Annotated in this window: 108 protein-coding genes and 4 tRNA genes (2 of these 112 running past the window's edge); 78 read left to right on the top strand and 34 right to left on the bottom strand. The window is 67.7% G+C overall.

Annotated elements, in window-relative coordinates; translation table 11 throughout:
• The 10 genes from uvrA to ACZZZF_RS00955 all read left to right on the top strand — a co-directional run.
• Positions 1–10, top strand: partial view of an excinuclease ABC subunit UvrA gene (gene uvrA / locus ACZZZF_RS00910; RefSeq protein ID WP_053096663.1) — the end only. Its footprint begins 2,879 nt before the window's first position; the window shows 10 of its 2,889 coding nt (coding positions 2,880–2,889); the start codon falls outside the window, past its left edge; its stop codon occupies positions 8–10.
• Complete coding sequence (gene uvrC / locus ACZZZF_RS00915; protein WP_463496698.1) at positions 10–1,923, top strand: excinuclease ABC subunit UvrC; 1,914 nt, start codon at positions 10–12, stop codon at positions 1,921–1,923. Before uvrA ends, uvrC begins: the two co-directional genes overlap by 1 nt.
• 30 nt (positions 1,924–1,953) lie before the next feature.
• Positions 1,954–2,826: an RNase adapter RapZ gene (rapZ, locus tag ACZZZF_RS00920; RefSeq protein ID WP_053096659.1), complete on the top strand. Its 873-nt coding sequence runs from the start codon at positions 1,954–1,956 to the stop codon at positions 2,824–2,826.
• Between the two features lie 68 nt (positions 2,827–2,894).
• Positions 2,895–3,872, top strand: a complete 978-nt coding sequence (gene whiA, locus ACZZZF_RS00925; protein ID WP_042540784.1) for a DNA-binding protein WhiA — start codon at positions 2,895–2,897, stop codon at positions 3,870–3,872.
• A gap of 187 nt (positions 3,873–4,059) precedes the next feature.
• Positions 4,060–4,686 carry a superoxide dismutase gene (locus tag ACZZZF_RS00930; protein ID WP_042540783.1) on the top strand — a complete coding sequence of 209 codons (627 nt, stop codon included), beginning with the start codon at positions 4,060–4,062 and terminating at the stop codon, positions 4,684–4,686.
• Between the two features lie 115 nt (positions 4,687–4,801).
• Positions 4,802–5,812: a type I glyceraldehyde-3-phosphate dehydrogenase gene (gene gap / locus ACZZZF_RS00935; RefSeq protein ID WP_053096657.1), complete on the top strand. Its 1,011-nt coding sequence runs from the start codon at positions 4,802–4,804 to the stop codon at positions 5,810–5,812.
• 10 nt (positions 5,813–5,822) lie between these two features.
• On the top strand, positions 5,823–7,037 hold the full coding sequence (locus ACZZZF_RS00940; RefSeq protein WP_187249801.1) for a phosphoglycerate kinase: 1,215 nt from the start codon (positions 5,823–5,825) through the stop codon (positions 7,035–7,037).
• Positions 7,028–7,819 carry a triose-phosphate isomerase gene (gene tpiA / locus ACZZZF_RS00945; RefSeq protein WP_053096653.1) on the top strand — a complete coding sequence of 264 codons (792 nt, stop codon included), beginning with the start codon at positions 7,028–7,030 and terminating at the stop codon, positions 7,817–7,819. Before ACZZZF_RS00940 ends, tpiA begins: the two co-directional genes overlap by 10 nt.
• A gap of 81 nt (positions 7,820–7,900) precedes the next feature.
• Positions 7,901–8,149: a preprotein translocase subunit SecG gene (gene secG, locus ACZZZF_RS00950; RefSeq protein WP_053096652.1), complete on the top strand. Its 249-nt coding sequence runs from the start codon at positions 7,901–7,903 to the stop codon at positions 8,147–8,149.
• Entirely contained in the window at positions 8,149–8,502 is a 354-nt protein-coding gene (locus ACZZZF_RS00955; RefSeq protein ID WP_042540778.1) for an RNA polymerase-binding protein RbpA, read from the top strand. The genes secG and ACZZZF_RS00955 overlap by 1 nt, the downstream gene beginning before the upstream one ends.
• Before the next feature lie 73 nt (positions 8,503–8,575).
• Here the strand turns inward: ACZZZF_RS00955 and ACZZZF_RS00960 are convergent, their stop codons facing one another.
• Both ACZZZF_RS00960 and ACZZZF_RS00965 read right to left on the bottom strand, forming a co-directional pair.
• The gene (locus ACZZZF_RS00960) at positions 8,576–9,778 is read right to left on the bottom strand and encodes a hypothetical protein (protein WP_463496699.1); all 1,203 of its coding nucleotides are present in this window, start codon (positions 9,776–9,778) and stop codon (positions 8,576–8,578) included.
• Between the two features lie 112 nt (positions 9,779–9,890).
• Positions 9,891–9,964, bottom strand: a tRNA-Gly gene (locus tag ACZZZF_RS00965).
• A 109-nt stretch (positions 9,965–10,073) separates the two neighbouring features.
• Between ACZZZF_RS00965 and ACZZZF_RS00970 the strand changes: the two genes are divergently transcribed.
• From ACZZZF_RS00970 to ACZZZF_RS01025, 12 genes are all read left to right on the top strand, one after another.
• A tRNA-Pro gene (locus ACZZZF_RS00970) sits at positions 10,074–10,147 on the top strand.
• A 62-nt stretch (positions 10,148–10,209) separates the two neighbouring features.
• Positions 10,210–11,730 (top strand): trigger factor, encoded by a 1,521-nt coding sequence (gene tig, locus ACZZZF_RS00975; protein ID WP_463496701.1) that lies wholly within the window; start codon positions 10,210–10,212, stop codon positions 11,728–11,730.
• A gap of 67 nt (positions 11,731–11,797) precedes the next feature.
• On the top strand, positions 11,798–12,307 hold the full coding sequence (locus tag ACZZZF_RS00980; RefSeq protein WP_463496702.1) for a tetratricopeptide repeat protein: 510 nt from the start codon (positions 11,798–11,800) through the stop codon (positions 12,305–12,307).
• 81 nt (positions 12,308–12,388) lie between these two features.
• Entirely contained in the window at positions 12,389–12,985 is a 597-nt protein-coding gene (locus tag ACZZZF_RS00985) for an ATP-dependent Clp protease proteolytic subunit (RefSeq protein ID WP_053096644.1), read from the top strand.
• A 20-nt stretch (positions 12,986–13,005) separates the two neighbouring features.
• Entirely contained in the window at positions 13,006–13,647 is a 642-nt protein-coding gene (locus ACZZZF_RS00990; RefSeq protein ID WP_042540774.1) for an ATP-dependent Clp protease proteolytic subunit, read from the top strand.
• Positions 13,648–13,804: 157 nt separating this feature from the next.
• Positions 13,805–14,740 carry a sugar-binding transcriptional regulator gene (locus ACZZZF_RS00995; protein ID WP_056278928.1) on the top strand — a complete coding sequence of 312 codons (936 nt, stop codon included), beginning with the start codon at positions 13,805–13,807 and terminating at the stop codon, positions 14,738–14,740.
• The gene (gene deoC, locus ACZZZF_RS01000; protein ID WP_072591429.1) at positions 14,737–15,738 is read left to right on the top strand and encodes a deoxyribose-phosphate aldolase; all 1,002 of its coding nucleotides are present in this window, start codon (positions 14,737–14,739) and stop codon (positions 15,736–15,738) included. Before ACZZZF_RS00995 ends, deoC begins: the two co-directional genes overlap by 4 nt.
• Positions 15,739–15,748: 10 nt before the next feature.
• Positions 15,749–17,191 (top strand): aldehyde dehydrogenase family protein, encoded by a 1,443-nt coding sequence (locus ACZZZF_RS01005; RefSeq protein ID WP_053096638.1) that lies wholly within the window; start codon positions 15,749–15,751, stop codon positions 17,189–17,191.
• The gene (locus tag ACZZZF_RS01010) at positions 17,188–18,039 is read left to right on the top strand and encodes an aldehyde dehydrogenase family protein (protein WP_463496704.1); all 852 of its coding nucleotides are present in this window, start codon (positions 17,188–17,190) and stop codon (positions 18,037–18,039) included. Before ACZZZF_RS01005 ends, ACZZZF_RS01010 begins: the two co-directional genes overlap by 4 nt.
• 50 nt (positions 18,040–18,089) lie before the next feature.
• Positions 18,090–18,524: a DUF4304 domain-containing protein gene (locus tag ACZZZF_RS01015; RefSeq protein WP_447647607.1), complete on the top strand. Its 435-nt coding sequence runs from the start codon at positions 18,090–18,092 to the stop codon at positions 18,522–18,524.
• 564 nt (positions 18,525–19,088) lie between these two features.
• The gene (gene clpX / locus ACZZZF_RS01020; RefSeq protein WP_053096617.1) at positions 19,089–20,357 is read left to right on the top strand and encodes an ATP-dependent Clp protease ATP-binding subunit ClpX; all 1,269 of its coding nucleotides are present in this window, start codon (positions 19,089–19,091) and stop codon (positions 20,355–20,357) included.
• On the top strand, positions 20,354–20,890 hold the full coding sequence (locus ACZZZF_RS01025; protein ID WP_463496705.1) for an NUDIX hydrolase: 537 nt from the start codon (positions 20,354–20,356) through the stop codon (positions 20,888–20,890). The genes clpX and ACZZZF_RS01025 overlap by 4 nt, the downstream gene beginning before the upstream one ends.
• Positions 20,891–20,912: 22 nt before the next feature.
• Here the strand turns inward: ACZZZF_RS01025 and ACZZZF_RS01030 are convergent, their stop codons facing one another.
• Positions 20,913–22,964, bottom strand: coding sequence for a M3 family metallopeptidase (locus ACZZZF_RS01030; RefSeq protein ID WP_463496707.1), 2,052 nt, complete (start codon positions 22,962–22,964; stop codon positions 20,913–20,915).
• 155 nt (positions 22,965–23,119) lie between these two features.
• On the opposite strand from ACZZZF_RS01030, the gene ACZZZF_RS01035 reads away from it, so the two are divergent.
• Both ACZZZF_RS01035 and ACZZZF_RS01040 read left to right on the top strand, forming a co-directional pair.
• Positions 23,120–23,743, top strand: coding sequence for an ArsR/SmtB family transcription factor (locus ACZZZF_RS01035; protein ID WP_463496709.1), 624 nt, complete (start codon positions 23,120–23,122; stop codon positions 23,741–23,743).
• On the top strand, positions 23,740–23,958 hold the full coding sequence (locus ACZZZF_RS01040) for a hypothetical protein (RefSeq protein WP_072591421.1): 219 nt from the start codon (positions 23,740–23,742) through the stop codon (positions 23,956–23,958). Before ACZZZF_RS01035 ends, ACZZZF_RS01040 begins: the two co-directional genes overlap by 4 nt.
• 66 nt (positions 23,959–24,024) lie before the next feature.
• On the opposite strand, the gene ACZZZF_RS01045 is transcribed toward ACZZZF_RS01040, so the two are convergent.
• Both ACZZZF_RS01045 and valS read right to left on the bottom strand, forming a co-directional pair.
• Positions 24,025–24,240, bottom strand: coding sequence for a hypothetical protein (locus ACZZZF_RS01045; RefSeq protein ID WP_056279118.1), 216 nt, complete (start codon positions 24,238–24,240; stop codon positions 24,025–24,027).
• Positions 24,240–26,834, bottom strand: coding sequence for a valine--tRNA ligase (gene valS / locus ACZZZF_RS01050; RefSeq protein ID WP_187249789.1), 2,595 nt, complete (start codon positions 26,832–26,834; stop codon positions 24,240–24,242). The genes ACZZZF_RS01045 and valS overlap by 1 nt, the downstream gene beginning before the upstream one ends.
• A 201-nt stretch (positions 26,835–27,035) precedes the next feature.
• Here valS and ACZZZF_RS01055 point away from each other — a divergent pair, with 201 nt between their 5' ends.
• The 4 genes from ACZZZF_RS01055 to ACZZZF_RS01070 all read left to right on the top strand — a co-directional run bounded on the left by ACZZZF_RS01055 (position 27,036) and on the right by ACZZZF_RS01070 (position 32,005).
• Positions 27,036–28,646, top strand: a complete 1,611-nt coding sequence (locus ACZZZF_RS01055) for an ABC transporter substrate-binding protein (protein WP_463496711.1) — start codon at positions 27,036–27,038, stop codon at positions 28,644–28,646.
• Between the two features lie 103 nt (positions 28,647–28,749).
• On the top strand, positions 28,750–29,691 hold the full coding sequence (locus ACZZZF_RS01060) for an ABC transporter permease (RefSeq protein WP_463496713.1): 942 nt from the start codon (positions 28,750–28,752) through the stop codon (positions 29,689–29,691).
• On the top strand, positions 29,688–30,500 hold the full coding sequence (locus ACZZZF_RS01065) for an ABC transporter permease (RefSeq protein ID WP_053096602.1): 813 nt from the start codon (positions 29,688–29,690) through the stop codon (positions 30,498–30,500). The genes ACZZZF_RS01060 and ACZZZF_RS01065 overlap by 4 nt, the downstream gene beginning before the upstream one ends.
• Positions 30,497–32,005, top strand: a complete 1,509-nt coding sequence (locus tag ACZZZF_RS01070; protein ID WP_463496715.1) for an ATP-binding cassette domain-containing protein — start codon at positions 30,497–30,499, stop codon at positions 32,003–32,005. The genes ACZZZF_RS01065 and ACZZZF_RS01070 overlap by 4 nt, the downstream gene beginning before the upstream one ends.
• On the opposite strand, the gene ACZZZF_RS01075 is transcribed toward ACZZZF_RS01070, so the two are convergent.
• Positions 31,995–32,645, bottom strand: a complete 651-nt coding sequence (locus tag ACZZZF_RS01075; protein ID WP_072591417.1) for a pentapeptide repeat-containing protein — start codon at positions 32,643–32,645, stop codon at positions 31,995–31,997. The two genes, ACZZZF_RS01070 and ACZZZF_RS01075, sit on opposite strands and share 11 nt — an antisense overlap.
• Positions 32,646–32,960: 315 nt before the next feature.
• Here ACZZZF_RS01075 and ACZZZF_RS01080 point away from each other — a divergent pair, with 315 nt between their 5' ends.
• From ACZZZF_RS01080 to ndk, 5 genes are all read left to right on the top strand, one after another.
• Entirely contained in the window at positions 32,961–33,770 is an 810-nt protein-coding gene (locus tag ACZZZF_RS01080; protein ID WP_463496717.1) for an endonuclease domain-containing protein, read from the top strand.
• 420 nt (positions 33,771–34,190) lie between these two features.
• Complete coding sequence (ileS, locus tag ACZZZF_RS01085; protein WP_463496718.1) at positions 34,191–37,556, top strand: isoleucine--tRNA ligase; 3,366 nt, start codon at positions 34,191–34,193, stop codon at positions 37,554–37,556.
• On the top strand, positions 37,553–38,905 hold the full coding sequence (locus ACZZZF_RS01090) for a bifunctional folylpolyglutamate synthase/dihydrofolate synthase (RefSeq protein WP_463496720.1): 1,353 nt from the start codon (positions 37,553–37,555) through the stop codon (positions 38,903–38,905). Before ileS ends, ACZZZF_RS01090 begins: the two co-directional genes overlap by 4 nt.
• A complete protein-coding gene (locus ACZZZF_RS01095) occupies positions 38,893–39,315 on the top strand; it encodes a DUF4233 domain-containing protein (protein WP_053096593.1) in 423 nt (140 codons plus the stop codon). Before ACZZZF_RS01090 ends, ACZZZF_RS01095 begins: the two co-directional genes overlap by 13 nt.
• Before the next feature lies 1 nt (position 39,316).
• The gene (gene ndk, locus ACZZZF_RS01100) at positions 39,317–39,733 is read left to right on the top strand and encodes a nucleoside-diphosphate kinase (RefSeq protein ID WP_029261664.1); all 417 of its coding nucleotides are present in this window, start codon (positions 39,317–39,319) and stop codon (positions 39,731–39,733) included.
• Positions 39,734–39,800: 67 nt separating this feature from the next.
• Here ndk and ACZZZF_RS01105 read toward each other — a convergent pair whose 3' ends face one another.
• Positions 39,801–40,418 carry a vitamin K epoxide reductase family protein gene (locus ACZZZF_RS01105; RefSeq protein WP_463496722.1) on the bottom strand — a complete coding sequence of 206 codons (618 nt, stop codon included), beginning with the start codon at positions 40,416–40,418 and terminating at the stop codon, positions 39,801–39,803.
• Complete coding sequence (locus tag ACZZZF_RS01110; RefSeq protein WP_463499897.1) at positions 40,415–41,260, bottom strand: pentapeptide repeat-containing protein; 846 nt, start codon at positions 41,258–41,260, stop codon at positions 40,415–40,417. Before ACZZZF_RS01110 ends, ACZZZF_RS01105 begins: the two co-directional genes overlap by 4 nt.
• Between ACZZZF_RS01110 and ACZZZF_RS01115 the strand changes: the two genes are divergently transcribed.
• A complete protein-coding gene (locus ACZZZF_RS01115) occupies positions 41,255–43,327 on the top strand; it encodes an Rne/Rng family ribonuclease (protein ID WP_463499899.1) in 2,073 nt (690 codons plus the stop codon). The two genes, ACZZZF_RS01110 and ACZZZF_RS01115, sit on opposite strands and share 6 nt — an antisense overlap.
• On the opposite strand, the gene ACZZZF_RS01120 is transcribed toward ACZZZF_RS01115, so the two are convergent.
• Positions 43,292–43,558, bottom strand: a complete 267-nt coding sequence (locus tag ACZZZF_RS01120; RefSeq protein ID WP_053096584.1) for a DUF4031 domain-containing protein — start codon at positions 43,556–43,558, stop codon at positions 43,292–43,294. The two genes, ACZZZF_RS01115 and ACZZZF_RS01120, sit on opposite strands and share 36 nt — an antisense overlap.
• A 211-nt stretch (positions 43,559–43,769) precedes the next feature.
• Here ACZZZF_RS01120 and rplU point away from each other — a divergent pair, with 211 nt between their 5' ends.
• The 11 genes from rplU (at position 43,770) to ACZZZF_RS01175 (ending at position 51,544) form a co-directional block, all read left to right on the top strand.
• On the top strand, positions 43,770–44,078 hold the full coding sequence (gene rplU / locus ACZZZF_RS01125) for a 50S ribosomal protein L21 (RefSeq protein WP_072591411.1): 309 nt from the start codon (positions 43,770–43,772) through the stop codon (positions 44,076–44,078).
• A gap of 19 nt (positions 44,079–44,097) precedes the next feature.
• The gene (gene rpmA, locus ACZZZF_RS01130; RefSeq protein ID WP_028501603.1) at positions 44,098–44,355 is read left to right on the top strand and encodes a 50S ribosomal protein L27; all 258 of its coding nucleotides are present in this window, start codon (positions 44,098–44,100) and stop codon (positions 44,353–44,355) included.
• Between the two features lie 107 nt (positions 44,356–44,462).
• Complete coding sequence (gene obgE / locus ACZZZF_RS01135) at positions 44,463–45,965, top strand: GTPase ObgE (RefSeq protein ID WP_053096582.1); 1,503 nt, start codon at positions 44,463–44,465, stop codon at positions 45,963–45,965.
• On the top strand, positions 45,962–46,747 hold the full coding sequence (gene proB, locus ACZZZF_RS01140; protein WP_463496724.1) for a glutamate 5-kinase: 786 nt from the start codon (positions 45,962–45,964) through the stop codon (positions 46,745–46,747). The genes obgE and proB overlap by 4 nt, the downstream gene beginning before the upstream one ends.
• 9 nt (positions 46,748–46,756) lie before the next feature.
• Positions 46,757–48,010 carry a glutamate-5-semialdehyde dehydrogenase gene (locus ACZZZF_RS01145; RefSeq protein ID WP_463496725.1) on the top strand — a complete coding sequence of 418 codons (1,254 nt, stop codon included), beginning with the start codon at positions 46,757–46,759 and terminating at the stop codon, positions 48,008–48,010.
• Between the two features lie 66 nt (positions 48,011–48,076).
• Complete coding sequence (locus ACZZZF_RS01150) at positions 48,077–48,301, top strand: hypothetical protein (protein WP_053096577.1); 225 nt, start codon at positions 48,077–48,079, stop codon at positions 48,299–48,301.
• Positions 48,302–48,307: 6 nt separating this feature from the next.
• The gene (nadD, locus tag ACZZZF_RS01155) at positions 48,308–48,910 is read left to right on the top strand and encodes a nicotinate-nucleotide adenylyltransferase (RefSeq protein WP_053096575.1); all 603 of its coding nucleotides are present in this window, start codon (positions 48,308–48,310) and stop codon (positions 48,908–48,910) included.
• Positions 48,907–50,088: a hypothetical protein gene (locus ACZZZF_RS01160; protein ID WP_463496727.1), complete on the top strand. Its 1,182-nt coding sequence runs from the start codon at positions 48,907–48,909 to the stop codon at positions 50,086–50,088. The genes nadD and ACZZZF_RS01160 overlap by 4 nt, the downstream gene beginning before the upstream one ends.
• Positions 50,088–50,471: a ribosome silencing factor gene (gene rsfS / locus ACZZZF_RS01165; protein ID WP_042537705.1), complete on the top strand. Its 384-nt coding sequence runs from the start codon at positions 50,088–50,090 to the stop codon at positions 50,469–50,471. The genes ACZZZF_RS01160 and rsfS overlap by 1 nt, the downstream gene beginning before the upstream one ends.
• 1 nt (position 50,472) lies before the next feature.
• A complete protein-coding gene (locus ACZZZF_RS01170; RefSeq protein WP_431739026.1) occupies positions 50,473–51,162 on the top strand; it encodes an SDR family oxidoreductase in 690 nt (229 codons plus the stop codon).
• A gap of 97 nt (positions 51,163–51,259) precedes the next feature.
• Positions 51,260–51,544 (top strand): hypothetical protein, encoded by a 285-nt coding sequence (locus tag ACZZZF_RS01175; protein WP_053096570.1) that lies wholly within the window; start codon positions 51,260–51,262, stop codon positions 51,542–51,544.
• 61 nt (positions 51,545–51,605) lie between these two features.
• Here ACZZZF_RS01175 and ACZZZF_RS01180 read toward each other — a convergent pair whose 3' ends face one another.
• The 3 genes from ACZZZF_RS01180 to ACZZZF_RS01190 all read right to left on the bottom strand — a co-directional run bounded on the left by ACZZZF_RS01180 (position 51,606) and on the right by ACZZZF_RS01190 (position 53,338).
• Positions 51,606–51,788 (bottom strand): hypothetical protein, encoded by a 183-nt coding sequence (locus tag ACZZZF_RS01180; RefSeq protein ID WP_053099155.1) that lies wholly within the window; start codon positions 51,786–51,788, stop codon positions 51,606–51,608.
• 133 nt (positions 51,789–51,921) lie between these two features.
• Positions 51,922–53,004, bottom strand: a complete 1,083-nt coding sequence (locus tag ACZZZF_RS01185) for an AI-2E family transporter (RefSeq protein ID WP_230100734.1) — start codon at positions 53,002–53,004, stop codon at positions 51,922–51,924.
• A gap of 261 nt (positions 53,005–53,265) precedes the next feature.
• A tRNA-Ala gene (locus ACZZZF_RS01190) sits at positions 53,266–53,338 on the bottom strand.
• A gap of 107 nt (positions 53,339–53,445) precedes the next feature.
• Between ACZZZF_RS01190 and ACZZZF_RS01195 the strand changes: the two genes are divergently transcribed.
• From ACZZZF_RS01195 to ACZZZF_RS01210, 4 genes are read left to right on the top strand one after another with little or no spacing between them, the layout of a single operon-like run.
• Positions 53,446–53,886, top strand: a complete 441-nt coding sequence (locus ACZZZF_RS01195) for a GNAT family N-acetyltransferase (protein ID WP_431738271.1) — start codon at positions 53,446–53,448, stop codon at positions 53,884–53,886.
• A gap of 41 nt (positions 53,887–53,927) precedes the next feature.
• Positions 53,928–54,992: an NAD(P)-binding domain-containing protein gene (locus tag ACZZZF_RS01200; protein ID WP_463499900.1), complete on the top strand. Its 1,065-nt coding sequence runs from the start codon at positions 53,928–53,930 to the stop codon at positions 54,990–54,992.
• A gap of 57 nt (positions 54,993–55,049) precedes the next feature.
• Positions 55,050–55,706: an SDR family oxidoreductase gene (locus ACZZZF_RS01205; protein ID WP_463496729.1), complete on the top strand. Its 657-nt coding sequence runs from the start codon at positions 55,050–55,052 to the stop codon at positions 55,704–55,706.
• A gap of 4 nt (positions 55,707–55,710) precedes the next feature.
• Positions 55,711–56,898, top strand: a complete 1,188-nt coding sequence (locus ACZZZF_RS01210) for a glycoside hydrolase family 3 N-terminal domain-containing protein (RefSeq protein WP_463496731.1) — start codon at positions 55,711–55,713, stop codon at positions 56,896–56,898.
• A 22-nt stretch (positions 56,899–56,920) separates the two neighbouring features.
• Here ACZZZF_RS01210 and ACZZZF_RS01215 read toward each other — a convergent pair whose 3' ends face one another.
• From ACZZZF_RS01215 to ACZZZF_RS01225, 3 genes are read right to left on the bottom strand one after another with little or no spacing between them, the layout of a single operon-like run.
• Positions 56,921–57,787, bottom strand: a complete 867-nt coding sequence (locus ACZZZF_RS01215; protein ID WP_463496733.1) for a 3-methyladenine DNA glycosylase — start codon at positions 57,785–57,787, stop codon at positions 56,921–56,923.
• A 7-nt stretch (positions 57,788–57,794) separates the two neighbouring features.
• Positions 57,795–58,820: an App1 family protein gene (locus tag ACZZZF_RS01220; protein WP_056278907.1), complete on the bottom strand. Its 1,026-nt coding sequence runs from the start codon at positions 58,818–58,820 to the stop codon at positions 57,795–57,797.
• 4 nt (positions 58,821–58,824) lie between these two features.
• Positions 58,825–59,496 (bottom strand): DedA family protein, encoded by a 672-nt coding sequence (locus ACZZZF_RS01225; RefSeq protein ID WP_463496734.1) that lies wholly within the window; start codon positions 59,494–59,496, stop codon positions 58,825–58,827.
• Positions 59,497–59,537: 41 nt separating this feature from the next.
• Between ACZZZF_RS01225 and ACZZZF_RS01230 the strand changes: the two genes are divergently transcribed.
• The 3 genes from ACZZZF_RS01230 (at position 59,538) to ACZZZF_RS01240 (ending at position 64,186) form a co-directional block, all read left to right on the top strand.
• A complete protein-coding gene (locus ACZZZF_RS01230; protein WP_463496736.1) occupies positions 59,538–60,863 on the top strand; it encodes an anthranilate synthase component I family protein in 1,326 nt (441 codons plus the stop codon).
• Positions 60,864–60,896: 33 nt separating this feature from the next.
• Entirely contained in the window at positions 60,897–63,473 is a 2,577-nt protein-coding gene (gene leuS, locus ACZZZF_RS01235; RefSeq protein WP_463496737.1) for a leucine--tRNA ligase, read from the top strand.
• A gap of 107 nt (positions 63,474–63,580) precedes the next feature.
• Positions 63,581–64,186 (top strand): helix-hairpin-helix domain-containing protein, encoded by a 606-nt coding sequence (locus ACZZZF_RS01240; protein ID WP_463496739.1) that lies wholly within the window; start codon positions 63,581–63,583, stop codon positions 64,184–64,186.
• Between the two features lie 48 nt (positions 64,187–64,234).
• Here the strand turns inward: ACZZZF_RS01240 and ACZZZF_RS01245 are convergent, their stop codons facing one another.
• A complete protein-coding gene (locus tag ACZZZF_RS01245) occupies positions 64,235–65,509 on the bottom strand; it encodes an FAD-dependent oxidoreductase (protein WP_463496741.1) in 1,275 nt (424 codons plus the stop codon).
• A gap of 360 nt (positions 65,510–65,869) precedes the next feature.
• Between ACZZZF_RS01245 and ACZZZF_RS01250 the strand changes: the two genes are divergently transcribed.
• Together ACZZZF_RS01250 and holA are read left to right on the top strand one after the other, a co-directional pair.
• Positions 65,870–68,161 (top strand): ComEC/Rec2 family competence protein, encoded by a 2,292-nt coding sequence (locus tag ACZZZF_RS01250; RefSeq protein ID WP_463496743.1) that lies wholly within the window; start codon positions 65,870–65,872, stop codon positions 68,159–68,161.
• A gap of 40 nt (positions 68,162–68,201) precedes the next feature.
• Entirely contained in the window at positions 68,202–69,239 is a 1,038-nt protein-coding gene (gene holA / locus ACZZZF_RS01255) for a DNA polymerase III subunit delta (protein WP_053096547.1), read from the top strand.
• Positions 69,240–69,366: 127 nt separating this feature from the next.
• Here the strand turns inward: holA and rpsT are convergent, their stop codons facing one another.
• Positions 69,367–69,627, bottom strand: a complete 261-nt coding sequence (rpsT, locus tag ACZZZF_RS01260; RefSeq protein ID WP_053096545.1) for a 30S ribosomal protein S20 — start codon at positions 69,625–69,627, stop codon at positions 69,367–69,369.
• A 236-nt stretch (positions 69,628–69,863) separates the two neighbouring features.
• Here rpsT and ACZZZF_RS01265 point away from each other — a divergent pair, with 236 nt between their 5' ends.
• Positions 69,864–71,129 carry an MFS transporter gene (locus ACZZZF_RS01265; RefSeq protein WP_463496745.1) on the top strand — a complete coding sequence of 422 codons (1,266 nt, stop codon included), beginning with the start codon at positions 69,864–69,866 and terminating at the stop codon, positions 71,127–71,129.
• Here ACZZZF_RS01265 and ACZZZF_RS01270 read toward each other — a convergent pair.
• From ACZZZF_RS01270 to ACZZZF_RS01290, 5 genes are all read right to left on the bottom strand, one after another.
• Positions 71,080–71,847 (bottom strand): alpha/beta fold hydrolase, encoded by a 768-nt coding sequence (locus ACZZZF_RS01270; protein ID WP_072591399.1) that lies wholly within the window; start codon positions 71,845–71,847, stop codon positions 71,080–71,082. The genes ACZZZF_RS01265 and ACZZZF_RS01270 overlap by 50 nt on opposite strands.
• 83 nt (positions 71,848–71,930) lie before the next feature.
• Positions 71,931–73,643, bottom strand: a complete 1,713-nt coding sequence (locus ACZZZF_RS01275) for an ABC transporter family substrate-binding protein (protein ID WP_053096539.1) — start codon at positions 73,641–73,643, stop codon at positions 71,931–71,933.
• 117 nt (positions 73,644–73,760) lie between these two features.
• The gene (locus ACZZZF_RS01280; RefSeq protein ID WP_187249765.1) at positions 73,761–75,692 is read right to left on the bottom strand and encodes an ABC transporter ATP-binding protein; all 1,932 of its coding nucleotides are present in this window, start codon (positions 75,690–75,692) and stop codon (positions 73,761–73,763) included.
• Positions 75,689–76,612, bottom strand: coding sequence for an ABC transporter permease (locus ACZZZF_RS01285; RefSeq protein WP_053096534.1), 924 nt, complete (start codon positions 76,610–76,612; stop codon positions 75,689–75,691). Before ACZZZF_RS01285 ends, ACZZZF_RS01280 begins: the two co-directional genes overlap by 4 nt.
• Complete coding sequence (locus tag ACZZZF_RS01290; protein WP_053096532.1) at positions 76,612–77,595, bottom strand: ABC transporter permease; 984 nt, start codon at positions 77,593–77,595, stop codon at positions 76,612–76,614. Before ACZZZF_RS01290 ends, ACZZZF_RS01285 begins: the two co-directional genes overlap by 1 nt.
• Positions 77,596–77,835: 240 nt before the next feature.
• On the opposite strand from ACZZZF_RS01290, the gene lepA reads away from it, so the two are divergent.
• The 12 genes from lepA (at position 77,836) to ACZZZF_RS01350 (ending at position 89,848) form a co-directional block, all read left to right on the top strand.
• Entirely contained in the window at positions 77,836–79,689 is a 1,854-nt protein-coding gene (gene lepA, locus ACZZZF_RS01295) for a translation elongation factor 4 (RefSeq protein WP_053096530.1), read from the top strand.
• A 69-nt stretch (positions 79,690–79,758) separates the two neighbouring features.
• Positions 79,759–80,412, top strand: a complete 654-nt coding sequence (locus tag ACZZZF_RS01300; protein WP_053096528.1) for a DUF1990 family protein — start codon at positions 79,759–79,761, stop codon at positions 80,410–80,412.
• 16 nt (positions 80,413–80,428) lie between these two features.
• Positions 80,429–81,646, top strand: a complete 1,218-nt coding sequence (gene hemW, locus ACZZZF_RS01305; protein WP_463496746.1) for a radical SAM family heme chaperone HemW — start codon at positions 80,429–80,431, stop codon at positions 81,644–81,646.
• Positions 81,647–81,752: 106 nt separating this feature from the next.
• The gene (gene hrcA, locus ACZZZF_RS01310) at positions 81,753–82,784 is read left to right on the top strand and encodes a heat-inducible transcriptional repressor HrcA (protein WP_053096524.1); all 1,032 of its coding nucleotides are present in this window, start codon (positions 81,753–81,755) and stop codon (positions 82,782–82,784) included.
• A 39-nt stretch (positions 82,785–82,823) separates the two neighbouring features.
• Complete coding sequence (gene dnaJ, locus ACZZZF_RS01315) at positions 82,824–83,939, top strand: molecular chaperone DnaJ (RefSeq protein ID WP_053096522.1); 1,116 nt, start codon at positions 82,824–82,826, stop codon at positions 83,937–83,939.
• A gap of 14 nt (positions 83,940–83,953) precedes the next feature.
• Entirely contained in the window at positions 83,954–84,682 is a 729-nt protein-coding gene (locus ACZZZF_RS01320; RefSeq protein WP_463496748.1) for a 16S rRNA (uracil(1498)-N(3))-methyltransferase, read from the top strand.
• Between the two features lie 44 nt (positions 84,683–84,726).
• The gene (locus ACZZZF_RS01325) at positions 84,727–85,074 is read left to right on the top strand and encodes an HIT domain-containing protein (protein ID WP_463496750.1); all 348 of its coding nucleotides are present in this window, start codon (positions 84,727–84,729) and stop codon (positions 85,072–85,074) included.
• 61 nt (positions 85,075–85,135) lie between these two features.
• Entirely contained in the window at positions 85,136–86,161 is a 1,026-nt protein-coding gene (locus ACZZZF_RS01330) for a PhoH family protein (RefSeq protein ID WP_230100781.1), read from the top strand.
• 16 nt (positions 86,162–86,177) lie between these two features.
• The gene (gene ybeY, locus ACZZZF_RS01335; RefSeq protein WP_053096515.1) at positions 86,178–86,636 is read left to right on the top strand and encodes an rRNA maturation RNase YbeY; all 459 of its coding nucleotides are present in this window, start codon (positions 86,178–86,180) and stop codon (positions 86,634–86,636) included.
• Positions 86,633–87,928, top strand: coding sequence for a hemolysin family protein (locus tag ACZZZF_RS01340; protein ID WP_053096513.1), 1,296 nt, complete (start codon positions 86,633–86,635; stop codon positions 87,926–87,928). Before ybeY ends, ACZZZF_RS01340 begins: the two co-directional genes overlap by 4 nt.
• Positions 87,921–88,817 (top strand): GTPase Era, encoded by an 897-nt coding sequence (gene era / locus ACZZZF_RS01345; protein WP_463496752.1) that lies wholly within the window; start codon positions 87,921–87,923, stop codon positions 88,815–88,817. The genes ACZZZF_RS01340 and era overlap by 8 nt, the downstream gene beginning before the upstream one ends.
• A gap of 80 nt (positions 88,818–88,897) precedes the next feature.
• The gene (locus ACZZZF_RS01350) at positions 88,898–89,848 is read left to right on the top strand and encodes a quinone oxidoreductase family protein (RefSeq protein WP_053096509.1); all 951 of its coding nucleotides are present in this window, start codon (positions 88,898–88,900) and stop codon (positions 89,846–89,848) included.
• On the opposite strand, the gene ACZZZF_RS01355 is transcribed toward ACZZZF_RS01350, so the two are convergent.
• Positions 89,845–90,483, bottom strand: a complete 639-nt coding sequence (locus tag ACZZZF_RS01355; RefSeq protein WP_463496754.1) for a hypothetical protein — start codon at positions 90,481–90,483, stop codon at positions 89,845–89,847. The two genes, ACZZZF_RS01350 and ACZZZF_RS01355, sit on opposite strands and share 4 nt — an antisense overlap.
• Before the next feature lie 196 nt (positions 90,484–90,679).
• Here ACZZZF_RS01355 and leuA point away from each other — a divergent pair, with 196 nt between their 5' ends.
• Positions 90,680–92,434, top strand: a complete 1,755-nt coding sequence (leuA, locus tag ACZZZF_RS01360) for a 2-isopropylmalate synthase (protein WP_053096506.1) — start codon at positions 90,680–90,682, stop codon at positions 92,432–92,434.
• A 69-nt stretch (positions 92,435–92,503) separates the two neighbouring features.
• On the opposite strand, the gene ACZZZF_RS01365 is transcribed toward leuA, so the two are convergent.
• A complete protein-coding gene (locus ACZZZF_RS01365) occupies positions 92,504–93,199 on the bottom strand; it encodes a trimeric intracellular cation channel family protein (RefSeq protein WP_053096504.1) in 696 nt (231 codons plus the stop codon).
• Between the two features lie 34 nt (positions 93,200–93,233).
• Here ACZZZF_RS01365 and recO point away from each other — a divergent pair, with 34 nt between their 5' ends.
• Both recO and ACZZZF_RS01375 read left to right on the top strand, forming a co-directional pair.
• Positions 93,234–93,980, top strand: coding sequence for a DNA repair protein RecO (recO, locus tag ACZZZF_RS01370; protein WP_463496756.1), 747 nt, complete (start codon positions 93,234–93,236; stop codon positions 93,978–93,980).
• Positions 93,977–94,780 (top strand): isoprenyl transferase, encoded by an 804-nt coding sequence (locus ACZZZF_RS01375; RefSeq protein ID WP_053096500.1) that lies wholly within the window; start codon positions 93,977–93,979, stop codon positions 94,778–94,780. Before recO ends, ACZZZF_RS01375 begins: the two co-directional genes overlap by 4 nt.
• Here ACZZZF_RS01375 and ACZZZF_RS01380 read toward each other — a convergent pair.
• Complete coding sequence (locus ACZZZF_RS01380) at positions 94,720–95,331, bottom strand: P-loop NTPase family protein (RefSeq protein ID WP_053096498.1); 612 nt, start codon at positions 95,329–95,331, stop codon at positions 94,720–94,722. The two genes, ACZZZF_RS01375 and ACZZZF_RS01380, sit on opposite strands and share 61 nt — an antisense overlap.
• A gap of 53 nt (positions 95,332–95,384) precedes the next feature.
• Here ACZZZF_RS01380 and ACZZZF_RS01385 point away from each other — a divergent pair, with 53 nt between their 5' ends.
• Entirely contained in the window at positions 95,385–96,083 is a 699-nt protein-coding gene (locus ACZZZF_RS01385; protein WP_431738255.1) for a DsbA family oxidoreductase, read from the top strand.
• Here ACZZZF_RS01385 and ACZZZF_RS01390 read toward each other — a convergent pair.
• Positions 96,080–96,574 carry a glutathione peroxidase gene (locus tag ACZZZF_RS01390; RefSeq protein ID WP_053096494.1) on the bottom strand — a complete coding sequence of 165 codons (495 nt, stop codon included), beginning with the start codon at positions 96,572–96,574 and terminating at the stop codon, positions 96,080–96,082. The genes ACZZZF_RS01385 and ACZZZF_RS01390 overlap by 4 nt on opposite strands.
• Positions 96,575–96,633: 59 nt before the next feature.
• On the opposite strand from ACZZZF_RS01390, the gene dusB reads away from it, so the two are divergent.
• The 5 genes from dusB to ACZZZF_RS01415 all read left to right on the top strand — a co-directional run bounded on the left by dusB (position 96,634) and on the right by ACZZZF_RS01415 (position 102,019).
• Positions 96,634–97,788: a tRNA dihydrouridine synthase DusB gene (gene dusB / locus ACZZZF_RS01395; protein ID WP_463496758.1), complete on the top strand. Its 1,155-nt coding sequence runs from the start codon at positions 96,634–96,636 to the stop codon at positions 97,786–97,788.
• Positions 97,778–99,172 (top strand): deoxyguanosinetriphosphate triphosphohydrolase, encoded by a 1,395-nt coding sequence (locus ACZZZF_RS01400; protein ID WP_187249759.1) that lies wholly within the window; start codon positions 97,778–97,780, stop codon positions 99,170–99,172. The genes dusB and ACZZZF_RS01400 overlap by 11 nt, the downstream gene beginning before the upstream one ends.
• The gene (gene dnaG / locus ACZZZF_RS01405; RefSeq protein ID WP_463496760.1) at positions 99,172–101,037 is read left to right on the top strand and encodes a DNA primase; all 1,866 of its coding nucleotides are present in this window, start codon (positions 99,172–99,174) and stop codon (positions 101,035–101,037) included. The genes ACZZZF_RS01400 and dnaG overlap by 1 nt, the downstream gene beginning before the upstream one ends.
• A gap of 36 nt (positions 101,038–101,073) precedes the next feature.
• On the top strand, positions 101,074–101,847 hold the full coding sequence (locus ACZZZF_RS01410; protein WP_053096485.1) for an ATP-binding cassette domain-containing protein: 774 nt from the start codon (positions 101,074–101,076) through the stop codon (positions 101,845–101,847).
• Between the two features lie 96 nt (positions 101,848–101,943).
• Positions 101,944–102,019 (top strand) — tRNA-Asn (locus ACZZZF_RS01415).
• A gap of 148 nt (positions 102,020–102,167) precedes the next feature.
• Here the strand turns inward: ACZZZF_RS01415 and ACZZZF_RS01420 are convergent.
• Together ACZZZF_RS01420 and def are read right to left on the bottom strand one after the other, a co-directional pair.
• Complete coding sequence (locus tag ACZZZF_RS01420; protein ID WP_233277329.1) at positions 102,168–102,680, bottom strand: septum formation family protein; 513 nt, start codon at positions 102,678–102,680, stop codon at positions 102,168–102,170.
• Positions 102,681–102,802: 122 nt separating this feature from the next.
• Positions 102,803–103,369 carry a peptide deformylase gene (def, locus tag ACZZZF_RS01425; RefSeq protein WP_072591388.1) on the bottom strand — a complete coding sequence of 189 codons (567 nt, stop codon included), beginning with the start codon at positions 103,367–103,369 and terminating at the stop codon, positions 102,803–102,805.
• A 61-nt stretch (positions 103,370–103,430) separates the two neighbouring features.
• Here def and ACZZZF_RS01430 point away from each other — a divergent pair, with 61 nt between their 5' ends.
• The gene (locus ACZZZF_RS01430) at positions 103,431–104,414 is read left to right on the top strand and encodes a DMT family transporter (protein WP_053096472.1); all 984 of its coding nucleotides are present in this window, start codon (positions 103,431–103,433) and stop codon (positions 104,412–104,414) included.
• Between the two features lie 12 nt (positions 104,415–104,426).
• Here the strand turns inward: ACZZZF_RS01430 and pgl are convergent, their stop codons facing one another.
• From pgl to tkt, 6 genes are read right to left on the bottom strand one after another with little or no spacing between them, the layout of a single operon-like run.
• Positions 104,427–105,212, bottom strand: coding sequence for a 6-phosphogluconolactonase (gene pgl / locus ACZZZF_RS01435; protein ID WP_463496762.1), 786 nt, complete (start codon positions 105,210–105,212; stop codon positions 104,427–104,429).
• The gene (locus ACZZZF_RS01440) at positions 105,212–106,147 is read right to left on the bottom strand and encodes a glucose-6-phosphate dehydrogenase assembly protein OpcA (RefSeq protein WP_463496765.1); all 936 of its coding nucleotides are present in this window, start codon (positions 106,145–106,147) and stop codon (positions 105,212–105,214) included. The genes pgl and ACZZZF_RS01440 overlap by 1 nt, the downstream gene beginning before the upstream one ends.
• Positions 106,144–107,694, bottom strand: coding sequence for a glucose-6-phosphate dehydrogenase (gene zwf / locus ACZZZF_RS01445; RefSeq protein ID WP_053096466.1), 1,551 nt, complete (start codon positions 107,692–107,694; stop codon positions 106,144–106,146). Before zwf ends, ACZZZF_RS01440 begins: the two co-directional genes overlap by 4 nt.
• Before the next feature lie 22 nt (positions 107,695–107,716).
• The gene (locus ACZZZF_RS01450; protein ID WP_295101028.1) at positions 107,717–109,324 is read right to left on the bottom strand and encodes a glucose-6-phosphate isomerase; all 1,608 of its coding nucleotides are present in this window, start codon (positions 109,322–109,324) and stop codon (positions 107,717–107,719) included.
• The gene (gene tal / locus ACZZZF_RS01455) at positions 109,321–110,433 is read right to left on the bottom strand and encodes a transaldolase (RefSeq protein WP_053096462.1); all 1,113 of its coding nucleotides are present in this window, start codon (positions 110,431–110,433) and stop codon (positions 109,321–109,323) included. Before tal ends, ACZZZF_RS01450 begins: the two co-directional genes overlap by 4 nt.
• Entirely contained in the window at positions 110,430–112,526 is a 2,097-nt protein-coding gene (gene tkt, locus ACZZZF_RS01460) for a transketolase (RefSeq protein ID WP_463496768.1), read from the bottom strand. Before tkt ends, tal begins: the two co-directional genes overlap by 4 nt.
• A 366-nt stretch (positions 112,527–112,892) precedes the next feature.
• Here tkt and ACZZZF_RS01465 point away from each other — a divergent pair, with 366 nt between their 5' ends.
• Positions 112,893–113,041 carry the start of a heme o synthase gene (locus ACZZZF_RS01465; protein ID WP_053099149.1) on the top strand. 757 nt of this gene lie beyond the right edge of the window, so the window shows 149 of its 906 coding nt (coding positions 1–149); it begins with the start codon at positions 112,893–112,895; the stop codon falls past the right edge of the window.

A 113,041-nucleotide genomic window follows, 5' to 3' on the forward strand; every position in this document is an offset into this window, starting at 1 on the left:
GGCCAGCTGATGGCCGACGTCCTGCCGTACAAGCCGCGGGCTGGTGAGATCCCCACCAACCCCGGCGTGTACCGCTTCCGCGATGCTGATGGACGCGTGCTGTACGTCGGCAAGGCCAAGAACCTGCGCCAGCGACTGTCGAACTACTTCGCTCCGCTGCGCACGCTCCACGAACGCACGCGGCGCATGGTCACCACGGCGTCGTCCGTCGAGTGGACCGTCGTCTCGACGGACGTGGACTCGCTTCAGCTGGAGTACATGTGGATCAAGGAGTTCGATCCGCCCTTCAACGTCCGCTACAAGGACGACAAGTCCTACCCGTTCATGGCCGTGACCCTGGGTGATGAGGCGCCGCGCGTGATCGTGACCAGGAACCGCAAGATTCCCGGTGCCCGATACTTCGGTCCTTATCCCAAGGTCTGGGCGGTGCACGAGACGATCGACCTGATGGTCAAGGCATTCCCGATCCGCACCTGCAGCGACTCCAGCTACAAACGCGCGATGCAGACCGGCCGGCCGTGCTTTCCTGGGCAGATCGGCAAGTGCGGCGGGCCGTGCTCGATGACGGTGACGATCGAGGAGCACCGTGCCATGGTCGATGACTTCGTCGCCTTCATGGCGGGCGGCGATGAGCGCTTCACCCGAGAGCTGACCAAGCGGATGCTGGCGGCGTCGGCCGCGATGGATTACGAGGCCGCCGCCAGATACCGTGACAAGCTCACCGCGATCGAGGCCGTGCTCGGCAAGAGCGCGCTCGTGCTCGCGACCGACGAGGATGCCGACCTCTTCGGCATCGCGGAAGACGAGCTGGCTGCCGCCGTGCAGCACTTCGTGATCCGCGGCGGGCGCGTCCGCGGTGTTCGCGCGATGACGATCGAGAAGGAGATCGACATCTCGACAGCCGATCTCGTCGACCAGGTGCTGCAGCGCGCGTACGGCGATGCGCAGGATGTGCCCCGGCGGATCATCGTGCCGACCCTTCCCGACGACGCGGCCGAGCTCGAGGTCTGGCTGCGCGAGCGGCGAGGCAAGAAGGTCGAGATCGCCATCGCCCAACGGGGGCAACGCGCTGATCTCATGCGCACGGCGACCCTCAACGCGCAGCAGGCCCTGATCAGGTACAAGACCCGTCGTACGAGCGACTACGTCGCACGAACCCAGGCTCTGACCGATCTGCAGGAGGCGTTGGGGATGTCGGAGGCGCCGCTTCGCATCGAGTGCTTCGACATCTCGCACCTCGGTGGCACGAACGTCGTCGCCTCGATGGTGGTCTTCGAAGATGGACTTCCCCGCAAAGACCAGTACCGGTCGTTCAACATCGCCGAGACCACCGACGATACGGACTCGATGTACCAGGTGCTGCGTCGTCGACTCGCCTACCTCGATCGTCCGGAAGAGATCGATGAGCCCGCATCCGCAGCGGTCCCCGTGGAGGCGGGAGACGAGTCCGAGGACGTCGTCGTGGAGGTCAAGCGCAAACCGCGCTTCGCCTATCCGCCTCAGCTGCTGCTGGTCGACGGTGGACAGCCCCAGGTCGAAGCGGCGGCACGTGCACTGCGTGACGCCGGGCACACCGAGATCGCCGTGTGCGGCATCGCCAAACGGCTCGAGGAGATCTGGCTCCCGGCGGAGGACTTCCCGGTGATCCTGCCGCGCACCAGCGAGTCGCTCTACCTGCTGCAGCGGCTGAGAGACGAGGCCCACCGGTTCGCGATCACGCACCAACGCAAACGACGCAAGAACGACATCACGTCGATCCTGGCCGAGGTGCCAGGCCTCGGCTCCTCGAGGATCAAGGTCCTCCTGAAGCACTTCGGCTCCGTCACCGCGCTGCGCTCCGCGCCTCTGGAGGCGATCCAGGAGGTGCAGGGGATCGGTCCTGTCCTCGCACAGAACATCCATACGCATCTCTCCACTCGCTAGGCTGGAGCCAGCGGGGGAGAAGGAGTAACCATGACTGACGGGGACAAAGGCGAGTTCCTCATCGTCACGGGCATGTCGGGCGCAGGGCGCACGACGGTAGCCAACGCACTCGAGGACCTCGGCTGGTACGTGGTCGACAACCTGCCGCCGCAGATCCTCCGACCGCTGCTCGACCTCACGGACATGGGCGGTGACGCTCTACCGAAGGTCGCAGCGGTGGTCGACGTTCGCGGGCGCAACCTCTTCGACGACTTCCCGGGCGTCGCGAGGGCGCTGAGATCGCGTGGTTCCGTCCGCGTGCTGTTCCTGGACGCGTCGGACGATGTGCTCGTGCGTCGGTTCGAGGCGGTTCGCCGACCCCACCCGCTGCAGGGGGACGGCACTCTGCTCGACGGCATCCGCGTCGAGCGCCAGCGACTGGCGCCGATCCGCGAATCGGCCGATCTCGTGGTCGACACCTCCGCACTCAACATCCATCAGCTCGCCACCCAGGTCTCCGACCTCTTCTCGGAAGCGGGCGCAGCGAGGCATCGTGTGACGCTCATGAGCTTCGGTTTCAAGTACGGTCTCCCGACCGACGTCGACCTGGTCGCGGATATGCGCTTCCTCCCGAACCCGTTCTGGAACGAAGAGCTGCGGGGCCTGACCGGTCAGGACGAGTCCGTCAGGGACTACGTGCTGTCACGCGAGGGCGCCGCCGAGTTCCTCGATTCGTATTCGGCGGCACTCACTCCGGTGCTCGAGGGGTATCAGCGCGAGAACAAGAGCCATTCGACCGTCGCGATCGGCTGCACCGGCGGAAAGCACCGCTCCGTGGCCATGGCGGAGGAGCTGGCCCGTCGGCTCGCCTCCGTGCCGGGAGTGGCCGTCAACGTGCGTCACCGGGACCTCGGCAGGGAATAGCAAGAGCCTCCGTCAGAGTAGGCTGGAGGTTTGCGCCGCGATCCGGCGCGTGAGCGTAGAGGAGTGTCGTGGCACTAACGACCGACGTCAAGGCTGAGCTGGTCAGCATCCGTAATGCACCCCCGACGGTGCGTGTCGCGGAGGTCACCTCGATCCTCCGGTTCGCCGGCGGACTGCACTCCATCGCCGGGCGGGTCGCCGTCGAGGCGGAGGTGGATGCCGAGATCCTCGCGCAGCGTGTCGCGCGCGACCTTGCCGAGATCTACGGAGTCCGACCGGAGATCGCACAGGTGCAGTCGAGCACGGCGAATGACGGCGCGCGATGGGCTGTCCGGGTCATCGCCTCGGGGGAGACCCTCGCACGCCAGACCGGTCTGCTCGACCAGCGTCGGCGTCCGGTCCGCGGACTCCCCAACCGTCTCACCACTGGCTCTCGCGCTGAAGTGGCCGGTCTCTGGCGGGGTGCGTTCCTCGCCGCGGGAACGCTGAGCGAACCCGGCCGATCGGCCATGCTCGAGGTCGCCTGCCCGTCATCCGAGGCTGCCATGGCACTCGTGGGCGCGGCGCATCGCCTGGGTGTCGCCGCCAAGGCGCGCGAGGTGAGAGGCATGCCGCGCGTCGTCGTGCGTGAGGGCGAGGCGATCCGCACCATCCTCAGCGAGATGGGTGCTCAGAAGACCGCGGTCGCCTGGGAGGAGATGCGCCAGCGTCGCGAGGTGCGCGCGGGCGTCAACCGTCTCGTCAACTTCGACGATGCCAACCTCCGTCGCTCCGCGCAGGCCGCCGTCGCCGCCTGCGCGCGCGTCGAGCGGGCCCTGGAGATCCTCGCCGACGAGGTGCCCGACCACCTCAAGGTCGCGGGCGAGCTGCGTCTCGCGCACCGCGACGCGAGCCTCGACGAGCTGGGTCACCACGCTGATCCGCCCATGACCAAGGACGCCGTCGCCGGCCGCATCCGCCGTCTTCTGGCGATGGCGGACAAGCGTGCCCAGCAGGAGGGCATCCCGGGAACGGAAGCAGCCGTGCCCGCGGGTCTCGACGTCTGACCACAGCGAACGACATCAGCGAGGCGATCCCTGTCAAGGGGTCGCCTCGCTTCGTCATATGGGGGAAGGATCAGGGTCGGCGACGCGTTGTCGTCACTAGGATGAGTTACGTCCGCTCTACGTCGCACATCGGCGGCGCAGAGGATCGGCAAGCGCCGCGGCGCGGCGCGGATTGGATGAAAGCGACATGGCGACCTACACGCTCCCCGACCTTCCCTACGACTTCGCAGCCCTCGAGCCGCACATCAGCGGCAAGATCATGGAGCTGCACCATGACAAGCACCACGCGACCTACGTCGCCGGCGCCAACACCGCCCTCGAGCAGCTCGCCGAGGCGCGCGACAGCGGCAACCTGGCGAACGTGAACAAGCTCGAGAAGGACCTCGCCTTCAACCTCGGCGGTCACGTCAACCACTCCATCTTCTGGACCAACCTCTCGCCGACCGGCGGCGGACAACCCGAGGGCGAGCTCAAGGCAGCCATCGACGAGTTCTTCGGTTCCTTCGAGAAGTTCCAGGCGCACTTCACCGCGAACGCCCTCGGAATCCAGGGCTCCGGATGGTCCGTCCTCAGCTGGGACTCGATCGGCCAGCGCCTGATCATCCAGCAGCTGTTCGACCAGCAGTCGAACACGGCACAGGGCACAGTGCCGCTGTTCCAGCTCGACATGTGGGAGCACGCCTTCTACCTCGACTACCTCAACGTCAAGGCCGACTACGTGAAGGCCGCGTGGAACATCGCCAACTGGGAGAACGTCGCCCAGCGCTTCGAGGTCGCCCGCGAGAAGACGAACGGCCTGCTGGTACTGTCGTAATCGGGTCGCGTCCCGACGGGCCAAGTCTCGTCGGGACGCCATCTCAGCCAAAAACCCCCGCGCACCGCGCACGCACGATTGCTGCGCACAGCGCACGAGAAACAGGGAGACCTGAGTGTCTGTCAAGATCGGTATCAACGGCTTCGGCCGTATCGGACGCAACTACTTCCGCGCGGCTCTCGCGCAGGGAGCGGACATCGAGATCGTCGCTGTCAACGACCTCACCGACAACAAGACCCTTGCCCACCTTCTGAAGTACGACTCCGTGGGCGGCGTCCTCGATGCTGACATCAGCTACGACGACGAGAGCATCACGGTCAACGGCAAGGCCATCAAGGCGTTCGCCGAGCGCGACCCCGCCGGCCTCCCGTGGGGCGAGCTGGGCGTCGACATCGTCATCGAGTCGACCGGCTTCTTCACCAAGGCCGAGCTGGCCAAGAAGCACATCGAGGCAGGGGCCAAGAAGGTCCTCATCTCGGCTCCCGGCACCGGCGTCGACGGCACGTTCGTCATGGGCGTGAACGAGGACACGTACAACCCGGAGACGGATCACATCATCTCCAACGCCTCCTGCACGACCAACTGCCTCGCCCCGCTGGCCCAGGTCTTCAACGACGCCTTCGGCATCGACCGTGGCTTCATGATGACGGCTCACGCCTACACGGCAGACCAGAACCTGCAGGACGGTCCGCACAGCGACCTGCGTCGCGCACGCGCCGCAGCGATCAACATCACCCCGGCGTCGACCGGTGCCGCGAAGGCGATCGGCGAGGTTCTGCCCGAGCTCCAGGGCAAGCTGAGCGGCTCGTCGTACCGCGTTCCGGTTCCCACCGGCTCGATCGTCGACCTCACGCTGATCACCGACCGCGAGAACCTCACGGTCGAAGAGGTCAACGAGGCGTACAAGAAGGCTGCTGCCGACGGACGCCTCGCCGGTTTCCTGCAGTACAACGAAGACCAGATCGTGTCGAGCGACATCGTGCACAACCCGCACTCGTCGATCTTCGACGCCACGCTGACCAACGTCAGCGGCAACCTGGTCAAGGTCTCCAGCTGGTACGACAACGAGTGGGGTTACTCCAACCGTCTCGTCGACCTGACCGAGTACGTGGCAGAGCGTCTCTGAGACATCTCCCATGACTCTGCGCACCCTGGATTCACTGGGTTCGCTCGAGGGCAAGCGCGTCATCGTCCGTTGTGATCTCAACGTCCCCCTGCGGGATGGGATCATCACGGACGATGGCCGTGTCCGCGCCTCGTTGCCTACCCTCAACGCACTGATCAACGCGGGCGCCCGCGTCATCGTGTGCTCGCACCTCGGCCGCCCCGACGGTGCGCCCGACCCGCAGTACAGTCTCGCGCCGGTCGCCCAGCGGCTGTCCGAGCTGCTCGGCAAGCCGGTGGCGTTCGCTCGCGACACCGTCGGCGAGTCGGCGCAGGAGGCCGTGGCCTCGCTCGAGGACGGCGGCATCGTCGTCATCGAGAACCTGCGGTTCAACCCGGGGGAGACCTCGAAGGACGACGCCGAGCGCGGCGCCTTCGCGGCTCAGCTGGCAGAGCTCGGAGACGTCCTCGTCTCCGACGGCTTCGGTGTCGTGCACCGCAAGCAGGCGAGCGTCTACGACCTCGCCGAGCTGCTGCCGTCGGCCGCCGGTCTGCTCATCGCAGCCGAGCTGGACGTGCTCGACCGTCTCACCGAGAACCCCGAGCGCCCGTACGCGGTCGTCCTCGGCGGGTCGAAGGTCAGCGACAAGCTCGGAGTCATCTCGCACCTGCTGCCGCGCGTGGATCGCATCCTCGTGGGCGGCGGCATGCTGTTCACCTTCCTGAAGGCGCAGGGCCACGCGGTGGCGTCCAGCCTCCTCGAAGAGGACCAGCTCGAGACGGTCCGCGGCTACATCGCCGAGGCCGAGAAGCGCGGTGTGGAGCTGGTGCTCCCGACCGATGTCGTCGTCGCATCCTCGTTCTCCGCTGATGCGGAGCACGAGGTCACCGCCGCCGACGCCATCGAGAGCACCGCGTTCGGCTCCTCCGGCATCGGCCTGGACATCGGCCCGGAGACGGCTGCGCGGTTCGCGGAGGTCATCCGTGGGTCGAAGACGGTGTTCTGGAACGGCCCGATGGGCGTGTTCGAGTTCCCGGCCTTCGCCGGCGGCACCAAGGCCGTTGCGCAGGCGCTCACCGAGGTCGACGGCCTCAGCGTCGTAGGCGGCGGAGACTCGGCCGCGGCCGTGCGTCAGCTCGGCTTCACCGACGACCAGTTCGGTCACATCTCGACCGGCGGCGGCGCAAGCCTCGAGTTCCTCGAGGGCAAGAAACTACCCGGCCTGGAGGTGCTCGGATGGGTGTGAACACCCGTACCCCGCTGATCGCGGGAAACTGGAAGATGAATCTCGACCACCTGCAGGCGGTCGCCTTCGTGCAGAAGCTGCACTGGACGCTCAAGGATGCCAAGCACGAGGACGGCTCGGTCGAGGTTGCGGTCTTCCCGCCCTTCACCGACATCCGCAGCGTGCAGACGCTCATCGACGCCGACAAGATCCCGTTCGCCCTCGGCGCGCAGGACCTCTCGGCTCACGACTCCGGCGCCTACACCGGCGAGATCTCGGGAGCCTTCCTGGCGAAGCTCGATGCGAAGTACGTGATCATCGGTCACTCGGAGCGCCGTGAATACCACGCGGAGTCCGATGACGTCGTCGCGGCCAAGACGAAGGCCGCGCTGAAGCACGGTCTGTCGCCCGTCATCTGCGTCGGGGAGACGGCTGAGGACCTCGAGAAGTTCGGGGCCAGCGCAGTGCCCGCGGGGCAGCTCGAGGCCGCTCTCCAGGGTCTGTCGAAGGATGCGGACATCGTCGTGGCGTACGAGCCGGTCTGGGCCATCGGCTCCGGGCAGGCAGCGACGCCGCAGCAGGCGCAGGATGTCTGCGCTGCGCTGCGCACGGTGATCGCCAAGGTTCTCGGTGACGACGCTGCGGCGCGCACCCGGATCCTGTACGGCGGATCGGTCAAGGCGGCCAACATCGCCAGCTTCATGCGCGAGCCTGATGTCGATGGCGCACTCGTCGGAGGCGCGAGCCTCGTGGTCGACGAGTTCGCGGCGATCATCCGCTTCGAGAAGCACGTCGGCGTGTGAGTGTGGCGGGGCTCCGGCCCCGCCGCACCGTATACTTGACCGTTACCGGGGCAATCCTGCCCCAGCGAAAGGCTCTTCCTCGTGGAAATTCTCGAGTTCGTCCTGCAGGTGGTGCTGGGCATAACCAGCGTCCTGCTGACTCTCCTCATCCTCCTCCACAAGGGTCGCGGTGGCGGCCTCTCCGACATGTTCGGTGGAGGCATGACGTCAGCTGTCGGCTCGTCGGGTCTCGCTGAGCGCAATCTCAATCGCTTCACGGTCATCCTCGCTCTGGCGTGGTTCGTGTCGATCGTGGCGCTCGGTCTCATCACGAAGTTCGAGGTGATCTGATGGCTACCGGCGGCAACGCGATCCGAGGGACCCGAGTGGGTTCCGGCCCCATGGGCGAGCAGGACCACGGCTACCACGCCGACCGCATCGCGGTCTCGTACTGGGACGGTCTCGGCAACGAGACGGTCCGCTACTTCGCCGCGGGGCTCCCTGAAGAGGAGATCCCCGAGACGATCGACCACCCGCAGTCCGGTCTTCCGGCGGGTCGCGACAAGGCCAACCCGCCTGCCCTCGCGAAGCCGGAGCCCTACAAGACGCATCTCGCGTATGTGAAGGAGCGTCGCACCGACGCAGAAGCCGTCCAGCTTCTCGAAGATGCGCTCACCCAGCTGCGTGAGCGTCGGGGTCAGTGACCTCGATCTGATCTCCTGACAGAAGCCGCCGCGATCCGATCGCGGCGGCTTCTCTCGTACCAGGCGCACGTGCTCACCGGCACCCGTACGCGGCGTCGATGTAGGACTGAGGTGGGTAGCCGTACGCCCAGACGCCGTTGGCATCGTCGGTGAAGCCCATGCTGATCGCCCACGCCGTGGCCCACTTCTCGATGCTGTCCTGCGTCGACGAGTCGTACATGTCCTCGCACTTCACGCTGATCGCGTGGCCGACCTCGTGGGCGATGAGAGCCTTGCTCCGGTCCGCCGGCCACTGCTCGGCGACCGAGTTCGACAGCTCGATGGCGGCGCGGTCGGGATCGTCCCACCACCAGGTCGTGAGGCCTCCCATGCTGCCGTTGGAACCGGCGTTGTTGACGATCTGGTTCCAGTCGAACTCGAGCAGCACCCCGGGTGCGAGCGACCGGGCGAACGCCTCGATCTCGAGGCGATCGCCCTGCAGCGGTCCCGCCTTCTCGGCGAGTTCGGCCTGTTCGGTCGCCACGACCTGTCCTGCGGCGTCCTGCATGGACACCAGTGATTCGACCGCCGTCACATCGAGGAGCATGGTGTCGGGTACTCGAGACGCCGCATCGCGCAGGGCGATGACGGCGTCGTTCTTGGCCGAGAGGTGTGCCGACTCGAAAGCCGGGGCTGCGTCGGCCGCCGAGCGCAGGAGGGCCACGCCGGCCTCGGTCACTTCGGCACTGGCGGCGGTCATCGCAGGTGTCGCCGCGTCGAGGTCGGCAGCCAGCTCGTCCAGGTCGCCGGCGTCGACGGCGAGCTGATCGGATGCTGCGAAGAGCTCCCAGAACGCCGACGGCTTGGAATCCGCCGAAGGCAGCGGTTCGGTGAGCAGTTCCTCCGCCGGGCCGGCGGCTTCTTCGGCATCCGTCGACGCCGTCGTGAGCGCGTCCCTCGCGGAGGGCACGGTGAGAACGCCGGTATCGGCCGTCTTCAGCAGATCAGCGACATCGATGACGGACGTGAGCGTGTCGAGCTCCTGCTGGGCCGTCGTCGCGCTGTCGCGAGCCGAGGCCGCTGCTGCGTCGAACTCGGCGCGTGCTCCGTCGTATCCGAGGTTGGCGGTGACCTGGAGCACGCCGACGGCCGCCGCGACCAGGACTCCCGCAGCGCCCAGCATGAACCCGATGCGCCGTCCTCGGCGATTCGGTGCTGCGCCGTCGGCGCTGGCGAAGTGCGGGGGGAGTGCGTGGCCTCCGGCGGGGGAGGTGGCCACGTCGACGGATGCAGTCATGCGGGGGACCTCCGTGGGGAACCGGCTCATGATGACTCTAATCAGTGAGCCGTCCGGTGCGAGAACCCCCGGGGACGAGAAAGGCCCCCGCATCGCGGGGGCCTTTCTCGAGTGGAGGGGCTGACGAGAATCGAACTCGCATCATCTGTTTGGAAGACAGAGGCTTTACCACTAAGCTACAGCCCCGTTGTCAGCTGCATCCGGGAGGACTGTGCCGACTCATCGATCATAGCGGACTGACGGAGGTGCTCGTGTCCGTTAGACTCGGTGGGGCTGAATCTGCATGCGGATTCCCCGGGGCGTAGCTCAGTTTGGTAGAGCGCCCGCTTTGGGAGCGGGAGGTCGCAGGTTCAACTCCTGTCGCCCCGACATGGCTTCAACGGCCTGACAGCCGCGATTCAGCGCGGAAATCACAAGGAGAGCACACCAGAATGGCGAACAGCACCGTCGAGAAGCTGACCCCGACCCGGGTCAAGCTCAGCATCACGGTCACCCCTGACGACCTCAAGCCCAGCATCGCGCACGCCTACGAGCACATCGCTCAGGACGTCCAGATCCCCGGCTTCCGCAAGGGCAAGGTCCCCGCTCCGATCATCGATCAGCGCATCGGTCGTGGCGCGGTCATCGAGCACGCGGTCAACGAGGGCCTCGACAAGTTCTTCCGCGACGCGACCGTCGAGCACAAGCTCCGCGTCGTCGGACGTCCGGCCGCCGACATCACCCAGTGGCCGAACGAGAAGGACTTCTCGGGCGACCTCCTGGTCGACATCGAGGTGGACGTGCGTCCCGAGATCGAGGTCCCGGCATTCGACGGCATCACCCTGACGGTCGACGCCGTCGAGGCCGACGACGCCGCGCTCGACGCAGAGCTCGAGAACCTGCGCGCGCGCTTCGGAACGCTCGTTCCCGTCGACCGTCCCGCCGCGAAGGGCGACTTCGTCGAGCTCGACCTGGTCGCCACGATCGACGGTGCGGAGATCGACCGCGCCGAGGGCGTCTCCTACGAGGTCGGCTCGGGTGAGCTGCTCGAGGGCATCGACGACGCGATCGAATCCCTCACCGCCGGTGAGGACACCACGTTCCGCTCTGCGCTCGTGGGCGGCGACCACGCCGGCTCCGAGGCTGAGGTCTCCGTCACCGTCAAGGCGGTCAAGGAGCGCGAGCTCCCCGAGGCCGATGACGACTTCGCGCAGATCGCGAGCGAGTTCGACACGATCGCCGAGCTCCGCGCGAGCCTCGCCGAGCGCGTCTCGCAGCAGGGCGTCTTCACTCAGGGTTCCGCGGCTCGCGACAAGCTCGTCGAGACGCTGCTCGAGCAGATCGAGATCCCCGTGCCGCCGAAGCTCATCGAGGACGAGGTGCACAACCACCTCGAGGGTGAGAACCGCCTCGAGGACGACGTGCACCGCGCCGAGGTCACCGAGGCCAGCGAGAAGCAGTTCCGCACGCAGGTTCTGCTCGACACGATCGCCGAGCAGGCTGACGTGCAGGTCTCGCAGGAGGAGCTCTCGCAGTACCTCATCCAGTCCGCCTCGCAGTACGGCATGGCTCCCCAGGAGTTCGTCGAGGCTCTGCAGTCGTCGAACCAGCTTCCGGCGCTCGTCGGAGAGGTCGCCCGCAACAAGGCCCTCGCGATCGCCCTGGGCAAGGTCAAGGTCGTCGACACGAACGGCAAGCCCGTCGATCTGTCCGACTTCGTCGTGACCGACGACGAGGCCGAGTCCGAGACGGCTGCCGACGAGAAGCCGGCCAAGAAGGCTCCCGCGAAGAAGGCTGCCGCGAAAAAGGCCGACGACGCCGACGCCGCTGAGAAGCCGGCCGCGAAGAAGCCCGCTGCGAAGAAGGCGCCCGCGAAGAAGGCCGACGACGCGGAGGTCGCTGAGAAGCCCGCCGCGAAGAAGCCCGCAGCCAAGAAGGCTCCGGCCAAGAAGGCTGCCGACAAGGCGGAGTGATCGGACACGATCTCATGAGGGGCGGATGCTGCGGCATCCGCCCCTTTCGCGTCAGCGGGGAGAGCAGATGAACGAGGAGACCATGAAGACCTGGGACGAACGCATCGACGAGGTGTGGGACGACGCGTCCGGCGAAGAGGTCGGAGACCAGACGATCGCCCGGATCGACGCGCTGGCCGCCGAGCGCGGCGTCGATGACGCCCGCGCGGAGTTCGAGCGCGCCGGGGCACGTGATTCGGCCGGCCGCCCCGCCGAGGCAGTCGAACTCTACCGGCGTGCGCTCGCACTGGGTCTCGACGACGAGCACCGCCCGCAGTGCGTGATCCAGCTGGCGAGTTCACTGCGCAATCTGGGCGAGTACGACGATGCCCTCGCCGTCATCCGTGCGGAGGAGGAGCTCTCGGCGGACGGCCCCTACCGGGATGCGGTGGCGACGGTCCACGCGCTGATCCTGGCGAGTTCCGGACGCCCGGCGCAGGGCCTGTCGGTCGCTCTCCTCGCACTCGTGCCGCACCTGCCGCGGTACCACCGCTCGATGACCGCGTACGCACACGAGATCGCGGAACTCGACGCCTGATATGCCGACGGCGAACACGGCCTGAGCGCTGCGTTGTCGCCGGTAGATTCGAATCACTGAAACACGGAATCAGGAGCTGACATGGCTGCAGAACCCCTCCTCGCTACGAGCGTCTTCGACCGACTGTTGAAAGACCGCATCATCTGGCTGGGATCGGAGGTGCGCGACGACAATGCGAACGAGATCTGCGCGAAGATCCTCCTTCTCGCCGCAGAGGACTCCGAGAAGGACATCTACCTCTACATCAACTCGCCCGGTGGATCGATCACCGCGGGCATGGCGATCTACGACACGATGCAGTTCGTCCCGAACGACATCGTCACCGTCGGAATCGGCATGGCCGCATCGATGGGTCAGCTTCTGCTGACCGCGGGCACGAAGGGCAAGCGCTACATCACGCCCAACGCCCGCGTGCTGCTGCACCAGCCGCACGGTGGCTTCGGCGGAACGTCGAGCGACATCCAGACGCAGGCGCAGCTGATCACCTCGATGAAGAACCGCCTCGCCGAGATCACCGCGGCGCAGACCGGCAAGTCGGTCGAGCAGATCAACGAAGACGGTGACCGCGACCGCTGGTTCACCGCCGACGAGGCGCTCGAGTACGGCTTCGTCGACCACATCCGCGACTCGGCCACCGACGTCATCGGTGGCGGCGGAACCGACCAGGACATCAAGTAACGGAAAGCGAAAGGACTCTCATGTACGCACCCACCTTCCGCTCTGCCGGCGACCTGCCCTCCAGCCGCTACGTGCTTCCTCAGTTCGAGGAGCGCACGGCATACGGCTTCAAGCGCCAGGACCCCTACAACAAGCTGTTCGAAGATCGAGTGATCTTCCTCGGCGTCCAGGTCGACGATGCGTCGGCCGACGACGTGATGGCGCAGCTGCTCGTTCTCGAGAGCCAGGACTCCGAGCGTGACATCACCATGTACATCAACTCGCCCGGTGGTTCCTTCACCGCGATGACGGCGATCTACGACACGATGCAGTACGTCGCGCCGCAGATCCAGACCGTGGTGCTCGGCCAGGCGGCTTCGGCCGCATCGGTGCTGCTCGCAGGCGGTCACCCCGGCAAGCGCCTGGCTCTGCCCAACGCCCGTGTGCTCATGCACCAGCCGGCGATGGGCGAGGCGGGGCACGGCCAGGCATCCGACATCGAGATCCAGGCGGCCGAGATCCTGCGCATGCGCACCTGGCTCGAGGAGACCATGGCTCGTCACACGGGCAAGTCCGTCGAGCAGGTCAACCGCGACATCGACCGTGACAAGATCCTGTCCGCCGCTGAGGCGCTGGACTACGGCATCGTCGACCAGGTGCTCACCTCGCGCAAGCGCATGTGATCGCATCTCCATGGTGAGAGGACGTCGGCCCTTCGGGGTCGGCGTCCTTTCGTCGTGTCCGGCGAATGTGCGACCACTGGAAGCGTGATTGCTCATATGAGCATCAGGGTGCGCGAACGGTGCCGCGGACGTATGCTGGAGACGGAAGGAGGATGCCATGGAAGAAGAACTGATCATGGTCCGCGTCGCCGAGCTGTACTACGACGAGGACAAGACGCAGGACGAGATCGGCGCCCTTCTCAAGCTGTCCCGCTGGAAGGTGGGGCGCCTTCTCACACAGGCCAGAGAGCGTGGCATCGTCCGCATCGAGATCGTGCACCCGCGTGCGCGCCGACTCGGACTCGAGCGCCAGCTCGTCGAACGGCACGGCCTCACGGCTGCCGTCGTCGTTCCCTCCCCGGACGGCGATGACGGGACCCTTGAGCGGGTCGCCCAGGCCGCGGCCGACTACCTCACCGCGATGCGGCCGGTGCCCCGCACGCTCGGCGTCAGCTGGGGGCGTACGTTGCGCGCCGTCGCAGAGTCGCTGCCCGAAGGATGGGCGACCGGCGTCACCGTCGTGCAGCTCAACGGGGGAGTGAGCCTCAACCGCCGTTCCGGCGGAGCCGCGGGCCTCGCCGTCACCATCGCCCAGCGTGCATCCGGACACGTGTCCCTCCTGCCGAGCCCGGCGATCCTCGAACGCGTCGAGACCAAGCAGGCGATCGAAGCCGACCGCACCGTCGCGGCCGTCCTCGTCGAAGCGGCCGAAGCGCAGGCGTTCCTGTTCACCGCGGGGCCCTGCGATGCGACCTCCGCGCATGTCGAGAACGGCTACCTCTCGGCATCCGATGTCGAAGAGCTCGCGCGCCGTGGTGCCGTGGGCGACGTCCTCGGGCGGTACATCGACGCCGACGGCAACATCGTCGACCCGCAGCTCGACGCCCGGACGGTCGGAGTCGACCTCGGGCGCCTGCGCGCCGCGAAGCGCTCGATCTTCGTCACCGCCGGTGACGCCAAGCATGACATCGCGCGCACAGTCGTGACCAGCGGCCTGTGCAGCGTTCTGGTGACAGATGAGACCACAGCACGAGCATTGTTGGAGGAACGATGACGACCCAAGAACTCAGCCGCAGATCGGCGGTGGACGTTCTCGGCGGTGAGCCGGATGACGCCACGCTCCGCCGGTTCCTGCACGGACTCCCGGGGGTCGACGCCGTCGGCCTGGAGCAGCGCGCGGCCGCACTCGGCACGCGTTCGATCAAGACCACGTCGAAGGCCTGGGCACTCGACACGATCATCAAGCTGATCGACCTCACCACCCTCGAAGGCTCCGACACGCCGGGCAAGGTGCGCTCGTTGGTCGCCAAGGCGAAGAATCCGGATGCCGCCGACCCGACGACCCCCCGGGTCGCCGCCGTCTGCGTGTACGGCGACATGGTCGGCGATGCCGTCGAGGCGCTCGGAGCTCTGCACGGCGATCCGGACGACGGACTCATCTCGGTCGCCGCGGTCGCCACCGCGTTCCCCAGCGGACGTTCTTCGCTGGCCATCAAGCTGGCCGACACCGCCGAAGCGGTCGCGGCCGGCGCCGACGAGATCGACATGGTCATCGACCGAGGAGCGTTCCTCTCGGGCCGATACGGACTCGTGTACGACCAGATCGCCCAGGTGAAAGAGGCATGCCGTCGTGCCGACGGTTCATACGCCTCGCTCAAGGTGATCCTCGAGACCGGCGAGCTCAACACCTACGACAACATCAAGCGCGCATCGTGGCTCGGCATCCTCGCCGGGGGCGACTTCATCAAGACCTCCACCGGGAAGGTGCAGCCGGCGGCGACGCTGCCGACGACGCTGCTCATGCTCGAAACGGTGCGCGACTGGCACCGGGGTACGGGAGAGCGCATCGGCGTCAAGCCCGCCGGCGGGATCCGCGCGTCGAAGGATGCGGTGAAGTACCTCGTGACGGTCGCCGAGACCGTGGGGGAGGAATGGCTCCAGCCGCACCTGTTCCGCTTCGGCGCCTCGAGCCTGCTGAACGACGTGCTGCTGCAGCGCCAGAAGCTCACCACCGGCCACTACTCCGGCCCCGACTACGTCACGATCGACTAGGAGCCCGCATATGTCATTCCTGGAATACGCTCCGGCACCGGAGTCGAAGGCAGTACTCAACCTCAAGGACAGCTACGGACTGTTCATCGACGGCGAGTTCGTCGACGGATCGGGCTCGAGCTTCGCGACGATCTCGCCGGCTGACGAGAGCCACATCGCCGAGATCGCCTCGGCGAGCGACGCGGACGTCGACCGGGCGGTCGCCGCCGCGCGTCGCGCCTACGAGAAGACCTGGTCGAAGATGAGCGGACGCGATCGCGGCAAGTACCTCTTCCGCATCGCACGTCTCGTGCAGGAGCGGGCTCGCGAGCTCGCGGTCGCCGAGAGCCTCGACAACGGGAAGCCGATCAAGGAGAGCCGCGATGTCGACGTGCCTCTCGTCGCCTCCTGGTTCTTCTACTACGCGGGGTGGGCTGACAAGCTCGACTACGCCGGACTCGGCGCCAACCCGCGTGCGCTCGGCGTGGCCGGGCAGATCATCCCCTGGAACTTCCCGCTGCTGATGCTCGCGTGGAAGCTCGCTCCTGCTCTGGCGGCAGGCAACACCGTGGTGCTCAAGCCTGCGGAGACCACGCCGCTGACGGCGCTGATCTTCGCAGAGATCCTGCAGCAGGCGGATCTGCCGGCCGGTGTCGTCAACATCATCACGGGTGCCGGTTCCACGGGGGCCACGCTCGTGCGTCACCCCGACGTCGACAAGGTCGCCTTCACGGGTTCGACCGGTGTCGGCCGCGACATCGCACGGGCCGTCGCGGGGACCGACAAGAAGGTCACGCTCGAGCTCGGCGGCAAGGCCGCCAACATCGTGTTCGATGACGCGCCGATCGACCAGGCCGTCGAGGGCATCGTGAACGGCATCTTCTTCAATCAGGGGCATGTGTGCTGCGCCGGAAGCCGACTGCTCGTGCAGGAGTCGATCCATGACGAGGTCATCGATCGCCTGAAGAGCCGCCTGTCGACGCTGCGCCTCGGCGACCCGCTCGACAAGAACACCGACATCGGCGCGATCAACTCGGCGGCACAGCTCGCCCGCATCCGTGAGCTGAGCGACATCGGCGAGGCCGAGGGCGCAGAGCGCTGGACCGCGGACTGCGCGATCCCCGACAAGGGGTTCTGGTTCGCTCCGACGATCTTCACCGGTGTCGAGGCGTCGCATCGCATCGCCCGCGACGAGGTCTTCGGGCCCGTCCTGTCGGTGCTGACGTTCCGTACGCCGGCCGAGGCGATCGCCAAGGCGAACAACACGCCGTACGGCCTCTCCGCCGGCATCTGGTCGGACAAGGGCTCGCGCATCCTCGCGGTCGCCGACCGTCTGCGTGCCGGTGTCATCTGGGCGAACACGTTCAACCGATTCGACCCGTCGAGTCCGTTCGGCGGCTACAAGGAGTCCGGATACGGCCGTGAAGGCGGACGTCAGGGTCTCACCGCATACCTGAAGGGGGCCTCCGCATGAGCAAGCGATTGACCGTTCCGAAGACTTACAAGCTGGCGATCGGCGGCGCCTTCCCGCGCAGCGAGTCCGGCCGCACCTACGAGGTGCTGTCGGCGAAGGGGGCATTCCTCGCGAACGCCGCCCAGGGCTCGCGCAAGGACGCACGGGACGCCGTCGTGGCCGCACGTGCCGCCGTGAAGGGGTGGTCCGGCGCCACCGCATACAACCGCGGGCAGGTGCTGTACCGGGTCGCCGAGGTCCTCGAGGGTCGCCGCGCGCAGTTCATCGACGAGATCGCCGCGCAGGAGGGCGTCTCCACGTCCGCCGCCGCCGCGCAGGTCGACGAGGCGATCGACCTCTGGGTCTGGTACGCCGGCTGGTGCGACAAGTACGCGCAGGTCGCGGGCAACGCGAACCCGGTCTCGGGTCCGTACTTCAACATCTCGGTGCCGGAGCCGACCGGCGTGGTCGCGATCGTCGCACCGCAGGACTCCGCGCTGCTCGGTCTTGTCTCGGTCGTGGCTCCTGCGCTCGTCGCAGGCAACACGGTCGCCGTGATCGCGAGCGAGCGGTTCCCGCTGTCGGCCATCAGCCTCGCTGAGGTGCTCGCCACGAGCGATGTGCCCGGGGGCGTCGTCAACGTGCTCACCGGGTCTCCCGCCGAGATGGCGCCCTGGCTCGCCTCGCACCAGGACGTCAATGCGCTCGATCTGGCCGGTGCCGGCGATCTCGAGTGGATCGACATGCAGATCGCCGCCGCCGAGACGCTCAAGCGCGTGCTGACTCCCGGCGCGGTCACCGCGTCTCCGGAGCGCATCGGCGCCTTCACCGAGGTCAAGACCGTCTGGCACACCAAGAGCCTCGTCTGATTTGAGTCGTGACCTCAGCGATGGTTACTGCGCAAGAGCAGCTGCGTTCGATGCTGCGAGAAGATGTCGCGCCGATTCTGCGGGCGGCGGGATTTCGAGGTACGGAGCGGACGTTCGTGTTCCCCGATGCCGACTGGTTCGCTCAGGTCGGTATTCAGACGTCGACTGCGAGTACGAGCAGTCGGTCGAGGTTGACGATCAACGCGCAGGTGATCCCGAAAGCCTTCTGGAACCAGGTGCGCGCGGAGCGACACTATCCGGCGAAGCCGTCGCCGAACGTCGGATACGGGCGCATAGGAGAGTTCTGGGAGGTGCGAGCAGGGCAACTCATCGACGGCCAGGACCGTTGGTGGTCGCTCGATGCGAGCGGGAGGGGGCGCCGAGAGCTCGCGGTCGAGATCGCTGACCTGATCGTCGACGTCGTGCTTCCGGCGATGCAGCTCTGCATGGCCACGGGTGACCTGACCGAGCCTGGAAACACGTAGACCGTCTGGCACACCAAGAGCCTGGTCTAGCGTCGGCGGAATCCGCCCCCCCCCGCGCGCACGAGAGCCCCGCAGCATCAGCTACGGGGCTCTCAGCATTCGGCATCGTTCGAGTGGACCGGCACTGCCGATCAGAGACCCGGCAATTCCTGATCGTGCGATGACGGCATGGTGCGGGAACCCCTGCGAGCTGGCCGCCAAGCCGCTGGCGACGTCGCGTTCTCTCTCGAGACCGATGATTTCGAGCAGCAGCACGCGCGCATGCTGGCCCACGGCATTCGGTTCCGGGAGGACCCGCGTCGCCACGGACAGTGGCCAGGTCCTTGCCGTCGAGACGCACTACATCGCACAGGGTCGCACTGATATCCCTTCGCCTTCGGTGACGGGCTATTTCGCGTGGCGCAGATAACGTGCCCTCCGATGCTCTGCGCGGAGTCTGGGCGGAGCAGACGCGGACGGGCGATACGGACTCGAGATGTACGACGCCGCGCCAATGCGTCCCGGTGTCGGATGCAGCGGTTAGGCTCAGTAGACGATCTCAGGATCCCCCCTAGGAGGACGCGCATGGCCCGTATCGGCGAAAGCGCTGACCTGTTCAAGTGCTCATTCTGCGGAAAGAGCCAGAAGCAGGTGCAGCAGCTCATCGCAGGACCCGGTGTGTACATCTGCGACGAGTGCGTCGAGCTGTGCAACGAGATTATCGAGGAGCGGATGGCCGAGTCCTCCGCCGACGGCACGGCGGACTTCGAACTCCCCAAGCCGCGCGAGATCTTCTCTTTCCTCGAGGAGTACGTCGTCGGACAGGAGCCAGCCAAGAAGGCACTGGCCGTCGCGGTGTACAACCACTACAAGCGGATCCGCGCGCACGGCACCCTCCAGACGGCCGAGCAGAAGGCCGAGAGCGTCGAGATCGCGAAGAGCAACATCCTGCTCATCGGGCCGACCGGATGCGGCAAGACCTACCTCGCCCAGACCCTCGCGAAGAAGCTCAACGTGCCGTTCGCTGTCGCGGACGCCACGGCGCTCACCGAGGCCGGCTACGTCGGCGAGGATGTCGAGAACATCCTGCTCAAGCTCATCCAGGCGGCGGACTACGACGTCAAGCGCGCAGAGCAGGGCATCATCTACATCGACGAGGTCGACAAGATCGCCCGCAAGGCGGAGAACCCCTCGATCACCCGCGATGTCTCAGGTGAGGGCGTCCAGCAAGCCCTGCTGAAGATCATCGAGGGAACGGTCGCATCGGTGCCCCCACAGGGTGGGCGCAAGCACCCGCACCAGGAGTTCCTCCAGATCGACACGTCCAACGTGCTGTTCATCGTCGCGGGCGCGTTCGCGGGCCTCGAGGACATCGTGTCGGCACGCGTCGGCAAGCACGGAATCGGCTTCGGTGCTCCGCTGCACGACAAGGGCAAGGACCTCGACCTGTTCAGCGAGGTGCTTCCGGAGGACCTGCACAAGTTCGGTCTGATCCCCGAGTTCATCGGTCGTCTTCCGGTCGTGACATCGGTGTCTCCGCTCGACCAGGATGCGCTCATCGACATCCTCACTGGTCCGCGCAACGCACTCGTCAAGCAGTACCAGCGCATGTTCGAACTCGACGGCGTTCAGCTCGAATTCGAAGAGGGCGCGCTCCGTTCGATCGCCGACCTCGCCGTCGAGCGCAAGACCGGCGCTCGCGGACTGCGGGCCATCCTCGAAGACGTGCTCGGTCCGATCATGTTCGAGATCCCCTCGGCCGAAGACGTCGCCAAGGTCATCGTCACCCAGGCGGCCGTCGACGAGGGCGCTCCGCCGACGATCGTGATGGAGCGCAAGCGCAAGAGCGCGTGAGTTCCGCTCCCTCGCCCTGGCGGGTGGTCGACAGCAAGCTGGTGCATGCAGACCGCTGGATCCGCGTGCGCGCGGATGACTGCGTCGACGAGCGAGGACACTCGATCGCTCCGTACTACGTGCTCGAATACGGCGACTGGATCTCGGTGCTCGCCGTCGATCGGGATGGCCACGCGATCGTCGTCGACGAGTATCGACATGGTGCAGGAATCGTCGCGGTCGGGACGATCGGTGGCGGTCTGGAGGGCGGCGAGTCGCCGGAAGCGGCCGCCATCCGCGAGCTGCGCGAGGAGACCGGGTACGAGCCCGACGAGATGATCGACCTCGGTCCCACCTGGGCCAACTTCGGCAGCCACACCAACCGGGTGCATCACTTCCTCGCGCGGGGCTGCGTGCGAGTCACCGAGCAGTCGCTCGATGAGAGCGAGGCGATCGCCGTGCACGTCGTGTCTCTCGACGGCCTCGGCGATCACCTCGCGCAGAGCTACCACCAGCTCACCTGGTACAAGGCGATGGAGCTGCTCGACCGCTGAGGTCACGCGGCGTGCGACCTGATCACGCCTCGAGTCCGCGCCGCTTCAGGAGCGGTGCGATCTCTGCATCGCGCCCGCGGAAATCGCGGTAGGCGTCGAGCGGATCCTTGGACCCTCCGACGCCGAGGAGACGGAAGCGGAACCGGTCGCCGTTCTCGCGGGTGAGTCCGCCGTTCTCGCGGAACCACTCGACGGTGTCCGCGTCGAGAACCTCACTCCAGATGTAGGAGTAGTAGCCGGCGCTGTATCCGCCCGAGAAGACGTGTGCGAAATAGGTCGACGAGTAGCGGGTCGGCACGGCAGGATCGTCGAGTCCGATGTCGGCGAGGGCGGCGGCCTCGAAGTCGGCCACGTCGAGGATCTCCGTCTGCGTGCTCACGCTATGCCATGCCTGGTCAAGCCAGGCGGCTGCGAGGTATTCGCTCGTGTCGTGGCCCTGGTTGAACGTCTCCGTCGCGCGCAGTCGTTCGACGATCGCGGGGTCGAGCGGCTCTCCCGTCTCATGATGCCGGGCATAGTTGTCGAGGACCTCGGGCCACAGGATCCACATCTCGTTCACCTGACTCGGGAACTCCACGAAGTCGCGGAAGACGTTCGTTCCGGCGAAGTGCGGGTAGGTGACGACGGCGAAAAGGCCATGCAGAGCGTGGCCGAACTCGTGGAAGAGCGTCGTGACCTCGTCGAGGGTGAGCAGCGTGGGCTCTCCCTCTCCGGGGAGCGCCACGTTGAGGTTGTTGACCACCACGGGCAGCGTCCCGCGCAGGCGCGACTGGCTCACGATCGGATTCATCCAGGCGCCACCGCGCTTCGAGTCGCGGGTATAGAGATCGAGCACGTACAGTCCGACCGCGCTCCCGTCCGCGTCCCTCACCTCGAACACACGCGCACCCGGGTGGTAGGCCCGGAGGTCCCGGCGCTCTGCGAACGTCACCCCGTAGAGCTTCGTCGCAGCGAAGAACACGCCGTCCTTCAGGACCCGCTCGGCCTCGAACCACGGACGGAGCGCGCTCGTGTCGATCGCGTACCGGGCGGTCCGCACCTTCTCCGTGTAGAAAGCCCAGTCGTGCGCCTCGACCTCGAAAGGGGTCGCCTCGGTCTCGTCGACGATCGCCTGCAGGGCTTCCTTCTCGGCTCGTGCGTTGCGTGCAGATGGCGCCGCGAGATCGCGCAGCATCCGCTCGACCGCGTCCGGCGTGCCGGCCGTCTCATCTGCCGTCACGTACGCGGCGTGCGAGGCATAGCCGAGCAGTGCCGCGCGCTCGGCGCGGAGGCGCACGATCTCGGCGAGCACGGGACGATTGTCGTTCCCGTTGTTACGCGACGCGCGCGACTGCGAGGCCGCCAGGATGCGGCGACGCGACTCGCGATCGCGGAGCTGCGCCAGGTACGGATGCCCGGTGAACAGCGGGAGGGAGATGACGAAGCGTCCGTCGAGGCCGCGATCCGCCGCCGAGCGAGCCGCTGCGGAGAGCTCACCGCTGCTGAGGCCCGCGAGCTCCTCGGGCGAGTCGAACACCACCGCGAGGTCGTTCGTGTCGTTGAGGAGGTTGCGCTCGAAGGTGTTGTTCAGCGTCGACAGCTGCTGGTTCAGGGCGGTGAGTCTGCTCTTCGCCTCGTCGCCGAGGGCCGCGCCCGCGTGGGTCATCTCGCGGTGGTGCCGTTCGACGAGGTACCGCTGCTCATCATCGAGCTCGAGATCGTCGAGGTGCGAGTGCACCTGCTGGACGCGCCAGTACAGCGCAGCGTCGAGAGTGATGGCATCCTGATGGGCCGCCATGAGAGGAGCGAGCTGTTCGTCGATCTCCTGGATCTCCGGCGTCGCATCGGCCGAGGTCACGGTGTAGAACGCGTGCGCGACGCGGTCGAGCAGCTCTCCTGAGCGCTCCAGCGCCTCGATCGTGTTCTCGAAGGTGGGCATCGAGCGCACCATCGTGATCCGGGCGATCTCTCGGAGGTGCTCGTCGAACGCGGCCTGGAATGCCGGCAGGTAGTGCTCGGGCCTGATGGCAGCGAAGTCGGGAAGACCGTAGGGGAGCGTGGACGGCTGAAGCAGGGGATTCGCGACGTCGGTCATCCTCTGAGCCTAGCCATCACCCGCTACGGGGACTCGCTTCCCGGCGGCGGCGTCCGTGACGGCACGGGCTCTGGCCGTATGACGCAGACGCGTGCAAAGTTTAATTTGCAAAGATTCGCTTGCAAAGAAGTCTTTGCAAGAGTATCGTCGACGGTATGGAAGACGAACTGCAGTTGCGACGCCTCGACGCGGGGGCGCTCAAAGCCCTCGCTCACCCGCTGCGTGTGAGGATCTTCGACCTGCTCAGCACTCACGGGCCGCAGACGGCGAGTTCGCTCGCCTCGATGCTGGGTGAGACGTCCGGGTCGACCAGCTATCACCTGCGAACGCTCTCGGCACATGACCTCATCCACGAGGTCGAGGGCCGCGGCACGGCACGAGAGCGCTGGTGGGAGCTTCCCGAAGGACGCATCGACATCCCCGGTCCCAGTCAGAGCATGTCACCGGCGAATCGAGCCGCGGCGCAGATCGTCTCGTCCGAGTTCTTCCGACTTCGCCACGAGACTCTGATGTCCTACGTGAATCGGCCGGACACGGACGTGCCCGAGGGCTGGAAGGACACCGGGTTGATCGCCACGACTCTGCTCGAGATGACCCCCTCGCAGATGGCGGGTCTCAAGGATGAGCTCATGGCCGTGGTCGACAGCGCGGTCGAGCGCTTCCGCGGCCAGACCGGGCCGGATGTGCGCCGGGTGTCGCTGCGCACCGAGCTCTTCGACCTGCCGGCCTCCGGTGCTGTGCTCGCGGATGCCAGCGACTCGAAGACGGAGGAATCATGACCAGCGCGACCATCCGACTCGTCGCCCCGACGCGCACTGAGCGCAGGCTGCTCGGCCTCGCCGGGCTGCTCACGGCCTTTGTGGAACGTCGCATCGAACGTCGGGCCGAGAAGCGGACGCTCGCGCTGGATCTCCTGCGCGAGCAGCAGACCAGACGCCAGGATCCCCACGCCGTCGACCACATGCTCGCGCAGCTCGGCCTGCCGCGTCGATGACATCGCCACACGCAGCGAAGCCCCCTGTCTGGAGTTCCGGACAGGGGGCTTTCTGATCAGAGTTCGTCAGTCCTCGAACGGGCGGGCGATCACGTCGCCGGCCCCGGTCTGCACGACCTCCCAGCCCGCATCGAGCTCGGCGATCGCGCGGCCCTCGAGCCATGTGAGCGTCCAGTGTCCGGTGAGGCCGCGGGATTCGACCTCGGCGATCGCCGGCCGGAGCGCGGCGGGAACGGATGCCGGCGGCTCCGAGCCGGTGGCCCACCGCGTACCCAGCTGCATCATGCCCCCTCGACCGGAGCGAGCTCGATCGCGGTGACCGCGAACTCGTCGGCCTCGGTGAACTCGAGGTCGGCGATGCGGCCGACGGCCTTGAGATCTTCGGCTGCGGCGCGGAGTGCGTCGAGCTTGGCGGCGGGCGCCGCGATCGCGGCACGAGATACCGGAGTCTTCTGCGATGCCTTCGCCTCGGTCTTGGCGCGGCGGATGCCGATCAGTGCCTCACTCGCGGCCGACAGCACCGCCGTGTCACCGTCGATGCCGAGAGGTTCCGGCCACGCGGCGGTGTGGACCGAGCCTTCTTCGAACCACGACCACACCTCTTCGGTCGCGAACGAGAGGATCGGCGCGAGAAGGCGCAGCAGCGTGGACAGCGCCAGGCGCAGTGCGAGTGCCGCGGAGGCCTGGCCCACGTCGTTCTGGTTGTAGGCGCGCTCCTTGACGAGCTCGAGGTAGTCGTCGCAGAACGTCCAGAAGAACGCCTCGGTGACCTCCAGCGCCTTGGCCTGGTCGTAGTTCTCGAACGCCTTGGTCGCCTCGGCGATCACGGCGTCGAGGCCTGTCAGCATCGAGGCGTCGAGGGCGTGCGTCACCTGGGCGCCTTCGGGCACCGGGAACGACAGCACGAACTTCGCCGCGTTGAGCACCTTGATCGACAGACGGCGGCCGATCTTGACCTGCGTCGGGTTCTGCGGGTCGAAGGCGGCATCCATTCCCAGGCGGCTGGAGGCGGCCCAGTAGCGCACCGCATCCGATCCGTGGGTCTCGAGGATGTCCGCCGGTGTGACGACGTTGCCCTTCGACTTCGACATCTTCTTGCGGTCGGGGTCGACGATGAAGCCCGAGATCGCGGCGTTGCGCCACGGCGAGCGCCCGTCTTCGAGGGTCGAGCGCAACATGGTCGAGAAGAGCCAGGTGCGGATGATGTCCTGTCCCTGCGGGCGCAGGTCGAACGGTGCCGTGAGCTGCCACAGCTCCTCGTCGCGCTGCCATCCACCGGCGAGCTGCGGAGTGAGCGACGAGGTGGCCCAGGTGTCGAGGATGTCGGCCTCGGCTTCAAAACCACCGGCCACGCCGCGCTGATCCTCGGTGTATCCCTCCGGCACGTCGGTCGTCGGGTCGATGGGGAGACTGGCGTGATCGGGAGCGATCACGCGGTCGTAGTCGCGCTCGCCGTTCTCGTCGAGGCCGTACCAGAGCGGGATCGGCACGCCGAAGAAGCGCTGACGCGACACGAGCCAGTCTCCGGTCAGACCTCCGACCCAGTTCTCGTAGCGAACCCGCATGAAGTCCGGGTGCCACGCCAGCTGCGTTCCGCGCTCGAGCAGCTCGTCGCGCAGGTTCGCGTCGCGTGCGCCGTTGCGGATGTACCACTGGCGGGTCGAGACGATCTCGAGAGGGCGGTCCCCCTTCTCGAAGAACTTCACGGCGTGGTTGAACGGCTTGCCGACGGCCGTCATGTCTCCGGTCTCCTGCAGCTTCTCGACGATCGCCTTGCGCGCGGAGAACACCGTCTTGCCCGCGAGTTCGGCGGTGTACCAGTCGATCGCGTCGGCGTCGGCGACGATCGACGGCGCCGTCGGGAGGAAGCGTCCGTCGAGGCCGATCGTGGTCATGTTCGGGAGGTGGTCGCCCGCCGCCGTGCGCAGCTCGCGCCACCAGATGATGTCGGTCACATCGCCGAAGGTGCAGACCATCGCGGCGCCGGTGCCCTTGTCGGGCTGTGCGAGGTGGTGGCCGTGGATCTCGATCTCGGCGCCGAAGAAGGGCGTGCGCACCTTCGTGCCGATCAGGTGCTTGTGCGGGCCCTCGGGGTGGGTCACGATCGCGATGCACGCGGGAAGCAGCTCGGGGCGGGTGGTCTCGATCGTGATCGAGCCGGATCCGTCGGCGAACGGGAAGTCGATGGTGTGGTACGCGGCCTGCTGGTCGCGATCCTCGAGTTCGGCCTGGGCGATCGCCGAGCGGAAGTCGATGTCCCACAGCGTCGGAGCGAGCGACTGATAGGCCTCGCCGCGCTCGAGGTTGCGCAGGAATGCGAGCTGGCTCTGACGGATCGTGTCGTCGGAGATGGTGCGGTAGGTCTGCGTCCAGTCGACCGAGAGGCCGAGCTGGCGGAACAGCGCCTCGAACTGCTTCTCGTCCTCGATCGTCAGACGTTCGCAGAGCTCGATGAAGTTGCGGCGGCTGATGGGCACCTGGTCGGCAGCGCGGCTGGACTTGTTGTCGCCGCCTTCGAACGGCGGGGTGAAGTCGCTCTGGTAGGGGAGCGTCGGGTCGCACCGCACGCCGTAGTAGTTCTGCACGCGGCGCTCGGTGGGCAGTCCGTTGTCGTCCCACCCCATCGGGTAGAACACGTTCTTGCCGCGCATGCGCTCGAAGCGCGCCTTGACATCGGTGTGCGTGTACGAGAAGACGTGCCCGATGTGCAGGCTTCCGGATGCGGTCGGCGGGGGAGTGTCGATCGAGTAGACGCCCTCGCGGCCGGACTCCGCGGCGCGGATGCGGTCGAACAGGTACGTGCCCCGCTCGGACCAGGTCTCACCCCACTTCGCTTCGAGACCTTCGAGTGCGGGCTTGTCGGGAATAGCGGACATGAAGGTTCTCCTCGAGCGATGTATGCGGCACTGTGTGAGCGTGCCTGAGTGTGGATTGTGTCCCACAGTCTAATCGCCCGCGGCAGTGCAGAGTTCCGGTCCTGCCGCGCAGCGCCGGGGGTGAAGAGGACGCTCTAGAATTGGATCCAGTCCAACAAACGACGCGTCCGCGTCCCTTCGCCTTCCCTCCCGAGGAACAGCATGCCCACCACCTTCCTGCGCCGCGCGATCCCGCTCGGTGCCACCGTCGCCGTGAGCGCCCTCCTGCTCAGCTCCTGCGCCGCGCCGTCCTCCGAGTCCGACGGCGGAGAGCTCGTCTGGGCGATCGAGGGCGCGAACCTCTCTGCCGGGCACATGGATCCGCAGGTGAGCCAGCTCGACGTCTCCGGCATGGTGCAGCGGGCAGTGCTCGACTCGCTGGTGTTCCAGGAGGACGACGGCTCGTTCAGCCCCTGGCTGGCGAAGGAGTGGACCGTCTCCGACGACAGCACGGAGTACACCTTCGTCCTCCGTGACGACGTGACGTTCACCGACGGCGAGGTCTTCGACGCCGAGGCGGTCAAGGCGAACTTCGACCGCATCGTCGACCCCGAGACGGAGTCGGCGCAGGCGGCGTCGATGCTCGGAGCAGACTTCTACGCGGGTACGGAGGTCGTCGACGAGCACACCGTCACGGTCAGCTTCACCCAGCCGTACGCGCCGTTCCTGCAGGCGGCCAGCACGCCGCAGCTCGGGTTCTACTCACCGGCCGTGCTGGCGGAGTCCGCCGACCAGCTGAAGGCCGGAGGGCCCGATGTCACGGTCGGCACCGGTCCGTTCGTGCTCACCGAGTACACGCCCGATCAGGAGCTGGTGTACACCCGGAACGATGACTACGCCTGGGGGCCGCACGGCGAGGATGCGGCGGAGGTCGAGACGCTGCGCGTCGAGATCCAGCCGGAGGCCTCCGTGCGCACCGGCGTCGTGCAGAGCGGCGAGGCGGACCTCGCGAGCAACATCCCCCCGAACCTCGCGGGAGATCTCGGCGACGGCATCACCGTGGACTCGGTCGAGTACCCCGGCCTGCCGTACTCGCTGTACCTCAACGAGAAGTACGGTGTCTTCGCCGACGAGAAGGTGCGCCAGGCATTCGCTCGGGGCATCGACGTCGACGCCGCCGTCGAGGAGATCTTCTTCGGGCAGTTCCCACGAGCATGGAGCGTGCTCGGCTCGACGACTCCCGGGTACGACGCCTCCCTCGAGGACAGCTGGCCTTTCGATGCAGCAGCGGCGAACGCTCTCCTCGACGAGGCCGGCTGGACGGAGCGCGACAGCGACGGCATCCGCATGAAGGACGGCAAGCGTCTGTCGGCGCGGTGGATCGCATGGACCCCGGTGCCGGACGACCGGGCCGCCCTGGCGAACGCGATCCAGTCGGATCTCAAGGCGATCGGGTTCGAGGTCGTGCGCGAGGTGCTGGAGCCCGGCGCCTACAACGAGCAGTACGGTCCCAAGACCTTCGACCTGACGGACTGGGGATTCTCCGGCGTCGATCCCGACTTCCTCCGCGCGCACCTGCACACAGAGGGGTTCCAGAACGCCTCCCAGGTCACCGATCCGGAGATCGACGCTCTGCTCGACCAGGCCGTCGCCTCCAGCGACCAGGACGAGCGCAACAGCATCTACACGCAGCTGCAGGAGTGGAATGCGGAGTACACGGCCATCGTCCCGCTCTACAGCCCCTCGGCGATCACCGCCGTCGGCGAGCGGGTCAGCGGTCTCGACTACGACCTGTACGGACGTCCGCTGTTCTACGACGTGAGCGTCGGCTGACCGCTGAGTCGTCGAGCCCCCTTGGGCATATCGCTGCGGTATCGTTCGTGAGCGAGCGCCGCGTGCCGAAGGGTGCTCAGAGATCGTCGAGAGGGCGCCAACGGTGAAGGCAGCGCTCATCCGGATCGCCGGTCTCGCGGCATCCGTCGTGATCGTGCTCTGGGGTGCGGCGACACTCGTCTTCCTGGCGTTCCGCGTCATCCCGGGCGATCCGGTCTCGGTGATGCTCGGGCCGCAGGCTCAGGTGAGCGACGCGGTCAAGGACGGCATCCGTGCGGAGCTCGGCCTCGATCGACCCCCGCTCGAGCAGTATCTGACCTTCATCGGTCAGCTCGCCCGGGGAGACCTGGGCGAGTCGTATCAGCTGCGGATGCCGGTGACCGAGGTCATCGGCCGTCAGCTCGGATCGACGCTGCAGCTCTCGGCGCTGGCTCTCGTGATCGCCGTGCTGCTCGCGCTCGGCGTCGCCCTGCTGGTGCGAGGCCAGGCAGGGCGAGCCGTCGCCGCGGGCATCGAGCTCGTCATCCTGTCGTCGCCCGTGTTCTGGATCGGATTGATCCTGCTCAGCGTCTTCGCATTCGGATTCGGGTGGTTCCCTGTCTCGGGTGCCCGCAATCCGGCGACGATCGTGCTGCCGGCCATCACGCTCGCGCTTCCCGTGGCGGCGCTGCTCAGCCAGGTGCTGCGGGATGGACTCGTGCAGGCCGAGCGGATGCCGTTCGCCGAGACCGTGCGGGCGCGGGGTGCGAGCCCGTCCTGGTTCACGCTGCGTCACGGACTGAGACACGGTGCCGCGAATGCCGTGACCCTGGCGGCCTACCTGACCGGATCGGTGCTCGGAGGAGCGGTGCTCGTAGAGACCGTGTTCGCCAGGGCGGGCCTCGGCCGGGTCACCCTCGCGGCCATCACGAACCGCGATCTCCCGGTGATCACCGGGATCATCCTGCTCAGTGCCATCGTCTTCGTGATCGTGAACCTCGTGATCGAGCTGCTGCATCCGCTCATCGATCCTCGGCTGCGCACCGGGCGGGGAGGAAAGCGATGAAGCGCGCGCAGACCGTGCTGCTCTGGTGCGCCGTGGCCGTGCTGCTGGTGCTCGCATTCGCTGCGGCCTTCCCCGCTGTCCTCGCCACGCACGACCCTCTTCAGACCGACGTGCGCGCATCGCTTCTGCCGCCCAGCGCCGAGCATCTGTTCGGCACCGATCAGAGCGGCCGTGACGTCTACTCGCGCGTGCTCTACGGGGCCGGGCGCTCGATCGGCATCGGCCTGCTCGCCACGGGCATCGCGCTCGCCGTGGGGCTGCTCATCGGCGCTCTCGCCGGCCTCGCCCCGCGGGGAGTCGACGCGGCACTCATGCGGGTGAACGATGTGCTCATGGCCTTCCCCGAGTTCCTGGTCGCGCTCGTGGTCGTGGCGGTGCTCGGGCCCGGACCGGTCAACATCGCGATCGCCGTGACGCTCGCCGCCGTCCCCGTCTACATCCGGCTGGCGAGGGTGCAGACCCGCACCCTTCGCAGCGCCGAGCACGTCGAGGCCGCCCGGATCCTCGGCGTCCCCCCGGTGCCCGCGTTCGTCCGGCATGTCGTGCCGGGTGTGCTCGGGTCGCTGAGCGTGCTCGCGACGATCGGCATCGGCTCGAGCATCCTCGCGGCCGCCGGACTCAGCTTCCTCGGTCTCGGCCCGTCAGAGCCCACTCCCGAGTGGGGCCTCATGCTCGCCGGAGGACGCAACGTGCTCGGACAGGCCTGGTGGATCGCCGTGTTCCCCGGCATCGCGATCACCGTCACCGTGATCGCGGCGACGATCGTCGGCCGCGTGCTGCGTGCCAGAGCAGAGGGGCGGACGTCGTGACGGAAGCGCTCGAGCTGCAGGGGTTGCGCATCGACTTCGGTGGGACGCCCGTCGTCGACGGGGTGTCGCTGTCGGTGGCGCGAGGGGAGTGCGTCGCCATCGTCGGTGAGTCGGGCGCGGGCAAGTCGCTCACCGCACGGGCACTTCTCGGACTGACGCCCGCAGACGCACGCGTGCGGTTCGAACGGCTCGTCATCGACGGGACGGACGTCGCCCGGTTCGGCGAGCGGCGGTGGCGCTCTCTGCGCGGCGCGGGCATCGCGCTCGTCTCGCAGGATGCCCTCGTCTCGCTCGATCCGCTGCAACGGGTGGGATCGGAGATCGCCGAACCCCTGCGGCTCCACGGCCTCCGGTCCGGACGAGCGGCGCTGCACGAAAGAGTGCAGGAGCTGCTGCACCGCGTCTGGATGCCGGACGCCGCCCGCCGAGCGCGGCAGTACCCGCACGAGCTCTCCGGCGGACTCAGGCAGCGGGCACTGATCGCCTCGGCCATCGCGGCCGAACCCGCGATCCTCGTCGCGGACGAGCCGACCACGGCTCTCGATGCGACGGTGCAGGCGAGGATCCTCGGACTCCTCCGCGACATCGCCGACGCCGGCACCGCGATCGTGTTCATCAGCCACGACTTCGCGGCCGTCCGTCGCATCGCCGATCGCGTGCTGGTCATGCGCAACGGCGTGGTCGTCGAGTCCGGGCCCGTCGGCGAGGTTCTCGAGAAGCCGCAGCACGCGTACACCCGACAGCTGATCGCCGCGACGATGCACGAGCCGCGTGTGACCTCTACCGACGACGTGACACCCGTGCTCGTCGCCACAGGCGTCACCAGGACATACGAGGAGATCGCCGCCGTGAACGACGCGTCGTTCGCCGTGCATCAGGGACGCACACTCGGCATCGTCGGGGAATCGGGGTCGGGCAAGACGACGCTCGCCCGGATGATCGTCGGTGTCGAGCAGCCGGACGACGGCGGCCTGCGCTGGATCGGCGAGCACCGCGTGCAGCTCGTGCACCAGAATCCGCTCGGCGCATTCGATCCTCGATGGAGCATCGGGCGGTCGCTGAGGGAGGCGCTCGCCGCGGGCGGCGTGCCTCGGGCGCTGCGGGCCGCGCGGGTGTCCGAGCTTCTCGCCGAGGTCGACCTCGACCCCGTATTGGCGGCCCGGCGGCCGTCCGCGCTGTCGGGTGGGCAGCGACAGCGTGCCGCCATCGCTCGGGCACTGGCTGCCGAGCCCGAGGTGCTCGTGCTGGACGAGCCGGTGTCGGCTCTGGATCCGTCGGTGCGTGAGCGCGTGATCCAGCTGCTGCTCAGGCTGCAGCGCGAGCGTCGGCTGACCATGATCTTCGTGTCGCACGATCTCGATGTCGTCGGGGCGGTCGCCGACGACGTGCTGGTGATGCAGGACGGCGTCATCGTCGAACAGGGTGCAGTCACGGACGTGTTCGAATCGCCGCAGCATCCGTTCACTCAGGAGCTGCTCGACGCGAACCGGCCCGTCAGTCCCTGACCTGGATGCCGATCCCCGCCGCGAGTACCGGTGCGAGCTGCTGCACCTGGAAGCTGCTCAGGGTCGTGCCGCGGAGGCTGTTCGCATCGAGGAACGCCGAGGCGTCGAGCCCGCGCAGGTCGACGTGCGTGGCGCGCATGCCGCGGGAGTCCACCTCGTCGCAGCGCGTGTCGGTGAAGCGCACGCGGGTGAGCTCGGCCTGGGGCATGTCGATCGTCCGGATGCTGCACGCGGTGATCTCGACGTCCGTGGCCTTCGACGCCCCCAGGTTCAGATAGTCGATCCGCACGTCGCGGAGCTCCAGCTCGTCGATTCGGGCGCTGCTCAGATCGAGCGTGCCGATGCGTCCGCCGCTGATGCGCACGCGACGGATGCCGGCATCCCGCATCTTGAGCGAGGCGATGCGGACACCCGTCATGTCGACGTCGATGAGGGTGGCTCCGGTCAGATCGACACTGTCGGCGTCGGCCGTGATCGTGCACTGCTCGAGTGAGGCGTGGGCGAGATCGGCTGCGACCTCGAGATCGAGCTGTGCCGCGAGCAGATCGGCGCTGCGCCGAGCCGTCGCCGACTCGAACTCGAGGGGAAGGTCGGGAGGCGAAACGCGGGGAGCCGCAGGGGATTCGGGGGAGCGGGCCATGCTTCGAGGGTAGGGGGTGGGTGACACACTCCTCGGTTCGGCTGCTCCTTCCTCGGTTCGGCTGCTCCTTCCTCGGCCGGATGCGCTTCACTCGGCCTATCGCGCGGAATCGGACCGAGGGAGGTGGATTGGGCCGAGCGAGAGCGGGAGCACGAGAGTGGCGAGCGAGCTACGTCTGCGGACGCGTCGACCGCTCCTGCACAGAACGCCACGAGACGCCGTTGTGCGCACAAGCCTGGAACGGGGGGGCGACGCGCACGCGATACGTCCCACACTGGCTGGGTGCGGAGAACGTCAGAGGACTTGCTTGCGACGATGACGGAGCTCGGCGGCGTCGTGCGTGTCCCCGTCATCCAAGAGCGCGGATTCGCTCGGAGCCTGGTCGGGTCGGCGGTCGAAGGCGGTGTGCTGATCCGGCCGCGACGAGGATGGCTCGCGGTGCCTTCCGCCGACGGGATGCTGATCAGCGCGGCGCGCCGAGGCGTCGTGCTGACCTGCCGTACTCAAGCCGCTCGGCTCGGTCTCTGGCTGCACGACCATTCGGGCAAGCCACACGTCGCCGTCGGGCCGAACGCCGCAGGGAGGCGACGTGTCGACGCGCAGGTGCACTGGGGCAGTCCGATCGTGCCGCGTCATCCGGATGTGCTCGTCGATCCGATCGAGAATGTGCTGGCGTACATCGCTGAGTGCGAGCCTTTCGAGCGGGCGCTCGCGACCTGGGAGTCAGCGCTCAACAAGTCGCTCGTCACGATGGAAGCTCTGCGCGGATACTCGTGGAAGCCGGCGGCGCGGCTGATTCTCGAACGGGCCACTCCTTTCGCCGATGCGGGGCTGGAGACCTACCTTCGTGCGCGACTGCGGTGGTTGAGAGAGCCGATCCGCGTGCAGATCTGGATCGCGGGCCACCGCGTCGACGCTCTGATCGGCGACCGATTCGTCGTACAGATCGACGGGGCCCACCACGTCGGTGCGCAGCGATCCGAAGACATCCGGCACGATGCCGAACTGCGGCTGATGGGGTATCACGTGATGCGCGTGTCGTACACGCACGTCATGTTCGACTGGCACATCGTGCAGGACCTGATCATGCGCGCGGTCGCGCAGGGACTGCACCGCGCGGGGTGAGTGACCCGCTGTTCAGACGCTTCGCACCGTCGGACAGATGGTCGTACCTCGGCCGAATTTCCGGAGACTGGCCGACGGAGGTGCATTCGGCCGACGGGGGCGCGGACTCCGAAGACAGAACCGACATCGGAAGCGCGCACGGACTTCGGCCGCGCTCAGGAGGCAGGAGGCGCACGCGCCGCACCGCGCGTACAATGGGAGACAAGAGCTGTGATCCGGACATCACCGGGGAGCTCTCGGAAGAACGGTCGGCTCGCGAGGGCGGACTCAGTAGAACCGAGCGGGGCAGGCCCGTCACAGCCGCAGTGAGAGTGGCTCCGCCGTGAGGCGCGGCACGCGAGGTGGTACCGCGGTCCCCGGAACGACAAGCCGGACGGATCGTCCTCGCAGCAGCATCCGCCACGACTCCTGCGAGACGACATGACCTACCCGCGTTCCTCCTTCGGCCCCGCCGCCGACCAGGCTGCCTCCGTCGCCCCGAGCCCTCGGTTCCCTCAGATCGAGCGCGAGGTGCTCGACTTCTGGGAGACCGATCAGACCTTCCGCGCCTCGATCGAGCAGCGCGAGGGCGAAGACGAGTGGGTCTTCTACGACGGCCCGCCGTTCGCCAACGGCCTGCCGCACTACGGGCACCTGCTCACGGGCTACGCCAAGGACGTCTTCCCGCGATTCCAGACCATGATCGGCAAGAAGGTCGATCGTGTCTTCGGCTGGGACACCCACGGTCTGCCCGCCGAGCTCGAGGCCATGAAGCAGCTCGGCATCACCGAGAAGAGCCAGATCGAGGAGATGGGCATCGACGTCTTCAACGCGAAGGCGAAGGACTCGGTGCTCAAGTACACGCATGAGTGGCAGGACTACGTCACTCGTCAGGCTCGCTGGGTCGACTTCGAGCGCGGATACAAGACGCTCGACCTCGGTTACATGGAGAGCGTGCTCTGGGCGTTCAAGACCCTGTTCGACAAGGGACTCGCCTATGAGGGATACCGCGTGCTGCCGTACTGCTGGCGCGACGAGACCCCGCTGTCGGCGCACGAGCTGCGCATGGACGACGACGTGTACCAGAACCGTCAGGACCCGTCGGTCACCGTCACGTTCCCGCTGACCGGTGCGAAGGCTGAGGCCCTCGGTCTCACGGCCGTGCGGGCACTCGCCTGGACGACCACCCCCTGGACCCTCCCCACCAACCTCGCGCTCGCCGTCGGCCCCGACATCGAGTACGTCGTGCTGCCCGCCGGTCCCGGAGGAGCTGCCGACGTGCACCAGGTCGCGGGAACGACGGATGCCGCCGTCGAGGCCTCGGCCCACCGCTACCTTCTGGCGCGTGAGTTGCTCGGCGGCTACGTCAAGGAGCTCGGATACGAGAGCCTCGACGAGGCGCTCGCCGCGGTCGACGCGACGGTGCGCGGAGCCGAGCTCGAGGGCGTCACCTACGACCGGCTCTTCGACTACTACGCCGACGCCGAGACCTACGGCACGGAGAACGCCTGGCGCATCCTCGTCGACGACTACGTCACGGTCAGCGACGGCACCGGCATCGTCCACCAGGCTCCTGCCTACGGTGAGGACGACCAGCGGGTGGCCGGTGCTGCCGGCATCCCGACGATCCTGTCGCTCGACGATGGCGGACGATTCCTGCCGAACGTCACCGACGTCGCCGGGCAGCTGTGGATGGACGCGAACACGCCGCTCATCCGCCTGCTGCGCACCGAGGGGCGCCTCCTGCGCGAGCAGAGCTACGTGCACTCGTACCCGCACTGCTGGCGGTGCCGGAATCCCCTGATCTACAAGGCCGTGTCCAGCTGGTTCATCCGCGTCACCGACATCAAGGACGACCTGCTCGCGAACAACGAGCAGATCACCTGGGTGCCCGAGAACGTGAAGCACGGCCAGTTCGGCAAGTGGCTCGAAGGCGCGCGCGACTGGTCGATCAGCCGCAACCGCTACTGGGGCTCGCCGATCCCGATCTGGAAGAGCGACGACCCCGAGTACCCGCGCGTCGACGCCTACGGCTCGCTCGAGGAGATGGAGCGCGACTTCGGCACGCTCCCGCGCAACCCCGAGGGCGAGATCGACCTGCACCGTCCGTACATCGACGACCTCACCCGTCCGAACCCCGATGACCCGACCGGCCGGAGCACGATGCGCCGCATCGAGGACGTCTTCGACGTGTGGTTCGACTCCGGCTCGATGCCGTACGCGCAGGTGCACTATCCGTTCGAGAACCAGGAGTGGTTCGACACGCATGCGCCCGCCGACTTCATCGTCGAGTACATCGGGCAGACGCGTGGCTGGTTCTACGTCATGCACGTGCTCTCGACGGCGCTGTTCGATCGACCGGCGTTCACGGGCGTCAGCTGCCACGGCATCGTCCTGGGCAACGACGGCTACAAGATGTCGAAGTCGCTGCGCAACTATCCGGACGTCTCCGAGGTGCTCGACCGCGACGGGTCAGACGCGATGCGCTGGTTCCTCATGTCGAGCTCGGTGCTGCGCGGCGGCAACCTCGCAGTGACCGAAGAGGGCATCCGCTCGGGCGTGCGCGAGTTCCTGCTCCCGCTGTGGAACTCGTGGTACTTCTTCGCGACGTATGCCAACGCGGCGAAGCCCGGCGGATACGAGGCGACCTGGCGCACTGATTCGACCGACGTCCTCGACCGCTACATCCTTGCTCGTCTCGGCGACCTGGTGCGCGAGGTGCGTGCGGACCTCGAGGGTCTCGACTCCACGACCGCGTCCGCGCGTCTGCGCGACTTCGCCGAGGTGCTCACCAACTGGTACATCCGTCGCTCGCGCGACCGGTTCTGGGAGGGGTCGAGCACAGATGCCTTCGACACGCTCTACTCGGTGCTCGAGACGCTGACCCGGGTCGCGGCGCCTCTCGTGCCGCTCATCAGCGAGCGCGTGTGGCAGGGGCTCACGGGCGGACGCAGCGTGCACCTGCAGGACTGGCCGGATGACACCGCGTTCCCCGCGGCGGACGAGATCCGCGACGCGATGGATGCCGTTCGCGAGCTGTCGAGCGTCGGCAACGCGCTGCGCAAGAAGGAGAAGCTCCGTGTGCGGCTGCCACTCGCACGCCTCACGGTGGTGTCACCTCTGGCGGCCACGCTCGGCCAGTTCGAGGACATCCTGCGCGAGGAGCTCAACGTCAAGTCGGTCGAGCTCGTCCAGCAGTCGGACACGACCGCCGGCGGATACGGGATCAGCCACCGGCTGAGCGTGAACGCCCGTGCGGCGGGTCCGCGCCTGGGCAAGAACGTGCAGACGGTGATCAAGGCCGCGAAGTCCGGCGACTGGTCGGAGGTCGACGGCGTCGTGACCGCGGGCGGCATCGTGCTCGAGCCGAGCGAGTACGACCTCGTGCTCGAGACCACCGGCCGGCCCGAGGGGGAGGCGCTCGCGATCGTGCCGAGCGGCGGATTCGTGCTGCTCGACACGACGACCACTCCTGAGCTCGAAGCCGAGGGACTGGCGAGAGACGCCATCCGCGTCGTGCAGGAGGCCCGCAAGAATGCGGACCTCGATGTGAGCGACCGCATCGTTCTGGCACTGAACGTGGGCCCGGCCGATGCCGAGGCGCTGCAGGCGCATGCGGACCTGATCGCGGGGGAGACCCTGGCCGTCGCGTTCGCGGTGCAGGCGACCGACGACATGGACACCCTCGTGCAGGAGGTCACCAGCCCCGGTGACGGCGTCTTCCGCAGTGGTGCGACCGCCCTGGGCGCCGACAAGCGCCCGATCATCGTCACGATCGACGTCACGACGAAGGAGCCCGCCGCATGAGCGCACGCGACAAGGCCGATGCCGTCTACGACAAGCTGCTGAGTCGTGCAGGGGAGCGCTGGGTGCAGCCGCGCAAGGAGCGCACGGCGCGCATCCTCGCGTATCTCGACGATCCGCAGCGCACGTATCGCGTCGTCCACATCACGGGTACGAACGGCAAGACCTCGACCGCTCGCATGATCGAGACCCTGCTGCGCGCGCACGGGCTGCGCACGGGCCTCTTCACCAGTCCGCACCTCGAGCGCTTCACCGAGCGCATCGTGATCGATGGAGAGCCGATCGAGGATGCCGCCGTCGTCGACGCCTGGAACGAGATCGAACCGTTCGTCGAGATCGTCGACGCCGAGCTCGAGGCAGCGGGTGAGGAGCCGCTCACGTTCTTCGAGCTGCTCACCGTGCTCGCCTTCGTGGCGGTGGCGGATGCCCCGGTCGACGTGCTCGTCCTCGAAGTGGGAATGGGCGGCGAGTGGGACTCGACCAACACGGCCGACGGTGATGTGGCGGTGTTCGCGCCCATCGACATCGACCATGCCGATCGTCTCGGCGGCACGATCGCCGAGATCGCGACCGTGAAGGCGGGAATCATCAAGGAGGGCGCTGCCGTCGTGTCGGCCCAGCAGCCGGCGGAGGCCGCCGAGGTGCTGCGCCGTGTCGCTGCTGAGAAGAACGCCACGATCGCCTTCGAAGGCGAGGAGTTCGGGCTCGCCGAGCAGAAGCTCGCCGTCGGGGGACAGCTGCTGACCATCCGCGGTCTCGCCGGAGCGTATGTCGAGGAGTACCTGCCCCAGTACGGAGCGCACCAGGGACACAACGCGGCCCTCGCGGTCGCAGCCGTGGAGTCGCTCATCGGCGGGGCGCAGCAGCCGATCGCCGCCGACATCATCTCGGAGGGCCTGCAGGGCTCGACCTCGCCGGGGCGACTTCAGCTGTTGGGCGTCGCTCCCACGGTGATCGTGGATGCTGCGCACAACCCGCACGGCGCAGCCGCGCTCGTGCAGGCGATGGATGACAGCTTCGACTTCGACGAGTGGGGTGTGGTGCTCGGCGTGCTCGCTGACAAGGATGCCGCCGGTATCGTCTCGAAGCTCGCACCCGCGGCGGCCCATGTGTTCGCCACGGCGCCCGAGTCCGACCGTGCGAGCGACGCGGATCTCATCGCCGATCTCGTCGAGTCGACGGGACAGCGTGCGACGGTGCACCCGACGCTCGCCGAGGCAGCGGACGCCGCGCGCGAGTGGGCGGCGTCATCGGATCGCCGGGCCGTCGTGATCGCCGGCTCGGTCGTGCTCGCCGGCGAGGCGATCGCTCTCGCCGAGGAAGAGGACTGGAAGTCGGGATGGCGCGCGTGACCGCCGCATCCCGCCCGGCCCGTCCGCCGCGTCCCCCACGCACTCTGGTGCAGAAGCTGGCGCCGATCGTGCTCGGTTTCGAGTCCATCGTCGTCTTCCTCGCGGGGCTCACGGTCTTCGGTCTGAAGACGCTGCCCGCGGGCATCCCGCAATGGTGGGGGATCGTCGGCGGCGCCGTCGTCGGGCTCGCCTGCCTCGCCCTCGCCGGCATGATCACGAAGCCGTGGGCGATCACGGCGGGCTGGGTCCTGCAGGTCGTCATCGCTCTGGCGGCTATCCTGGTCCCCGCGATCCTGCTCGTCGTCGTGGTTTTCGGCGGCATGTGGGGGTATGCGACGATCATGGGGGCCCGATTGGACGCACGACGTCCCGACGGGCCCACGACTGAGACTCAGACAGAGAGTGAATGACATGGCCACCGAAGAAACCCTCGTCCTCGTCAAGCCCGATGGTGTCGCCCGCGGCCTCACCGGCACGATCCTGGCGCGCATCGAAGCGAAGGGCTACGCCCTCGTCGACATCCGCCTGGTCGAGCCCGACCGCGACCTGCTCGCCGAGCACTACGCGGAGCATGAGGGCAAGCCCTTCTACGAGCCGCTCCTGGAGTTCATGCTCTCGGGCCCGTCGGTCGCCATCCGCCTCGCCGGCAACCGTGTGATCGAGGGCTTCCGCTCGCTCGCCGGCACGACCGACCCCACCACCGCCGCGCCCGGCACGATCCGTGGCGACTTCGGCCGCGACTGGGGTCTCAAAGTGCAGCAGAACCTCGTGCACGGCTCGGACAGCCCCGAGTCGGCCGCACGCGAGCTCGGCATCTGGTTCGACTGACCGATCCGCACACGACGAAGCCCGCCGCACGAGATCGCGCGGCGGGCTTCGTCATGTCCGGGCGGGGTCAGAAGATGATGCGCGCCATCTCGCCGAGGAAGTCCAGGCCCTGCAGCTGCGCCATCATGATGATGACCGCGTAGGCCAGGATGGTGGCCAGCGGAACCCAGACCATCAGCTTGTCGGCGCGTTCCCGGATCTTCTCGTTCCGTGTGAAGGTGCCGTTGCGGGTCAGATGCAGCATCGTCGCGAAGAAGGTCGGGATGGTCACTGCCCACGTCACCATGCACCACGGGCACAGAACCCCGAGGTTCGCGGCGTAAAGGCTCTGGCCGATGAGCCAGCAGACGAGTCCGAAGGCGAAGGTGATCCCCGCGCCGAAGGCCGCCCAGAACCACCGCGGGAACCTCGCCCCGGCGAGGATCGCGACGCCGATCACCAACGGGGCCATCCACCCGGTCAGTCCGAGCAGCGGGTTGGGGAAGCCGAAGATCTCACCCTGCCAGGACCCGAGGTTCTTGCTGCACTGGATGAAGGGGCTCACATCGCAGGCGAGCGCATCGGTCGGGTTCTCCAGAAGCACGAACTTCTCGACCGTCAGCTGGAAGGCGGCGAACCAGCCGATGACGCTCGCGATGATCAACCACACGGCATAGACGACGGGGCGGGTGCGCTGCTCGCTCATGTGTGGATTCTCTCAGCGATCGCTATGTATCGGGCGTGAGCGCGCCGGAGAAAACGACCCGGAGTCGCGAGGATGCCGCGAACCGGGGCACTTGGTGCGATAATGGCCTGTGATGCATCGCTCGACCCCGTCGTGGCGCGCATCGACGCAGACTTCGGGGCCGTATGCCCCTCGTGATCAGAGCCATGGGCCGGTCGCACACCGAATGAGTTCGCGACACCTGCGGGTGTCGCATGAGAGTTAGCGGAACACGAAGTGTCCGCGCGAGGAGCAAGCCAGAGATGGCCGATGAGAACAATGACTACGACGCCCCTACCCTCGACTTCACTGCGGATGCTGACGCGCCCGCAGAGGTAGTCGCCGACGCTCCGGAGGCTGTCGCATCCCACGCTCCGGACGACGGCGAGGGTTCGACGAGCGAGACCGCCTCGGCCGAGGAGACTCCTGCGGAGGAGGCTCCCGCTGAGGAGGCTCCTGCTGAGGATGCTCCTGCTGAGGATGCTCCTGCTGAGGATGCTCCTGCTGAGGAGGCTCCTGCTGAGGAGGCTCCTGCTGAGGAGGCTCCTGCTGAGGACACTCCTGCTAAAGAGGCTCCCGTCGAGGATGCCCCGGCAGAGGACGCCCCGGCTGAGGATGCCCCGGCTGCGGAGGCTCCGTCGCAGGACGCGCCCGACGCCGCTGCAGAGCAGCCCGCTGTCGATGCCGCACCCGAGCAGCCCGCTGCCGAGAAGCCCGCTGCCGAGACCGCACCCGAAAAGCCGGAGGAGCCCAAGCCCCTCACCGCCGTCTCGCTGGGGCTGCTCCCCGAGGTCTTCGTCTCGCAGGTCTCGACCCAGCTGCACTTCTACGCACCCGAGGTCCTGCCGCTTCCTGCGCGCACGGGTCGCGAGCGTGTGTTCGACCGCATCGCCGACCGCGAGCAGGACGAGCCGGCCGGTCGTCGCGGCCGCCGTCGTCGCGGCGGTTCGGACGACCTCGACACTCGCGATCAGCGTGAGCCGCGGGAGCAGCGCGATGAACCGCGCCAGCCCCGTCAGCGCGTCGTGGAGTACATCACCGAGCCGAAGGCCATCAAGGGCTCCACGCGCCTGGAGGCGAAGAAGCAGCGCCGCCGCGACGGACGTGACGCAGGTCGTCGTCGCCCGGTCGTGACCGAGGCGGAGTTCCTCGCGCGTCGCGAGTCGGTCGACCGCAAGATGGTCGTCCGCTCCAAGAACGGCCGCACGCAGATCGGCGTCCTCGAAGACGGCGTGCTCGTCGAGCACTACGTCGCTCGCAACCAGGACGCATCGCTGATCGGCAACGTCTACCTCGGTCGCGTGCAGAACGTGCTGCCGAGCATGGAGGCGGCGTTCGTCGACATCGGCCGCGGCCGCAACGCCGTGCTGTACTCCGGTGAGGTCGACTGGGACGGCGTCGAGACCGGCAACCAGCCGCGCCGCATCGAGCTCGCGCTGAAGGCGGGCGACCGCGTCCTCGTGCAGGTCACCAAGGATCCGGTGGGCCACAAGGGCGCGCGTCTGACCAGCCAGATCTCGCTCCCGGGCCGCTACCTCGTGTACGTGCCGGGCGGATCGATGAACGGCATCAGCCGCAAGCTTCCCGACAACGAGCGCACGCGCCTGAAGCGCATCCTCAAGGAGGTCCTGCCCGAATCCTCCGGCGTGATCGTCCGCACGGCGGCCGAAGGCGCCACCGAGGACCAGCTCACGCGTGACGTCCAGCGGCTCACCAGTCAGTGGGAGCACATCCGCAAGCAGGTCGAGAACCAGCAGGCACCCGCACTGCTGCACGCCGAGCCCGACCTCCTCGTCAAGATCGTCCGCGACGTCTTCAACGAGGACTTCACGAAGATGCTCATCCAGGGCGAGGACGCGCAGCGCACGATCCGCGCCTACCTCGAGAGCGTCGCACCCGACCTCCTCGAGCGCGTCGAGTCGTATGAGGACGAGACCGACCCGTTCGACGCTTTCCGGATCACGGAGCAGATCGAGAAGGCGCTCGACCGCAAGGTGTGGCTGCCCTCGGGTGGTTCGCTGGTCATCGACCGCACCGAGGCGATGACCGTCGTCGACGTGAACACCGGCAAGTTCGTCGGCTCGGGCGGAAACCTCGAGGAGACCGTCACCAAGAACAACCTCGAGGCGGCCGAGGAGATCGTCCGCCAGCTGAGGCTGCGTGACATCGGCGGCATCATCGTCGTCGACTTCATCGACATGGTGCTCGAGTCCAATCGCGACCTGGTTCTGCGTCGCCTGATCGAGTGCCTCAGCCGGGACCGGACGAAGCACCAGGTCGCCGAGGTCACCTCGCTCGGCCTCGTGCAGATGACCCGCAAGAAGCTGGGCCTCGGCCTGCTCGAGACGTTCAGCGAGGCGTGCGACGTATGCGCCGGCCGCGGCGTCATCGTCCACCACGACCCCGTCGTCAAGCACCGCTCCAGCAGCAACGGGAACGGCAACGGCAACGGGAACGGCAGCTCTCAGTCCAACCGTCGCCAGCGCGGCGGCAACGGTCAGTCTCAGAGCGCTGCTCCGGCCGCGGTGACGACGCACAGCATCCCCGAGGGAGCGAAGTCGGCACTCGCGCAGATCGCAGCCTCGACGCGCACTCCGAATGCCGACGAGCCGGCAGAGGCCGTCGCTCCCGTGGCTGAGCCGACGGAAGCGACCGCACCGCAGGAGCGCGCCAAGAAGCCTCGCAAGAAGCGTGGATCCGACCGCAAGTCGTCGCCGAAGTCCCCGGCGGAGGCGCTGCTCGATTCGGTGCTCGATGCTCTTCCCGAGCCGAAGGCGCCCGGTCAGGGTCGCGGTCGTCGCCGCGTCTCGACGGCTGCCCTCACAGGCACGCCCGTCTCGGTGAACTCCGAGCCGTCAGCGCCGGTCGCGAGCGGGGATTCGGAGTCCTGAGGCGATCAGCCGCCTGACCAGCTCCTTGCCGCCGACATGCTGTGCGCCGGCGGCGAGGAGCCGGGGGATGATCTCTTCCGGAACGTCGTAGTGGTCGAGATCGAACGCGCGCGCGGGCACGTCATGCGCCCTCGCGAAGTCGTGCAGCTCCTGCAGGGTGTCATCGCTGACGAGATGAGCCCACAGGCGCCCGTGCGCAGGCCACAGGGGGTCATCGACGAGAACGGTCATCCCTTCAGCCTATGACCGGACACACCGGGCGGCACGTTTTGCCACAGTGTCCCGCATCCGGTAAAGTAGTCCCTTGGTGCGTATGCCGCGTCGTCCTGGACGGTCGGAGCGGAGAGTCTTGCGTTCGTGCCCGTCGCCCCGCGATGCATGCAAGCAACAGTCTTCCCGTGAGATCTCGGAGCCGCGAGCTCCCCAACGAAACAGGTATGAAGTGGTTTACGCAGTAGTGCGCGCCGGTGGGCGGCAGGAGAAGGTCGAGGTCGGCACGATCGTTCAGCTCGACCGTGTCAAGGCTGCACAGGGCGAGAAGATCGAGCTGGCCGCAGTGCTGCTCGTCGACGGCGCCTCGGTGACCACCGACGCTGATTCGCTGGCGAAGGTCAAGGTCACGGCAGAGGTCATCGGCAACCTCCGCGGCCCGAAGATCATCATCCAGAAGTACAAGAACAAGACCGGCTACAAGAAGCGTCAGGGCCACCGCCAGGAGCTCACGCGCGTCAAGATCACCGGCATCAAGTAAAGACCGAGGAGACCAGGACATGGCACATAAAAAGGGCGCAAGCTCCACCCGTAACGGTCGTGACTCCAACGCTCAGCGACTTGGCGTCAAGCGCTTCGGTGGACAGCAGGTTCTCGCCGGCGAGATCATCGTCCGCCAGCGCGGCACGCACTTCCACCCCGGCGTGAACGTCGGCCGTGGTGGCGACGACACTCTGTTCGCTCTGGCCGCCGGTGCGGTCCAGTTCGGCGCGAAGGGCGGCCGCAAGGTCGTCAACATCGTCGCCGCTGCTGAGTGATCACAGCACGACACTAGTCATCCGATTCGGGGCGGGCTTCGGCCCGTCCCGAATCTGCGTTTCCGGCCGAGTCCACATCTCAGGCCGCATCAATTGAGGAGAGAGACATGGTCAGCTTCGTCGACACCGTGACGCTGCATCTGCGCGCGGGCAAGGGCGGCAACGGCTGTGTCTCGGTGCACCGCGAGAAGTTCAAGCCGCTCGGCGGCCCCGACGGCGGCAACGGCGGTGATGGCGGCGACGTCGTGCTCGTCGCCGACACGCAGACGGGAACGCTCCTCTCGTACCACCACTCTCCGCATCGCAGCTCCGGAAACGGCGGCCCCGGAATGGGCGACCACCGTGCGGGGTTCATGGGCGAGGATCTCGAGCTTCCCGTTCCCGTCGGCACCGTGGTGAAGAACCCGGCCGGCGAGGTGCTCATCGACATGATCGAGCCCGGTGAGCGCTACGTCGTCGCCAAGGGCGGGCATGGCGGACTCGGCAACGCCGCACTCGCCACCCCGAAGCGCAAGGCTCCCGGGTTCGCGCTGCTCGGGACCCCCGGGTACGAGGGCGATGTCATCCTCGAGCTCAAGACCGTCGCAGACGTCGCTCTGGTCGGCTACCCCTCGGCGGGCAAGTCCAGCCTGATCGGCGCGATCTCGGCCGCACGCCCCAAGATCGCCGACTACCCCTTCACCACGCTGCACCCCAATCTCGGTGTCGTGCAGGCAGGGGACTCGCGATACACGGTCGCTGACGTCCCCGGACTCATCGAAGGAGCGAGCGAGGGACGCGGTCTCGGACTGGAGTTCCTCCGTCACGTCGAGCGCTGCACCGCACTGCTTCACGTGCTCGACTGCGCAACGCTCGAGCCCGGTCGCGACCCGATCTCCGACCTCGATGTCATCCTGGGGGAGCTCGCCGCATACGAGGTTCCCGAGGGGCAGACCCCTCTGCTCGAGCGCCCGCAGCTCATCGCCCTGAACAAGATCGACGTGCCGGAGGCCCGCGACCTCGCAGACCTCGTGCGCCCCGACCTCGAGGCTCGCGGATTCCGTGTCTTCGACATCTCCACGATCTCGCACGAGGGTCTGCGCCCGCTGACCTACGCGCTCGGCGAGATCGTCGACCAGCACCGTGCCGAGCTCGCCGCGACCGAGGTCCCGCGTGAGCGCGTCATCCTTCGCCCGCGTGGCCCGAAGAAGGGCTTCGAGATCCGCGTCGAGGGCGGCAGCTACGGCAACGTCTACCGCATCCTCGGCGAGAAGCCGGTGCGCTGGGTCCAGCAGACCGATTTCCAGAACGAAGAGGCGGTGGGCTACCTCGCCGACCGTCTCGAGAAGCTGGGCGTCGAGGACGAGCTCTTCCGCCTCGGTGCCGTGCAGGGGTCGACGGTCGTCATCGGCGAGGGCGACAGCATCGTCTTCGACTGGGAGCCCACCATGACGTCTGCGGCCGAGCTGATGACCGCACCCCGTGGCACCGACCCGCGTCTCGCCCCCAACGGGCGTCGCACCACCTCCGAGCGTCGTGAGAACTACTACGAGCGCATGGATGCCAAGGCCGAGGCTCGCGCCGAGGTCGAGGCTCAGCGGCTCGCGGCCTACCGCGAGGACGGGGAGTGACCGCCCGCACGAGGGCGGATCTCGCCACAGCCTCACGGATCGTCGTCAAGGTCGGGTCCTCCTCGATCAGCGGGGAGTCCTCCTGGCGCATCCCCGTTCTGGTGGAGGCACTGGCGGCAGCGCACGCGCGCGGGGCCGAGGTGATCCTCGTCTCCTCCGGAGCGATCGCCACGGGCATCCCGTTCCTGCGTCTCGATGCTCGCCCCACGGACCTGGCCACTCAGCAGGCCGCAGCCGCCGTCGGACAGAACATCCTCGTGTACCGCTACCAGGAGTCGCTGCGTCCTTTCGACATCGTCGCGGGACAAGTGCTGCTCACGACCGGTGATCTCGAGAATCCGACCTCGCGCAGCAACGCGCGACGGGCGATGGAGCGACTTCTCGGTCTTCGCATCCTGCCGATCGTGAACGAGAACGACACGGTCGCGACGCAGGAGATCCGATTCGGCGACAACGACCGCCTCGGCGCGCTCGTGGCCCAGCTGATCGAGGCGGATGCGCTCGTGCTGCTCAGCGACATCGAGTCGCTGTACACCAAGCCGCCGTCCGACCCAAGCGCTGAGCCTATCGACGTCGTCGCTCCGGACGCCGATCTCTCAGGCCTCGAGTTCGGCTCGACGGTCGTCAACAGTGTCGGCACCGGGGGAGCGGCGACGAAGGTGTCCGCCGCCCGACTGGCGGCCGCGTCCGGAATCGGTGTGCTCGTGACCAGCGCCGACCTCGTCGACAAGGCCCTCACGGGCGCCGACATAGGGACCTGGTTCGAGCCCGCGCTCTCCTAGACTGGGCGGATGACCGACCAGACCCCGCAGGTGCGGCTCGAGCGTGCCAAAGAGGCGTCCCGCGCCACGGCCAGACTGACCAGCGACGACAAGTCCCGCGCGCTCGAAGCCATCGCGGTGGCTCTCGAGGGGAATGCGGCCGCGATCATCGAGGCCAACGGCCGAGACATCGAGCGCGGTCGATCTGACAGCATCGGCGAGTCGCTCATCGACCGACTGCGCCTCGATGAGAAGCGCGTCGCCTCCCTCGCCGCTGCGGTCCGTCAGGTGGCGGCTCTTCCCGACCCTGTCGGTCGTGTCGTCGGAGGGCACCGGATGCCGAACGGCGTCGCTCTCGAGCAGGTGCGGGTGCCCTTCGGGGTGGTCGGGGCGATCTACGAGGCGCGCCCCAACGTCACGGTCGACATCGCGGCGCTCGCGCTGCGCTCGGGGAACTCCGTGGTCCTGCGCGGTGGCAGCGCCGCGCGAGACTCCAACGCGGTGCTCGTCGAGATCATGCGCCAGGCACTCGAGGAGGCAGGCGTCACCGCGGAGGCGGTGCAGACCGTCGACGACTTCGGTCGCGACGGCGCCACCGCCCTCATGCACGGACGGGGTTACATCGACGTGCTGGTGCCTCGCGGCAGTGCGGGGCTGATCGAGACCGTTGTCACCGAGGCGACCGTGCCCGTGATCGAGACCGGCGCCGGCAACGTGCACATCGTCCTCGACGAGAGCGCCCCTGACGACTGGGCGCAGGACATCGTCGTGAACGCGAAGGTGCAGCGCCCCAGCGTCTGCAATGCGGTCGAGACGGTCCTCGTGCTCCGTCAGGCCGCGCCACGGCTCGTCCCGCTGGTCGCGAGTGCGCTGCAGAGCGAGGGCGTGGCCATTCACGGCGACGACATGGTGGTCGGCCTCGTCTCGAACGTGATCCCCGCGACCGAGGAGGACTGGGCGACGGAGTATCTGAGCCTCGACATCGCGATCAAGGTCGTCGACACGCTCGATGACGCTCTCGACCACATCCGTCGCTACAGCACCGGCCATACGGAGTCGATCATCACGACGGATTCGCGCAACGCGGAGCGGTTCCTGGCCGAGGTCGACTCGGCGGTCGTGATGGTGAACACCTCCACGCGGTTCACCGACGGCGGGGAGTTCGGGTTCGGTGCCGAGGTCGGGATCTCGACGCAGAAGCTGCACGCGAGGGGCCCGATGGGGCTTTCCGAGCTGACCAGCACGAAATGGCTGGCGCGTGGGGCAGGGCAGACGCGCGGCTGAGGGCTAGACTAGGGGGCGCTGTGGCTCTTCGTGAGCCACGCCCGCCAGCCACGAAACGGAGTCAGGATGAACCTCGTCGCACAGATCGCGATGGTCGCTGCCGAAACCGAGCACCACGGCAATGTCCAGCTCGAGACGCTGATCTTCGGCGTCATCGCGATCATCGTCTTCGCCTTCCTCGGCCTGGTCACGCTGTCATACAAGAACGTCGCCAACCGTCACTCCGCCAAGGCTGACGCCTGGGCTGCGAGGCACGGCAAGGACGGCCACGAGGCAGGGCACGGCCACTAGGCCCATATGAACGACACGACCTCGCGTCCGGCGCGCATCGGTGTGATGGGCGGCACGTTCGACCCCATCCACCACGGGCACCTGGTCGCCGCGAGCGAGGTCGCGCACTCCTTCGATCTCGACGAGGTCGTCTTCGTGCCCACCGGACACCCGTGGCAGAAGTCGGATGTCACCCCCAGTGAGCACCGCTACCTGATGACCGTGATCGCGACGGCGTCCAACCCGCAGTTCACGGTGAGCAGAGTCGATATCGACCGTGAAGGGCCGACGTACACGATCGACACCCTCCGCGACCTGAAGGAGAAGCGGCCCGACGCTGAGCTGTTCTTCATCACGGGTGCCGATGCCGTGGCGCAAATTCTCAGTTGGAGGGACCATGATGAACTGTGGGAGTTGGCCCACTTCGTCGCGGTCTCACGTCCAGGACACGTCCTGAGCACTGACGGCCTCCCGAGCGACAACGTCAGCCAACTGGAGGTGCCGGCGCTGTCCATCTCGTCGACGGCCTGCCGGGCGCGGGTCCGTGACGACGAGCCGGTCTGGTACCTCGTCCCCGACGGAGTCGTTCAATACATCGCGAAGCATCATCTGTATCGGAGCAAGGCATGAGTACATCGGATCGGCAGGAACAGGGTCCGCTGACGCGAAAGCAGTTGCGTGAGATCCGGTTGACCGGCTCCACACCGGTCATCTCAGCGGAGGAGGCTGCGGCAGCCGCCGCGGTCGCGACTCCGCCCGCCGTAACGCCGACCGAGGAGCATTACGCCGCCGAGACCGAACCCGCTGCACCGTCGGCACCGGCCGACCGCGGCGAGACCGAGCCGGGGAACACGCCGCTGACGCGGCGCCAGGTTCGCGAGCGCGAACGCTCCATGACCGGATCCGTTCCCATCGGCGACGCTGACGAGTCCGACGCGCCGGACAACGCGGATGATGCGGACTCGACCGACGAGGTTCCGCCCGTCGAGGTCCCCGCGGCTGAGGCGGCCGAGGCTCCCGCCTCCGATGTCCACGACTCCGATGTCCACGACTCCGATGTCGTTGACGACGATGACCAGGAAGACGACGACTCGGCTGCGGCGGATCTGCCCGCACCGGTCAGCGCCTCGACGAACCTCGACACGACGGACGACGACCGCGAGCCGGTCACCTCCGGCGCGGGCGACACGAGTGCCGCCGTCGCGGAGCTCGGAATCGATGCAGAAGCGACCGACGAGGTCGACGCAGGCGACGTTCTGGCGGATGTGGACGACGCCGACGACGACATCGCGGACGGGGAGCGCCCCGTCGTCAACTCCGCCTTCGGTCAGGATCTGCTCAGCGACGACGCGGAGACACGGAAGCCCTTCTCGCCGTCTTTCGACGAGCTGCTGACCGTCGGCGACTCGACCGGTTCCCAGCATCTCGCTCCGAACACCCTCATCTTCAACCCCTCCCCGGGACAGGGGTCGCTCTCAGGCCCCGTCGCCTCCACGGGAGAGATCCTCGTGACCGGTTCCTACGAACTTCCCAAGGGACTCGGTTCGCAGGGCCACGCGCACGGCACCACGGACGGCAAGGACGTGGACGCCGTGCTCATCGACGGCGAACTGCCCCCGGCATCCTCGCCCACGCCGATCGCCGCCAGCGCGGCCGTCAGCACCATCAAGCCCGCCGGCGAGGTCATCCGCCCGCCCGCCCCCGAAAAGGGCAACAAACTCATGCTCATCCTCGCGATCGTGGCGGGTGGTCTCGCGCTCGCGCTGGGCGTGTCCCTGATCGTCGCCTTCACCACGAATGTGTTCTGATGCAGTCACCTGAAACCGCCGAAGAGATGCTCCAGCTCGCGGCCGACGCCGCCGTCTCGAAGGGCGGTGAGGATCTCGTCGCGCTCAACGTCTCGGAGCCTCTGCCGCTCGTCGACATCTTCCTGCTCGTCACCGGAAACAGCGAGCGCAACGTCGCCGCCATCGCCGATGAGATCGAGGACAAGCTCATCGAAGCCGGTCACAAGCGGGTCCGCCGCGAAGGTCGCGCGGAGGCCCGATGGGTTCTCCTCGACTTCGGCGATCTGATCGTCCACGTCTTCCACCAGGAAGAGCGCGTCTACTACGGCCTCGAGCGTCTGTGGAAGGACTGCCCCGTCGTGCCGTTCGAGCTCGCAGACTCCGCCGCAGCAGACCGCGACTGACGTGACCGTCCACCTGATCACCGGTGCCGGATCCGGCATCGGCGCGGTCGTCGCGCGCCGCCTCCTCGATCGGGGCGATCAGGTCGTGGTGCTCGCCCGCGATGCCGGGCGAGCCAAGGAGATCACCACGACGCTGCCTGGAGCCTCGGCCGTCGTCGGCGACCTCGCGCAACCCGGCAGGCTGTCGTGGGCACTGTCGAAGCAGGCGCTTCCCGAGCGCATCGACTCGCTGGTGCACGCGGCGGGCGTCGTCGACCTCGGACCCGTGGCCGACCTTCCGGCGAATCTCTGGGAGCGCCAGCTCGCGGTCAACCTCGTGGGGCCTGCCGAGCTCACCCGTCTGCTCCTGCCGGTGCTGCGCGTCTCTCGCGCTCGGATCGTTTTCGTCAACTCCGGTGCGGGATTGCACGCGCACGCCGGCTGGTCGGCGTATGCCGCATCGAAGCACGGACTCAAGGCTCTCGCCGACGCATTGCGGGCCGAGGAGAGCGAGCATGGTGTGCGGGTGACCTCCATCTACCCCGGACGCACCGCGACCCCCATGCAGGAACGAGTGCACCAGCAGGAAGGGCGGGATTACGACCCGGAGCGGTTCATCACGGCGGATTCCGTCGCGACGACGATCCTCACCGCGCTCGACCTGCCGGACGACGCCGCTCTCACCGATCTGACCATCCGCCCTCGGGCGTGACCCCCTGAAGTCTCTCGTCTCAGCTGTCAAGCCCCTGTGACCTTTCGGTCGGAGCGGGGATGATCTTGAGTGGGGAGAGAGTCTTGGAGGGAATCACATGTCCGGAGATCCAGATCCTAGATACGTGCTGCATCGCGTCACACCGTCGGAGTGGGTGATCAACGACCGACGATACGAGACGAACGATCCGCGGCACGTGGTGGCATGCGTCTACGAGTACGCGGACACCGAGGTCGAGGTCGTGTGGCTTCGCGACCTGCCTCTGGCAGTGCGATACACGACCGCTTACGAAGTTCTCGAAGAGGTGACGCGAGTGCAGGATTCGAGCCGGGCGACGAGGCCCATCGCGATCCCGCACCTGCCCCCTCTTCTCGCGACCTGAACAGGCTGCGCGGCAGGACCCGGGGAGGGGCCTGCCGCGCAGGGGCGTGCTGGGCGAGGACTCAGGAGTCCTCGCCCAGCGGCTTCTCCGACGCCAGGCGGTCGGCCGCGGCGCCGTCGACCTGGTCGGCATCCGCATCCGTGTCGAGAACGGGCTCGCCGTCGACGTCGCGGTGAGGCACGCCGTCGATCTCTCCTTCGTCGTCCGGGCGGGGGACCAGCGGCGGTATCGGGTTGTTGGTCATCATCGACTCCTCTCGTGAGATGTGCGCGCCACGATAGGTCGGGCGTTCACCGACAGGGAGTGGGTTGACGACCGAGGTCCGGAGGAGTATCCGGCGGTCCGACGATTCTGCGGCACTCGATGGGTCGGCGGTGTCACACCGTTTCGGGGCGCTTCTTGCGGAACGGCTTCGCGGGGGTGTGCGGGCCGTCCCACACCGTGATGATGCCCCAGGCGACAGCGGCGATCGGCACCGAGAGCACCGCGCCGACGATGCCGCCGAGGATGGTGCCCGTGGTCAGGGCGAGGAGGATCACGAGAGCGTGGAGCTTGAGGGAGCGGGCCATCACGACCGGCTGAAGGAAGTTGCCCTCGAGCTGATTCACGAGCACGACGATGCCGACGACGATGAGGGCTGCCACCGGGCCGTGCGTGACGAGCGCCACGAGAGCCGCGAGGATCCCGGCGGCGGTTGCGCCGACCAGGGGGATGAACGCCGTCAGGAAGACGATCACGGCGAGGGGGAGTGCAAGAGGGATCTGCAGGATCGCCAAGCCGATGCCGATGCCGAGAGCATCGGCGGCGGCGACGATCGACGTGCCGCGGATGTAGCCTCCGAAGACGTCGACGGTCTTGTCGCCGATGCGGCGCGCACGCTCATAGCTGTTCCCGGTGAAGGGACGGAGCAGGAACTCCCAGATGCGCGGTCCGTCCTTGAGGAAGAAGAACAGCACGACGATCATCAGCGCGAGACCCGTGAAGAAGCTCGCAGTGGCCGAGACCCCCGCGAGAGCTCCGCGTCCGAACGAGGCGCTGGTCAGGAAGTCGCCGACTCCTGCCCACACCTCGTCGAGATCGATCGATGCGATGTCGAAAGGCAGGGTGTCGAGCCAGGCCGTCACCTGCGTCACGCCGTCGGTGGCCGACTCGATCAGATCGTCCCACTGGGAACGGACCGTCAGCACGATCACCCAGACGATGCCGCCGAGGATCGCGAGGATGCCGATCAGCGCGATCCAGGTGGCGAGGATCGACGGCACTCCGCGACGCCGCATGAACGCGACGAGCGGGTGGATGGCCGAGGCGAGGATCAGCGCGATCGTCACGGGGATGAACACGAGAGAGAGCTGCGTGATCACCAGCACGCCGATGGCGACCAGGGCGAGCACCGAGAGGGTCTGCAGACTCCGTGTGGCGGCGAGGCCGAATCCCCGCGACCACAGTCGCGTCTCCGTCATCGGGGTCGACGCGTCTGACAGAGACGATGACATGGTCTCCGGTCGTCGGAACAGTCCCAGCACGTGCGTCCTCCACCTCGTCGAAGACCGTCTCGGTGACGAAGACGGCCTGGCCTTTCTATCCGGCGCAGCGGACGATGGCAAGTCCCTGGCGCTCTGCCGTGGGCGGCTCTTCGCCGATGACGAGGGCGCCCGCGCGCGCCGGTGTGTCGGATGAACGAGAAGAAGGCCCCGCGATCTCTCGCGGGGCCTTCTATCGGGTGGACCTGGGGGGACTCGAACCCCCGACCCCCTGCATGCCATGCAGGTGCGCTACCAGCTGCGCCACAGGCCCAGAACTGCTTCCTCACTGCTCGAAGCAACTTGAACAGAGTACTACACGGATCGCGCGCAACACCAATCGGCGCGGGGCCCCCGGGCGCGTCGCATTAGGCTGACCGCATGACGACGATCACCGCCACCGTAGAGGCCGACTTCGATGAATGGTCCGGTCTGTGGCGCGGGTATCTGACCTTTTACGGCACGGAGCTCCCTGACGAGATCACGACCGAGTCGTTTCGGCGGATCGTCGAGGGGCGGGATCTGCACGGAGCGGTCGCGCGCGACGGCGACGGGCGCGCGATCGGCATCGTGCACTGGCTCACGCACCCGGCGACGTGGAGCACATCGCCCTACTGCTACCTGGAGGACCTCTATGTCGACGGCGAGTCCCGAGGCTCCGGGGTGGGGCGGCTGCTGATCGCCCACGTGCGTGACTGGGCTGTCGAGAACGGGTGCGAGAAGGTCTACTGGCTGACGCAGGAGACCAACATGACAGCCCGCGCGCTCTACGACAGCGTGGCGACGCACACCGGGTACACGCACTACCAGATCGCCCTCTGACGCCCCGGAACAACCGCGTGATCGCGGGTGTTGTCATCATCGTGAGCATCCTGGACAGCGTCGTGATCGGCGCCGGTCAGGCCGGTCTGTCGGCCTCCTTTCATCTGACCCGTCTGGGCATCGGTCATGTCGTGCTCGACTCGGACTCCGAGCCCGGAGGCGCATGGCGGCACCGGTGGGATGCTCTGACGATGCGCGACGTGCACGGCGTGGCGGAGCTGCCGGGGGATTCTCCACCGCCGCGAGACGGGCAGCGCGCCAATATGGCCGTGCCGGCATACTTCGCGGCGTATGAGCGCGCTCATCGCCTGCCGGTGATCCGGCCCGTGGGAGTCGACCGGGTGGTCGACGAGGACGGCCTCCTGGTCGTGCGCGCGGGGGAACAGGAATGGCGCAGTCGGACGCTCGTCAACGCGACCGGGACGTGGACTCATCCGTTCCTGCCGCACTACCCGGGGATAGAGACGTTCCTCGGCGAGCAGCTGCACACGGTCGACTATCCGGGACCAGAGCACTTCGTGGGCAAGCGCGTCCTCGTCGTCGGCGGGGGCGCGTCGGCTGTCCAGTTCCTCGGAGCTCTGGCGCCGATCACCGACACACTCTGGGTGACGCGGCGTGAGCCGGTGTGGCGCAGCGACGACTTCACGCCCGAAGCAGGAGCAGCCGCTGTCGCGCTCGTCGAGCGACGGGTCGCCCAGGGGCTGCCTCCCGAGAGCGTGGTGAGCGTCACAGGGCTCATGCTGCGGCCGCAGGAACGGGAGGCGGAGAGGCTCGGCGCCTACGCTGCTCGCCGCCCGATGTTCTCGCGCATCGAGCCGGACGGCGTCCGCTGGGCCGACGGCACCTTCGAGCGGGTCGACGTCATCCTCTGGGCGACGGGGTTCCGCCCGGCGATCGCGCACCTCGCGCCGCTGCACCTCCGCAGCGCGGCCGGGGGCATCCAGCTCGACCGCGGCGGGCGGGGGACGACCGCGGTGCAGGACCCGCGGATCCAGCTCGTCGGCTACGGTCCGTCGGCGAGCACGATCGGTGCGAACAGGGCGGGACGCTCAGCGGCGAAGGGCGTCCAGCGGGCGCTGGCCGTCGCATCGGTCCGGAGCCCCTGAGCGATCTCGGTCCGTTCGTCCCGAGCCGACGTCGGCGAGGGCGCGTAGGGTGAAGACATGTCGCGAATCATCGTCTTCGGCGGCCACGGCCGCATCGCACTGCTTCTCGCTCCTCTTCTCGTCGACCGGGGTGACGAAGTGACCTCGGTCATCCGCAATCCCGACCACGTCTCGGAGGTCGAGGCGACAGGGGCGCATGCGCTCGTCGCCGACGTCGAGGCCCTCGCCACGTCTGAACTCGCGGAGATCATCCGCGGTCACGATGCCGTCGTCTGGTCGGCCGGGGCCGGTGGGGGGTCCGCTGATCGCACGTACGCCGTCGATCGTGACGCGGCGATCCGCACCATGGATGCCGCAGAGGCGGCGGGCGTCATGCGCTATGTCATGGTCTCGTGGATCGGTTCGAAGGCCGATCACGGAGTGGCTGAGGACGACGGGTTCTTCGCCTACGCGGATGCGAAGTGGGCGGCGGACGAGCACCTGCGATCGACGGACCTCGACGGCACGATCCTCGGCCCCGGCACGCTCACGTTCGATGAGCCGACGGGCCGTATCCTGCTCGACCCGGACGGCAAGGGCGAGGTCGCGCGCGCCGATGTGGCGGCTGTGATCGCGGAATCTCTCGGCAACCCCTCGACGTTTGGTCGCACCATCCGATTCGGAAACGGCGCGGCCGACTCCGGCGTGCCCATCGCCGACGCTCTCACCACCTGACCTCATGCTGCGACGTCGCTTCGGAGCGGTCAGTGCCGCGGCGTTCGTCGCCCTCGCGACGGCGGCCGGACCGGCCTCTGCCGCGGCTGTCGGCTCGGTGCAGGGCGGTCTCGCCCATGCGCAGATCTCCTCACCAGCGATCGGCGAGCACGCCGAGGCTCTCGTCGCCGAGATGACGACGGTCGAGCAGGCGGCGAGCGTCGTGATGGGGCACATCCCGACGACGGATGCTGGAGCGCTCCGCACCTACATGCAGCAGGGCCTCGGCGGTTTCATCCTGATGGGCGCGAACATCCCGGCGACCGACGACGAGCTCCAGACCCTCACGTCTGCTCTCACGGTCGACCCCGCGCTGCCTCCGCTCGTGGCCGTCGATCAGGAGGGCGGGATCGTGTCGCGCCTCGTCGGCGATGGTTTCCCCGCCTCGACCGTCTTGAAATCGCAGCCGGTCTCCGACACGTCGTCGGCGTTCTCCGCCCGCGCGGCGCTGGTGGCGAGAGCGGGGATCACTGTGAACTTCGGCACGGTCGCAGACGTGACGTCCGACCCGTCGTCATTCATCTACGGCAGGGCACTCGGCACCGACCCCCAGACGGCCGCCGAGCGAGTCGCTGCAGCCACCACGGCGCAAGAGCAGATCATCGCCTCCACGCTGAAGCACTTCCCCGGTCACGGGGCGGCGCCGGGCGACTCCCACAGTGCTGTCCCCGCCACAGCCGAGACCATCGACGAGTGGCGTTTCACGGACGCGGTGCCTTTCGTTGCAGGTATCGAGGCCGGTGCCTCTCTGCTGATGTTCGGCCACCTGGCCTACACCTCGATCGATCCTGCTCCCGCGTCTCTGTCGGCGCGCTGGCACGAGATCGCCCGTGAACAACTGGGATTCGACGGCGTGATCGTGACCGATGACCTCGGGATGCTGCAGTCCTCGGGGATTCCCGAGTACGCCGACCCTGTGACGAACGCCGTGTCGGCGGTCGTCGCCGGGAGCGACCTCGTGCTGATGATCGCCGGTTCGACTCCCGACACCGCCGGCCAGATCGTCCGCGGGCTCGCGGATGCGGTCGATGCGGGGGTGCTGCCCGCCGATCGGCTCGCCGACGCGTCCACCCGTGTGATGACGCTGCGCCTGCAGTCGACTTCGGCGACCACCGACTGGGCACCGTGCCCGGAGTGCGAGCCGGCGGACTGATCGCTCAGCCCGCTCACGCCGGTCAGCCCGCGAGCGCGGCGGCGGTGGAGCCGAGCCAGGCATGCAGCAGCTCGCCGCGCAGATGCCCACCGCGCTCTGCGAACACGCGCTGCCGGCGGACGTACTCCGCCTTGCCCTCGGTCGTCTCGATCGGTACGGGCTCGACACCCCACGGTGCCAGGTCGTACGGCGCGGCCTGCATGTCGAGAAGGCGGATGTCTCTTGCGAGCTCGAAGGTGTCGAGCAGAAGTTCGCCGGGCACGAGGGGGCCCAGCTTGACCGCCCATTTGTACAGGTCCATGCCGGCATGAAGGCATCCGGGCTGCTCGAACAGGGGCTGCTCGTCGCGGGTCAGCTCCGTGCGGTTGCGAGGCACGGCCGCGGGTGTGAAGAACCGGAAGGCATCGAAGTGGGTGCATCTGAGGTCATGGCTCTCGACGACCAGATCCGTTGCGTCCTGCCCAAGACGCAGGGGCACCGCGTGTCTGTGCTCGTCCGCTCGATAGACCATCGCCCACTCATGCAGTCCGAAGCATCCGAACTGCCCGGGTCGAGAGGCGGTGCGACGCAGCATCCGCTCGATGAGGCCGGCGAGGTCTGCCTTCTCGCGCGCGAAGGCAGCGGCATCCGGCACCGCACCGGCTTCGGTCGCGCCGGGGGAGTACCACCGCCAGGTCAGCCGCTCGGCGGCCTCCTCGAGCTCGACCCCGGCGCCGGGGTGCCACCGACGCAGCTGCGCGGGCTTGTAGCTGTAATAGGTGCACAGGAAGTCCCATACCGGGTGCTTCTCGCCCCGCGCGGCTCGTTCCCGATGCTCAGCCGTGAGGGCGTCGGCTCTCGTCTGGTGCGCTCGTTCGCGTTCCAGCCAGTCGGTCCGCGCCAGCGTCATGGTCACCTCAGCGGAGGATGCCGGCTTTGCCGAGCAGGTCACGGAGCCCCGCGCCGTCCTCGGCACTGACCCAGGGGGCGACGTCGTCGGAGTGCGGCTCGTGGCCCGCGCGACCACCGGCGAGCACGGCCTCGGCCGGGAGCAGCCGACGGATGGCGACGCCGGCGACGGAGTCGGGGTGCTCATCCATGAACTCGGAGTAGATCGCCTCGTCGTGCTGGCCGTCGTCGCCGATCAGCAGCCATTTCACGTGCGGGAACTCCGTGGCCAGGCGACGCAGGTTGGTGAGCTTGTGCTCGCGCCCGCTGCGGAACCATCGGTCATGCGTGGGGCCCCAGTCGGTGAGGAGCATGGAGCCTGCGGGGAACAGGTGGCGCCCGAGGAACCGGCGGAGAGTCGGGGCGACGTTCCAGGCTCCGGTCGAGAGGTAGACCATGGGAGCACCGGGATATTCGCGGAGCACCTGATCGAGCAGCACGGCCATGCCCGGCACGGGGATGCGCGCGTGCTCGTCGACGACGAAAGAGTTCCAGGCGGCGATGAAAGGTCGGGGGAGGGCGGTGACCATCACGGTGTCGTCGACGTCGGAGACGACCCCGAAATGGGTCGACTCGGCCACGATGAACGCGGTCGTCTCGACCGGGTCCTGACCCTCGACGGAGAACGTGAAGGTCTGCCATCCTGGCTCGAGCTCGGCGTGCACGACCGAGTCGATCACACCGCCCCGGTCGGCGACGACATAATGCACCGAGTCGCCGATCTGCACGGCGACCTTCGCGAAACTCACGGGGATGCCGACGAAGCTCCGCCAGCCGCGGACGCTGGCCGGCTCGCCGTCCTTCGTGCTCCGTGCGGGAGGGACGATGAGAACGCGACCGACGACACGCACCCAGCCGGGCCCGCCGTAACCGGGGAACGGGAGGATGGTCGCGGTGCGGCCGCGACGGCGCGCTCGCCCCTCGCGCCACACGTGGAGGCGGTGTTCGAGGCGCGCGAACCAGTGGATCCGGGGCGCCGGAGGTGACGAAGCCATTGCTTCAGTCTTTCACGTCGGTCGAGTCCTTCGCGTCGGAGATGTCGAGATGGCGCGCCTCGAGGCGCGAGATCACCTTCTTGCCCACGAACACGGCGACGAGGAAGAGGGCGATGATGCCGACGAAGATGTATCCCGCGTAGTGCACCCGGTCGGCGAGCTCATCGAAGCTGCCGGCGGCGAGCGAGGTGATGCTCACGTAGGCCGTCGCCCAGAGCAGGCAGGCCGGCGCCGTCCACACGAGGAAGCGCCGATAGGAGTAGTGGCTCATGCCCACGGTCAGCGGCACGAGGGAATGCAGCACCGGCAGGAACCGCGAGAGGAAGATGGCGATGCCGCCGCGGCGGGCGAGGTAACGCTCCGCCCGCACCCAGTTCTCCTCGCCGACGCGACGGCCGACCCAGGAGGCACGGATGTGCGGGCCGATCCACCGCCCGAGCCAGAAGCCGATGCTCTCGCCGATCAGCGCGCCGACGACCACCGAGACGACCATCGCCACGGCCTGAGGGACGCTGGTGATGCCGATGGACGCGACGAGCACGACAGTGTCACCGGGGAATACGAGCCCGATCAAGACGCTCGTCTCCAACATCACGGCGAGCCCCGCGACGAGGGTGCGAGTGATCGGGTCGATGGACCGCATGAAGTCGATCAGCCACGGCACCAAGTCGTCCACCCCTTGAGAATACGGGAGTGCACGCCGCCTAGGCTGAGAACGTGCCCGAACCTCTGAGCGTCCGCGTCCTGCCCGATCGGGTGACGCCTGACGCGCTCTTCCTCGCCCTCGAACGGTCGTGCGCCGACCTGTTCTGGCTCGACGCCGGGGCGGATGCGACGGAGGGATGGAGCTTCGTCGGGACGGGCGATCCGGCGTCGTTTCCCGGTGAAGTGCGGATGGATGCCCGCACGGCTGCCGCGCATCCCGGTCCTCCGCTGCGGGGTGGGTGGGTCGGCTGGTACGACTACGAGACCGGCGCCCGAGCAGCGGGAGCACCCGTATCGGAAGCCGCTGACGAGCCCGGCGACGCCTGGTTGCGGGTCTCCCGGCTGGCGGCGTTCGATCATGCGACCGGCACCGTATGGGTTGCCGCAGCCCATGCCGATCTCGACGAGTGGAGCGCCGTCGTCGCGCGCGTCACCCCCGCCGCCGTGCCGCGAGGGGAGACGGTGTTCAGTGCGGCCTCGTCCGTACGCAGCGAGGCGCGACACACTCCGACGGAGTACGCAGGACTCATCGAGCGCTGCCGCGAGCTCATCAGAGCGGGGATCGCCTACCAGCTCTGTCTCACCACCCGGTTCACCGTGCCGGGGGAGCACGACGGAGTCGCGGTGTACCGACGCCTCCGTGCCGCCACTCCGGCGCACCATGGCGGCTTCATCCGGATCGGCGGCCGCTCCTTGCTCAGTGCGAGCCCCGAGCAGTTCCTCCATGCTGACGGCGGCATCATCCGCACGCGGCCGATCAAGGGGACGCGGCCCCGCGGCGCAGACGCCGCGCACGATGCCGAGCTCGCCGCCGAGCTCGCGGCGGACCCGAAAGAACGGGCTGAGAACGTCATGATCGTCGACCTGATGCGCAACGATCTGTCGAGGGTGTGCCGACCCGGGTCGATCCGGGTCGAGGCCCTGTGGGCCGTGGAGACATATCCGGCGGTGCACCAGCTCGTCAGTACCGTCAGCGGCACGGCGGCCGCGGGCACGACGGCGAGCGAACTTCTCGCAGCGACCTTCCCGGCAGGCAGCATGACAGGCGCGCCGAAGCTCTCGGCGATGACGCGCCTGCATGAGCTGGAGGGAGGGCCTCGCGGTATCTACGCCGGGTGCTTCGGTTACATCGGCGATGAGGGCTCGCTCGACCTCGCGATGGTCATCCGCAGCATCGTGATCGACGGTACGGGCGCTGTGGTCGGCGCAGGCGGGGGGATCACCTGGCGATCGGTCGCCGCCTCGGAGGTCGCCGAGGTCGCGACGAAGGCTCGGGCGCCGCTCGCTGCGCTGGGAGTGGAAATGCCCGCGGCCTGGGCTTCCGATATCCTGAACTGATCCCCTTTTCCCTTCAGATTGGTCGTGCGTTCGTTGTCTGAGAACCTGTCCACCTCTCCCGTCGCCGAGGAGACCTCCTCGGCGCACGCTATCCAGGCCAAGTGGCAGAAGTACTGGGCGGAGAACGAGACGTTCCTCACCGGCGGCGACGATGACAAGCGGCCCCGCCGCTACGTGCTGGCGATGTTCCCCTACCCCTCCGGCGACCTGCACATGGGGCACGCGGAGAACTACCTGTACTCGGACATCGTGGCCCGGTTCTGGCGCCACCGCGGGCACAACGTGCTCAACCCGATCGGCTGGGACTCCTTCGGGCTGCCTGCGGAGAACGCGGCGATCCGTCAGGGTGCGGATCCCCGCGAGTGGACCTACCAGAACATCGCTCAGCAGAAGCAGGCGTTCCAGAACTACGGCGTCTCGTTCGACTGGTCGCGAGTGCTGCACACCTCCGACCCCGAGTACTACCGCTGGAACCAGTGGCTGTTCCTGAAGCTGCACGAGCGCGGTCTGGCGTACCGCAAGAAGAGCGCGGTCAACTGGTGCCCGAACGACCAGACCGTGCTCGCGAACGAGCAGGTTGTCGACGGCCGTTGCGATCGCTGCGGTGCCGAGGTCGTGAAGAAGAAGCTGACTCAGTGGTACTTCAAGATCACGGACTACGCCGACCGGCTGCTCGATGATCTGAACCAGCTCGAGGGCTTCTGGCCGCACAAGGTGCTGCAGATGCAGCGCAACTGGATCGGACGCTCGATCGGCGCCGACGTCGACTTCCGCATCGAGGGGCGCGACGAGCCCGTCACCGTGTTCTCGACGCGTCCTGACACCCTGCACGGAGCGACGTTCTTCGTCGTGGCCCCCGACTCCGACCTGGCGTCGGAGCTCGCAGCGGATGCTCCGGCCAACGTGCGCGAGCGATTCCAGAAGTACCTGGCCGATGTGCAGAAGACCACCGACGTCGACCGACAGGCCACCGATCGCCCGAAGACCGGGGTCTTCCTCGAGCGGTACGCGATCAACCCGGTCAACGGCGAGAAGCTGCCGGTCTGGGCGGCGGACTACGTGCTGGCCGATTACGGTCACGGAGCGGTCATGGCCGTGCCGGCGCACGACCAGCGAGACCTGGACTTCGCCCGCGCCTTCGACCTGCCCGTGAAGGTCGTCGTCGACACGACGGCGCCCGTCACCGGTGCGATGCCGGTCATCGAGGTCGACGAAGAGGGCGTGCCGATCGACACCGGCGCGGCGCTCGACGAGCAGAACCCCGCCTCCACCGGCATCGCTCTGACGGGAGAGGGCCGGATGATCAACTCCGGACCGCTCAACGGTCTGTCCAAGCGCAATGCGATCGCCCGTGCGATCGAGCAGCTCGAGGCGTCCGGCACCGGGCGCGCCGCCAAGAACTACCGTCTGCGCGACTGGCTGATCTCGCGTCAGCGCTTCTGGGGCACGCCGATCCCGATGCTGCACGCGGAGGACGGCCGGATCATCCCCGTGCCCGAGGAGCAGCTGCCGGTGAAGCTGCCCAGCGTCGAGGGTCTCGACCTCAAGCCCAAGGGATCGTCGCCGCTCGGCGCCGCTGAGAGCTGGGTCCGCACGGTGGATGCCGCCAGCGGTGACCCCGTGCTGCGCGATCCGGACACGATGGACACGTTCGTCGACAGCTCGTGGTACTTCCTGCGATTCCTGTCGCCGAACAGCGACACGGTCGCGTTCGACCCGGCTCAGGCCGCCCGCTGGTCGCCGGTCGACTCTTACATCGGCGGCGTCGAGCACGCCATCCTGCACCTGCTGTACGCGCGATTCATCACCAAGGTGCTGTTCGACATGGGGCTGATCGACTTCACCGAGCCCTTCTCGAACCTCATCAACCAGGGCATGGTCCTGCTCGACGGCGCCAAGATGTCGAAGAGCAAGGGCAACCTGGTGCTCTTCGAAGAGGAGCTCGACGCCTACGGCGCCGATGCGCTGCGCGTGGGTCTCGCGTTCGCCGGACCGGTTGAAGACGACAAGGACTGGGCCGACGTCTCGACGACCGGTGCGCAGAAGTTCCTGGCCCGCGCGTTGCGCATCGCCCACGAGGTGTCCTCTCCTGTCGACGTCGTGTTCGCGGGCGGAGATGCGGCGCTGCGTCGAGCCACGCACAAGCTGCTGGCAGATGCTCCTGGGCTCGTCGAGCAGACGAAGTTCAACGTCCTGGTCGCGCGTCTGATGGAGCTGGTCAACGTCACCCGCAAGACGATCGACGGTGCCGCAGGCGCCGCTGATCCGGCGGTGCGTGAGGCGGCCGAGACCGTCGCCGTGATGCTCGATCTGATCGCCCCGCACACCGCGGAGGAGATGTGGGAGATCCTCGGACACGAGCCGTCCGTCGGGCTCGTCACCTGGCGCTCCGCCGACCCGGCGCTGCTCGTCGAGGACACAGTGACCGCCGTCGTGCAGGTGGGCGGCAAGGTCCGTGCTCAGCTCGAGGTGCCCGCGCGCATCGGCGAGGCCGAGCTCGAATCGCTCGCCCGTGCCGATGAGCGGGTCATTCGCTCGATCGGCGACCGCGAGATCGTCAAGGTCGTCGTGCGCGCCCCGAAGATCGTCAGCATCGTCGTGAAGGGCTGACTGGCCGCGTAGCCAGCCGCTCTGCACATCCGGCCGCCCACGGGGGTTCTCCCCGACGGGCGGCCGGATGCATGAGCGGCGTCCGTTCGCTGGCATAGCGTAGCGGAATGCCCGAATCCGCCGCTTCCTCACCCGCGCCGCGCCGGTTGCGGCTGGGGGTCGGCGCCGCCGTCGTGCTGGCGCTCGTCGTGCTGTCCGCGGCCGTCGGACTCGGACTGATGCGGGGGCAGGCCGTGCCGACCGAATCGGTGCCGTTGGACACCGAGGCCGCCGAGAGCGGCGGATCGACGGGAGAGCTCTACGTGCACGTGCTGGGCGCGGTCGAGCATCCGGGACTCTATGTCCTCGATCTCGACTCCCGGCTGGTCGATGCGGTGGCAGCGGCCGGCGGGACCACTGACGATGCCGACCTGACCGCGGTCAATCTCGCCCGCGTGCTCTCGGACGGCGAACAGATCAGCGTGCCGGTCGTGGGTGCCGCAGCCGCGGAGGGGCCGCCGGGAGCAGGCGCGCCCGCGGACGATCTGGTGGATCTCAACACCGCAGATCAGGCGGCGCTCGAGACTCTGCCGCGCATCGGCCCCGCCCTGGCCGAGCGGATCATCGCCTGGCGTGACGAGAACGGTCGGTTCACGTCGGTCGACGACCTGCTGTCGGTCCCCGGCATCGGAGAGAAGCTGCTCGCCGGCATCCGCGACGGTGTGCGGGTGTGATGCGCGGTCTGCGGGCGCTGTCTCTCTCTCGCCTGAGTCCGAGCGTCGTCAGCTGTGCAGCGACGTGCCGCTTCTCGACGCCCCCGAGTCGGTCAGGACGGCACGTGCGGCACGCTCGCCGGAAGCGAGGGCGCCTTGGATCGACGCGGTGTCTCTGTGATCCCCGGCTGCATACAGCCGCTCGGCGTAGCGCGGCGATCGCGGTGGGCCGAGCGGTGCCGGTTGGGCAGGCAACGCGTCGAGGATGTCGTCGCGCCGGATCAGCTGCCACGCGCTGATGTCCGTACCCCAGACCTCTTCGAGGTGGCGGCGCACGTCGAACTCGTCGGCGGGTGCGCCGCCACGCGGCAGCAGGCAGGTCGCGGCGATGAGGTGACGTCCGGCCGGCGCATACGAGGGCACGGTGTGCGTCATCACGACGGTGTTCACGACGGGGCCTCCACCTCGGCCGTCGACGGTGAGCAGTGCGGATCCGCTGGGAGGTTCAGTGGCGGCGAACCACCACGTCTGCAGACCTCTCGTGACCGGACGGGCGAGACCGGTGAGGTCGCTGACGGCATCGGCGCCGACTGCGACCACCGCCCGAGCCGCTCGCACGGAGTCGCCGTCGCTCAGCCCCACCGTGATCTCCTCTCCTCCTGCTGAGATGCCTCCCGCGCGCGCGCCGAGACGGATGTCAGTACCCGCCGCGCGCGCGTGCGCGGCGAGCTGCTCGGGGACAGCGGCGATCCCCTGTGCGGGAAGCCCGGGTCGGCCGAGCGCGAAGTAGCGTACGAGCAGTCGCGCGAAGGCGTTCGATGTCTCGCCGCCTCTCTCCGCCAGAACCCCGGCGAGAAACGGCTCGAGTACAGCGGTGCGAAGCGGGCCACGAAGCCCCGCGGCATCCCATCCCTCGCGCATGGTGGCATCGTTCCGAGCCAGATGCGAGAGCGGACTCACCAGTGCCGGCGCGGCCCAGCGTGCCAGCGCGACGGCATCCCGACCGCTCACCAGGCCGCTGCGCAGAGACGTGACGATCGACAGCGGATGCCGAAGCGGATGCCGCAGCTCAGCCACCCCGTCCGTCGTGCGCACCCGCACGCCCACAGGGAAGCTCCCGAGCGCGAGTGCGTCGAGATCGACGCTGCGCCGAAGTGCCGGGTAGGCCGGGTTGAGGACCTGGAACCCGCGGTCCAGCCGGAAGCCGTCGATGATGTCGGTGCGCTGGCGTCCGCCGACCGCATCCGCGGCCTCGAGGACGACGACGTCGAGTCCGTGAGCGGAGAGCAGTCCCGCGCAGCGGAGCCCTGCGAGGCCGGCGCCGATCACGATCACGTCATGCATTCGCGATGACCTCTCCTCGGCGCGTCAGAAAGTCTCGCACCAGAGTCAGGCGAATGGGCTGGTGCTCTGCGATGTCGCGTACGTCGACCATTCCCCGAGTATGCCTGAGTCGCTCGGTGTGGTGGACGGTGTCGGCTGTCGGAACGGCCCGCGGTCGGTGAATGGAAGTGCCCGCGGTCCTCACTCAGAGATCATCGCTTCGCATTCGGCGCTCCTGCACGCCGCGTCGGCATCGATGTGTTGTCCACCGACCGGGGGGCGGGTGCGCTGCGAGGTGGTCGCACGCCCCTACGTTGTCCTGATGCACCGGCTGCCGATGAGATGCGACCCGCGGGTTCGACCGCGCGATGACGCGCGGGTATGAGCCGGGATCTGCGTCTGCTGCCGATCGCGGGCGGAGTGTGGGCGTTCGCCCTTGTCTGCGTGTTCGTGCCTCCAGCTGCGCAGTGGTGCCTTCTCGGTGGCGTGCTGGGGGCGGCGGCGTCGCTGTTGTGGATGCTGCGGCGGTCGTCCGCCGCGGCGTCCATGGCCGGGGTGGTGCTCGTGATGCTCGCCGCGATCGCCGCTGTCTCCGTCACTGTTCTTGCCGCGACACCGGCGCGCGAGGGCGCCGCGTCGTGGGACGGACGTGTGGTCGAGGCGACGGGGGAGGTCAGCACCTCGGCGTCGGTCGGTCGGGATGGGCGCCTGTGGATGGAGGTGCAGCTCACGGGCATCGGGTCGCCGGGGTCGGTGCGGGCGGCGTCGGCTCCGGTGCGGATCGGCATCGATCCGGCCGAGGGGTTCGATCTCGGCGCCACAGTCCGGGTGAAGGGCGAGGCGGCGGCGACGGATCCGGGGGAGAGGGCAGCGCTCGTCGTGTTCGCGAGCGAGGCGTCGGTCGAGGAGCCGGCATCCGGGGTCTTCGCGGTCGCGGCCGGATTGCGCAGCGCTTTCATCGACCGGGCGCAGCGACTTCCCGAGCCCGGAGCGGGTCTGCTTCCCGGACTCGCCGTCGGCGACACCCGCGCGGTGTCGACCGAGCTGAACGATGACATGCGCACCAGCGGTCTCAGCCACCTGACGGCGGTCTCCGGAGCGAACTGCGCCATCGTCGTCGGGGCGGTGTTCTGGTTGGCTGCGCTGTGCGGCGCCGGACGGGGGACTCGGGTCGTCGCGGCCGCTCTCGGTCTCGCGGGCTTCGTCGTCCTCGTGACGCCGGAACCCAGCGTGGTCAGGGCGGCGGTCATGGCGGGTGTCGCGATGCTGTCACTGCTTCTCGGGCGGCCGAGCGCGGGTGCGGGGATGCTGGCGCTCAGCGCGAGCGGCATCCTGATCGCCGACCCGTGGCTGGCCTCGACTGCGGGATTCGCGCTCTCGGTCGCCGCATCGGGTGCGCTGATCCTGCTCTCGCCGTCGCTCACCCGCGGACTCGCGCGATTCATGCCGCAGCCTCTCGCTCTCGCGATCGCCGTGCCGACGTCCGCACAGCTCGTGTGCGGCCCCGTCATCGCCCTCTTCGCAGAGCAGCAGTCTCTCGTGGGGCTCGTGGCGAACCTGCTGGCTGCGCCCGCGGCGCCGATCGCCACTGTCATCGGCCTCCTCGCGTGCCTCGCCGCTCCGGTGGGCGTTCTCGCCGACCTTCTGGCGGCGTCGGCATGGTTGCCCGCCGCGTGGATCGCGCAAACGGCCAGCATCACGGCCAGGCTGCCGTTCGCTCAGATCGCCATGGTGCCCGGCATCGCCAGCGCAGTGCTGGTCAGCGTCGTGAGCGCGGCGATCGGGGTGATTCTCGCCGATGGGTACCGCGCGGTGCCGGTCGTCAGGGGTGTCGCAGCGGCCGTGCTGGCAGTCGCGCTCGCCCTGGGCGGTGCGCATGTGGTGCTCAACGGTCCGCTGGCGAGCGCGACCACTCCCGACGAATGGTCGGTCGCCGCCTGTGATGTGGGCCAGGGAGACGCACTCGTCGTGCGCTCCGAGGGGGCGATCGCACTGATCGATACCGGGCCGGAACCGGAGCCGCTCGCCTCGTGTCTGCGCGAACTCGGTGTCGAACGCGTGGATCTGCTCGTGCTCACGCACTTCGATCTGGATCACGTCGGCGGGGTCGAGGCTGTTCAGGGGAGAGTCGAGGCGGTGCTGCACGGGCCACCGGGGGAGAGCGGTGACGAGCGGATGCTGCAGCACCTCGCCGGCGGCGGTGCGACGGTCGGTCAGGCGGCAGCGGGCATGCGGGGTGACCTGGGCGCGGCGTCCTGGCAGGTGCTGTGGCCGCAGCGTGGGTCGGAGGCGTTCCCGCCGGGCAACGACCAGAGCGTGGTTCTGGAGATAGGTGGCGGCGGCGTACCCCGCTCGCTTTTCCTGGGCGACCTGTCGGGGGAGGCTCAGCGGATGCTGGAACGCACCGCGCATCTCCGAGGCGGCTACGCGGTGGTCAAAGTCGCCCATCACGGCAGCGCCGACCAGGACTTCCCGCTCTATCAGGACCTGCGCCCGAGTGTCGCGCTGTTCAGCTCAGGCGTCGACAACGACTACGGGCATCCGCGAGCGGAGACTCTGGCATCGCTCGAAGCCGCCGGTGCGCGAGTGCTGCGGACCGACCAGCAGGGCCGTCTCCTCGTCGGCCTTGCGGGGGACGAGCTTCAGCTGTGGGCCGAGAAGCAGCCGCCCTGACGACGGGGTCGACGTCTGTGGCCCCCGGTAGTCTGGAGACATGGCTGCTTCTCGTACTCCTTCCCGCGGTGGGACCAAGGCAGCCAAGGTCCCGCAGGTGTCGTGGCGCGATCCGCGTCCGGCGCCGGTGGTGCTCGTGTTCGGCCCGGAGGAGGTCTGCGCAGAGCGCGCGATCGCCGGAGTCCGCGACTACCTCCGAACCGAAGACCCCGCGCTCGAGGTGACCGATGTCCGCGCTGATGACTACGCGCCCGGGACCCTCCTCGCGCTGACCTCGCCGTCGTTGTTCGGGGAACCCCGGCTGGTGCGCGTGTCGGGGGTGGAGAAGTGCTCGGATGCCTTCTTGCAGGAGGCTGTGTCCTACCTCGACCACCCGCAGGAGGGTGCGACAGTGATCCTGCGCCACACCGGGGCCAGCGTCCGCGGCAAGAAGCTGCTCGATGCGGTGCGCGCCGGTACGGGCGACGGCATCGAGATCCCGTGCCCTGCGATCAAGCGCGACGGCGACCGCGTCGACTTCGCTGCCGGCGAGTTCTCTGCGGCGAAGAAGCGGATCGCCCCGCCTGCGTTGCGCGCTCTGGTCTCGGCCTTCGCCGATGATCTCACCGAACTCGCGGCGGCATGCCAGCAGCTGATCGGCGACGTCGAGGGCGATGTCACCGAAGAAGTCGTCACTAAGTACTACGGCGGGCGGGTCGAAGTCTCTGCCTTCGTCGTCGCTGACACGGCGATCGCCGGACGCTATGGCGAGGCTCTCGTGGCCCTGCGCCATGCCCTCGCCTCCGGCGCCGACCCCGTGCCGATGGTCGCGGCGTTCGCCATGAAGCTGCGCACCATGGCGCGCGTCGCCGGAAACCGCGAGCCGAGCCGTCAGCTCGCGCAGCGACTGGGAATGAAGGACTGGCAGGTCGACCGTGCGCGACGCGACCTCGCCGGATGGAACGAGCGTTCGCTGGGAATGGCCATCCAGGCGACGGCGCGCGCCGATGCCGAAGTCAAGGGTGCCGCCCGCGACCCGATCTTCGCTCTCGAGCGGATGCTCACCGTCATCGCCACCCGCCAGCCGTTCGGCGAGTGAGCGCGGTCTGACGCGCGGCAGCTGCCTCGTCCGTCGAGATCGCTGGCACATACGGTTCCGAGCACGCGAAAGAGCCCGCCCCGCGAACGGGACGGGCTCTTGTCACACCGTCAGGCGTGGAATCGGCTCAGAGAGCGGAGACCTGCTTGGCGATGGAGGACTTGCGGTTCGCAGCCTGGTTCTGGTGGATGACACCCTTGCTGACGGCCTTGTCGAGCTTGCGGGAGGCAGCCTTCAGAGCAGCCTCGGCTGCAGCCTTGTCACCGGAGACGACAGCGGCGCGGGTCGCGCGGATGTGCGTCTTCAGCTCGCTCTTCACGGCCTTGTTGCGCTCGTGAGCCTTGTCGTTGGTCTTGTTGCGCTTGATCTGCGACTTGATGTTTGCCACGTGTGGACGCTTTCTGTACGGAGTTGTTAGGAAATGCCGGCAGAAGAAGAGGGCTTCCACTCGGCGGTCGTGAGGGAAGAACCCACACGCAAGCCAAGAACCAACTATACCAGCATCCGGGCGGTTCACCCTAAACGAGCGAGGTGTGCTCGTCACTGATGCGGTGTCGGTGCGTGTGGGTGCACAATCATCAGTATCCCGACACTCGCGTCGCGACCCCGACGTCAAGGAGCGACATGAGCCCCGCCCTCCCATCCGGATCGCCGGTGTCCGCTCTGCGGAGAGTCGGACCGCCATGGATGACCGTCTTCACCCTCGCCTGGCTGGCGATCTGGACGGTGCAGCTCACTCCGGTCCAGTTGCTCCTCCCCTTGCAGTTGAACACGTCTGAGAAGGACTGGATACCCGGCGTCATCTCGTCCGGGCTGGTGCTCGGCATCGGCGGTCTCGCAGGGATCGTCGCGGGCCCGCTGGCCGGGGCGCTGTCGGATCGCGCGGCCGTCGGACGGCGGCGTCGGCGACCATGGGCGATCGGTGGCGTGCTCGTCACCGCGCTGTTCCTCGTGGTGACCGGTTTCAGTGAGGGGCCCTGGGCCGTGGGAGGAGCCTGGGTCGGGGTGTCGATCGGCGTCGCGGTGTCGTCGGCCGCCTTCACCGCACTGATAGCGGACCAGCTTCCTCCGACGCAGCGTGGCGCCGCGTCCGCCGCCGTGGGCTCCAGTCAGGCGGTGGGCATCGTGCTCGGCGTCGGGCTCGTGGTGCTCCTCGGGCTCGGCATCCGTGAGGGGTACCTGCTGCTCGCCGGGATCATCGCGACGGTGGGAATCGGTGCAGCGCTGCTTCTCCCCGATCCGCCCGCGGCCGTCGACGCGACTCCGGTGACGCGTGATCGTCATCTGCTGGCATCGCTGCGCGATCGGGATTTCGCCTGGATGCTGTCGGGCCGGCTCGTGACCAACATCGGCAACGCACTCGGCACTGCACTGTTCCTCTTCTTCCTGCTCCATGGTCTGCACCAGGAGACGACGGTGGCGCAGGACAACCTGCTGCTCCTGATCGTGGTCTACACGCTGTTCGTGGTGCTCGCATCGGTGTTCACCGGTGTGCTCTCCGATCGCACGGGCAACCGGCGTTCCCTCACGATCCTGGCGACCCTGGTGCAGGCGGCCTCCGGCGTCGTGATCGCCGTCGTGCCGACCTTCGAGGCGACGATGATCGCCGCCGCGCTCATGGGGCTCGGCTACGGCGCGTTCTCGACCGTCGGGCTCGCCTTCGCCGCCGACCTGCTGCCCGGCGAGAGGGACCACGCCCGTGACCTCGGCATCGTCTACGTCACGGCGGCACTCGGCCAGCTGATCGGCCCGGTGCTCGGGGCGGGGCTCGTCGCGCTCGTCGGGGGATTCTGGCTGGTGTTCGCAGCAGCCGCCGTGCTGTCGCTCGTGGGCGGTGCGCTCACGGCTCTGGCGAGGCAGCCGGCGCGGGAGCCGCGGCCTCACCCGTAGCCTCGGATTCGATGGTCGCGACGGCCAACCGCAGGACGGCGTTGAAGATCTGCGGACGCATCGCCGTGACGAGGTGCGTGGTGCGCGGCACGACGATGAGCTCTGCGTGAGGCGCGAGCCGTCGGAAGAGGGCCTCGTTGACTCGCAGCTGATCCCACTGTCCGTTCACGAACCACAGCGGCACGCGGATGCGGGCGACCGCTGTCGCGAGATCGAGCGTGGCGAGATTTCGCAGTGCCGTGTCCTGGGTGTCCAGCGCATAGCCGCCGGCGGCGAAATCGGAGCGCGTCTCTTCGGGGATCGTCGCTTCGAGGATGCGTTTCGTGATCCACATCCCGCGATCGGGCAGCCGATCGACGGCGCGCGCGATCGCGCGATACGCCGCGAGACCGGCGCCTCGGGGGAGCGACGTGCACGACGCGGCGACGAGCCCCGCGACCCTCGGTGCCTCCGCTCCGCCGACGTAGGCGAGTGTCAGCAGGCCGCCCATCGAGTGCCCGACGAGCAGCACGGGACCTCGCGTCGCTGCGTCGCGCACCGCGACGTCGATGGTGTGGAGCGCCTCGTGCAGGGTGAAGTCCTCCTCCATCCGGGTGCCATGCCCGGGAAGGTCGACAGCGACGGCCCCGATGCCCTGCTCCTCGAGGAAGGCGAGTTGCGACCGCCACATCGTCGCGGACGTACGGATGCCGTGCACGAAGACGATCTGGACGCTCACGCGTTCAGCATAGAGAAAAGCGGGGCCGGTGGATGGACCACCGACCCCGCTGCGAAGCTCTGACGAGTCAGGCTCCGTATGGATTACTTCTCGTATCCCACGTTCTCCACCGGCGTGATGCCGAAGAGGTCGAGACCCACGTAGGGCTCGGGCGTGAGGTTGGCGAGACCTTCCTTGACGGTCCAGATCTCCGGGCCGTTGAGGACCGGGATGATGCCCCAGGTCTTCGCGAAGATCTCGGACTCCATCTCCATGGCCTTCTTGGTCTGCTCGACCGGGTCGGAGATCGTCTCGAGCTCCTCGTGGATCATCGTGTCGATCTCCTCGGTGCCGGTACCCGACAGGTTCAGGCCGCTGTCCGAGCAGTACAGCTGGCAGAACCAGGCGGCACCGAACGGGTCGGACGACGTGAAGTTGAGGAAGAAGATGTCACCGTTCTGCGTGGTGTAGTCCTCGGCGAAGTCAGCGGACGGGCGGGTGTCGATCGTCACCTCGACGCCGACCTCCTTCAGCTGCGCCTGAACGGCGAGCGAACGCGCGCGTGCGGTCTCGGTGTCGGAGTGCACGGGGAAGACGAGCGACAGGCGCTGGCCGTCCTTCTCGCGGATGCCGTCGGCACCGGCGACCCAGCCGGCCTCATCGAGGAGCTTGTTGGCACCCTCGGTGTCGCCGTCCTTGCGGCCGGCCTCCTCCAGCGCGTTGACATAGTCAGGCTGGAACGAGAAGAGGGTCAGGGACCCTGCGGGCTCCTCGGTGTAGTTCAGACCGTTGAAGACGATGTCCTTGACCTGCTCGATGCTGATCGCCTCGAACACGGCCTTGCGGACCTCGAGGTCGGACAGCACCGGGTTGGTCGAGTTCAGCGTGAAGATCGCGTTCGCGGTCGCCTGACCCTTGTAGGTCTTGACGCCTTCGAGACCCTCGACCTGTGCGAGCAGCTCGGCGCTGCCGGTCTCGGCCATGTCGACCTCGCCGTTGCGCAGTGCGTTGACCGCCGCGGTCGGCTCCATCTGGATGAAGGAGACCTTGTCGAGCAGCGGAGCGTTGCCCCACCACTTCTCATTCGGGACGAGCGTGACGACGCCGCCGGTCTTGTCGAAGTTGTCGACCGTGTAGGGGCCTGCGGCCCATTCCGGGTGCCAGTCGCCGAGGAACGCCGTGTTGAACAGCTCAGGCGTGTTGACGGCCGGGTGCAGCAGCTGCGAGTAGACCATCTCGGGCCAGGCGAACTCGCCCTTGAAGGTCACGATGACGTCGCGGTCGTTCTCGCCGGCCTCGACGGACTCGATCTCTTTCCAGCCGTCGGTCGCGTTGGGCTGGTACTCCTCGTTCTCGCCGCTCTGGGCTTCCCAGGTGGCCTTGAACGCGGTGACGTCGATGGGCGTGCCGTCGTTCCAGACAGCCTTCTCGTTGACCTTGAAGTGCAGGACGGTCTTGCCGTCTTCGACACCGAAGGAGTAGTCGTCGAGGTATGCGTCGTTCTTCTTGACGGTGCCGTCAGGATCCATCAGCAGGATCTGGGGGCGGAACCACGTTCCGATCTGGGTGACGCGGGCGTCACCGTCGCTGTGGAAGTAGTTCAGCTGCTCGGCGATGTTCGAGACGGGGATGCGGAGTTCGCCGCCCTCTGCGAGGTTCTCGCGGGGCTGCGGGTTGTAGTCCGCGCCCTCGACCGTCTGAGCTTCGCCTTCACCGCTGTTGCCGCCGCCGTTGCCTGCCGGTGCGCACCCGCTCATGACGAGGGCGAAGGCGGCGCCGAGAGCAGCGATGCCCATCAGCTTCTGATGCCGTTTCATGGTACTCCTTAGTGCCTGTCGGCCTTACTTGGGATAGGGGCAGACTAACCCCGCAACTCTCGGGCGAAACCCCAGTGACACGGAACCGTTATCGGACTGTGCACATCGGTACACAGGTCAGCTGACGGCGATGGCCTCTGCGTCGAAACCCTCGACGGGAAGGATGATCCGCTCGCGCGTCCGCTCGATGTCGGGGTCGGGGATCGGGATCGCCGAGAGCAGCGCCTTCGTGTAGGGGTGCTGCGGATCGTCGAATACCTGATCGACGTCTCCGTGCTCGACGAACGAGCCCTTGTACATCACCGCGACCCGGTCGGCGATGTGGCGTACGACGGCGAGGTCGTGCGCCACGAACAGGTAGGACAGCCCGAGCTTGGCCTTCAGCTCGTCGAGCAGGTTGATCACGCCGGCCTGGATCGAGACGTCGAGAGCCGAGACGGGCTCGTCGAGCACCACGATCTTCGGGTTGGTCGACAGTGCTCGTGCGATGCCGATGCGCTGACGCTGACCACCCGAGAACGCCTGGGGGAAGCGGTCGCTGTGCGCCGGGTCGAGACCCACGAGACCCATGAGCTCCTCGACGCGATCGAACACGTCGTCCTTGCTCATGCCGATCGCGAGCATCGGCTCGGCGATGATGTCCCAGACCGTCATGCGAGGGTCGAGCGCCCCCATCGGGTCCTGGAAGACGATCTGCAGATCACGACGGAGCTTTCGCTCCTCCGCTCGGTTCTTGATGTCAGCGACGCTCGTGCCGCCGATGCGGATGTCGCCGTCCTCCTGGGCGACGAGATCCATGATCTGGAGGAGCGTCGTCGTCTTCCCGCTGCCCGACTCGCCGACGATCGCGAGGGTCTCGCCCTGGCGGATGTCGAAGCTGATCCCCTTGACGGCGTGCACCTCGCCGACCTTGCGCTTGAAGAGCGCACCCTTCATGAGGGGGAAGGTCTTGTTGAGGTTGACCGCCTCGAGGGTGATGGGACGATCCTCGCGGGGCACCTTCGCCAGCCCGCTCTCGGGGATCTCCGGGACGGGGAAGACGGGGAGCCCGCCGATGCGTCCGTCGTCGTCGATGTCGTTCGCGCGGATGCAGGCGACGGAGTGGTCGGAGTGACCCTCGGTGGAGATGGGGAGCAGATCGGGCTCGCGCTGCAGGCACGCGTCGATCGCGATGGGGCATCGCGCCGCGAACGGGCACGCATCCGGCAGATTGATCAGGAGCGGGGGGTTGCCCTTGATCGGGATCAGCGGCACCTTCTCGGTCTTGTCCACCCGTGGGATGGCACCCAGAAGGCCGATCGAGTACGGCATCCGGGTGCGGTAGAACAGCTCGCGCACCGGGGCCTGCTCGACGGGCTTGCCGGCGTACATCACCAGCACGTCGTCGGCGGTCTTGGCGACCACCCCCATGTCGTGCGTGATGATGATCATCGCGGCGCCGGTCTCCTGCTGCGCCTTCTCCATGAGCTCGAGGATCTGCGCCTGGATGGTGACGTCCAGCGCGGTCGTCGGCTCGTCCGCGATGATGAGCTTGGGATTGTTGGCCATCGCGATCGCGATCACGACACGCTGACGCATGCCGCCGGAGAACTCGTGCGGGAAGGCCTTCATGCGGCGCTCCGCCTCGGGTATCCCGACGAGCTTCAGCAGCTCGACGGAGCGATCCCAGGCGTCCTTCTTCGACAGCCGACGATGCACCGTGAGAGCCTCGATCAGCTGGTCGCCGATCGTGAACACGGGCGTGAGCGAGGTCAGCGGGTCCTGGAAGACCATGGCCATCCCGTTGCCGCGGATCACCGAGAGCTGCTTGTCGGACTTGCCGAGCAGTTCCTGGCCGTCATAGATGATCGACCCGGTGACCTTGGCGTTGTCGTCGAGCAGGCCCATGATCGCGAGCGAGGTGACGGACTTGCCCGAACCGGATTCGCCGACGATGCCGAGGGTGCGACCCTCTTCGAGGTCGAACGAGACGCCGCGCACGGCATCGACTCGACCGGCTTCCGACGGGAAGCTGACCTTGAGGTCTCGGACGGAAAGGACAGTACTCATGCGCGACCTCCAGCCGCAGAGGTCGGATCCAGGGCGTCGCGCAGACCGTCGGCGATGAGAGCCATCGAGACGGTGAGCAGGGTGAGCGCCGCTGCAGGGAAGTAGAAGAGCCACGGTGCGCTCACCAGAGTGCTGGAGCCGTAGCCGATCAGGGCGCCGAGCGAGACGTCGGGCAGCTTCACACCGAAGCCGAGGAACGAGAGCGCGGTCTCGGTGAGGACGGCCGACACGACGCCGAGCGTGAAGTTGATCACCAGCAGCGACCCGATGTTCGGGAGCATGTGACGCAGGACGATCCGCATCCCCGAGAGCCCGGCGTAGCGAGCGGCATGCACGTACTCGCGCTCGCGGATCGACAGCGACAGGGTCCAGATGATCCGGGCAGGGAAGAACCAGCCGACGACGAAGATCATGACGAGCGAGATCACCAGCCAGTTCCCGCCGGCGTCGTTCGAGATCATCGCGAGGATCAGGAAGTTCGGGACCACCATCATGAAGTGGATGATCGCGAGCATGATCCGCTCGTACCGGCCGCCGAAGTAGGCGGCGGTGGCTCCGATGAGTGCCGAGACGACCGTGGTGCCGATGGCCACGAGGGCAGCGATCATCATGGAGCGCTGAAGACCGACGGCGACCTGGGCGAAGTTGTCGTTGCCCGAACCGTTCGTCCCGAACCAGTGCTCGGCCGAGGGAGCCTGGCGCAGTGCGAGGAAGTCGAGGTCGGTGTGCGAGTACGGCGCGATGAGCGGTCCCACGATCGCGAACACCACCAGAAGCGCGAGGATGACGACGCCGATCAAGGCACCGCGGTTGCGCAGGAACCGACGCGTGTACAGCGTCAGCATCGAGGTGCGCTTGCGGTTCTTCGGCTTCTCCGGTTCGGCGATCTCGGGGGACACCCCGATGGCTTCCAGGGACATCAGCTCACCCGCACTCTCGGATCGAGGACGACCACGGCGACGTCAGCGAGGATCGCGCCGATCGCCGTCATCAGGGCGCCGAACGCCGCGACTGCGACCACGCCGTGAATGTCGTTGTTGTTCAGGGTCTGGATGAAGTACCGACCCATTCCGTTCCAGTTGAAGATCGTCTCGGTCAGCACCGCTCCGGTGAAGACCGCGGGGATCGTGAACGCGACCTGCGTCGTGACGGGGATCAGCGACGTCCGCAGCGCGTGCTTGCGGATGGCCTGCTGCTTGGTGAGTCCCTTGGCACGGGCGGTGCGAACATAGTCCGCCTTGATGTTGTCGAGCAGCAGCGAGCGCTGCAGGAAGTGGATGGACGCGTAGCCCGTGAGCACCAGGCCGAGTGTGGGGAGCGTCAGATGTTGGAGGACGTCTATGAGGACGGGGAAGAATCCCTCGACCCCCTGACTGGAGGATCCGACGACGTAGAAGACGGTCGTGCCGACCGCGTTGTTGAAGTTGATCGCGAGCAGAACCAGAGCGAATCCCGCAACGACCGTGGGGATGTTCATCGTGATGATGCTCGTGCCCTGACCGATGCGGTCGGCCAGTTTGTACTGACGGGATGCCGTGTAGACACCGAGGGCGATGCCCAGGATGGTCGTGATGATCGTCGCCCCGAGCACGAGCTCGGCGCTGATCCAGACGCGGTATGCGACCTGCTCGTTGACGGACTCGCCTGTGGGGCCGACTCCCCAGTCCCAGCGGAAGAGGATGCTGGAGAACCAGGTCCACCATCGTTCGATCAGGGGGACCGATTCGCTGAGGTTGCGAGGCTTCAGCAGCGCATCGATCTGATCGGGCGAAAGCGGAGGTCGACGTCCGACGTAGTTGTTCTCGGGATCGAGATACAGCCACGCGAGGAAGTAGGTGATGTTCGTCGCGATGACGATCATCAGCACCCATCCCAGCAGGCGGCGCAACAGATACTTGATCAAGGTGATGATTCTTTCTCTTTTACAGACGCGCGCGGGATCCGCCGACGCAACGCTGAGCCGGGAAGACAGTCAATCACCATCAGCCGATCTGCGCGACACGACGCCTGCACTTGGTCTGTGACGGAGTCTTATCGCTCACGGGATCCGGTGTCACGGATGGCTCCCGGGCAACCTCGGCAGAATATCACCGGATCGCACGAAGCGGGCATAAGCCTCACCTCACCGTAGAATCGTCAGGACATGTCACCACGCGCTCTCACTCCGCTTCAGCCTGCCGCGACGCCTTCGGCGCAGATCCGCAACTTCTGCATCATCGCGCACATCGACCACGGCAAGTCGACCCTCGCCGACCGCATGCTCCAGATCACCGGCGTGGTCTCGGATCGCGACATGCGCGCGCAGTACCTCGACCGCATGGACATCGAGCGTGAGCGCGGCATCACCATCAAGAGCCAGGCCGTGCGGATGCCGTGGGAGATCGACGGCGAGACCTTCGCGCTCAACATGATCGACACCCCGGGGCACGTCGACTTCACCTACGAGGTGTCCCGGTCTCTCGCCGCCTGCGAGGGCGCGATCCTGCTCGTCGATGCCGCTCAGGGCATCGAGGCCCAGACTCTGGCGAACCTCTACCTCGCGCTCGAGAACGACCTGCACATCATCCCGGTGCTGAACAAGATCGACCTGCCGGCGGCCGACCCCGACAAGTACGCCAAGGAGCTGGCATCGCTCATCGGCGGCAAGCCCGAGGACGTGCTCCGTGTCTCGGGCAAGACCGGTGTCGGCGTCGAGGAGCTGCTCGACCGACTGGTCAAGGAGATCCCCGCACCCGTCGGAGACGCCGATGCTCCGGCCCGCGCCATGATCTTCGACTCCGTCTACGACGCCTACCGCGGGGTCGTCACCTACGTCCGCATGGTGGACGGCAGCCTGTCGCCCCGCGAGCGCATTCAGATGATGTCGACGGGTGCCAACCACGAAGCGCTCGAGGTCGGCGTGTCGAGCCCCGAACCGGTGCCGTCCAAGGGGCTCGGCGTCGGCGAGGTCGGCTACCTCATCACCGGTGTGAAGGACGTCCGTCTGTCGAAGGTCGGTGACACGATCACGACGGCACGCAGGCCCTCGACCCAGGCTCTGCCGGGCTACACCGACCCGAAGCCGATGGTCTTCTCGGGGATCTACCCGATCGACGGCAGCGACTACGCGGAGCTCCGGGAGGCGCTCGACAAGCTCAAGCTCTCCGACGCCTCGCTGCAGTACGAGCCTGAGACCTCCGTCGCCCTCGGTTTCGGCTTCCGCTGCGGGTTCCTGGGACTCCTGCATCTCGAGATCATCACCGAGCGTCTCGAGCGAGAATTCGGCCTCGACCTCATCACCACCGCACCCAGCGTGATCTACGAGGTGCTCACGAGCGACACGGGCGAGACCGTGACGGTGACGAACCCGAGCGAGTACCCCGACGGTCGCATCGGCTCGGTGTCGGAGCCGATGGTGAAGACCGCGATCCTGCTGCCCAAGGACTACGTGGGCACGGTCATGGAGCTCTGCCAGTCGCGTCGCGGAGCACTGCTGGGCATGGAGTACTTCTCCGAGGAGCGCGTGGAGCTCCGCTACATGATGCCGCTCGGCGAGATCGTGTTCGACTTCTTCGACCAGCTCAAGTCCAAGACCCAGGGCTATGCCTCGCTCGACTACGAACCCGCCGGACAGCAGGAGGCGGACCTGGTCAAGGTCGACATCCTGCTGCAGGGTGACAAGGTCGACGCGTTCAGCTCGATCGTGCACCGCGACAAGGCCTACGCCTACGGCACGCTGATGACGGAGCGACTGCGCAAGCTGATCCCTCGCCAGAACTTCGAGGTGCCGATCCAGGCCGCCATCGGCGCCAGGATCATCGCCCGCGAGACGATCAGGGCGCTGCGCAAGGATGTGCTCGCCAAATGCTACGGCGGTGACATCAGCCGCAAGCGCAAGCTCCTCGAGAAGCAGAAAGAGGGCAAGAAGCGCATGAAGATGGTCGGTCGTGTCGAGGTGCCGCAGGAGGCGTTCATCGCAGCGCTCTCCGGCGACGTCGAGGGCAAGGACAAGAAGTAGGACCTTCGGGCCGGGCTGTTCCCGGCGTGGAGGGTGATCGTCCAGGGAACGGGAAGTAGGCTGGAACGCATGCGGCGCGGGACTTTCCGAGACGACACGGTTGACTATGCGGCCGTGGGTGCGACCCACGCGCCCGATCTGATGCAGTACCCGCCGGAGCGCAGCATCCCGGCGGAGAACTCCTGGCGGATCGGCAGCGGTCATGACCGCTTCCAGTCCGCGGGCGAAGCTCTGCTGACCTGGACCGCGCAGCGCGCGGCGGGCCTCAGCATCGAGGATGTGCGTCCCGCGCCCGGTCCCGCCTACGCCGGTGTCAGCTTCGACGCCGAGGGCACGCCGATCGCACCGAGCAAGAACGACGTCGAACAGCGCTTCGATGCGGAAGGCACCCCGTTCGCCGGCCCGGGCATGACGTTGCGCCTGCATGGGCGGGTTGCCGGCATGCGGGCGGATGCCGAGCTGCGCGTGATCTCCGTGACCGAGGAGAAGCGCCGGATCGGATTCGTGCTGGGCACGGTCGGAGGCTCGGTGGTGCGCGGTGAGGAGTCCTTCGACATCGACTGGCGCGAGGACAACGACGAGGTGTGGTTCTCCGTCCGTGCCTTCGACGCGCCGAACTCCCTTCTCTACCGCGTCGTCCCGCCGCTGGTGAAGCGCCGTCGCCGCGAGTTGTTCGCACGCTATCTGCGAGCGATCTCGCCGCTGTACGCGACTCCGGTCTGATGGTCGCACCTCTCTGATGGCCGGTCCGCTCCCACTCGGCGATCCGGCACCGGCAGACGGACATCTGCCCTCCGATCTGCCGATCGATTCCTCCGTGCCCTTCTCCGCATACCTGCACGTCCCCTTCTGCCGGGTGCGGTGCGGCTACTGCGACTTCAACACCTACACCTCGGGAGAGCTCCGCGGCGCGAAGCAGGAGGACTACGCCTCGACGCTCATCACCGAGATCGCCCTGGCGAGGCGCGTTCTCGCGGATGCGGGCGCGCTGCGCCCGATGGACACCGTGTTCTTCGGCGGCGGCACGCCGACTCTTCTGCCCGCGGGAGATCTCGCCCGGATGCTCGGTGCGGCGACCGACGCGTTCGGCCTCGTCGACGGCGCCGAGGTCACGGTCGAGGCGAACCCCGACACGGTGACACCCGAGGTCGCGCGGACCCTCGCGGATGCCGGCGTCACGCGACTGTCGATCGGCATGCAGTCGGCAGTGCCGCATGTGCTCGCCGCTCTCGACCGCACCCATCGCCCCGAGAATGTGACGACAGCGGTCGCCGCGGCGAAGGACGCAGGCCTCGCCGTGAGCGTGGACCTCATCTACGGCGCCCCTGGTGAGTCGCTCGGTGATTGGGAGGCGTCGCTCGATGCGGCGCTCGCACTCGAGTCGGACCACATCTCGGCGTACGCGCTGATCATCGAGGACGGCACGAAGCTCGCGCGACAGATCCGCCGAGGCGAGGTGCCGGCGCCGGACGACGACCTGCAGGCCGACATGTACGAGCTCGCCGATGCGCGTCTCGCAGCGGCGGGCTTCGACTGGTACGAGATCAGCAACTGGTCTCGCTCGCCCGAGCAGCGTTCGCGGCACAATCTCGCCTACTGGCGGGGGAGCGACTGGTGGGGATTCGGTCCCGGCGCGCACAGTCACGTCGCCGGCCTGCGGTGGTGGAACGTCAAGCATCCGGCCGCGTATGCACAGCGGCTCGCCGCAGCGGAGTCTCCCGCCGCCGGCACGGAGCGGCCGGACGAGCAGTCGACGACGCTCGAGCGCATCCTGCTGCTGAGTCGCATCCGCGAGGGCATCGCCGTCAGCGACCTCGCCGCGGACAAGAGGACACGCGTCGCGGGTCTGATCGCGGATGGGCTCGTCGACCCGGCCGCTGCCGTTCGCGGACGCGTGCAGCTCACACTGCGGGGGCGCCTGCTCGCCGATGCCGTCGTGCGTGAGCTCACCGACTGATCGGCGACCGCTGAGTCAGGACATCGTGCCGGATCAGCACGTGGTCGGCGTCGGCGGGTAGAATTGGCACTCGTAGCCAGTGAGTGCCAAGAGGGAGGGAGTTGCGATGGTCAGCGAAAGAGGCCTCCAGGTTCTCCGCGCGATCGTGCAGGACTACGTCGAGACCCATGAACCCGTCGGCAGCCGATCGATCGTCGACCGCTACTCCTTCGGCGTGTCCGCGGCGACGATCCGCAACGACATGGCACTGCTCGAAGACGAAGAGCTGATCGCCGCCCCGCACACCTCCTCCGGTCGCGTTCCCACCGACAAGGGCTACCGCGTGTTCGTGGATCATCTCGCCCAGCTGCGGCCGCTGTCGGTCGCGCAGCGCACGGCCATCGAGTCCTTCCTCACCGCTCCCTCCGACCTCGACGACCTGATGGTGCGCACGGTCCGAGTGCTCACGCAGCTCACGGGGCAGGTCGCGCTGGCGCAGTACCCGTCATTCGCGCGCGCGCATCTCACGCATCTCGAACTCGTGGCGCTGGCGCCGAATCGTCTGCTCATCGTGCTCGTCACCGACGCGGGCGGCGTCTCGCAGCGCATCGCCCCGCTGCCCGTCGACGTCGACGACGCCGACATGGCGCTGCTGCGTGCTCGTCTCTCCGCCCTGATCACGGGCCGGGCGGTGAGCGACGCCGCTGAGCGGCTGCAGGCGCTTCTCGCGGACGACGCACACAGTCATGACGTCGTACTGCGCGCTCTCGCGACGATCGTCATCGACGAGCTCGGCGCCTTCCGTCAGGAGCGCCTGGTGATGGCCGGAGCAGCGACTCTGGCTCGACGCGAGCAGGACTTCCGCGGCAGCATCCACCCTCTGCTCGAGGCGATCGAGGAGCAGGTGACGCTGCTGCGGCTGATGAGCGAGATGGAGGCGGACTCCCACGGTCTCGCCGCCAGCATCGGCACCGAGAACGCGTCCTTCGGCCTCGGCGAGGCATCGATCGTGGCCAGCAACTACGCCGCCCCCAGCGGCACGGCGCGAGTCGGCGTGATGGGGCCGACGCGCATGGACTATCCGAGCAATCTCGCGGCGGCGCGGGCCGTGGCCCGCTATCTGTCTCGGATGCTCGACGAAGACGAGGCGGCCCGCTGACGCGGCCGCCCAGAGAACAGCACACGCAGAAGGGCCATTGTGGCAGACCACTACGAGGTACTCGGCGTCTCTCGTGACGCCTCCACCGACGAGATCAAGAAGGCGTACCGACGCCTCGCTCGTCAGCTCCACCCCGATGTGAATCCGGGTGAAGACGCGGCCGAGCAGTTCAAGCTCGTCACGCATGCATACGACGTCCTGAGCGACGACGATTCCCGTCGCCGCTACGACATGGGCGGCGGAGACGGCGCCGCCGGCAACTTCCAGGGCTTCGGCGGCTTCGGGGACATCTTCGAGACCTTCTTCGGTGCGGGCCAAGGCGGTGGCAGGGGCGCGCGTCCGCGGTCACGCCGCGAACGGGGACAGGACGCCCTCGTCCGGGTGACCCTCGATCTCGGCGACGTCGTCTTCGGTGCGCACCGCGACATCGAGGTCGACACGGCCGTGCTGTGCGAGACGTGCAACGGCTCGTGCTGCCAGGAGGGCACGTCGCCCGTCACCTGTGACATCTGCGGCGGCTCCGGCCACGTTCAGCGTCAGGTGCGGAGCCTGCTCGGCAACGTCGTGACCTCCCAGCCCTGCGGCACCTGCGAGGGCTACGGCACGACGATCCCGTATCCGTGCGGCACCTGCGGCGGCCAGGGGCGGGTGCGCTCGCGTCGCACCGTCTCGCTCGACATCCCCGCCGGCGTCGAGACCGGGCTGCGCCTGCAGCTGCCGGGCTCTGGCGAGGTCGGCAAGGCGGGTGGCCCGAACGGCGACCTGTACGTCGAGGTCACCGTGAACCCGCACCCGTCTTTCAGCCGCGACGGCGACGACCTGCTGGCGACGCTGGAGGTGTCGATGCCGGATGCGATCCTCGGCACCGAGACCACGATCCAGGGTCTCGACGGCGAGGTCGATCTCGAGATCCGCTCGGGCGTCCAGTCCGGCGACGTGCTGACGATCAAGGGCCGCGGCATCACGCCGCTGCGGGGCAACCAGCGCGGCGACCTCCGCGTCGGCGTGCAGGTGGTCACCCCGACCCGGCTCGACTCCGCGCAGCGCGCGCTCATCGAGGACTTCGCGAAGAAGACCAAGGCACCGGGCCCGCAGCTGGCGCAGTTCCAGCAGGGGCTGTTCTCGAAGCTCCGCGACCGCTTCCGTTCGCACTGATCCGGACGGCGCTCATGGCACTCCACTTCCTCGTCGAGAACTCCTCGGATGCCGCGGTCGGCGACCTCGTGTCGCTCACCGGCGCCGAGGCGAAGCACGCCGCCGTCGTCCGACGGCTCCGCGTCGGCGAGGCGGTGACGGTCGGCGACGGCTCGGGGGTGTGGCTGACCGGCGTCGCCGAAGAGGTGTCTCCGTCCCGCGTCGACGTGCGCGTGGCCGAGCGATCGGTCGACCCCGCGCCCAGCCCTCGCATCGTGCTCGTGCAGGCTCTCGCGAAGGGCGATCGCGACGAGCTCGCCGTGCAGGCGGCATGCGAGCTCGGCGTCGATGAGATCGTGCCGTGGCAGGCGAGCCGAAGCGTGTCCCGATGGGATGGTCCTAAGGCCGTCAAGGGGCGCGAGCGGTGGGCGACGATCGTCCGCGAGGCGGCGAAGCAGGCTCACCGGGCGTGGGTCCCGGAGGTGGCGCCTCCGGCGTCGACCGCCGACCTCGCGAGACGCGCCGTATCTCAGCGGGTGCTGCTTCTCGACCCGACCGCCCCCGCGCGGTTGTCCGAGCTCGAGCCGGACGGCAGGGACATCGTCCTCGTCGTCGGGCCCGAGGGTGGTATCTCCGACGACGAGCTCTCGAAGCTGTCGGACGCCGGCGCCGAGCGTGTGCTGCTCGGAGACACCGTGCTGCGCACGTCCACGGCGGGCCCGGCTGCGATCGCCGTGCTGTCGGTCGCACTCAGCCGCTGGTGATCAGGCTACGGACCCGGCAGTGCTGCGGTCAGTAGACTGGGAGCATGTCCGAGCCCTCGATCTTCACGCGCATCCTCAACGGCGACATCCCGGGTGAGATCCTGCTCGACACCGGCCGCGTGTTCGCGATCCGGGACATCGACCCGCAGGCACCGCTGCACGCGCTCGTGATCCCCAAGACCGAGGACTACCGCGACGTCACGGAGCTCGCCGAGGGCGACCCCGGTCTGCTCGCGGAGATCGTCGCGGCTGCGAAGCAGCTCGCCTCCGAGCATGCGAACGGCGAATACCGCCTCATCTTCAACAACGGCGCCAGCGCCGCCCAGTCCGTCTTCCACGTGCACGCCCATGTGCTCGGCAACATCGAGGAGAGCAAGCTCGTTGGCTTCTGACGAAAACGACCTGACCGCATCCGACACCGCCGTCGAGAAGATCTACGCCGACGGCGTCGCCATGGTGCAGCTCCTCGGTCCGCAGGATCGACTGCTCCGGATGCTCGAGAAGGAGCACCGCGACGTCCAGGTGCTCGTGCGCGGCAACGAGATCACGCTCACCGGCGCGCCGGAGGCAGTCGCGAAGGCGAAGACCCTGGTCGACGAGCTGATGACCATGACCAAGGCAGGCCACGACCTCGCCCCGAGCGACGTGACGAGCTCGGCCCGCCTGCTGCGCAACGACGGCGGCCCTCGCCCGAGCGAGGTGCTCGGAGAGGCGATCCTGTCGACCAGGGGCAAGGTCATCCGTCCCAAGACGCTGGGGCAGAAGGAGTACGTCGACGCGATCGAGGAGAACACGATCGTCTTCGGCATCGGCCCGGCCGGTACCGGAAAGACCTACCTCGCGATGGCCAAGGCCGTCCAGGCCCTGCAGCGCAAAGAGGTCACCCGCATCATCCTCACCCGCCCCGCGGTCGAGGCCGGAGAGCGGCTCGGATTCCTGCCCGGCACGCTCACCGACAAGATCGACCCGTACCTCCGCCCGCTCTATGACGCGCTGAACGAGATGATGGACCCCGAGATCGTCCCTCGTCTGATGGCGACGGGCACGATCGAGGTCGCCCCTCTCGCCTACATGCGCGGCCGCACGCTCAACGACTCGTTCGTGGTGCTCGACGAAGCGCAGAACACGACTCCCGAGCAGATGAAGATGTTCCTCACGCGTCTCGGCTTCGGGTCGAAGATGGTCGTCACCGGTGACATCACCCAGGTCGATCTCCCGCAGGGATCCTCGGGACTCCGGCTCGTCACCCGCGTGCTCGACGGCATCGACGACATCCATTTCGCGCGGCTCACGAGCGACGACGTGGTGCGTCACTCGCTGGTCGGACGGATCGTCGACGCCTACAGCGAGTATGACGAGCGGCGCACCGCCCAGCGCTACGAGCGCGAGCAGGCGGCGGAGTTCGCCAACCGTGCCGACCGGCGGGGCGCACAGCGACCAGGACCCCGAGACCGGATGCCGAAACGAGGCCTCTCCTGATGAAACGAGCACAGCCATGATCGAGATCAACAACGAGTCGGCCATCGACGTCGACGAGACCGTGCTGCAGCGCCTGACCGACTTCAACCTCGCGCAGATGCATGTCAGCCCGGACGCCGAGGTCGCGATCGTGCTCGTCGACGAGGCTGCCATGGAGGCCCTCCACGTGCAGTGGATGGATGAGCCCGGTCCGACCGACGTGCTCAGCTTCCCGATGGACGAGCTGCGCCCGGGCACCGAGGATCGCCCCACGGCCCCGGGGCTGCTGGGAGACATCGTGCTGTGTCCTCAGGTCGCCGAGGCGCAGGCCCAGGCCGCCGGCCACACCCTGATGGACGAGCTGATCCTGCTCACCACCCACGGTCTGCTGCACCTCCTCGGCTTCGATCACGCCGAGCCCGACGAGGAGCGCGAGATGTTCGGACTGCAGAAGGAGCTCATCCAGGGCTTCGCCGCGGCTGAACGTCGACGATGACCGCGGCCCTCCTGCTCGCAGGCGCTGTCCTGCTCGTCGCCTTCGGCGGCCTGATGGCGGCGATCGACGCCGCCTTCGGCGTCACGTCCCGGTCGGACATCGAGGAGATGGGCGCGGAGGGGCGCAACGGCCCCCAGCTGGTGCGCATCGCCGCCGACCCTGACGCACACGTCAACGCCGTCGCATTCATCCGCGTGCTCGCCGAGACGGCGGCCGCGGTGCTCGTCACGGTGGCGTTCAGCATCCTGTTCGACAACATCTGGTGGGCGATGCTGGCCGCAGCGCTGCTCATGACGGGTATTAGCTTCGTGCTGGTGGGGGCGAGCCCTCGATCCTTCGGGCGGCACCACGCCGAGGGCATGCTCCGGGCCAACGCACGCATCGTCCGCGGGCTGCGCATCATCCTGGGCCCACTCGCTCACGGACTCGTGGTGCTCGGCAACCGGGTGACCCCCGGGCGGGGACGCAGCTCGTTCACGTCCGAGGAGCAGCTGCTGAGCATGGTCGACGAGGCCGCCTCGAACGATCTGATCGAGGCTGACGACCGCGACCTCATCCACTCCGTGTTCGACTTCACCGACCAGTTCGTGCGTGCGGTGATGGTGCCGCGCACCGAGATGGTGACGGTCGATGCGACGGCGACCACGAGCGAGGCGATGACGCTGTTCCTGCAGCGGGGCGTCTCGAGGATGCCTGTGGTCGACGACGACGCCGATGACGTGGTCGGAGTGCTCTATCTGAAGGACCTGGTGCTGTTCGCCTTCCGCGACGAGAACGCCTGGCGAACCGCATCCATCCGTCCGATCTCGCGACCCGCGACCTTCGTGCCGGAGTCCATGCGCGCCGAGACCCTCCTGCAGCAGATGAAGCGGGATGCCGTGCACGTGTGCCTCGTGATCGACGAGCACGGCGGCATCTCGGGGCTCGTGACCCTGGAGGACCTCATCGAGGAACTCGTGGGCGAGATCTCCGACGAGTACGATCAGGTATCGGCAGAGGTCGTCGAACTCGGCGACGGACGCTATCGCGTGAGCTCCCGACTCTCGCTGGAGGACGTCGGCGATCTGTTCGGCCTCGAGCTCGAGGACGAGGACGTCGATTCCATCGGCGGTCTGCTGGGCAAGGCACTCGGACAGGTCCCGCAACCGGGATCCACAGCGACGGTCGAGGGATTGACCCTCACCGGCGGCGCGTCTCGAGGACGAGGGCGCGGGATCGCGACCGTCTTCGTGGAACGAGCGGCAGACGACGCGGGTCATGCCGCAGATGAGAGAGACGGAAACGATGACTGAGCAGACGCGGAGCGGGTTCGTGACCTTCGTGGGACGACCGAACGTCGGGAAGTCCACTCTCACGAATGCGCTGGTGGGCGAGAAGATCGCGATCACCAGTGAGAAGCCGCAGACGACGCGACGGGCGATCCGCGGGATCGTGAACCGTCCGCAGGGGCAGCTCGTCATCGTCGACACCCCCGGCATCCACAAGCCCCGTACGCTCCTCGGCGAGCGCCTGAACGACCTCGTCGAACAGGTGCTCGGCGACGTCGACGTGATCGGCTTCTGCGTGCCGGCGACCGAGAAGGTCGGCCCCGGCGACCGCCGCATCGCGACGTCTCTCGACGGATACCGTCGTGCCAAGAAGATCGCCATCGTCACGAAGACGGACGCGGCCAGTCGCGACCAGATCACCGAGCGACTGATGGAGGTCGACGCGCTGCGCGAGGACTGGGACGCGGTGATCCCGATCTCCGCGCTCACGAACGACCAGCTGGAGGTGCTCGCCGACGAGGTGCTCGCACTGATGCCCGAGGGGCCGGCTCTGTACGGCGAGGGTGTCACGACCGACGAGTCGGAGGAGGACCGGATTGCCGAGATGATCCGCGAGGCCGCGCTCGACGGGGTCCGCGACGAGCTTCCCCACTCGATCGCGGTCGTGATCGACGACATCGCCCCGCGTGAGGGAACCGACCTGACCGATGTGCACGCATCCATCGTTGTGGAGCGTGACAGCCAGAAGGCGATCATCATCGGCCACAAGGGCAAGCGTCTGGCCGATGTCGGACGCCGGGCCCGTGGCGGGATCGAAGAGCTTCTCGGCACGAGGGTGTTCCTGGGCCTCCATGTGAAGGTCGCGAAGGAATGGCAGCGCGACCCGAAGCAGCTCGGCCGCCTCGGCTTCTGACCCTCGACACGAGAGGCGGTGAGGATCCGGTGCTCCAGCGGCACGGCCGCAGGACTCTCCCGCAGGGGTAGGGTCGCGATATGACACTCGCACAGCACTGGATCGCATCGTCGTGGGGCGCGCCTGAGACATGGGAGTTCGTCGACTACGAGGTGCCGTCTCCCGGCCGCGGTGAGGTGACGATCCGCGTGGAGGCCGCCGGGGTGAATCCCGCGGACGCCAAGCACGTCGCGTCTGCTCACCAGGGCGTGCAGCTGCCTGTGCCGATCGGCTACGAGGTCTCGGGCACGATCAGCGCGATCGGACCCGACACGCGGATCGGCTCGGGGGAGGCGAAAGAAGGGGACGAGGTCGTCGCCTTCCGCGTGCGCGGGGGATACGCGACCGAGCTGACCGTGCCTGCCGAGAAGGCCTTCGCGAAGCCGACCACACTCACGCACGCGGAAGCCGCGAATCTGCTGCTCGCCGGCACCACGGCCGCTGAGATGCTCTGGGTGACCGGCGCGGCACCGGGGGAGACGATCCTCCTGCACGGCGCGTCGGGAGCGGTGGGAGTGAGCGTGCTGCAGCAGGCCGCGCTGCGGGGGATCCGAGTGATCGGCACCGCGAGCGCCGAGCGGTTCGACGTCGTCCGTCGTCTCGGGGGAGTCCCCGTGCGATACGGGGCCGGCCTGGCGGATCGGGTCCGAGGGGCCGCGGGCGAGGCGGGCGTCTCGGCAGCCCTCGACGCGGTGGGCACGGACGAGGCCGTGGACGTGTCCCTCGAGCTGGTCGCAGACCGCCAGCGCATCGTCACGATCGCAGCGATGGGCAGGGCCGCCTCCGACGGCATCCGGGTGATCGCCGGTTCGATGCCCGTCAGCGCCCGATTCCGGGACGAGGTGCGCGGGGAACTGATCGCTCTCGCTCAGAACGGAGATCTGATCGTTCCCGTGGCGCGGACGTTCGCCCTGGAGGAGGCTCCGGCGGCACTCGCTCTGCTCGCCGAAGGGCACCCCGGCGGAAAGCTCGCTCTGATCCCGTCGTCCTAATCGATCTCGCGCAGCGCCGAGGTCACGACCACGACCCCATCTCCGTACGCCGCATCCATCGCGTTCTGCACCGACCCGTCGTCCCACACGACCTGCATCCAGACATAGCCGCGTTCGGTCCACAGGGTGAGCGCATCGCGTCCCACGGCTTTCGACAGCTCGTCGGACACCTGCGCCAGCTCAGCCTCGGAGCTCGCGCCTGGGACACCGCCCGTGGGATCCTCCGGTCGGACAGGGTCGTACAGGGCGAGCATGGTCGGAGGATCGGTGACCGCGTATCGCTCGCCGTCGAAGGTTCCGTACACCGCGTAGGTTCCCCACGTGGTGCCGCCGCTGGATTCGCTCCCGTCTACCCCGTCCCAGGTCCAGCCGTCGAGGGGAAGGCCCGAGCACTGCGGTGGATACGACTCGGCGACGATTCCGAGGCAGAGCCGAGGCTCACCACCCACATCGAGCACCGTGCCGGTGCCGATCACCCGTCCTTCCGGCGGTGGGACACTCGCGGCCTCCCAGGTCGGTGAGGCCGAACTCGTCGGCGCGGATGCACCGCCGGAACCGGACGAGCAGGCGGCGAGGCCGCACATCCCGATGACGGCGACGGCGGCGAGAAGCAGGCGGCTGTGCGATGTGCTCATGCCTGACAGTGTCTCGTGACGGGTGATCGTCTCATGGCGGCTCGGAGCGGATCGGCATCCCTGCTACCATGGCCGCATGCCTTTCGGCGGTCTGCTTCTTCTTAGCTGCCGCGACGAGTCCTAAAGCTAGGGCCTTCCTCGTCGCGGCGCTTGTGTTGGCCCGTTCACAATTCTGACGAAGAGAAGAAGCCCCATCATGCAGAACACTCAGCGCCCGTCTGCGATGCCGATCCACAAGTATCGGCCGTACCACGAGCAGATCACGGTCAACCTGCCCGACCGCACCTGGCCGGACGCCCGCATCACCGAGGCGCCCCGTTGGTGCGCAGTCGACCTCCGCGACGGCAATCAGGCGCTCATCGACCCGATGTCGCCCGAGCGCAAGCGCGTCATGTTCGAACTCCTCGTCAGCATGGGGTACAAGGAGATCGAGGTCGGATTCCCCTCGGCGAGCCAGACCGATTTCGACTTCGTCCGTCAGCTCATCGAAGAGAACCTGATCCCGGATGACGTCACCATCCAGGTGCTGACCCAGGCGCGCGAGCATCTGATCGCCCGCACCTACGAGTCGATCTCCGGGGCCAAGCAGGCGATCGTGCACCTCTACAACTCGACCAGCGTGCTGCAGCGCGAGGTCGTCTTCCGCACTGACAAGCAGGGCATCATCGACATCGCGCTCGAGGGTGCTCGGCTCTGCCGTCAGTACGAGAAGACCATCCCCGACACGAAGGTCTACTACGAGTACTCGCCCGAGAGCTACACGGGAACCGAGCTCGAGTTCGCCGTCGACGTCTGCAACCAGGTGATCGAGGTCTTCGAGCCCACCCCCGACCGCAAGGTCATCGTCAACCTGCCGGCGACCGTCGAGATGGCCTCGCCGAACGTCTACGCCGACTCGATCGAGTGGATGAGCCGCAACCTGGCGCACCGCGAGAACGTGATCCTGTCGCTGCACCCGCACAACGACCGTGGCACGGCGATCGCGGCGGCCGAGCTGGGCTACATGGCCGGGGCCGACCGCATCGAGGGCTGCCTGTTCGGCAACGGCGAGCGCACCGGAAACGTCGACATCGTGGCGCTGGGCATCAACCTCTTCACGCAGGGCATCGATCCGCAGATCGACTTCAGCGACATCGACCAGGTCAAGCGCACCGTCGAGTACTGCAACCAGCTGCCGGTGCCCGAGCGGTCGCCGTGGGCGGGCGACCTGGTCTTCACCGCGTTCAGCGGGTCGCACCAGGATGCGATCAAGAAGGGCTTCGAGGCGATGGCTGCCCGTGCCGAGGCTGAAGGCGTCACGGTCGACGACATCGAATGGGCCGTCCCCTACCTGCCGGTCGACCCGAAGGATCTCGGACGCTCCTATGAGGCCGTGATCCGTGTGAACTCGCAGTCCGGCAAGGGCGGCGTCGCCTATCTGCTCAAGGCGGACCACGCGATCGACCTGCCGCGCAAGCTGCAGATCGAGTTCTCGGGCGTCGTCCAGAACAAGACCGACGCCGAGGGCGGCGAGGTCACGAGCGAGCAGATCTGGTCGATCTTCAACGACGAGTACCTGCCCGCCACTGACACCGAGGCCAAGTGGGGGCGGTTCGAGCTGCTCTCGACGCAGACCCGCAGCGACATGTCGGGTGACGTGGTGCTCGACGTGACACTGCGCGACGACGATCAGCAGGTGTCCGTCGCCGGTAACGGCAACGGACCGATCGCCGCGTTCATCGAGGTGCTGCGCGGTCAGGGCTTCGACATCACTCTCTACGACTACGTCGAGCACGCACTCAGTGCAGGTGGCGACGCGCAGGCTGCGGCGTACGTCGAGCTGCAGGTCGGCGATCAGCGCCTGTGGGGCGTCGGCATCGACGGAGACATCTCGACGGCATCCCTCAAGGCGATCGTCTCGGGCGTCAACCGCTCGATCCGCACGCGCCAGCTGGAGCTGGCAGCGGTCTGACGGTCGACGAGAACGCCCCCGCGGTCATCGACCGCGGGGGCGTTACGTCTGCCCCGTGCCGAGGATCGGTCACTCAGGGCTCGGCTTGACGACCTGGATCACTCCGGTCTCTGCGGCGACCTTGCGGCGATACAGGCGACGTTGCTCCGGAAGCGAGACGTCGAAGCTCACGGCGAGCACTCGGATCACCGCGGTGACGACGATGCCGAGCACGGCGGCGAGCGTGATCGACATCCCGAGTCCGTTCGCGGTGGCGATGAAGACGCAGCCGGCACCGGCGGCGACGGCGTAGAGCGAGCCGACATGCATGATCGAGGTCGGCAGGCCCATCAGCATGTCGCGCAGCACGCCGCCGCCGACCGCTGCGCAGACGCCGATGAACACCGCGGGAACGGGAGGGATGCCGAAGGCGATCGCCTTGCTCGTGCCGAACGCGCCGAACATGCCGATGACCACGGCGTCGAGCACCACGATGACGGTGTTGAGACGGTTGAAGAGTCCCGCGAGCAGCATCCCGAGCAGCGAGGCGCCGGTGGCCGTGAGCAAGTACCAGTTGCTCTGCAGCGTGGCCGGCGTCTGACCGAGCAGGATGTCGCGGATGAGACCGCCGCCCATGCCGATCATGATGCCGATGATCGCGACGCCGAGCCAGTCGAGTCGTCGCTGCCCCTGGAACCCCGACGCGAACATCGCGCCCTGAACGCCGCCGAGGCCGACGCCGAGGAGGTCCGCCCAGAGCGGAATGGTGAAGAGCGGTTCGGTCACGCCTCTATTCTCCCGCACGGAGGATAATCGAACGGTGCCCACCTACCGAGACGAAGCAGTGATCCTGCGCACCCACAAGCTGGGTGAGGCGGATCGCATCGTCACCATGCTGTCGCGTCAGCACGGCAAGATCCGCGCGGTGGCCAAGGGCGTCCGGCGCACGTCGTCGAAGTTCGGGTCGCGCCTCGAGCCGTTCATGGTGGCCGACGTGCAGCTGTACCAGGGACGTTCGCTCGACATCGTGCAGCAGGCGGAGTCGCTCGGCTCCTACGGTTCCGACATCGCGGCCCACTACGACCGGTTCACATCGGCGAACGCGATGGTCGAGACCGCCGATCGGCTGAGCGACTCCGAGGCGACGCCCGAGCAGTACCTGCTGCTGGTGGGCGGGCTGCGTGCGCTCTCGCGGGGCGAGCATTCCCCCAGGAGCATCCTCGACTCCTACCTTCTGCGCGTGATGGCGCTGTCGGGATGGGCGCCGTCTCTCGGCGACTGCGCACGATGCGCCGCCCCCGGCCCGCACGCGCACTTCGTCGGTCAGCTCGGAGGCGCCGTATGCGTGAACTGCGCGCCGGCCGGAAGTCCGAAGGTGGCAGAGAAGACCCTGTCGCTGCTGCGATCCCTCATGACCGGAGAGTGGGAGGCGATCGATGCCGCGCCTCACGCGGACAACGCCGCGGCATCAGGCCTCGTCGCTGCCTATGCGCAGTGGCACCTGGAGCGCGGCATCCGCTCGCTGGCCCACCTCGTGGCCGACACCCCTCGAGAAGGAGCACGGTGAGCCCCAAGCCCTACACCCACAAGGATGCCGTCGCCTATCGTCCGCTTGACTGGACGGGCGTCCACCCGCCGGCGTTCCGAGCGGTGCCCGAGCACGTCGCCATCGTCATGGACGGCAACGGCCGCTGGGCGAACCGCCGCGGACTGAACCGCGTCGAGGGGCACAAGGCGGGGGAGGAGGTGCTCCTCGACGTCGTCGCCGGTGCGATCCAGGCAGGGGTCAAGCATCTCTCCGTCTATGCGTTCTCGACTGAGAACTGGGCCCGGTCTCCCGAGGAGGTGCGCTTTCTCATGGGGTACAACCGCGACGTGCTGCACCGTCGACGTGATCAGCTCAACGAGTGGGGCGTGCGCGTGCGATGGGCTGGACGCAAGCCCCGGCTGTGGGGCAGCGTGATCAAAGAGCTGCAGTACGCGGAGCAGCTCACGAAGAACAATGACGTGCTCACCCTCACCATGTGCGTGAACTACGGCGGGCGTATCGAGTTGGTCGACGCGATGCGCGCGATCGCCGCCGATGTCGCGGCGGGACGGGTGAAACCGAACGCGATCACCGAGAAGATGATCCGTCGCAACCTCTACGTGCCGGACATGCCCGACGTCGACCTGTTCCTGCGCAGCTCCGGCGAGCAGCGCACCTCGAACTTCCTGCTCTGGCAGGCGGCTTATGCCGAGATGGTGTTCCTCGACACGCTCTGGCCCGATTTCTCTCGCGAGGAGCTCTGGCGCGCGATCGGGGTCTACCTGTCCCGCGATCGTCGTTTCGGCGGGGCGATCGACACCCCTGACGCTTCCGCCTGAGCCCGCAGCCATCGTTCCGTCTCTCGCGGGTGGCGCAGCCGGACGATGAGAAGATGGGGCTGCTCGCTCACGACGCCGGGCATCCGCTCGGTCCACTTGTGCAGCGTTAGCGTCTGCCAGGCGATGATGTTCTCCTCGGGATCTCCCGAGAACATCCGCCAGATCGGCTTCTCGACGTTGCCGTTCCACATGCGGGTGCGCAGGATGCTGCGCCCGAGCGTGCGCCGCAGCAGACGTGCCCGGACCACGCGATACGGGTAGTCCAGCCAGATCACGACCTTCGCACGAGGAGCGAGGATCTCATCGGTTCCCTTGCTCGTGTACTGCCACTCGGTGACCCAGCGGTCCTCCGCAGCGAAGGCGCGGACGTCGTCGAGGAAGGACGGCCGTGGAGTCCAGTTCTCACCGTGGAAGAGTCCGTCGATCTCGACGTGACGCAGATCCCAGAGGTCGGCGATGCGTCGTGCGAGCGTCGTCTTGCCCGATCCTGTGACACCGGCGATCAGCACTCTCTCCGGCCGAAGCGGCAGCGGATCGTCGGCGGAGAGCATCTGAGAATCCTAACGACGGAATAGCCCATAGGTGCATACGGTTGGATGTCAATGTGAGTGAAGCCATCTCGATCGACATCTGGTCCGACATCGCCTGCCCGTGGTGCTACATCGGCAAGCGCAACCTCGAGAAGGGTCTCGAAGCCGTCTCCGGCGACGACGACGCGCCGCAGGTGAACATCACCTTCCATTCGTTCGAGCTCTCGCCCGACACCCCGGTCGACTTCGACGGGGATGAGATCGACTTCCTCGCCGGTCACAAGGGGATGCCGCGCGACCAGGTCGAGCAGATGCTGTCGCACGTCACCGGAGTTGCCGAGAACGCCGGGCTCGCGTACCGCTTCGACCTCCTTCAGCACACCAACACCGTGAAGGCGCACGAGCTCCTTCACTTCGCGAAGGCGCAGGGTGTGCAGCACGCGATGGAGGAGCGGCTCATGTCCGCGTACTTCACCGAGGGCAAGCACGTCGGCCGTATCGACGACCTGGTCGAACTCGCGGTCGAGGTCGGACTGAACCCGGACGACACGAGAGAAGCGCTGGTGTCCGCTCGTCACCTCGCCGACGTCCGCCAGGACCAGGCGCAGGCCCAGGCCTATGGGATCCAGGGCGTGCCGTTCTTCGTGATCGACGGTCAGTACGGCATCAGCGGAGCGCAGCCGCCCGCAGCGTTCGAGAACGTCCTGCGTGACCTCTGGGCCCAGCGCGGTGAGACCGAGCCGGAAGCCGAAGCCGAGACCGCCGCGGTCTAGCGGGTCAGCGCGGCTTCGATCGCGCCGACGATCTCGGGGTCGTTCGGCTTCTGCTTCGGGCGGAAGCGGACGACCTCTCCGTCGGGAAGCACCAGGAACTTCTCGAAGTTCCACTCGACGCGACCCGCCTTGCCGCCGGCATCCGGGGTCTCCTTGAGCGTCTTGTAGAGATCGGTGGCGTTCTTGCCGTTGACCTTCACCTTGTCGTTGATCGGGAAGGTCACACCGTACGTGGTCGAGCAGAACTCGAGGATCTGATCGACCGATCCCGGCTCCTGCCCGAAGAACTGGTTGCAGGGGAACCCGACGACACTAAACCCGCGGTCGCCGTACAGGCGCTGCAGCTCCTCGAGCTGCTCGTACTGCGGAGTGAGGCCGCACTTCGAGGCGACGTTCACCACGAGGACGACATCGGCACCCAGATCATCGAGTGTCTTCTCGTTGCCGTCGGCGTCTGTGAAGGGGATGGAACGGACTGCGGGATCGGTCATATTCACAGCTTAGGTCGATGCGCCGAGACCGGCTCCGTGTCTGGGAGAATGGAGGGGACATGACTCTCGCCACCGCCTCAGCTCGCACCCTCAACATCGGTCCGATCGCCCTCGACGTGCCGGTCGTCCTCGCACCCATGGCGGGTATCACGAACACCGCGTTCCGCAGGCTGTGCCGCGAATACGGTGCGGGGCTCTACGTGAGCGAGATGATCACCTCGCGCGCGCTGGTCGAGCGCAACGAGACCACGATGCGACTCATCCGCCACCACGAGTCCGAGACTCCGCGGTCGATCCAGCTCTACGGCGTCGACCCGCACACGATCTCCGAGGCCGTCCGCATCATCGTCGCCGAAGACCACGCCGACCACATCGACCTGAACTTCGGATGCCCGGTCCCCAAGGTCACGCGCAAGGGCGGGGGAGCGGCGCTGCCGTGGAAGAGCTCTCTCTTCTCGCAGATCGTCACCCAGGCGGTCAAGGCGGCGGGCGACGTGCCCCTGACCATCAAGATGCGCAAGGGCATCGATCCCGACCACCTCACGTTCCTCGACGCCGGGCGCGCTGCCGAAGACGCCGGTGTCTCGGCCATCGCGCTGCATGCGCGGACGGCGAGCGAGTTCTACTCCGGCTTCGCGGACTGGAACGCGATCGGCGAGCTCAAGCAGGCTGTCACCAGCGTCCCCGTGCTCGGCAACGGCGACATCTGGTCGGCCGACGACGCCGTGCGCATGATGCAGCAGACCGACTGCGACGGAGTCGTCGTCGGACGTGGATGCCTCGGTCGTCCCTGGCTCTTCGGCGAGCTCGCGGCGGCCTTCGGCGCGGAATCGCATCCGGTCGACGCGACCCTCGGGTTCGTGGCCGATGCCTTCCGTCGCCACGCCGAGCTGCTGGTCGAGTTCTTCGAGGATGAGGACCGCGGATGCCGCGATGTCCGCAAGCATGTCGCGTGGTACTTCAAGGGCTATCCGGTCGGCGGCGATATCCGGACGGGGCTCGCGACAGCATCCAGCCTCGCCGAGATCGACGAGCTGCTCGGCCAGCTCGATCATTCGGCGCCGTACCCCGGCGCCGATACCGAAGGACAGCGCGGTCGGTCCGGTCGCCCGAAACGCCCGGCGCTGCCGGACAAGTGGCTGGAGTCGCGGGAACTCGCGGCGTCGGCCTCAGAGATGATGCGAGGGGCGGAGATCGAGAACAGTGGCGGCTGATCCTCAGGCATACCCGGCTCGCGGACGCTCGGACGGATACGACCCGCGCGATGCCGAGCGATTCTTCGCCGAGACCCATCGATCCGAACGAGACGACTTCGCCCGCGACCGTGCGCGCGTGCTGCACTCGGCGGCTCTGCGTCGACTGGCCGCGAAGACCCAGGTGCTCAGCCCGGCCAGCACAGCCGATTTCGCCCGCAATCGTCTGACCCACTCGCTCGAGGTCGCCCAGGTCGGACGCGAACTCGCCACCGCACTCGGAGTCTCGGCCGATGTGGTCGACACCGCGTGCCTCAGTCACGATCTCGGACACCCTCCCTTCGGGCACAACGGCGAGCGTGCGCTCAACGAGTGGGCCGAGCCCATCGGCGGGTTCGAAGGCAATGCGCAGTCGCTGCGCATCCTGAGCCGTCTCGAGGCCAAGGCGATCGACGACGACGGGCGCTCTGTCGGACTCAACCTGACGCGAGCCAGCCTCGACGCGACCTGCAAGTACCCGTGGACCGCCGACAGCCCCGTGCCCGACCCGGGAGGTCGACTCAAGTTCGGCGTGTATCCCGAGGACGAGGCGGTCTTCCGGTGGCTGCGCGAGGGAGTCCCCGGACGCCGACGCTGCATCGAGGCGGAGATCATGGATCTGTCCGATGACATCGCCTATTCGGTGCACGACTTCGAGGATGCGATCGTCAACGGCTACGTCGATGTCGCGCAGCTGTCCGATCCGCGTCAGCATGAGGCGCTCATCGACCGCATCCAGCAGTGGGTCGGGTACGACTTCACCCGCGACGACCTCGCCGATGCCCTGTATCGACTCGCCTCCCAGCCGATGTGGCTGCAGTCCTTCGACCGATCACGGCATGACCTCGCCCGGCTCAAGAACCTGACGAGCGACTTCATCGGCCGCTTCGCGAGAGCAGCCGTCTCGGCGACGCGTGAGGCATACTCCGGCCCCGCTCTCGTGCGCTACAACGCTCACGTCGTGGTGCCGCGGGTGATCGAGGCTGAGATCGCCGTGCTCAAGGGCATCATGGGCCAGGCGATCGTCACGATCGATGCCCGCAAGGGCGTGTACAAAGAGCAGCGGCGGGTGCTGAAGCGTCTGGCCGATGCCCTCTGGTCGACCGACGCGCTGTGGTCTGCCGGCGCGGACGTGCTCGAGCCCGCCTTCTCGGCGGACTTCCTCGCGGCGACGAGCGACGCCGAACGCGCCCGCGTGATCGTCGATCAGATCGCGAGCCTCACCGATCAGAGCGCGATCGACTGGCACAACAGGCTCGTCGGCGAGATCGACCCTGCAGAGGTCGGGATCTGGACTCCGAGACATGCGCGACCGGGTGCTCGTCAGCACACGCCGCGTCAGGCGGTCATCGAAGGGGTCGGCTGATGCCCCGCATCCGCCAGGCCGATGTCGACGAGGTCAAGGCCCGCACGAACATCGCCGACATCGTCGGGGAGCGCGTCGCACTCAAGTCCGCCGGAGTCGGCTCGCTGAAGGGCCTGTGCCCGTTCCATGACGAGAAGAGCCCCAGCTTCCACGTGCGGCCCCAGGTCGGCTACTACCACTGCTTCGGATGCGGTGAATCCGGTGACGTCTACTCGTTCCTGCGGGAGATGGACCACGTCAGCTTCACCGAGGCCGTAGAGCGACTGGCCGGCCGCCTTGGCTACGCGCTGCAGTATGAAGACGGCGGGTCGGCACCGGAGACGAGCGGACGCAGTCGTCTCTATGCGGCCAACACCGCCGCCGCCGAGTACTTCCGCGGCCAGTTGCTCACCGCCGATGCGGAGGCGGGACGCCGGTTCCTCGGGGAGCGCGGCTTCGACGCCGGTGCTGCCGCGCACTTCGGCGTGGGCTTCGCGCCGCGCGGGTGGGACAAGATGTTGAAAGCCCTCACGGCTCAGGGGTTCACGCGCGAGGAACTGAGTGCTGCCGGTCTGGTGTCGACAGGTCAGCGCGGCGTCTACGACCGCTTCCGTGGCCGCCTCGTCTGGCCGATCCGCGACGTCTCCGGCCAGACGATCGGGTTCGGTGCGCGCAAGCTCTTCGACGACGACCAGGGGCCGAAGTACCTGAACACGCCTGAGACGCCGATCTACAAGAAGGCCCAGGTCCTGTACGGCCTCGATCTCGCCAAGCGCGACATCTCGCGGGGCGATCCTCGCAGGGTCGTGGTGGTCGAGGGGTACACCGATGTCATGGCGTGTCACCTCGCCGGCCTCACGACCGCGATCGCGACGTGCGGCACGGCGTTCGGAACCGATCACATCAAGGTGCTCCGCCGGGTGATGGGCGACGACAACGCCTCCGGAGAGGTGGTCTTCACCTTCGACGGCGACGAGGCAGGTCAGAAGGCCGCGCTTCGCGCCTTCACCGAGGACGATCGCTTCAACGCGCAGACGTTCGTGGCTGTGGCGCCCGACGGCCTCGACCCGTGCGACCTCAGGCTGCAGCGCGGTGATGCCGCCGTGCGCTCCCTCATGGAGACCAAGCAGCCGATGTTCGAGTTCGCGATCGACAGGAAGCTCAGCGGCTTCGACCTCTCGACGGTCGAGGGCCGGGTGGGCGCGCTGCGCGCGGCAGCGCCGATCGTGGCGGAGATTCGCGATCGTCTGCTGCGACCCGGATACGAGCGGGTGCTCGCGCGAAGGCTGGGCATGGACCCGACCGAGGTGCGCAACGAGGTCGAACGTGCCGCACGTGGCGGAGCGCAGTCCGCGCGGCACGAGGCGGCCAGGCACGAGACCTCGATCGACTCCGCCACCGGGGCGCCGGGCATGGCTCCGGTCACTCTTGCGAGCCTGCCGCGAACCGCGGATGTCGCGGTCGAACGCGACGCGCTGATGGGCGCCCTGCAGTACGGTCACCAGATCGATCAGGCGCTGCTCACCCGCGCCCTCAGCGCTCCGTTCCGCACCCCGGGGCTCGACGCCGTGCGCGAGGCCGTCGCGGCCGCGGCTGACCGCACCCGCGCCGGTTGGGTGACGGATGCCGTGAACTCGGTGCGCGAACCCTACCGATCGCTCGCGGGCGAGCTGCTGATGACGCCGTTCCCGGCTCGCAACGAAGACGGCGCCGTCGCCTCGACGACCGATCTCGCCAAGCGGCTCATCATGCGCATCCTCGAGCACGAGAAGCAGGAGCTCCTCGGTGCCGTGCAGCGGGTTCCCGCGGACTCGGACGGCGGGCGCGCCCTGCGGATGCGTCTTCGCGACATCGACGTCGAGCGTCAGCGGTTCGCCGAGTCGTAACGCCGGCTGTCAGGCGCGGCAAGGCAGGATGGAGGAATGTTCTCCCGGCCCGAATCGACCAACGCGATCGACAGCTCTGATCTGGTCATCGATCGAATCGGGCACAGCGGCCCCACCCGCGCCATCGACGGGGTGAGCTTCGCTCTCGCACCGGGCGAGCTCATCTGCGTCGCCGGCCCGACCGGCTCGGGCAAGTCGACGCTCGTCGCGGCGCTGGCAGGATCCACGGATCCGTCGGTCCGGGTCGTCGGAGGCAGCGCTCAGGTGTGCGGAGTCGACATCCGCCGGCCGGGTCGCAAGCATCGCCTGCTGACCTACCGCACGGGATTCGTTCCGCAGGGCGCCGGTGCCGACCTCCCTCCCCAGCTCACGGTGAGCGAGATCATCTCAGAGCCGATCCTGATCCGCGAGAAGCGGGTCAATACCCAGGCGCTTTCCATCCGCGTCGCGACGCTGCTCGACGAGTTGCACCTGCCTCTCGGAACAGCCGCGAGGTTCCCGTACGAGTTGAGCGCAGGCATGCGTCAGCGCGTGGCGATCGCGCGATCGTTCGTGCTCGAGCCCTGGGTGCTCATCGCCGACGAGATCCTCGCCAACCTCGATCTCGAGGTGCGGCCCGTGGTGTTCGACGCGATCACCCGTCGGCGCAAGGAGCAGGGGATGGGCGCGCTGCTGGTGACGAACGACGCCGACTTCATCCGTGAGCTGAATGCGGAGACGCTGATGCTGCGCGGGGGTCACGTGGTCGCCCGCGGTGTCGGCAAGGACCTGCTGTGGGCGCCCAACGCCGAGGCGGATTCGGGCCACTGACAGGGGTGCCGACGACACGCCCGACCTGCGGCCCGTGTCACGAGCACGCTCCGGAGTTTGCTAGGATTGACGAGTTGCCCGCACAGCGGAGCACATTCCTCGGTAGCTCAATTGGCAGAGCAGCCGGCTGTTAACCGGCAGGTTCTTGGTTCGAGTCCAAGCCGGGGAGCCAATGAAAAGCCCCTCTTCGGAGGGGCTTTTCCCTTTATGCGGTGCGAGTCCCCGCTACTGTCTCTTCGAGGTCATTCGATGGTGACCTCCGGATACGCGAACGAGGCCCCGTCGGATGACGGAGCCTCGTTCGGTGGATCAGAGCGAGATCAGCGCGCTGCGCCCTTGAGTGACCCGGTGGTCTGGCCGGCGGGGTCGGAGATCACGCACTGCACGACGCGGTCGTTCAGCTCGTCCCAGGTCTGCTGGGTCGGCGTGATCGGGTAGACCTCGAGCACCGAGGCCTCGAAGGCGACACCGACGAAGCTCGTGTAGGCGTCGCCGATGCACTCCTGCGACGCGGCGTCGATGTTCTCCTCGGAGAACTCGCCGTCGTCCATCGTGATCTCGTAGTAGACCTCTTCATCGTGCGGCTGGTCGCACGGGACGACGTCGGCGTCCTCGATGAGACCGCTTGCACTCGCCATCTTGCAGTCGCCGAGCTTCAGCGAGAAGATGTCGATGTTCGAGCTCTCGGTCACCTGTCCGGTGTCCTCGTCGCGGTCGGCGTCTCCCGAACCGCCCCCCAGGATGCCGTTCAGCGCGCTGCAGCCGGTCAGTGCGACCGACAGCGCCACAGCAGAACCTGCCAGCGCCAGTGCGCGTCGCGTGCGCATCTTCATCATTTCGTCCCCTCCAGAGCCTCTTGGTGAGTGGCATATTGAAATACCACCTCAAGCACGGTATCCGGGCCGGAGTCTGTGATGCAACTCCGAGAAGCCTGTGAGCGGGCTGGGAGGGGAGGTCAGGCTTCCAGATCGTCGATGCCGGGGACCCAGCTCGCGCCGGGCTTGCCCCACCCGCGCTTCTTCGCGATCTTCTGGACGGTCTTCCAGTCGCCGTCCGAGAGGCGGTCGATGTAGAGGATGCCGTCGAGGTGGTCGAACTCGTGCTGCATGATGCGGGCGCGCCAGCCGTCGACCGCGATCTCCACCGGCGCCCCGTCGAGATCGACGCCTGAGACCCGCACCCGCTCCGAGCGCCGTAGCGGGAATCGCTCACCCGGGAACGAGAGGCAGCCTTCGGACTCCAGCTCGTCGTCCGGCTCGCCGGGCTCCAGCGGCACCATCCAGAGCTCCGGGTTGATGATCACGCCACGCCACGGCTGCTCGTCATCGTCGACGTACGCGTACGTGTAGATGCGCAGCGGCACGCCGACCTGGGGTGCGGCGAGACCGACGCCCGGGGCCCTGTCCATCGTCTCGAACATGTCGGCGACGAGCGTGCGGATGTCGTCGGAGATCTCCTCGACGACGGAAGCGGGGGAGTGCAGGACGGGGTCGCCCATGATGCGAATAGGAAGAACAGCCACGCCATAACCCTACTCGGCGCACATCGCCGGGTAGGGTCGAAGGGTGAGCATCTCCGTATGGATGACTGGGGCGGAAGACGTCACCGAGCAGCTGGTCGGTGTCTTCCAGAACCCGAAACTGCTCCTCGGCATCCCCCTCGCGCTTGCGGGTGCCGTCTTCATGTCTCTCGGCGCGCAGTATCAGCATCGTGGCGTCGAGAAGGTGGAGCGGCTCAGCGGATCCGACGGAGCCAGCGGTCTGAGCATGAGCCAGATGAAGGGCCTGCTCACCCGGCCCTCCTGGATAGCCGGAACGCTGATGCTCGGCCTGGCGATCGTGTGTCAGCTCGCGGCGCTCTCTCAAGCGCCGCTGATGGTCGTGCAGCCGCTCGGCGCCATCGCGCTTGTCATCACCACGCTGCTCAACGCACGGATCTCGGGTCATTCGCCGACCAGGAAGTCGATCATCGCGATCGTCTGCTGTGTGGGCGGCATCTTCCTGTTCGTCTTCTTCGCGGCGATCTACGCCACGGAGAAGGAGATCACCGACACCGAGCTCTTCACGATCCTGGCGATCCTGCTGGTCGTCATCATCGTGCTCGGCGCCTGCTGGCTGGTGCTCCGCCACCGCATGCGCGCTCTGTTCTACGTCATCGGCGCCGGCATCCTCTACGGTTTCGTCGCCACTCTCGCCAAAGCCGTCATCAGCCGGATCAGCGCCGGCAACTTCGAGTGGATCACCCTCGTGTGCGTCATCGCGCTGATCGCGGCCGGCGCCGTCGGAGCGTACTTCGTCCAGTCCGCCTACAGCTCGGGGCCGCCGGATCTCGTCATCGCCGGACTGACGGTCGTCGACCCCATGGTCGCCGTGCTCATCGGCATGGTCGTGCTCGGAGAGGCCGCGGCGTCACCGCCGTGGGTCCTCGTGATCTTCGCCGTGGCCGGTGCCATCGCGATCTGGGGCGTCGTCAACCTCGCGCGGTACCACCCGCAGGTGCTGAGCGACAGCCAGGACCTCGGGATCACGCGCGGCAGTGACGACGCGACAAAAGACCCCGAGGCCTGAGTTCTCTCGACTTCAGTACGCCGGGTCGATGAGGTCGGGCGAGACCTCTGACGCAGCGGCCTCGTCGACGAAGAAGACGGTGCGCTTGCGGCCCTTGGCGCCCGCGGCTGGAACGTTGGTGTAGCTCGCTCCCGCGAGGGCGAGTCCGAGCGCCGACGCCTTGTCCGCGCCGGTGAGGACCAGCCAGACACGCTTCGACGCGTTGAGCACCGGGCGCGTCAGCGTGACACGCTCCGGCGGAGGCTTGGGAGAGTCGCGAACCGGCAGCGCGGCGGCGTCCGTCACGGTGACCTCGGGGCGATCGGGGAAGAGTGAGGCGATGTGGCCGTCGGGCCCCACGCCGAGGAAGCAGACCGCGAACGACGGCCACGGGTGCTCGTCGGTCCCGTAGCGCGCGAGATCCGCCGCGTACGCCGAAGCCGCCTCGTCGAGGGTCAGCCCCTCGTCCGCAGCAGCGACCTCGTGGATGTTCTCGGCGGGGACGGGAATGTGGTCGAGCAGGGCCTCACGCGACTGCACCGCATTGCGATCGGCGTCGTCGCGAGCGACGAACCGCTCATCGCCCCACCAGAAGTGCACCAGCGACCAGTCGATCTGAGCCGACCTGGGGTCGTCGCGCGTCGCACGCAGAACCGCACCGCCCATCGAACCGCCGGTGAGGGCGATGTGGGCGATGCGGCCGTTGCGCGTGCGCGCACGAAGGCGCGTCAGGAATCTGTCGGCCACGCTCGCGGCAAGTGCTGCGGGCGTGGCTTCGACCACGACCCGCTTCTCTGCGGGCGCTGTCTTCGTCGACATCATTCTCCTGTCTGGGGCGGACCCAGTTTCTCCCAGCCCTCGGTGATCACTCGACCGTACAGGACGTCGGGGTCGAGGCGACGCAGCTCCTCGGCGAGGCACTCCCGCAGCGTGCGGCGCGGCAGGTGCAGGTCGTGGTCGGGCTGGTCGGGCTGCGTGAGCACGGCCACGCCGGGCGTGGGCCGCTCGAGCAGGATGTCGCCCGACGAGCGGTGCAGACGCACCGACTTGATGCCCTCCTGCCAGTGCTCGGGGTCTTCGTACGACCAGGTCACCGGGACGTCGAGGGCCATCTGCAGCCACGCGGCGAGCAGCGCGGTCGACGGCGAGGCCGATCCACCGCGCACCTCGACCCCGGTGACCTCTTCGAACGGCGGCTGATCGAGCACGGCGGCGAGCTGCTCGCGCCAGTGCGTGAGACGGGTCCACGCGAGGTCGGTGTCGCCGGGCGCGTGGGTCTCGCCGAGCAGTCCCAGGCGGTCGCGAACATCGGGTGCGGTCGCGGCATCCGTGATGCGGCGCTGCGCGATCTTGCCGAGGGGAGACGAGGCCGGCGATGTCGGCGCCTCTTCGGGCCACCAGGCGACGACGGGGGCGTCGGGCAGGAGCAGACCTGTGACCAGGCTCTCCTCGTTGCTGGCGGCGTCGCCGTAGGCCCGGAGGACGACGACCTCGGAGGCGCCGGCGTCACCGCCGACGCGGATCTGAGCGTCGAGACGCGACTCGCCCTCACCCGTGGTGAGAACGATGACACGCATGGGGTGCTCGCGGGACGCGTCGTTTGCCGCGTCGATCGCAGCCTCTGCGACGCCGTTGCGTGCAGAGATGATCAGCGTGAGCACACGGCCGAGTGCGACGGCGCCGCCCTCTTCGCGCACCTTGACGAGCTGCTTGGCGACCTGGCTGACGGTCGTGTCGGGAAGGTCGATGATCATGGGCGTCTCCACACTCGTCCATCACGGGCAAGGAGGTCGTCGGCGGATGCCGGACCCCACGAACCGGGTGCGTACTGGTCGACCGGGCCGCCCTCGGCTGCCCAGTACTTCTCCACGGGGTCGAGGATCTTCCAGGAGAGCTCGACCTCCTCATGGCGCGGGAACAGCGGCGGGTCGCCCAGGAGCACGTCGAGGATCAGACGTTCGTACGCCTCGGGGCTCGCCTCGGTGAACGCGTGACCGTAACCGAAGTCCATGGTGACATCGCGCACGTTGGTGCCGTTTCCGGGCACCTTCGATCCGAAGCGGATCGTGACGCCCTCATCGGGCTGGACGCGGATGACGAGCGCGTTCTGGCCGAGCTCTGCCGTGTTCGAGCGGCCGAAGAGGTGCTCCGGTGCCTTCTTGAACACGACGGCGACCTCGGTCACACGACGCCCCAGACGCTTCCCGGTGCGAAGGTAGAACGGGACGCCGGACCAGCGTCGGGTGTCGATCTCCAGCTTGATCGCGGCATAGGTCTCGGTCGCGGACTCGGGGTTCATCCCGTCCTCGTCGAGGAATCCGGTCACCTGCTCGCCACCCTGCCAGCCGCCCGCGTACTGCCCGCGGGCGGTCGCGAGCGAGAGATCCTCCGGCACGTGGACCGCAGCGAGAACCTTCTCCTTCTCGGCACGCAGGTGCTCGGCGGACAGGCTGATCGGCTCTTCCATGGCGGTGAGCGCGAGCAGCTGCAGCAGGTGGTTCTGGATGACATCGCGCGCCGCACCGACGCCGTCGTAGTAGCCCGCACGGCCACCGACCCCGATGTCCTCGGCCATCGTGATCTGCACGTGGTCGACGTAGTTGCGGTTCCAGATCGGTTCGTACAGCTCGTTCGCGAAGCGCAGGGCCAGGATGTTCTGGACCGTCTCCTTGCCGAGGTAGTGGTCGATGCGGAAGATCGAGTCGGCGGAGAACGCCACCTCGAGGGCGGCATTGAGTTCGCGCGCCGACTCGAGGTCGTGGCCGAACGGCTTCTCGATCACGACACGTCGCCAGCGCTCATCGTCGTCGTCATTCGCTCCGACGAGGCCGGAGTCCTTGAGCTGCTTCGCGACGAGGGGGAAATCCTTCGGCGGGATCGACAGGTAGAACGCATGGTTGCCCATCGTGCCGCGTTCGACGTCGAGCTGATCGACCGTGTCGCGCAGCTTGCGGAAGGACTCGGGGTTGTCGAACTCGCCCGAGACGAAGCGGATGCCCTGCAGCAGCTGCGCCCACGTCTCTTCGCGGAAGGGCGTGCGCGCATGCTGCTTCACGGCGTCGTACACGACCTGGGCGAAGTCCTGGTCCTCCCAGTCTCGACGGGCGAAGCCCACGAGGGCGAATCCGGGAGGCAGGAGTCCGCGGTTGGCGAGATCGTAGACGGCGGGCATGAGCTTCTTGCGTGACAGATCTCCGGTCACACCGAAGATCACGAGGGCGCTGGGCCCGGCGATCCGGTTGAGGCGGCGATCATCGGGGTCACGCAGCGGGTTGTGCCCGCGCGAGATGGGAACAGACATCGGTGGGGGATTCTCCTGGCTGTTACTTCTGTGCGGCTTCGAAGAGGGTGAGGACGTCGGCCGACGAATCGGTGATCGTCAGGGAGACGACCGGACGGCCGTGCTCGGCGAGGACACCGGCATCGCCGGCGGCCTGTGCCTCGATGAGCTGTCCGAACGTGAACGGGCGCTCGGGGATCTCGAGGTCGACATCCGTGCGCTCCAGGATCTGCAGGAACACGCCCTGCGCCGGCCCGCCCTTGTGATACTGGCCGGTGGAGTGCAGGAATCGGGGTCCCCATCCGAACGTCGTCGGCCGACCGGAGTCGGCGGCGACGAGCTCGCGGAGACCCTGCAGCTGCGGGACGTCGAGCCTGTTGACGTATGCCTGGATCGACACGTAGCCGTCTTCCGGCAGTGCAGCCCACAGCGCGTCGAGCACGCCCTCGACGGTTCCCGACGCCGCGAGAGCGGGGTCGGAGACGCGGACCTCGACGCCGTTCTCGACGAACGCCGGTGCCGTCGGAGCGGGACGTGCATCCAGCAGTCCACGGGCGGCGACCTTCGCCGACTCGACGTCGGGCTGGTCGAACGGGTTGATGCCGAGCAGATACCCGGCGATGGCGGTCGCGTACTCCCAGACGATGAGCTGCGCACCCAGCGAACCGCTGACGAGGATCTCGCCCTCGTGACGTTCGCGCAGGTGGAACTCGTTCGCGTCGTCGACGAGCCGCACGATCTGGAGATCGGCGGGTCGGGAGTCGAGCTCCGGCGACACGGGCAGCAGGACGACGGGAAGGATGCCGGTGCCGTCCTTGCCGGTGGACTCCGCGATGAGCTGCTCGATCCAGTCGGGGAGCCCGTTGATGTGCGTGCCGTCGGTGATGAGACCGAGCTTGTCGCGTCGCGGCGTGGTGGCGGAGATCGCCGCGGCCAGCCGGAGTGCCGGGTTGTCGGCCGAGTCGATGGCGACCTCGAGGAGCGAGGCCTCGGCCTCGTCGAGGAGCTCGGCGATGTCAGCGCCCGCGAGCCCCGACGGTACGAGGCCGAAGGCGGTGAGGGCCGAGTACCGTCCGCCGACGTGCGGGTCGGCGTTGAACACGCGGTAGCCGGCTTCACGGGCGGAGACGTCGAGCGGCGAGCCCGGGTCGGTCACGACGATGATGCGCTCGAGCGGGTCGATGCCCACGTCGCGGAACGCGGCCTCGAAAGTGCGACGCTGCGAGTCGGTCTCGACGGTCGAGCCTGACTTCGAGGAGACGACCAGCACGGTGTTCTCCAGGCCCTCGTCGAGCGCGGCGAGCACCTGGCTCGGCGCGGTCGAGTCGAGAATCGTCAGCGGGACACCGGCGGTCTGGGCGATCACCTCGGGGGCGAGCGATGACCCGCCCATGCCGGCGAGCACCACCCGATTCACACCCTTCGCGTGCAGATCGGCGCGGAGGGCGACGATCTCGGCGACGAGGGGGCGCGAGACGGATACCGCCTCGACCCAGCCCAGGCGGATCGACGCCTCGGACTCGGCGGCGGGACCCCACAGGGCTGCGTCACCGCCGGTCACCCGCGAGGCGACCAGGTCGTGGACGAGAGCGGGAACCGTCTCGTCGATCGCGACCCGAGCCGCGCCCGAGGCGTGGATCGCAAACGTCATCGCTGCGCCTCGAGGCCCTCAGCCACCTGCGTCAGCAGATCGTGCCAGGAGTCGATGAACTTGGCGACGCCCTCGTCCTCGAGCACCTGGGTGACGTCGGTGAAGTCGATGCCGAGGTCGGCGAGACCGGCGAACACGGCGCGAGCCTCGTCGTAGCCGCCCGTGATCGTGTCACCGGTGACGACGCCGTGGTCGAAGGTGGCCTCGAGCGTCTTCTCCGGCATCGTGTTGACGACGTCCTTCGCCACGAGCTCGGTGACGTAGAGCGTGTCGGGCAGGGCCGGGTCCTTGACGCCGGTCGACGCCCACAGCGGACGCTGCGGGTTGGCGCCCAGCTTGATCAGGTCCTGCGCACGCTTCTCGGCGAACTTCTGCTCGTAGAGCTCGTAGGCGAGACGCGCGTTCGCGAGGCCTGCCTTGCTCTTGAGCGCCTCGGCCTCGTCGGTGCCGATCGCCGAGAGGCGCTTGTCGGTCTCCGTGTCGACGCGCGACACGAAGAACGAGGCCACGGAGTGGATGCTCGACAGATCGAAGTCGGCGCTGTGCGCGCGCTCGAGACCGGTGAGGTAGGCGTCGATGACCTCGGCGTAGCGCTCGAGGCTGAAGATCAGGGTGACGTTGACGCTGATGCCCGATGCGATCGCCTCGGTGATGGCAGGCAGGCCCGCCTTCGTCGCGGGGATCTTCACGAGCAGGTTCGGACGGTCGACCTTTGCCCACAGCTGCTTGGCCTGTGCGACGGTGCCCTCGGTGTCATGCGCGAGGTCGGGGGAGACCTCGATGGAGACGCGGCCGTCGACGTGGCCCGACTTCTCCCACACGGGGCGGAAGACGTCGAGAGCGGCGGCGACGTCCTGCGTGGTCGCGGCGAACACGGCCTCTTCCGCCGTGGCGCCCGACGCTGCGAGCTCGGTGACCTGAGCGTCGTACGAGGTGTTGTTCTTGTCGGTGATCGCGTTCGCGAAGATCGTCGGGTTGGTGGTCACGCCGACCACGTTGCGCGACTCGATCAGCTCGGCGAGGTTGCCGGACGAGATGCGGGTGCGGGACAGGTCGTCGAGCCAGATGCTGACACCGGCTGCTGCGAGGTCTGCGGTGGGGGTGCTCATGCGTTCTCCTTGATGGTCTCGCGTGCGGCCGCGATGACGGCCTCGGTGGTGATGCCGAACTTCTGGAACAGGGTCTTGTAGTCGGCGGAGGCGCCGAAGTGGTCGATGCCGACCGAACGGCCGCGGTCGCCCACGATGCCGCGCCAGCTGAGGACGGAGCCGGCCTCGACCGAGACGCGGGCGGTGACGGCCTTCGGCAGGACCGATTCGCGGTATGCCTCGTCCTGCTCGTCGAACCACTCGAGCGACGGAGCGGAGACGACGCGGACGTTGACGCCCTCGTCGGCCAGGGCCGCACGGGCGTCGACCGCCAGCTGGACCTCGGACCCGGTCGCGATGATGATCACGTCGGGGGTGCCGTTCGGCGCCTCGGCGAGCACATATGCACCCTTCGAGACACCGTCTGTCGAGGCGAAGAGGTCGCCGTCGGCTGCACCCTGGCCGCGCTCGAACACCGGGATGTTCTGACGGGTCAGCGCGATGCCGGTGGGGCCCTCGTGGCGTCGGAGGATCTCGAGCCAGGCGGCCGAGGTCTCGTTGGCGTCAGCCGGACGCACCAGGGTGAAGTTCGGGATGGCGCGGAGCGTCGCGATCTGCTCGACGGGCTGGTGCGTCGGGCCGTCCTCTCCGAGTGCGACGGAGTCGTGAGTCCAGACGAAGATGCTGGGGACGTTCATCAGCGCGGCCAGACGCACCGGCGGGCGCATGTAGTCGCTGAAGATGAGGAAGGTGCCGCCGAAGGCGCGCGTCGGGCCGTGCAGCACGATGCCGTTGACGATGGCGCCCATGGCGTGCTCGCGGATGCCGAAGTGCAGCACGCGGCCGTAGGGGTCGCCCGACCACTCGTGGGTCGACCACTCGGCGGGGATGAAGGACTTCGAGTCCTTGATCGTGGTGAGGTTCGACTCGGCGAGGTCGGCCGATCCGCCCCAGAGCTCGGGAAGCTCGGCGGCGAGGGCGTTGATGACCTGACCGGAGGCCGCACGCGTCGAGACGTCCTTGCCGCCTTCGAAGACGGGGAGCGCCGAGGTGATGTCGGCTGGCAGCTGCTTCGCCTCGAGGCGGTCGAGCAGCGCCTTGCGCTCAGGGTTGGCCGCGGCCCACGCGTCGAACGACTTCTGCCACTCGGCGCGGGTCTCCGCGGCGCGATCCGCGAGTGCGCGGGTGTGGGCGATGATGTCGTCGGCGATGGCGAAGTGCTCTTCGGGGTCGAAGCCCAGGACCTTCTTCGTTGCGGCGAGCTCGTCGCCACCGAGCGCGGAGCCGTGGATCTTGCCGGAGTTCTGCTTGCCGGGCGAGGGCCAGCCGATGATCGTCTTCAGGATGATGAGCGACGGCTTCGAGGTCTCGCCCTTCGCGGCCTCGATCGCCGCGTTGAGCTCGGCGACGTCCTCGACGTACTCGCCGGTCTTCTTCCAGTCGACGACCTGGACCTGCCAGCCGTAGGCCTCGTAGCGCTTGGCGACGTCTTCGGTGAAGGCGACGTTCGTGTCGTCCTCGATCGAGATCTGGTTGGAGTCGTAGATCGCGATGAGGTTGCCGAGCTCCTGGTGGCCCGCCAGCGAGGAGGCCTCGCTGGTGACGCCTTCCTGGAGGTCGCCGTCACCGGCGATCACGTAGACGAAGTGATCGAACGGGCTGGTGCCCGCCTCTGCCTCGGGGTCGAACAGGCCGCGCTCGTAGCGGGCGGCGTAGGCGAAGCCGACGGCGGAAGCGAGTCCCTGTCCCAGCGGGCCGGTGGTGATCTCGACGCCCTTGGTGTGACCGTATTCGGGGTGGCCCGGGGTGAGGGAACCCCACGTGCGCAGTGCCTTGAGGTCGTCGAGCTCGAGGCCGAAGCCGCCGAGGTAGAGCTGCACGTACTGGGTGAGAGAGGAGTGTCCGACCGAGAGGATGAAACGGTCACGACCCAGCCAGTCGGTGTCGGTCGGGTCGTGACGAAGCACCCGCTGATAGAGGAGATACGCGGCCGGAGCCAGGCTCATCGCGGTGCCGGGGTGGCCGTTGCCGACCTTCTCCACGGCATCCGCAGCCAGAAGACGCGCGGTGTCCACCGCGCGTCGGTCGATCTCATCCCACTGCAATTCCGACACTGTGAAGCCCTTCTGCAACTGTTCGAGAGCGCCGGATTGCACGATCGCAGTCCGCAACGATACGGAGGGGTTTGTGATGTGCGCCGGACGCGCGAGTCATTTCAGCATAGCGCCGAGGTTCGACTCGTTACCCCCCTTTACAACGCTCCGCCCGTCCAGTAATTCCATGCCTTCGTCGAGGCTTCCGATGAGCGGTGGCACTGCGGATCAGGAGTCCTGGAACGCGATCCCGTCGCGTCCCGGGAGCCCGGATGCGAGGGTCGGTGGAGCGCTGATCATCGGGGCGGGCGAGCCCTGCGCCCGGCGTGCCCTAGACTGGGAAACGCTGTCGTGACGCGTGTGGAGGAGGCGATCGAGATCTCGACGATGTCTGATCAGACCGTTGTGAAGAAGTCCATCGGTCGCACCGTGAAGGCGTACGTCGCCCTCACCAAGCCGCGCGTCCTCGAACTGCTGCTGGTGTCGACCGTCCCGGTGATGTTCCTCGCTCAGGGCGGTCTCCCCGACATGTGGCT

It is taken from the genome of Microbacterium sp. AC215 (assembly GCF_979258645.1).

Excerpts from the sequence above, each read along its gene's own strand:
- uvrC (WP_463496698.1), top strand. The coding sequence starts at position 10 with ATGGCCGACGTCCTGCCGTACAAGCCGCGGGCTGGTGAGATCCCCACC.
- rapZ (WP_053096659.1), top strand. The coding sequence starts at position 1,954 with ATGACTGACGGGGACAAAGGCGAGTTCCTCATCGTCACGGGCATGTCG.
- ACZZZF_RS00930 (WP_042540783.1), top strand. The coding sequence starts at position 4,060 with ATGGCGACCTACACGCTCCCCGACCTTCCCTACGACTTCGCAGCCCTC.
- ACZZZF_RS00940 (WP_187249801.1), top strand. The coding sequence starts at position 5,823 with ATGACTCTGCGCACCCTGGATTCACTGGGTTCGCTCGAGGGCAAGCGC.
- tpiA (WP_053096653.1), top strand. The coding sequence starts at position 7,028 with ATGGGTGTGAACACCCGTACCCCGCTGATCGCGGGAAACTGGAAGATG.
- ACZZZF_RS00955 (WP_042540778.1), top strand. The coding sequence starts at position 8,149 with ATGGCTACCGGCGGCAACGCGATCCGAGGGACCCGAGTGGGTTCCGGC.
- ACZZZF_RS00960 (WP_463496699.1), bottom strand. The coding sequence starts at position 9,778 with ATGACTGCATCCGTCGACGTGGCCACCTCCCCCGCCGGAGGCCACGCA.
- tig (WP_463496701.1), top strand. The coding sequence starts at position 10,210 with ATGGCGAACAGCACCGTCGAGAAGCTGACCCCGACCCGGGTCAAGCTC.
- ACZZZF_RS00980 (WP_463496702.1), top strand. The coding sequence starts at position 11,798 with ATGAACGAGGAGACCATGAAGACCTGGGACGAACGCATCGACGAGGTG.
- ACZZZF_RS00985 (WP_053096644.1), top strand. The coding sequence starts at position 12,389 with ATGGCTGCAGAACCCCTCCTCGCTACGAGCGTCTTCGACCGACTGTTG.
- ACZZZF_RS00990 (WP_042540774.1), top strand. The coding sequence starts at position 13,006 with ATGTACGCACCCACCTTCCGCTCTGCCGGCGACCTGCCCTCCAGCCGC.
- ACZZZF_RS00995 (WP_056278928.1), top strand. The coding sequence starts at position 13,805 with ATGGAAGAAGAACTGATCATGGTCCGCGTCGCCGAGCTGTACTACGAC.
- deoC (WP_072591429.1), top strand. The coding sequence starts at position 14,737 with ATGACGACCCAAGAACTCAGCCGCAGATCGGCGGTGGACGTTCTCGGC.
- ACZZZF_RS01005 (WP_053096638.1), top strand. The coding sequence starts at position 15,749 with ATGTCATTCCTGGAATACGCTCCGGCACCGGAGTCGAAGGCAGTACTC.
- ACZZZF_RS01010 (WP_463496704.1), top strand. The coding sequence starts at position 17,188 with ATGAGCAAGCGATTGACCGTTCCGAAGACTTACAAGCTGGCGATCGGC.
- ACZZZF_RS01015 (WP_447647607.1), top strand. The coding sequence starts at position 18,090 with ATGCTGCGAGAAGATGTCGCGCCGATTCTGCGGGCGGCGGGATTTCGA.
- clpX (WP_053096617.1), top strand. The coding sequence starts at position 19,089 with ATGGCCCGTATCGGCGAAAGCGCTGACCTGTTCAAGTGCTCATTCTGC.
- ACZZZF_RS01030 (WP_463496707.1), bottom strand. The coding sequence starts at position 22,964 with ATGACCGACGTCGCGAATCCCCTGCTTCAGCCGTCCACGCTCCCCTAC.
- ACZZZF_RS01035 (WP_463496709.1), top strand. The coding sequence starts at position 23,120 with ATGGAAGACGAACTGCAGTTGCGACGCCTCGACGCGGGGGCGCTCAAA.
- ACZZZF_RS01040 (WP_072591421.1), top strand. The coding sequence starts at position 23,740 with ATGACCAGCGCGACCATCCGACTCGTCGCCCCGACGCGCACTGAGCGC.
- ACZZZF_RS01045 (WP_056279118.1), bottom strand. The coding sequence starts at position 24,240 with ATGCAGCTGGGTACGCGGTGGGCCACCGGCTCGGAGCCGCCGGCATCC.
- valS (WP_187249789.1), bottom strand. The coding sequence starts at position 26,834 with ATGTCCGCTATTCCCGACAAGCCCGCACTCGAAGGTCTCGAAGCGAAG.
- ACZZZF_RS01055 (WP_463496711.1), top strand. The coding sequence starts at position 27,036 with ATGCCCACCACCTTCCTGCGCCGCGCGATCCCGCTCGGTGCCACCGTC.
- ACZZZF_RS01065 (WP_053096602.1), top strand. The coding sequence starts at position 29,688 with ATGAAGCGCGCGCAGACCGTGCTGCTCTGGTGCGCCGTGGCCGTGCTG.
- ACZZZF_RS01075 (WP_072591417.1), bottom strand. The coding sequence starts at position 32,645 with ATGGCCCGCTCCCCCGAATCCCCTGCGGCTCCCCGCGTTTCGCCTCCC.
- ACZZZF_RS01080 (WP_463496717.1), top strand. The coding sequence starts at position 32,961 with ATGACGGAGCTCGGCGGCGTCGTGCGTGTCCCCGTCATCCAAGAGCGC.
- ileS (WP_463496718.1), top strand. The coding sequence starts at position 34,191 with ATGACCTACCCGCGTTCCTCCTTCGGCCCCGCCGCCGACCAGGCTGCC.
- ACZZZF_RS01090 (WP_463496720.1), top strand. The coding sequence starts at position 37,553 with ATGAGCGCACGCGACAAGGCCGATGCCGTCTACGACAAGCTGCTGAGT.
- ACZZZF_RS01095 (WP_053096593.1), top strand. The coding sequence starts at position 38,893 with ATGGCGCGCGTGACCGCCGCATCCCGCCCGGCCCGTCCGCCGCGTCCC.
- ndk (WP_029261664.1), top strand. The coding sequence starts at position 39,317 with ATGGCCACCGAAGAAACCCTCGTCCTCGTCAAGCCCGATGGTGTCGCC.
- ACZZZF_RS01105 (WP_463496722.1), bottom strand. The coding sequence starts at position 40,418 with ATGAGCGAGCAGCGCACCCGCCCCGTCGTCTATGCCGTGTGGTTGATC.
- ACZZZF_RS01120 (WP_053096584.1), bottom strand. The coding sequence starts at position 43,558 with ATGACCGTTCTCGTCGATGACCCCCTGTGGCCTGCGCACGGGCGCCTG.
- rpmA (WP_028501603.1), top strand. The coding sequence starts at position 44,098 with ATGGCACATAAAAAGGGCGCAAGCTCCACCCGTAACGGTCGTGACTCC.
- obgE (WP_053096582.1), top strand. The coding sequence starts at position 44,463 with ATGGTCAGCTTCGTCGACACCGTGACGCTGCATCTGCGCGCGGGCAAG.
- ACZZZF_RS01145 (WP_463496725.1), top strand. The coding sequence starts at position 46,757 with ATGACCGACCAGACCCCGCAGGTGCGGCTCGAGCGTGCCAAAGAGGCG.
- ACZZZF_RS01150 (WP_053096577.1), top strand. The coding sequence starts at position 48,077 with ATGAACCTCGTCGCACAGATCGCGATGGTCGCTGCCGAAACCGAGCAC.
- nadD (WP_053096575.1), top strand. The coding sequence starts at position 48,308 with ATGAACGACACGACCTCGCGTCCGGCGCGCATCGGTGTGATGGGCGGC.
- ACZZZF_RS01160 (WP_463496727.1), top strand. The coding sequence starts at position 48,907 with ATGAGTACATCGGATCGGCAGGAACAGGGTCCGCTGACGCGAAAGCAG.
- rsfS (WP_042537705.1), top strand. The coding sequence starts at position 50,088 with ATGCAGTCACCTGAAACCGCCGAAGAGATGCTCCAGCTCGCGGCCGAC.
- ACZZZF_RS01175 (WP_053096570.1), top strand. The coding sequence starts at position 51,260 with ATGTCCGGAGATCCAGATCCTAGATACGTGCTGCATCGCGTCACACCG.
- ACZZZF_RS01180 (WP_053099155.1), bottom strand. The coding sequence starts at position 51,788 with ATGACCAACAACCCGATACCGCCGCTGGTCCCCCGCCCGGACGACGAA.
- ACZZZF_RS01185 (WP_230100734.1), bottom strand. The coding sequence starts at position 53,004 with ATGACGGAGACGCGACTGTGGTCGCGGGGATTCGGCCTCGCCGCCACA.
- ACZZZF_RS01195 (WP_431738271.1), top strand. The coding sequence starts at position 53,446 with ATGACGACGATCACCGCCACCGTAGAGGCCGACTTCGATGAATGGTCC.
- ACZZZF_RS01205 (WP_463496729.1), top strand. The coding sequence starts at position 55,050 with ATGTCGCGAATCATCGTCTTCGGCGGCCACGGCCGCATCGCACTGCTT.
- ACZZZF_RS01210 (WP_463496731.1), top strand. The coding sequence starts at position 55,711 with ATGCTGCGACGTCGCTTCGGAGCGGTCAGTGCCGCGGCGTTCGTCGCC.
- ACZZZF_RS01215 (WP_463496733.1), bottom strand. The coding sequence starts at position 57,787 with ATGACGCTGGCGCGGACCGACTGGCTGGAACGCGAACGAGCGCACCAG.
- ACZZZF_RS01220 (WP_056278907.1), bottom strand. The coding sequence starts at position 58,820 with ATGGCTTCGTCACCTCCGGCGCCCCGGATCCACTGGTTCGCGCGCCTC.
- ACZZZF_RS01240 (WP_463496739.1), top strand. The coding sequence starts at position 63,581 with ATGCCCGAATCCGCCGCTTCCTCACCCGCGCCGCGCCGGTTGCGGCTG.
- ACZZZF_RS01245 (WP_463496741.1), bottom strand. The coding sequence starts at position 65,509 with ATGCATGACGTGATCGTGATCGGCGCCGGCCTCGCAGGGCTCCGCTGC.
- ACZZZF_RS01250 (WP_463496743.1), top strand. The coding sequence starts at position 65,870 with ATGAGCCGGGATCTGCGTCTGCTGCCGATCGCGGGCGGAGTGTGGGCG.
- holA (WP_053096547.1), top strand. The coding sequence starts at position 68,202 with ATGGCTGCTTCTCGTACTCCTTCCCGCGGTGGGACCAAGGCAGCCAAG.
- ACZZZF_RS01265 (WP_463496745.1), top strand. The coding sequence starts at position 69,864 with ATGAGCCCCGCCCTCCCATCCGGATCGCCGGTGTCCGCTCTGCGGAGA.
- ACZZZF_RS01275 (WP_053096539.1), bottom strand. The coding sequence starts at position 73,643 with ATGAAACGGCATCAGAAGCTGATGGGCATCGCTGCTCTCGGCGCCGCC.
- ACZZZF_RS01280 (WP_187249765.1), bottom strand. The coding sequence starts at position 75,692 with ATGAGTACTGTCCTTTCCGTCCGAGACCTCAAGGTCAGCTTCCCGTCG.
- ACZZZF_RS01285 (WP_053096534.1), bottom strand. The coding sequence starts at position 76,612 with ATGTCCCTGGAAGCCATCGGGGTGTCCCCCGAGATCGCCGAACCGGAG.
- lepA (WP_053096530.1), top strand. The coding sequence starts at position 77,836 with ATGTCACCACGCGCTCTCACTCCGCTTCAGCCTGCCGCGACGCCTTCG.
- ACZZZF_RS01300 (WP_053096528.1), top strand. The coding sequence starts at position 79,759 with ATGCGGCGCGGGACTTTCCGAGACGACACGGTTGACTATGCGGCCGTG.
- hemW (WP_463496746.1), top strand. The coding sequence starts at position 80,429 with ATGGCCGGTCCGCTCCCACTCGGCGATCCGGCACCGGCAGACGGACAT.
- hrcA (WP_053096524.1), top strand. The coding sequence starts at position 81,753 with ATGGTCAGCGAAAGAGGCCTCCAGGTTCTCCGCGCGATCGTGCAGGAC.
- ACZZZF_RS01320 (WP_463496748.1), top strand. The coding sequence starts at position 83,954 with ATGGCACTCCACTTCCTCGTCGAGAACTCCTCGGATGCCGCGGTCGGC.
- ACZZZF_RS01325 (WP_463496750.1), top strand. The coding sequence starts at position 84,727 with ATGTCCGAGCCCTCGATCTTCACGCGCATCCTCAACGGCGACATCCCG.
- ACZZZF_RS01330 (WP_230100781.1), top strand. The coding sequence starts at position 85,136 with ATGGTGCAGCTCCTCGGTCCGCAGGATCGACTGCTCCGGATGCTCGAG.
- ybeY (WP_053096515.1), top strand. The coding sequence starts at position 86,178 with ATGATCGAGATCAACAACGAGTCGGCCATCGACGTCGACGAGACCGTG.
- ACZZZF_RS01340 (WP_053096513.1), top strand. The coding sequence starts at position 86,633 with ATGACCGCGGCCCTCCTGCTCGCAGGCGCTGTCCTGCTCGTCGCCTTC.
- era (WP_463496752.1), top strand. The coding sequence starts at position 87,921 with ATGACTGAGCAGACGCGGAGCGGGTTCGTGACCTTCGTGGGACGACCG.
- ACZZZF_RS01350 (WP_053096509.1), top strand. The coding sequence starts at position 88,898 with ATGACACTCGCACAGCACTGGATCGCATCGTCGTGGGGCGCGCCTGAG.
- ACZZZF_RS01355 (WP_463496754.1), bottom strand. The coding sequence starts at position 90,483 with ATGAGCACATCGCACAGCCGCCTGCTTCTCGCCGCCGTCGCCGTCATC.
- leuA (WP_053096506.1), top strand. The coding sequence starts at position 90,680 with ATGCAGAACACTCAGCGCCCGTCTGCGATGCCGATCCACAAGTATCGG.
- ACZZZF_RS01380 (WP_053096498.1), bottom strand. The coding sequence starts at position 95,331 with ATGCTCTCCGCCGACGATCCGCTGCCGCTTCGGCCGGAGAGAGTGCTG.
- ACZZZF_RS01390 (WP_053096494.1), bottom strand. The coding sequence starts at position 96,574 with ATGACCGATCCCGCAGTCCGTTCCATCCCCTTCACAGACGCCGACGGC.
- dusB (WP_463496758.1), top strand. The coding sequence starts at position 96,634 with ATGACTCTCGCCACCGCCTCAGCTCGCACCCTCAACATCGGTCCGATC.
- dnaG (WP_463496760.1), top strand. The coding sequence starts at position 99,172 with ATGCCCCGCATCCGCCAGGCCGATGTCGACGAGGTCAAGGCCCGCACG.
- ACZZZF_RS01410 (WP_053096485.1), top strand. The coding sequence starts at position 101,074 with ATGTTCTCCCGGCCCGAATCGACCAACGCGATCGACAGCTCTGATCTG.
- ACZZZF_RS01420 (WP_233277329.1), bottom strand. The coding sequence starts at position 102,680 with ATGAAGATGCGCACGCGACGCGCACTGGCGCTGGCAGGTTCTGCTGTG.
- ACZZZF_RS01430 (WP_053096472.1), top strand. The coding sequence starts at position 103,431 with ATGACTGGGGCGGAAGACGTCACCGAGCAGCTGGTCGGTGTCTTCCAG.
- pgl (WP_463496762.1), bottom strand. The coding sequence starts at position 105,212 with ATGTCGACGAAGACAGCGCCCGCAGAGAAGCGGGTCGTGGTCGAAGCC.
- ACZZZF_RS01440 (WP_463496765.1), bottom strand. The coding sequence starts at position 106,147 with ATGATCATCGACCTTCCCGACACGACCGTCAGCCAGGTCGCCAAGCAG.
- zwf (WP_053096466.1), bottom strand. The coding sequence starts at position 107,694 with ATGTCTGTTCCCATCTCGCGCGGGCACAACCCGCTGCGTGACCCCGAT.
- ACZZZF_RS01450 (WP_295101028.1), bottom strand. The coding sequence starts at position 109,324 with ATGACGTTTGCGATCCACGCCTCGGGCGCGGCTCGGGTCGCGATCGAC.
- tal (WP_053096462.1), bottom strand. The coding sequence starts at position 110,433 with ATGAGCACCCCCACCGCAGACCTCGCAGCAGCCGGTGTCAGCATCTGG.